The 82,043-nt window shown below is 67.1% G+C and carries 95 protein-coding genes, 4 tRNA genes and 1 pseudogene; 77 read left to right on the top strand and 23 right to left on the bottom strand.

From position 1 onward, the window contains the following. Positions 1–127: 127 nt before the first annotated feature. The 4 genes from A9310_RS12775 to A9310_RS12790 all read right to left on the bottom strand — a co-directional run bounded on the left by A9310_RS12775 (position 128) and on the right by A9310_RS12790 (position 856). Entirely contained in the window at positions 128–370 is a 243-nt protein-coding gene (locus A9310_RS12775; protein ID WP_065630940.1) for a hypothetical protein, read from the bottom strand. 179 nt (positions 371–549) lie between these two features. Then, positions 550–626: transfer RNA gene (locus tag A9310_RS12780), tRNA-Phe, on the bottom strand. 33 nt (positions 627–659) lie between these two features. Next, positions 660–736, bottom strand: a tRNA-Asp gene (locus A9310_RS12785). A 47-nt stretch (positions 737–783) separates the two neighbouring features. Then, positions 784–856: transfer RNA gene (locus A9310_RS12790), tRNA-Glu, on the bottom strand. Positions 857–1,038: 182 nt separating this feature from the next. Between A9310_RS12790 and A9310_RS12795 the strand changes: the two genes are divergently transcribed. After that, positions 1,039–1,111, top strand: a tRNA-OTHER gene (locus tag A9310_RS12795). Positions 1,112–1,168: 57 nt separating this feature from the next. Here the strand turns inward: A9310_RS12795 and A9310_RS26590 are convergent. Next, positions 1,169–1,387 (bottom strand): annotated as a pseudogene (locus tag A9310_RS26590) (helix-turn-helix domain-containing protein); the annotation flags it as partial. Between the two features lie 99 nt (positions 1,388–1,486). Between A9310_RS26590 and A9310_RS12800 the strand changes: the two are divergent. Next, positions 1,487–1,687 (top strand): helix-turn-helix domain-containing protein, encoded by a 201-nt coding sequence (locus A9310_RS12800; RefSeq protein WP_083207359.1) that lies wholly within the window; start codon positions 1,487–1,489, stop codon positions 1,685–1,687. 74 nt (positions 1,688–1,761) lie between these two features. Here the strand turns inward: A9310_RS12800 and A9310_RS12805 are convergent, their stop codons facing one another. After that, complete coding sequence (locus tag A9310_RS12805) at positions 1,762–1,956, bottom strand: hypothetical protein (RefSeq protein WP_139104609.1); 195 nt, start codon at positions 1,954–1,956, stop codon at positions 1,762–1,764. Positions 1,957–2,111: 155 nt separating this feature from the next. Between A9310_RS12805 and A9310_RS12810 the strand changes: the two genes are divergently transcribed. From A9310_RS12810 to A9310_RS13085, 57 genes are all read left to right on the top strand, one after another. After that, positions 2,112–2,897, top strand: a complete 786-nt coding sequence (locus A9310_RS12810) for a DUF6551 family protein (RefSeq protein WP_065630942.1) — start codon at positions 2,112–2,114, stop codon at positions 2,895–2,897. A gap of 23 nt (positions 2,898–2,920) precedes the next feature. Next, entirely contained in the window at positions 2,921–3,103 is a 183-nt protein-coding gene (locus tag A9310_RS12815; RefSeq protein ID WP_065630943.1) for a hypothetical protein, read from the top strand. A 50-nt stretch (positions 3,104–3,153) separates the two neighbouring features. Further along, the gene (locus tag A9310_RS12820) at positions 3,154–3,399 is read left to right on the top strand and encodes a hypothetical protein (RefSeq protein WP_065630944.1); all 246 of its coding nucleotides are present in this window, start codon (positions 3,154–3,156) and stop codon (positions 3,397–3,399) included. Between the two features lie 11 nt (positions 3,400–3,410). Further along, a complete protein-coding gene (locus A9310_RS12825) occupies positions 3,411–3,707 on the top strand; it encodes a hypothetical protein (RefSeq protein WP_139104610.1) in 297 nt (98 codons plus the stop codon). Beyond that, a complete protein-coding gene (locus A9310_RS12830; RefSeq protein WP_065630946.1) occupies positions 3,700–4,122 on the top strand; it encodes a hypothetical protein in 423 nt (140 codons plus the stop codon). The genes A9310_RS12825 and A9310_RS12830 overlap by 8 nt, the downstream gene beginning before the upstream one ends. 336 nt (positions 4,123–4,458) lie before the next feature. Further along, positions 4,459–4,698 carry a hypothetical protein gene (locus tag A9310_RS12840; RefSeq protein ID WP_065630948.1) on the top strand — a complete coding sequence of 80 codons (240 nt, stop codon included), beginning with the start codon at positions 4,459–4,461 and terminating at the stop codon, positions 4,696–4,698. 28 nt (positions 4,699–4,726) lie between these two features. Beyond that, positions 4,727–5,083 (top strand): hypothetical protein, encoded by a 357-nt coding sequence (locus tag A9310_RS12845; RefSeq protein ID WP_139104611.1) that lies wholly within the window; start codon positions 4,727–4,729, stop codon positions 5,081–5,083. 44 nt (positions 5,084–5,127) lie between these two features. After that, the gene (locus A9310_RS12850) at positions 5,128–6,624 is read left to right on the top strand and encodes a ParB/RepB/Spo0J family partition protein (protein WP_065630950.1); all 1,497 of its coding nucleotides are present in this window, start codon (positions 5,128–5,130) and stop codon (positions 6,622–6,624) included. A 138-nt stretch (positions 6,625–6,762) separates the two neighbouring features. Further along, complete coding sequence (locus A9310_RS12855) at positions 6,763–7,413, top strand: hypothetical protein (RefSeq protein ID WP_065630951.1); 651 nt, start codon at positions 6,763–6,765, stop codon at positions 7,411–7,413. Then, positions 7,410–8,459, top strand: coding sequence for a DNA translocase FtsK (locus tag A9310_RS12860; protein ID WP_065630952.1), 1,050 nt, complete (start codon positions 7,410–7,412; stop codon positions 8,457–8,459). Before A9310_RS12855 ends, A9310_RS12860 begins: the two co-directional genes overlap by 4 nt. Beyond that, on the top strand, positions 8,452–8,775 hold the full coding sequence (locus tag A9310_RS12865; protein WP_139104612.1) for a hypothetical protein: 324 nt from the start codon (positions 8,452–8,454) through the stop codon (positions 8,773–8,775). Before A9310_RS12860 ends, A9310_RS12865 begins: the two co-directional genes overlap by 8 nt. Continuing rightward, the gene (locus A9310_RS12870) at positions 8,772–9,110 is read left to right on the top strand and encodes a hypothetical protein (protein ID WP_065630954.1); all 339 of its coding nucleotides are present in this window, start codon (positions 8,772–8,774) and stop codon (positions 9,108–9,110) included. The genes A9310_RS12865 and A9310_RS12870 overlap by 4 nt, the downstream gene beginning before the upstream one ends. Before the next feature lie 2 nt (positions 9,111–9,112). Beyond that, the gene (locus A9310_RS12875; protein ID WP_065630955.1) at positions 9,113–9,877 is read left to right on the top strand and encodes a hypothetical protein; all 765 of its coding nucleotides are present in this window, start codon (positions 9,113–9,115) and stop codon (positions 9,875–9,877) included. Next, positions 9,874–10,038, top strand: a complete 165-nt coding sequence (locus tag A9310_RS25915; RefSeq protein WP_175401132.1) for a hypothetical protein — start codon at positions 9,874–9,876, stop codon at positions 10,036–10,038. The genes A9310_RS12875 and A9310_RS25915 overlap by 4 nt, the downstream gene beginning before the upstream one ends. Next, positions 10,035–10,745 carry a hypothetical protein gene (locus A9310_RS12880; RefSeq protein ID WP_139104613.1) on the top strand — a complete coding sequence of 237 codons (711 nt, stop codon included), beginning with the start codon at positions 10,035–10,037 and terminating at the stop codon, positions 10,743–10,745. Before A9310_RS25915 ends, A9310_RS12880 begins: the two co-directional genes overlap by 4 nt. Next, entirely contained in the window at positions 10,742–11,101 is a 360-nt protein-coding gene (locus A9310_RS12885) for a hypothetical protein (RefSeq protein ID WP_139104614.1), read from the top strand. The genes A9310_RS12880 and A9310_RS12885 overlap by 4 nt, the downstream gene beginning before the upstream one ends. Continuing rightward, positions 11,098–11,832 carry a hypothetical protein gene (locus A9310_RS12890; RefSeq protein WP_065630958.1) on the top strand — a complete coding sequence of 245 codons (735 nt, stop codon included), beginning with the start codon at positions 11,098–11,100 and terminating at the stop codon, positions 11,830–11,832. Before A9310_RS12885 ends, A9310_RS12890 begins: the two co-directional genes overlap by 4 nt. Further along, positions 11,829–12,008 carry a hypothetical protein gene (locus tag A9310_RS12895; protein ID WP_065630959.1) on the top strand — a complete coding sequence of 60 codons (180 nt, stop codon included), beginning with the start codon at positions 11,829–11,831 and terminating at the stop codon, positions 12,006–12,008. Before A9310_RS12890 ends, A9310_RS12895 begins: the two co-directional genes overlap by 4 nt. Then, on the top strand, positions 12,008–12,373 hold the full coding sequence (locus A9310_RS12900; RefSeq protein WP_065630960.1) for a DUF4326 domain-containing protein: 366 nt from the start codon (positions 12,008–12,010) through the stop codon (positions 12,371–12,373). The genes A9310_RS12895 and A9310_RS12900 overlap by 1 nt, the downstream gene beginning before the upstream one ends. 398 nt (positions 12,374–12,771) lie before the next feature. Beyond that, positions 12,772–13,827: an HNH endonuclease gene (locus tag A9310_RS26475; protein WP_083207366.1), complete on the top strand. Its 1,056-nt coding sequence runs from the start codon at positions 12,772–12,774 to the stop codon at positions 13,825–13,827. A gap of 54 nt (positions 13,828–13,881) precedes the next feature. Next, positions 13,882–14,043, top strand: a complete 162-nt coding sequence (locus A9310_RS25920) for a hypothetical protein (RefSeq protein WP_175401133.1) — start codon at positions 13,882–13,884, stop codon at positions 14,041–14,043. Between the two features lie 225 nt (positions 14,044–14,268). Then, entirely contained in the window at positions 14,269–15,375 is a 1,107-nt protein-coding gene (locus A9310_RS12910) for a hypothetical protein (RefSeq protein ID WP_065630962.1), read from the top strand. Continuing rightward, the gene (locus A9310_RS12915; protein WP_139104616.1) at positions 15,372–16,043 is read left to right on the top strand and encodes a hypothetical protein; all 672 of its coding nucleotides are present in this window, start codon (positions 15,372–15,374) and stop codon (positions 16,041–16,043) included. Before A9310_RS12910 ends, A9310_RS12915 begins: the two co-directional genes overlap by 4 nt. Positions 16,044–16,150: 107 nt before the next feature. Then, a complete protein-coding gene (locus A9310_RS12920; protein ID WP_065630964.1) occupies positions 16,151–16,399 on the top strand; it encodes a hypothetical protein in 249 nt (82 codons plus the stop codon). Next, a complete protein-coding gene (locus A9310_RS12925) occupies positions 16,396–16,734 on the top strand; it encodes a hypothetical protein (RefSeq protein ID WP_065630965.1) in 339 nt (112 codons plus the stop codon). The genes A9310_RS12920 and A9310_RS12925 overlap by 4 nt, the downstream gene beginning before the upstream one ends. 244 nt (positions 16,735–16,978) lie before the next feature. Then, a complete protein-coding gene (locus tag A9310_RS12930; protein ID WP_083207361.1) occupies positions 16,979–17,341 on the top strand; it encodes a hypothetical protein in 363 nt (120 codons plus the stop codon). Between the two features lie 3 nt (positions 17,342–17,344). After that, on the top strand, positions 17,345–18,994 hold the full coding sequence (locus A9310_RS12935) for a hypothetical protein (protein ID WP_065630966.1): 1,650 nt from the start codon (positions 17,345–17,347) through the stop codon (positions 18,992–18,994). Positions 18,995–19,013: 19 nt separating this feature from the next. Continuing rightward, positions 19,014–20,417: a DUF935 family protein gene (locus A9310_RS12940; RefSeq protein WP_254661250.1), complete on the top strand. Its 1,404-nt coding sequence runs from the start codon at positions 19,014–19,016 to the stop codon at positions 20,415–20,417. Further along, positions 20,414–21,880: a phage protease gene (locus A9310_RS12945; protein WP_254661251.1), complete on the top strand. Its 1,467-nt coding sequence runs from the start codon at positions 20,414–20,416 to the stop codon at positions 21,878–21,880. The genes A9310_RS12940 and A9310_RS12945 overlap by 4 nt, the downstream gene beginning before the upstream one ends. Positions 21,881–21,883: 3 nt before the next feature. Then, positions 21,884–22,258, top strand: coding sequence for a capsid cement protein (locus A9310_RS12950; protein ID WP_065630967.1), 375 nt, complete (start codon positions 21,884–21,886; stop codon positions 22,256–22,258). A 13-nt stretch (positions 22,259–22,271) separates the two neighbouring features. Next, complete coding sequence (locus tag A9310_RS12955; protein WP_065630968.1) at positions 22,272–23,180, top strand: major capsid protein; 909 nt, start codon at positions 22,272–22,274, stop codon at positions 23,178–23,180. Next, complete coding sequence (locus A9310_RS12960) at positions 23,180–23,713, top strand: hypothetical protein (RefSeq protein WP_065630969.1); 534 nt, start codon at positions 23,180–23,182, stop codon at positions 23,711–23,713. The genes A9310_RS12955 and A9310_RS12960 overlap by 1 nt, the downstream gene beginning before the upstream one ends. Beyond that, positions 23,710–24,117, top strand: a complete 408-nt coding sequence (locus A9310_RS12965; RefSeq protein WP_065630970.1) for a hypothetical protein — start codon at positions 23,710–23,712, stop codon at positions 24,115–24,117. Before A9310_RS12960 ends, A9310_RS12965 begins: the two co-directional genes overlap by 4 nt. Next, positions 24,104–24,427: a hypothetical protein gene (locus A9310_RS12970; protein WP_065630971.1), complete on the top strand. Its 324-nt coding sequence runs from the start codon at positions 24,104–24,106 to the stop codon at positions 24,425–24,427. Before A9310_RS12965 ends, A9310_RS12970 begins: the two co-directional genes overlap by 14 nt. Before the next feature lie 77 nt (positions 24,428–24,504). Beyond that, positions 24,505–24,711 (top strand): hypothetical protein, encoded by a 207-nt coding sequence (locus A9310_RS12975; RefSeq protein ID WP_254661252.1) that lies wholly within the window; start codon positions 24,505–24,507, stop codon positions 24,709–24,711. Then, positions 24,708–25,124 (top strand): hypothetical protein, encoded by a 417-nt coding sequence (locus tag A9310_RS12980; protein WP_065630972.1) that lies wholly within the window; start codon positions 24,708–24,710, stop codon positions 25,122–25,124. The genes A9310_RS12975 and A9310_RS12980 overlap by 4 nt, the downstream gene beginning before the upstream one ends. An 84-nt stretch (positions 25,125–25,208) precedes the next feature. Next, positions 25,209–25,754 carry a hypothetical protein gene (locus A9310_RS12985; protein WP_065630973.1) on the top strand — a complete coding sequence of 182 codons (546 nt, stop codon included), beginning with the start codon at positions 25,209–25,211 and terminating at the stop codon, positions 25,752–25,754. Further along, positions 25,751–25,978, top strand: a complete 228-nt coding sequence (locus A9310_RS12990) for a hypothetical protein (protein ID WP_065630974.1) — start codon at positions 25,751–25,753, stop codon at positions 25,976–25,978. Before A9310_RS12985 ends, A9310_RS12990 begins: the two co-directional genes overlap by 4 nt. 103 nt (positions 25,979–26,081) lie before the next feature. Next, the gene (locus A9310_RS12995) at positions 26,082–26,324 is read left to right on the top strand and encodes a hypothetical protein (protein WP_065630975.1); all 243 of its coding nucleotides are present in this window, start codon (positions 26,082–26,084) and stop codon (positions 26,322–26,324) included. Next, a complete protein-coding gene (locus A9310_RS13000; RefSeq protein WP_065630976.1) occupies positions 26,321–26,536 on the top strand; it encodes a hypothetical protein in 216 nt (71 codons plus the stop codon). The genes A9310_RS12995 and A9310_RS13000 overlap by 4 nt, the downstream gene beginning before the upstream one ends. Next, on the top strand, positions 26,536–26,865 hold the full coding sequence (locus A9310_RS13005; RefSeq protein WP_065630977.1) for a hypothetical protein: 330 nt from the start codon (positions 26,536–26,538) through the stop codon (positions 26,863–26,865). Before A9310_RS13000 ends, A9310_RS13005 begins: the two co-directional genes overlap by 1 nt. After that, positions 26,849–27,427: a hypothetical protein gene (locus A9310_RS13010; protein WP_065630978.1), complete on the top strand. Its 579-nt coding sequence runs from the start codon at positions 26,849–26,851 to the stop codon at positions 27,425–27,427. Before A9310_RS13005 ends, A9310_RS13010 begins: the two co-directional genes overlap by 17 nt. A 53-nt stretch (positions 27,428–27,480) precedes the next feature. Next, complete coding sequence (locus tag A9310_RS13015; RefSeq protein ID WP_139104617.1) at positions 27,481–27,837, top strand: hypothetical protein; 357 nt, start codon at positions 27,481–27,483, stop codon at positions 27,835–27,837. Positions 27,838–27,905: 68 nt separating this feature from the next. Next, complete coding sequence (locus tag A9310_RS13020; protein ID WP_139104618.1) at positions 27,906–32,948, top strand: hypothetical protein; 5,043 nt, start codon at positions 27,906–27,908, stop codon at positions 32,946–32,948. Continuing rightward, positions 32,949–33,791: a hypothetical protein gene (locus tag A9310_RS13025; protein ID WP_065630981.1), complete on the top strand. Its 843-nt coding sequence runs from the start codon at positions 32,949–32,951 to the stop codon at positions 33,789–33,791. Next, positions 33,788–35,410, top strand: coding sequence for a hypothetical protein (locus A9310_RS13030; RefSeq protein WP_139104619.1), 1,623 nt, complete (start codon positions 33,788–33,790; stop codon positions 35,408–35,410). Before A9310_RS13025 ends, A9310_RS13030 begins: the two co-directional genes overlap by 4 nt. Beyond that, positions 35,410–35,820: a hypothetical protein gene (locus A9310_RS13035; RefSeq protein ID WP_065630983.1), complete on the top strand. Its 411-nt coding sequence runs from the start codon at positions 35,410–35,412 to the stop codon at positions 35,818–35,820. The genes A9310_RS13030 and A9310_RS13035 overlap by 1 nt, the downstream gene beginning before the upstream one ends. Before the next feature lie 91 nt (positions 35,821–35,911). After that, positions 35,912–36,616, top strand: coding sequence for a M15 family metallopeptidase (locus A9310_RS13040; RefSeq protein WP_065630984.1), 705 nt, complete (start codon positions 35,912–35,914; stop codon positions 36,614–36,616). Further along, on the top strand, positions 36,616–37,527 hold the full coding sequence (locus tag A9310_RS13045; protein WP_065630985.1) for a hypothetical protein: 912 nt from the start codon (positions 36,616–36,618) through the stop codon (positions 37,525–37,527). Before A9310_RS13040 ends, A9310_RS13045 begins: the two co-directional genes overlap by 1 nt. Position 37,528: 1 nt before the next feature. Continuing rightward, positions 37,529–37,906 (top strand): hypothetical protein, encoded by a 378-nt coding sequence (locus A9310_RS13050; protein ID WP_065630986.1) that lies wholly within the window; start codon positions 37,529–37,531, stop codon positions 37,904–37,906. Positions 37,907–37,967: 61 nt separating this feature from the next. Continuing rightward, positions 37,968–38,195 carry a hypothetical protein gene (locus A9310_RS13055; protein WP_065630987.1) on the top strand — a complete coding sequence of 76 codons (228 nt, stop codon included), beginning with the start codon at positions 37,968–37,970 and terminating at the stop codon, positions 38,193–38,195. Continuing rightward, entirely contained in the window at positions 38,192–38,650 is a 459-nt protein-coding gene (locus A9310_RS13060; RefSeq protein ID WP_065630988.1) for a hypothetical protein, read from the top strand. Before A9310_RS13055 ends, A9310_RS13060 begins: the two co-directional genes overlap by 4 nt. Before the next feature lies 1 nt (position 38,651). Next, positions 38,652–39,272 (top strand): hypothetical protein, encoded by a 621-nt coding sequence (locus A9310_RS13065; RefSeq protein WP_065630989.1) that lies wholly within the window; start codon positions 38,652–38,654, stop codon positions 39,270–39,272. Further along, positions 39,269–40,981, top strand: coding sequence for a hypothetical protein (locus A9310_RS13070; protein ID WP_065630990.1), 1,713 nt, complete (start codon positions 39,269–39,271; stop codon positions 40,979–40,981). The genes A9310_RS13065 and A9310_RS13070 overlap by 4 nt, the downstream gene beginning before the upstream one ends. Further along, positions 40,981–41,388, top strand: coding sequence for a hypothetical protein (locus tag A9310_RS13075; RefSeq protein WP_065630991.1), 408 nt, complete (start codon positions 40,981–40,983; stop codon positions 41,386–41,388). The genes A9310_RS13070 and A9310_RS13075 overlap by 1 nt, the downstream gene beginning before the upstream one ends. Then, positions 41,385–43,622 carry a hypothetical protein gene (locus tag A9310_RS13080; protein ID WP_065630992.1) on the top strand — a complete coding sequence of 746 codons (2,238 nt, stop codon included), beginning with the start codon at positions 41,385–41,387 and terminating at the stop codon, positions 43,620–43,622. Before A9310_RS13075 ends, A9310_RS13080 begins: the two co-directional genes overlap by 4 nt. Beyond that, positions 43,622–44,491: a hypothetical protein gene (locus A9310_RS13085; protein WP_065630993.1), complete on the top strand. Its 870-nt coding sequence runs from the start codon at positions 43,622–43,624 to the stop codon at positions 44,489–44,491. Before A9310_RS13080 ends, A9310_RS13085 begins: the two co-directional genes overlap by 1 nt. 15 nt (positions 44,492–44,506) lie before the next feature. Here the strand turns inward: A9310_RS13085 and A9310_RS13090 are convergent, their stop codons facing one another. From A9310_RS13090 to A9310_RS13125, 6 genes are all read right to left on the bottom strand, one after another. Then, on the bottom strand, positions 44,507–45,382 hold the full coding sequence (locus A9310_RS13090; RefSeq protein WP_139104620.1) for a hypothetical protein: 876 nt from the start codon (positions 45,380–45,382) through the stop codon (positions 44,507–44,509). A gap of 99 nt (positions 45,383–45,481) precedes the next feature. Beyond that, positions 45,482–45,721 (bottom strand): hypothetical protein, encoded by a 240-nt coding sequence (locus A9310_RS13095; protein WP_065631028.1) that lies wholly within the window; start codon positions 45,719–45,721, stop codon positions 45,482–45,484. Positions 45,722–45,735: 14 nt separating this feature from the next. Beyond that, positions 45,736–45,972, bottom strand: a complete 237-nt coding sequence (locus A9310_RS13100; RefSeq protein ID WP_065630995.1) for a hypothetical protein — start codon at positions 45,970–45,972, stop codon at positions 45,736–45,738. Between the two features lie 56 nt (positions 45,973–46,028). After that, a complete protein-coding gene (locus tag A9310_RS13105) occupies positions 46,029–46,925 on the bottom strand; it encodes a tyrosine-type recombinase/integrase (RefSeq protein WP_254661253.1) in 897 nt (298 codons plus the stop codon). 402 nt (positions 46,926–47,327) lie between these two features. Then, the gene (locus A9310_RS25215; protein ID WP_175401134.1) at positions 47,328–48,707 is read right to left on the bottom strand and encodes a site-specific integrase; all 1,380 of its coding nucleotides are present in this window, start codon (positions 48,705–48,707) and stop codon (positions 47,328–47,330) included. Between the two features lie 2 nt (positions 48,708–48,709). Then, a complete protein-coding gene (locus tag A9310_RS13125; protein ID WP_065630999.1) occupies positions 48,710–49,282 on the bottom strand; it encodes a helix-turn-helix domain-containing protein in 573 nt (190 codons plus the stop codon). A 177-nt stretch (positions 49,283–49,459) separates the two neighbouring features. Here A9310_RS13125 and A9310_RS13130 point away from each other — a divergent pair, with 177 nt between their 5' ends. The 11 genes from A9310_RS13130 (at position 49,460) to A9310_RS13185 (ending at position 58,192) form a co-directional block, all read left to right on the top strand. Further along, positions 49,460–49,699: a hypothetical protein gene (locus A9310_RS13130; protein WP_065631000.1), complete on the top strand. Its 240-nt coding sequence runs from the start codon at positions 49,460–49,462 to the stop codon at positions 49,697–49,699. Between the two features lie 99 nt (positions 49,700–49,798). After that, complete coding sequence (locus A9310_RS13135; RefSeq protein ID WP_065631001.1) at positions 49,799–50,233, top strand: hypothetical protein; 435 nt, start codon at positions 49,799–49,801, stop codon at positions 50,231–50,233. Further along, positions 50,233–50,577 carry a hypothetical protein gene (locus tag A9310_RS13140; RefSeq protein WP_065631002.1) on the top strand — a complete coding sequence of 115 codons (345 nt, stop codon included), beginning with the start codon at positions 50,233–50,235 and terminating at the stop codon, positions 50,575–50,577. The genes A9310_RS13135 and A9310_RS13140 overlap by 1 nt, the downstream gene beginning before the upstream one ends. Next, the gene (locus tag A9310_RS13145; RefSeq protein WP_065631003.1) at positions 50,574–50,753 is read left to right on the top strand and encodes a hypothetical protein; all 180 of its coding nucleotides are present in this window, start codon (positions 50,574–50,576) and stop codon (positions 50,751–50,753) included. Before A9310_RS13140 ends, A9310_RS13145 begins: the two co-directional genes overlap by 4 nt. Next, positions 50,750–50,995 carry a hypothetical protein gene (locus tag A9310_RS13150; RefSeq protein ID WP_065631004.1) on the top strand — a complete coding sequence of 82 codons (246 nt, stop codon included), beginning with the start codon at positions 50,750–50,752 and terminating at the stop codon, positions 50,993–50,995. Before A9310_RS13145 ends, A9310_RS13150 begins: the two co-directional genes overlap by 4 nt. Beyond that, a complete protein-coding gene (locus A9310_RS13155; RefSeq protein WP_065631005.1) occupies positions 50,992–51,228 on the top strand; it encodes a hypothetical protein in 237 nt (78 codons plus the stop codon). Before A9310_RS13150 ends, A9310_RS13155 begins: the two co-directional genes overlap by 4 nt. 1,106 nt (positions 51,229–52,334) lie before the next feature. Further along, positions 52,335–53,711, top strand: a complete 1,377-nt coding sequence (locus A9310_RS13160; protein ID WP_065631029.1) for a phage/plasmid primase, P4 family — start codon at positions 52,335–52,337, stop codon at positions 53,709–53,711. A gap of 294 nt (positions 53,712–54,005) precedes the next feature. After that, positions 54,006–54,341 carry a hypothetical protein gene (locus tag A9310_RS13170; protein ID WP_065631007.1) on the top strand — a complete coding sequence of 112 codons (336 nt, stop codon included), beginning with the start codon at positions 54,006–54,008 and terminating at the stop codon, positions 54,339–54,341. Between the two features lie 232 nt (positions 54,342–54,573). Continuing rightward, positions 54,574–56,568, top strand: coding sequence for a phage tail tape measure protein (locus A9310_RS13175; RefSeq protein WP_065631008.1), 1,995 nt, complete (start codon positions 54,574–54,576; stop codon positions 56,566–56,568). 484 nt (positions 56,569–57,052) lie between these two features. Beyond that, the gene (locus A9310_RS13180; RefSeq protein ID WP_254661254.1) at positions 57,053–57,823 is read left to right on the top strand and encodes a glycoside hydrolase family 26 protein; all 771 of its coding nucleotides are present in this window, start codon (positions 57,053–57,055) and stop codon (positions 57,821–57,823) included. Between the two features lie 78 nt (positions 57,824–57,901). After that, positions 57,902–58,192 (top strand): hypothetical protein, encoded by a 291-nt coding sequence (locus A9310_RS13185; protein ID WP_065631030.1) that lies wholly within the window; start codon positions 57,902–57,904, stop codon positions 58,190–58,192. 178 nt (positions 58,193–58,370) lie between these two features. On the opposite strand, the gene A9310_RS13190 is transcribed toward A9310_RS13185, so the two are convergent. Further along, on the bottom strand, positions 58,371–60,419 hold the full coding sequence (locus A9310_RS13190) for an acyltransferase family protein (protein ID WP_254661255.1): 2,049 nt from the start codon (positions 60,417–60,419) through the stop codon (positions 58,371–58,373). 95 nt (positions 60,420–60,514) lie between these two features. Further along, on the bottom strand, positions 60,515–62,263 hold the full coding sequence (locus A9310_RS13195) for a glycosyltransferase family 2 protein (protein WP_065631032.1): 1,749 nt from the start codon (positions 62,261–62,263) through the stop codon (positions 60,515–60,517). Between the two features lie 227 nt (positions 62,264–62,490). Here A9310_RS13195 and A9310_RS13200 point away from each other — a divergent pair, with 227 nt between their 5' ends. From A9310_RS13200 to A9310_RS13210, 3 genes are all read left to right on the top strand, one after another. Next, positions 62,491–63,735: a lipase family protein gene (locus tag A9310_RS13200; protein WP_083207364.1), complete on the top strand. Its 1,245-nt coding sequence runs from the start codon at positions 62,491–62,493 to the stop codon at positions 63,733–63,735. 94 nt (positions 63,736–63,829) lie between these two features. After that, positions 63,830–64,657 carry an SGNH/GDSL hydrolase family protein gene (locus A9310_RS13205; RefSeq protein ID WP_065631010.1) on the top strand — a complete coding sequence of 276 codons (828 nt, stop codon included), beginning with the start codon at positions 63,830–63,832 and terminating at the stop codon, positions 64,655–64,657. Positions 64,658–64,744: 87 nt separating this feature from the next. After that, positions 64,745–65,161 carry a hypothetical protein gene (locus tag A9310_RS13210; RefSeq protein WP_065631011.1) on the top strand — a complete coding sequence of 139 codons (417 nt, stop codon included), beginning with the start codon at positions 64,745–64,747 and terminating at the stop codon, positions 65,159–65,161. A 3-nt stretch (positions 65,162–65,164) separates the two neighbouring features. Here the strand turns inward: A9310_RS13210 and A9310_RS13215 are convergent, their stop codons facing one another. Genes A9310_RS13215 through A9310_RS13230 form a run of 4 tightly spaced genes read right to left on the bottom strand, consistent with a single transcriptional unit; the run spans position 65,165 to position 72,036 of the window. Beyond that, on the bottom strand, positions 65,165–67,096 hold the full coding sequence (locus A9310_RS13215) for a glycosyltransferase family 39 protein (protein ID WP_065631012.1): 1,932 nt from the start codon (positions 67,094–67,096) through the stop codon (positions 65,165–65,167). After that, on the bottom strand, positions 67,093–69,057 hold the full coding sequence (locus tag A9310_RS13220; protein ID WP_065631013.1) for a hypothetical protein: 1,965 nt from the start codon (positions 69,055–69,057) through the stop codon (positions 67,093–67,095). The genes A9310_RS13215 and A9310_RS13220 overlap by 4 nt, the downstream gene beginning before the upstream one ends. Beyond that, positions 69,050–70,495, bottom strand: a complete 1,446-nt coding sequence (locus tag A9310_RS13225; RefSeq protein WP_139104621.1) for a glycosyltransferase family 2 protein — start codon at positions 70,493–70,495, stop codon at positions 69,050–69,052. The genes A9310_RS13220 and A9310_RS13225 overlap by 8 nt, the downstream gene beginning before the upstream one ends. Further along, a complete protein-coding gene (locus A9310_RS13230; protein ID WP_065631014.1) occupies positions 70,492–72,036 on the bottom strand; it encodes a hypothetical protein in 1,545 nt (514 codons plus the stop codon). Before A9310_RS13230 ends, A9310_RS13225 begins: the two co-directional genes overlap by 4 nt. A 1,240-nt stretch (positions 72,037–73,276) precedes the next feature. On the opposite strand from A9310_RS13230, the gene A9310_RS13235 reads away from it, so the two are divergent. After that, the gene (locus tag A9310_RS13235) at positions 73,277–74,536 is read left to right on the top strand and encodes an HNH endonuclease signature motif containing protein (RefSeq protein ID WP_065631015.1); all 1,260 of its coding nucleotides are present in this window, start codon (positions 73,277–73,279) and stop codon (positions 74,534–74,536) included. A gap of 106 nt (positions 74,537–74,642) precedes the next feature. Here the strand turns inward: A9310_RS13235 and A9310_RS13240 are convergent, their stop codons facing one another. Further along, a complete protein-coding gene (locus tag A9310_RS13240) occupies positions 74,643–75,539 on the bottom strand; it encodes an alpha/beta fold hydrolase (protein ID WP_175401135.1) in 897 nt (298 codons plus the stop codon). A 30-nt stretch (positions 75,540–75,569) separates the two neighbouring features. Between A9310_RS13240 and A9310_RS13245 the strand changes: the two genes are divergently transcribed. Further along, positions 75,570–76,493: an alpha/beta fold hydrolase gene (locus tag A9310_RS13245; protein WP_065631017.1), complete on the top strand. Its 924-nt coding sequence runs from the start codon at positions 75,570–75,572 to the stop codon at positions 76,491–76,493. A gap of 291 nt (positions 76,494–76,784) precedes the next feature. Here A9310_RS13245 and A9310_RS13250 read toward each other — a convergent pair whose 3' ends face one another. The 4 genes from A9310_RS13250 to A9310_RS13265 form a co-directional block, all read right to left on the bottom strand. Then, entirely contained in the window at positions 76,785–77,684 is a 900-nt protein-coding gene (locus A9310_RS13250) for a copper resistance D family protein (protein WP_065631018.1), read from the bottom strand. Positions 77,685–77,690: 6 nt separating this feature from the next. After that, positions 77,691–78,239, bottom strand: a complete 549-nt coding sequence (locus A9310_RS13255; protein WP_065631035.1) for a copper resistance CopC family protein — start codon at positions 78,237–78,239, stop codon at positions 77,691–77,693. Then, positions 78,232–78,963, bottom strand: a complete 732-nt coding sequence (locus A9310_RS13260) for a YcnI family protein (protein ID WP_065631019.1) — start codon at positions 78,961–78,963, stop codon at positions 78,232–78,234. The genes A9310_RS13255 and A9310_RS13260 overlap by 8 nt, the downstream gene beginning before the upstream one ends. Positions 78,964–79,050: 87 nt before the next feature. Further along, positions 79,051–79,566, bottom strand: a complete 516-nt coding sequence (locus tag A9310_RS13265) for a YtxH domain-containing protein (protein ID WP_065631020.1) — start codon at positions 79,564–79,566, stop codon at positions 79,051–79,053. 70 nt (positions 79,567–79,636) lie between these two features. On the opposite strand from A9310_RS13265, the gene A9310_RS13270 reads away from it, so the two are divergent. Continuing rightward, positions 79,637–80,488, top strand: a complete 852-nt coding sequence (locus A9310_RS13270) for a GNAT family N-acetyltransferase (RefSeq protein ID WP_065631021.1) — start codon at positions 79,637–79,639, stop codon at positions 80,486–80,488. Beyond that, positions 80,485–81,684 (top strand): alkaline phosphatase family protein, encoded by a 1,200-nt coding sequence (locus A9310_RS13275; protein ID WP_065631022.1) that lies wholly within the window; start codon positions 80,485–80,487, stop codon positions 81,682–81,684. Before A9310_RS13270 ends, A9310_RS13275 begins: the two co-directional genes overlap by 4 nt. Positions 81,685–82,043: the final 359 nt, after the last annotated feature.

The raw sequence follows: 82,043 nt of genomic DNA on the forward strand, positions 1-82,043 counted from the left end.
CCCCCCGCTGGTTGAGCCGGCACCGAGCCGCTGGGCGAGCCGCCCACCCCCCCCCCCGCTGGTTGAGCCGGCACCGAGCGGAGCGAGGCGCCGAGTCGAAACCACCTGGCGACCTACATCGAGAACCTCACCCTTGCCCGATGAGGAACGCCGCCACCGCAAAGGCGATGAGCACCAACGAGATCGCGCACCCGAGCACCACTTGTTTGGCGGTCGACATGGGTGCGTACGGGTCTTTGTACTCGTACCGGTAGGTCGGTGGGCTGGAACTCTCGGCGTCGGCAGTATGCCGCGCCGAGCCGTGGCTGGGTTGTTCCGGGAATTGGGCATGTGAGGGTAGACGCGGCGTACCCCCCGGTATCGCGTTCACCGGACCATCATGCCCGCGTCACGGAGATTTCGCACCTCGCGTGCGTCGTACGATCGGGTGAATCCGTTGTGGCCGTTGCGATTCGGACCACAATCACGGCTCGAACCTTCGCGTCTCACACGTCCAGCGTTCGCTCGAACAAAGAATCCCCAGCAGTCTCAGACTGCTGGGGATCGTTGTGGTGGCCAGAGTCGGGATCGAACCGACGACCTTCCGCTTTTCAGGCGGACGCTCGTACCAACTGAGCTACCTGGCCGGAAGGTACCGGTTGACGATGAACCGAAACCTTTGGCGACCCTGACGGGACTCGAACCCGCGACCTCCGCCGTGACAGGGCGGCGCGCTAACCAACTGCGCCACAGGGCCTTGTTAAATTATCTGCGCGGTCCTCGTTGCCGAGTGCCGCGCAGGCGTACCCCCTACGGGATTCGAACCCGCGCTACCGCCTTGAAAGGGCGGCGTCCTAGGCCGCTAGACGAAGGGGGCCGGTCGTGTTCTCCGTTGGGAGCTCGCATAGCTTATGACAGGTCTCGCGCAAACCACAAATCGACTGGTCAGCCCCATAAACGAAGCATCGCGACCAGCTCGACGACACGCACACCGAGGGTCACGTTCGCACCGTTTGCACACGTTGTAAACTCATCGACGCCCCGGCTCGCCGGGGCCCTGCCCCTATAGCTCAGTTGGTAGAGCTACGGACTTKTAATCCGCAGGTCCCAGGTTCGAGCCCTGGTGGGGGCACTCATCACCGCCACCGTCCGGCCCGGACGGAAGATCGCCATCGATCAACCACCGGGCCGAGACGCCGCACATCACCGCGATCTCGTTCAGGATGAACTTCTTCGGTGCCGGCTTGGCGTCACGGCACCACCGCGATGCAGTCCCCCGACTGATCTCGAACCGCTCCATGAGGTCGGTCTGCTTCAGGCCCGCGTGGTCGAGAGCCATCTGAATGCGCCAGCCGAGTGTCACTTCAGGCACTACGGCGAAATCCATCTGCTCGGTCATGCGCACCATTATTGACCGACGTCCGTCATGCGTCAACTGCTGTAATTCAGTCAGTTCCTTGACGCGTGTCGGTTGACAGACGTTGTGCAATGCACAACACTTCTGCACATGTCCGGAGCTGATCTACTCACAAGCACACAGGCGGGCCTGCTGATCGGCAAGTCGTCCCGCACCGTCATCCGGCTCATCGAAGCGGGCGAGATCCCCGTCCTCGGAAAGCTCGATGGCCCCAACGGGCCGTACGTGATTCAGCGCACTGCGGTCGAGGACTACGTGAGTCGGACGGCCGCGACGAAGGCTTCGGCATGAACATCGCGGCGGCGCATGCGGATAACGTGCCCCGGAACGCGATGGGCGTCCCGGTTCCCACGACGAACGCGGGCTTATGGCCCGACCTCGAGTTCGGCGATCCGGGTCTCCAGCGCAGCGATGGCTGCGACGAAGTACGCGTCTGCGGCCCCGACGTAGAGGTCGAGCGTTCCGAAGTCGTCGTCGGATCTGAGCGTGCGCAGTTGGTCGACGAGCCCTTGGGTGGTCGGGAGTTCGTCGGAAACGTTGGGCAGCTGCGGAAGTTCCACCACATTCTCCTTGCGTTGCACGGGCTCGTAACCCGTTATGTGACCGGACCGCTCCTTGCGGCGGTTCGGTGGTTGCAGCGTAAGGGCCGCGCTCGACAGCCCGCCGTCCCCCTCGGCGGGTTGTCGGGTCGACGGATCGATGGCGGTGAGCAGCGATGACTACGCCCTCGACATATGTGACTGCTCTCCGGGTTGACGATCTGTTCGCGGATCCGGCCTATCAGCGCGAGCTCGACGTGAACCGGGCCAAGTCGATGGCGCACACGTGGGACCCGCGCCTGGTCGGAGTCATCGACGTCTCTGATCGCGGCGAACACACTCCGCCGAACTCGCCTCGCTACGCGATCATCAACGGCCAGCACCGCTGGAAAGCGGCGCAGACGGTCGAGCCCGAGATGGTGTTGGTCTGCAACGTCCACACTGGGCTGTCGGTCGCTGAAGAGGCGCAACTGTTCTGGGACATCGACCGTAAGACGAAGAGTCTGCAGGTGTGGGACCGCTGGTACGCACGCCGCGCTGCTGGCGAACAGCGCGTACTGGACATCGACCGGATGGCGCAGTCACACGGCCTGGAAGTCACCCACATGCCCGGGCCGAACTCGATCCAGTGCTTCGCGGCCCTCGAGTACGTCTACACCAACATCGACCCTGAGGCGCTGCGCTACGTCCTCGAGTTCATCGGGGACGTGTGGCCCGGTGACACCGCCGCACGGGCGGCGCTCGTGATCAAGGGCCTCGCGCACCTTCTCTGGGAGTGCGGCGACGACCTCGACACCGGACGGCTCGCTGACGCGCTGACTGCGATCACCCCGAAGCAGCTCGTCGCCCGCGCGAAGGAATCCGCGTCGACATCCGGTGGTGCGCTGTGGAAGTGCATCGCGCGGGTCGCGGTCGCCGCCTACAACCGCGCGCCAGGCCCACGACTCTCGCTACCTGCCTGACCTCTCCCCCATCCGATTCACTCATGAAGGGCGCCAGCCTCATGTTCGAAGAACTCGTCAACACCTTCACCGAGAACCTCGCAGCCTGCTGGATGGCCGCCGCCGGAATGTTCGTCGGTGTCCTGCTCCTCATCGATCGCCGGACTCAGCGCCGCTGGGAACCGCTCACCATCAAGCACGGCGAGATCGTGGAGTCCGACCAGTGAGCGTCATCCACACAGCTCCGCACCCATCCGCCGGAACGAAGGTGCCCGCAGTGCTGCGACACGTCAACGGACCGAGCCCGGTCACGGTGACGGTCGAAGACTACTGGGATCGCAAGGCGCAGACGTCGTGGAAGACGGCCACCGACAACCGGATCGCACTCACCTACGCTCTGCGCGCAGGCCTCTCGGATCTACCGCTCGACGACGAGGTGCTGTTGTGCGTCGTCGGCCGCAGTAATCAGTTGGTCCACGTCAGTGAGCTGGTGCCCACCCCCGACCGTGCGGCGGCGACATGATGCCGGCGGAAGTGGCTGACGCACTGGCGCAGACGCATCCGACGTTGTCCGGCGCGGCATTGGACGAGCTTGCGTACGGCATCAATCGGGAGTGCGCGGCACAGGTGCTCTACGAGTTCACCCGTGGCCGTGAGGGTCACCGCGCCGGCGGGTTCCGCGTCGCGTTGTTCGTCGCGATGAGCAAGGCCGACCCGGAGAACATGGCCCGGTTGACGACCGCGTTCCCGGATGAGGCGTTGGCGTTCTCGGTCGCCCAGTTTGTTCCTGACGGGCTCGCGACGATCCGGAAGGCGGCGCGCCGTGGGTAGCCGGCATCTGCGGCTGGTGCCGCCCCTGGAGGCCGTCGTCGATGTCGCGGTGGCCGCAGAGTTCGCTCACGCTGCCCGCATCAATGAGACGGTCAACCGCATTCGGGTGCAGCACAACGTGTCTGTGGTGTTGACCGTGACCGACGTCGACGGTGTGGAGGTCGACGGCGACCCGGAGTCCGCGAAGCTCGACGAGTTCGTGATGCGCGCCGAGGCGTACATGATCGATCCCGCCCGCCCGCGTTTCCAGCTGCCGGCCCCGATGCACCGCGGCCGTCTGCGGTCGGTGGGGATCTCCTCGGCGGTATCGCGCGCGGACTTCCTGTCCACTGACGCGGTGATCCGCCGCGGCGCCGAGCTCTCCGCGCTCTACGACCTGCACAACCAACTCGCAGTCTGGCCGGCCAATGGCTAGCCGGGGTCCGCGCCGATGCTCCAAATGCAACGCGCCGGTGGCGTGGTGGCGAAATGAGGCTCAGCGCGAAGAGACGTGGATGCTCGTCGATCTGTCGTCGGACCCGTCGGGCACGGTGCGACGCACCACGCGCCCCGACCCGAACGACCGGTCACGCCAGATCGCTTGGGGTCGGCGCCTGTCCGGACTCGACCTGGCCGAGGCAGTCGGCGCCGGAGAGATGCTGTTCACCCTCCACGCCACAACGTGCACGGCCCGCCGCCCTCGCAACCCGAAACCTGCCGGGGTGGAGATCGTCCGCCCCTCCTCAACCGCACACAGGAAGTGAGACCCGTAATGCCCGACACCGCAACGCAAACACACCTCAGCGAGCAGCAGCTCGCCCGCGTCGAGGCGCTCAAGGCGGCTCGCGATGTTCTCGCGTCCAAGTCGTTCGTCTCGAGCGGCGCGGTCGACCCGGCCCCGCTCATCGACATCGCCGACTACGTCGTGACCGGAGTCGATCGACGGTTCGAGTGCGACGCCGAAGACCGTGCCGAGGCCGTACTGGGCCACTCGGTCACATCGGACAACTGACCCCACCACTGACTGCAGAGGATCAATGATGAGGAACACTCCCGGCGCCCGGGTCCTGCGGCGCTTCGACGCTGCCCACCCGGAACTACAAGAACCCACCGGCGAACCGGCGAGCCGGTTCGCCCACCGCGACGATCACCGAGACCTCACCAGCTATGAGGCGGCGATCCTCCACGGGATGGACAAGCCCGCATACCTTCCCGGCCGCGGCTACGTCGTGGTGCAGGGCGTCTATCAGGGGTACGCCGACGACCAGGTGATCATCCACGCCGACGGCTCCACCGAGTTTGTCCCGGACCCGCGGATCGCCCGCACCGTCCGCCGGCGGGCGAAGAACCGAGTCGCACGAAAGTCGCGGCGCATCAACCGGCTCGCACGAGCCTGACCGCCGTCCACCTCCCTCGCCCGCACACGATTGGAGATCTCCCAATGCCGACCGCCACCGAACCCACGACCGAGCTGGCCCACCTGAAGCCGTCCCAGCTCGTGGCGCACCCGAAGAACATCCGCCGCGACATCAGCGACATCACCAGCCTCACCGACTCGATCGCCGCGCAGGGCATCCAACAGCCGCTCGTCGTCGCACCGAACGGCAAGCCCGACAAATACATCCTGATCGCCGGCCACCGGCGTCTCGCGGCCGCGAGAAAACTGCGGCTCAAGACGGTGCCGTGCATCGTCGACACCGCGAACACCAACGAGGCCGACCAGATCGCCGCGATGCTCGCCGAGAACATCGAGCGCCAGGACCTCACCGCCGTCGAGGAGGCCGACGGCGTGGCCCTGCTCCTCGACCTCGGCCTGAATCAGAAGCAGATCGCGTCCCGCACCGGCATGACCTCGCCGCGGGTCCGCAGCCGAGTCAAGGTGGCCAAGCTCTCCGACGACGTGAAGGCCCGACTCACCGAACACGAGGTCACCCTCGCCGATGCCGTGTTCATCGCCGACCACGCCGACCACGCCGGAGATCTCGCCGAACTCGAGAACGCGCTCGGCACGAACAACTGGGCGGTCGCCAAGCAGCAGCAGCTCGACCGCGACGCCGAGCGGAAACGGGTCGCCGCGATCCGCAAGGCAGCCGAAGCCGCGGGCATAGAGGTCGTCACCGGCTGGGAGGCGCGACGCGACCTCACCTCGTCAGCGGCCGAGAAACTGGGAACGACCGCACCGGAGATGGTGCGCGAGAGCTTCGAGTGGCCGGTCGAGCAGAGCGTCCTCGAGGACGCTCAGAGTGCGGACACGGTTGCCTACCTCCACGTCGCCGAGTCGAGGTCGCTGTGGGTTGGCACCAAGATGGTGAGCGAGGAACTCGTCATCCTCTCGGCACCCGACCCGACACCGACAGCGGCCGACAACACCACCGAGACTGCTACGGACGCAGCGCCGAGTGTCGGTGGCGGTGCCACCACCGCGGACGAGCCCGCGCACCGCGAGCCGACCGACGAAGAACGCGCCGACGAGGAACGACGCGACGCGCTGAGGGCAGCGGCGACAGTACGCACCGAGTGGGTCCGCAACCTGATCGCCACCGGCGACGACGACGCCGCGACCAAGGCCACCGCACTCGCCGCAGAGCATTCCCTCTGGGGGTTCAACGAGTGGGACTTCCCCGACGCGTGGCCGTTCATCGACGGTGGAGTGGTCGCCGAGGGTGAGCTGGAATCCACGGCCCGGGCGTGGTTCTCGACCTCGCGCAAGCCGGCCAGCGTCCTCCTCGCGATCCTGTGGACGTCGGTGTTCCATACGCCTGCACGCGCTCTAGTCGATGGCTGGCTGACCCACCTTGACCTCGACGATCTGAAGTTCCTCGTCGCGTACGGCGAGATGCTCGCCGACCTCGGATACGTGCTGTCCGACGTCGAGACGGCCGTGATCGACCAGGCCCGCGCGGAGATCGCCGCCGAAGAGGCCAGCGATGAGGACTGACCGTGCATCCCGACGACTGGTGGCACTCGCTGTCGGAGAAGCGCCGAGAGCAGATCTACCGGTGGGTCAACGAACGTGGGTCGGCCGAGCATCCAGTGACACCGGGGCAACGAGAACTCTTCGCGGCGGGGGAATCTCATGAGTGACTCACACGATCCGGAGGCATGGGCTGCGCGCCCGCGGTCGCTAGACCGGTACGTCGTCAAGGAGTGCCGGGACCGCGGGGACAGTTACGAGTTCTCGACTGTCGAGCACACGGGGTTCGTCCGGTTGAAGGCCGACATCGGCGAACCGTTCGCACCAGGTGACGTGTTCGAGCTCGAAACGGTGAACTTCTCTCTGATCACCGGCCTCCGCGATGCATCGGGTCGGTGGCGGTTCCGCATGACCAACGAGCAGCTCGCGGAGCAGTCCCGCCAGCAGTCGCAGGACTTCCACAATCGCAAGGTTGTCGAGCTGGAGAAGCACAAGGCCGAGTGGTGGGCGATAGAGGAAGCACTCCCCGACTGGCTTCGCGCGCGCATCAACAGGTTCCGTGATGCGGCCGGTGAGCAGTTCCTACTCGACGGGTGGGGATACGAACTGGCGATCTGTCAGCTCGCCGAAGCGTATGCCAGCGGCGATCAGGCCCGGGTAGACGTCCTCGACGAACAGCTCGGAGCATCAGGCAACCAGCACGACTGCGCACGGCTGCTCGCAGAGCTCCACCGCCGCGGCCACTCTCCGCAAGAGATCGCTCAGGTGCCGGCGGGACTCGCCCCCATCACCGGATCGGCGGACTACTCGTGACCACGTTGATGTCGTTCACGGTGGGGACGCAGGACTTTCGTCAGGCGTTGCGGTCGGTGTCTCCGTATGCGTGTCGCGATGACGAGCTGCCGATGATCAACCGGGTGCGTTGCTATGTGGACACCGAGAACGTGACGGTCGCCGCGACGGATCGGTTCACCGCGGCGATGGGTTTGGTGTCGGTGTGGGATGCCGACTCGGCGACCGTCGGGTCGATCGACCTCACGTTGACCGATGTAGCGATGATCCTGTCGGTGTTTACCGTCGGCAAGGAGAACCGGGACGACGCACCTGAGTGGCAGCTCCGGATCGAGCTGCGCGCGAAGCGGACTCTGACGCCGGGCTCCGACTCGAATCTGGAGTCGATGGTGATCCGCGTGACGGACGTGTCCGGCATGGTGCCCGGCGAAGTGCTCGAGTTCCCGGCCATGCCAGCGCATTCGGCCTTCCCCGACATCCCGCAGCTGTTCGCGAACCAGCTTGCCCGGCCCGCCGGCCTCCTCGACACGTTCTCGGTGGACGGAGATCTCCTCGCCCGGTTGAAGGTCGCAGCGAAGGTGTACGGGAACAAGCCGCTGGTGCTGTCGACACCGGGCGCTGAGCGGTCGCCGATCCTCGCGCGCTGCGGCGATTCGTTCCTCGGTCTGGTGATGCCGACTCGCTTCGATGAGGACGATCGCCTGCGGCACAAGGGCTGGCTCGACGCGTGGGTCCGCCGGCTCCCGGTGCCTGACGTCCAGAAGGTCGTCGATCTCGACGACGTGAGTCGCATGACCTCCCACGAGAGCGCAACGCGCTTCCTGCGCGACGCCGCGCAGATCGTCATCTCCACTCAGTTCGGGTCCGCATCGATGTTGCAGCGCCGCCTCAGCATCGGCTACGGCCTGGCCGATCGGCTCCTGGACCAGCTCGCCAAGCGCGGGATCGTCAGCCACGCCGACGAAGAGAACAAGAGCCAGGCCCGCGCAGTCCTGGTCAAGGCGAGCGACCTGCAGAAGGTGCTCGACACCCTCCCCGCTGAGGAAGAGGACAACCCTGATGAGTGAGTTCCCGAAAGTCCCTACTGGGCAGCCGACGTGGGTGCGTGTCCGCCATGGCGGTGGGTGCGCGTTGCCGCGGCGCCGCGAGAAAGACGGGTCGCGGCCGGTGGTGGCCACGACGGTCAAGACGCGGCTGGTGTTCGTGCGCCGCGATGTCGATGGCTGCGAGGTGTGGCGGTTGCCGGCCGCGGCGTGGTCGCCGGGCGACGTCGTGGAGATCGGCCCGCTGCCGACCGGTGTGCGCGTCGAGTACGACCTCGGCCGACTGTTCGTGTCCCCGTTCCCGGCGATGGTGCCCGAGGCTGCGGAGGTCCCGGCATGACGAACCAGATCATCAAGACCTACGACGCGTCCACTGGGCAGACCCTCGTCCGGATCGAGGACCTGATGGTCGCGCAGACCGCGGCGACCGCGCTGGCCAGCCAGGTCCGGGAACTCAAGCTCGAGCTGGCCGAGACCGAACGCGAGCGCGCCCGCATCGTCGACCTGGAACGCACAACCGCCCACCAGCTCGAGCGGGTGACCGCGCAGCGTGACCAGCTCCGCTCCTTCATCCAGTCCGTCGTCAGCGTCGTGGGGTCCACGGGGCGGCAGTTTGCGGACACCATCACCGCCTCAGCGCGTTCGCTGGGCATCAACACCGAGGGGCTGTGGTGACGATGCGAGCACAGACCATCACCCCGCGCGAGATGACCACCGGGCAGCGTCAGATCCGGGTCGGCCAGCTCGCCACCACGCACAAACCTGAGGCGATCGCCGAACAGCTCGGCGTCCCTGTCGAACTCGTGCGAAAAGACCTGACCGAGATGGAGTTCGAGGGATACGAGCCGGTCCGGGGTCGCCCGCCTACCGGCCCCGACGGCTGCGGCACTGACTCAGGATGGTGGGCCCACAAGTACCGCAAACAGGAGCCGTGCGAGCCATGCGCGCACGCCCACCGACAGAACCGGCAGGCCTACGCGATCCGCACCGGACGCAGGAAGCGCCTCACGGTCAGTGTGATCGCCCTCGCCGCCCTGTATCTCGACGCCCCCGGCGACCAGCAGCAACGCCTGATCGGCGACCTCGGCGCCGAGGTGTGCGACGTGCTCGCCGACTACCACGCGGAGATCACGAAGGCGACCAGGCCCCGCCGCCGGCCGGGCACCGCCGAGTGCGGCACCGAACCCGGCTACCAGGCCCACAAGCACCGCAAGGAGAAGCCGTGCGCGGACTGCTCGCGCGCCCATAGCCGCGACCAGCAGGCCCGGTCGATCCGGAAGTACGGCAAGGACCGCAGTGGGCGCATCACCGTCGACGTCGACGCGTTGGCCGACCTGTACGTCCACGCCCCCGACGAGCCGCAGCAACGCCTGGCCGAGGAACTGGGTGCCGAGGTGTGCGAGGCGCTCGCCAGCCGTCACGCGAATGGAGCCACCCGATGACCACCACCCCACGATTCAAGATCGAGTACCTACCGGCGGTCGACTGGAGCACTCGCAGCCATCCGAGCGCACGGCAGTGGGGCGTCAAGCGCCACCGACGCGGCTGCTGGGTGAAGCTCGGCCGCCGCGGCTTCTCCGTCTGGTGGAGGGACGTCCGATGAACCACGCCAACATGACGCGCGTCGCGTCCCGCTGGATGCGCCACCGCGGCTGGACCATGGTCGAGCACGACGACACCCTGCGGTCCCGGATCGCGCGCGCCGTCGGCGACTGGAATCGCTGGTACTCGTGGGGGCGCCCGGTCATGTGGCTCGTCGGCCGCAACTTCTGCGGGAACGCCGACCCGCCCCGCGGACGCGACCTGTGGTGGATCCCCACCCAGTACGTCGAAGGCATCGCCACCTCACTCGTCGCCGACTTCGACCAGCGGTTCGGCTGCTACATCACGACCCGGTATGCCGATGTCCGCGCCACGGGCGGCGACATCCCCTGGCGGCTCTACGACCTCCAAGACGACGGCCGCACAACCAAGGTCGGCCTGTATCCCAACCACCCCGACCACGGCGGCAACTTGCAACCCCTCCCGTGGCAGGACATCAACGCAGGCCTGTTCGTGTGGTGGTTCCTCTGGCAACACAAAGCCCGCGCCCAGTGGTTCGGGCTGCGCCGCTGGATCTACTACAAGGCACTGCACGCAGCCGTCCACGGCAAGGTCCCCTTCACCTGCCAACAAACCCCACCACCACGGTCAGGCGGCTATTCCCACTGGCACTGCGAGTTGAAGCGAAAGCACAGGGGCGACCACAGATTCCGCAGTTATACGTGGGCGACGAGTCGCGTCAGCTACCAACCGACCGGAGACATGTGATGACCCAGCAGCAAGTTCGCGTCACTCCGCACGTTCGCCCGAAGCAGGCGATCCAGTGGGATGGCCGCTACCACAGCGGCGAGGAGATCGCCCGACTGCTCAACGGCCGCGTAATCGTGTGGCCAGTGCCGAAGGGCTACGAGCACCACCTGCGCGACGAGCACGAAACGGACCGCAGCCGTGGGGATGTGCTCGACCACGCGGATGCGTTCCTCGTCGTCCACCGCAGCGCCACGGACCCCAGCCCACAGCGGGTGCCGGCACGATGGTGGTTCGTCTGGGATGACGACGACGTCGAAATCCTGAACCCGGCCGAGTTCGACCGCGCGTACGCCGTCGCAGAGGACGTCTCGTGATCGCGGCCTCGCGCATGATCACGGGTGCAGTCGCGTTCGTCGACACCGAGACCACCGGCCTCGGCCGCGACGCCGAGGTCTGGGAGTTCGCCGCGATCATCCGCAGGCCCGACGGGTCGGAATCAACAGTGCACCTGCACATCGACCACGACTTCGCCGCGGCCGCCACACTCCGCGAGGACTTCCGAGCCGACCACGACCACCGGTTCGGGGCCGCCAGCGACATGCACGTGTACACCCGCGCCGGCGCAGCGAGCATCATCCACGCCGCGCTCACCGGAACCCACATTGTCGGCGTCAACCCCACATTCGACGCAGGGATGCTCGACCGACTCCTCGCGATAGCCGACCTGGAACCGTCGTGGCACTACCACCTGCTCGACCTCCCCGCGGTCACCCTCGGCGTGCTCCTGGCCGCCGGCGAGCACATCGCGCTCCCCTGGCGCTCAGACGACCTCTCCGCGCGCGTCGGCGTGCCCACCACCGACGAGGACGGAAAGCCGCTGTACGCCCGCCACACAGCCATGGGCGACGTGATGTGGACGCGCGACTGGTTCGACGCGCTGTCACCGCCACGACCTTCTGACGGCACGACTACGACGTACAGGTGCCGCGACTGTGGTGGTCAGTGGACGTGGCGAAACACCCCCGACGGCGCGCGCGGCCTCGCTGAGACCCAGGCGCTCCACGGCGGCCAGCTGCAGCCGATCGAGCCGGAGCGCGAGCAATGAGCCGAATCGGTCCGGGATCGACCGTCACCACAGAGACCTCGGCCGGTGCGCCGCGCCGGTGGAAGGTCAAGGACGACGGGGCATTCAAGGAGATCCGTCGACCGGCCGGCTTCACGAAGTCGTGCGACTGCGAGTCGTGCAACAGCAACCCGCGCGCCCACGGCGGTGAGAGCTGATGTCGCAACGCATCCGGCGCCACCGCATGAAGGGCTGGCGGATGCCCGAGGGTGCGGTCTACGTCGGTCGGCCATCCCGGTTTGGCAACCCGTTCGTCGTCGGCGAGGTCTACGACCGTCTGCACTACCGCAGCAAGACCATGTCGGGCGCCAAGGATCTGCGCGTCCGAGACCGGGCGCACGCCGTTGATCTGTATCGCCGGTGGCTCAACGGGACAGTGCATCATCTCAACACGTTTGATCCGCCGACAGAGCGGGAGATCTGTCAGCAGCTCCACGGCCGGGACCTCGCTTGCTGGTGCCCGCTCGATCAGCCGTGCCACGCCGACGTACTTCTCGAACTGGCGAACGGTGGCGATGGGTGATGGCTCGCGCTCCCCCCTCCCCTGGCGTCATGTCGTGTGGTGCTTCGTTTCCAGTGTGAAAGTGAGTGTGTCCGTTGCCGTTCTTCCAGGTTGATGATCAGTTGCCGCAGTCGCGTAAGACGCGTCAGCTGGTCGAGCCGGTGATGGATGGCACCGTTGAGGGTCTCGCGGCGCTCGGTTTGTGGATGCTGTCGGGTGCTCAATCCCAGGTGTTGGGTGCGGGTACCGATGGTTTGGTGTCCCGGGCCGATCTGGTGCGCGTGATCCTCAACCCAACGGTGGCCGAGCAGCTCGCGCAGCGGCTCGTCGATGTCGGGTTCTGGCACGCGTCCGGGCATGACTGCCCGCGGTGTCCCGCGGTTCCGCAGGGGCATTGGCTGTTTCACGACTGGTTCGATATGCGCTACACCCCGGCGGCGCAGGCCTCGATAAACAAGGCCAAGCGCCAGGAACTGAAGGACCCCAAACTCATCGCCCAGGTGTGGGCGCGTGACTGCATCGACCCTGCCGACCCCGCTGTGGGTGGGTGCCGCTACTGCGGGGCGACGCTGAAGTTGAAAGACACACGCTCACAGAAACGTCCACACCTCGACCATGTGGACCCGCGGAAAGTCGCGGGCATCCGCAACGTCGTGCTGGCGTGCCATGAGTGCAATCAGAGGAAGGGCAACCGGACACCGCAGGAGGCCGGCATGACGCTGCTGCCACCGCCCCGTCCGTCGTTGTCCGATGCGAGTGAGGACACCCCTGGTAGTGGTGGCCCGGTCGCGGAGACAGGTGACGCCGCTGGGCCGTCCGGATCGGGTCGCTCCCGTCCGGCCGATCCCGCCGCACCGCCCGCGACGTCCGGAGCAGCCACACCCGTGGAGCCTCACTCGCCGGTCCGATCAGGTCGCCGCGAAGGTCGACCGTCGGAGGCTGGTGACGCCGCTGGGCCGACCATGCCGGGTACATCCCGGCCGGTCGATCCCGCCGCACCCGCCCCAGACGGTCGACCGCCCGGCGACCACCCGCCGGACCACTCTGAAACCACCCTGGTACCAGCCGGAAACCAGGCCGTTCGAGCTGTCCCGCGCGGGCGCGGGCCAGGTCAGGGTCAGGGTCAGGGTCAGGGTGTGGGTTGGGGTCTGGGGAAGGGTGAGAGCTCTGGGTTGCCGCAACCCACCACCCAACCGTCACCCGGTCCTCGAAAGCCCCGTCGCCGGAAACGTCCCCGATCCCGTTCCCGTGCCCAACCCGCTTCTGAGGATCTCTCCCCCACCCCGGGGTCTCTGGATGCTGGTCTGCCACCCCCGGGCGTGCAGGCCCCGGCCAACGGGTTCGGTTCCCCCTGGCACGGCTGGCGCGGCCCGCCGTCGCCGGTCACCTCAACCGATTGCCCGACCCATCACCTACCCGAGCCGTGCTGGAAGTGCGGCGACGAAATTCAGGAGAACGCCGATGGACCCGCATGATCATGATCACGAGTACGACGACCTCGACCACGCCGACTGGGCGGGACGCTGACGATGGGCTGCCGGTGGGAGGTGCTCGCCTGGGCGGACCTCGGCGACGAAGATCCCCGCGACTTCGTTCAGTACCAGGGCGATTCGTTCATCGCGGCCGTGCGCGCGGCCCTCGCAGCTTGGCGCGGCGGCATCGGCTGCATCACCGTGAGGTGGCGGCGCTGATGGCCGCGGCCGAAGACTCTGAGAGCCATCACCGCGTGACCGGCGTTCTGCCGCGCGCTGGTGCCACCGGCGTCCCGACGTCGTCGTGTCGGCACTGCGGCCATCCGATCGCTCGGATGGGCACGCCGTGGGGTCCGAAATGGTTTCACCTACCCACACATTCGCGGTCGTCGCAGTACGAGCGGTACTGCCGGCTCCGCACCGCTGAGCCCGAGGAGGCCACCGTTGAACCGCACTGATGACCTGATCGGCGACATCGACGCACTGATCGACGACCAACTGGCCCAGGGAGAGGCCGTCGCAGAGGCCCGCGCGGACGACGCGGATCGCCCGTGCGGGCATTGCGGATCGGACTGGCACGGATTGCCGATCACTGAGCGTCTCGAGGAGATGCGCCTCGAGTACGGCAACCGTGTCGCAGAAGCGAGGCGGCGCGGCGAGGAACCCGAGTACGCCGACAGCGCGATCATCGACGGATACCGTTACGCCGACGACGATTCCGAGGTCCTCTGCCCGGGCTCAGAGTTCATCGGCGCGCTCACCACAGCGCAGGTGGGCTTCGCCGAGAACGGACGGTCGTGCACCTGCCGGTTCTGCACCCTCGCGGCAGCCCGGCGCACCTCGTTCGCGGCGATGGTGGGCGGCCAAGTGTCGACCTGGATGATGCCGCCGCGCCCGATCCGCGGCCGCGCTCGGTGGCTGCGCGCCAATCTCACGCACCTGCGGGATGCCGAGATGGTGGACATCGACATCGAGTACACGACTATGTCGGTGTTCGGGCTGAGCACGCAGGTCCGTGGTCCCTCACGCAATGCAGTGCTGACCATCGTGGTCAACCACGTGCGGGCGTCGCTGAATTTGGTTCCTGACGCCTCCCGCGACTTTGCGGTGCGTGACGTTGCGTACGACGAGGACAACCCTGATGCGTCGTACCTGCGGGCGTTGGCGATTCACACACGCGAGGACCCGCCTGATCTGGGCGGCCAGCTCGAGTGGGTGGAGGTCGACGGCCCGCACGGAGATCCGATCGTGTGGTCGTCGTCGACCGAGGTCCAACCGTATGGGTGGGACTGGGCCTTGCTCATCGCCGCCGGGCTGCGCAGGCCACAGTTCGATTGGGGAGGCGTTATTTGGGGTGCTCCGTGGGTGGTGTGGCGCGACGGTGCGATTGCCGAGGGTGATCGTGTGGGCGTGGAGATCGATGGTCGGGTGTTCGTGGACGAGGTGACGAACGCCGATCCACGCAGCTTCACGATCGGCGGCACCCCGGCGACACCGCGTCGTTCTGGGCGACTGCTTTCGGCGTTGCGGCGGTTGAGGTTCGTTCCGTGACGGCGACGGCGCGGGCGCTGCCACCGCCGGAACGGAAGGTGACGCCAGATCGGTTGCGACGCCTGCTGTATTGGCTCACGCAGGACTGGATTCACCTGTCGCGTGCGTTGCCCACCCCGTCGTCGCGGGGCGGGCGCTCGTCGAATGTGAAGGAGTACGGCCACCCTGCAGAGTGGGCGTCGGATCAGTGTCGGCATATCGCGGATCTGTTCTGGGAGTGGCACAACCTCGTGGCCACCGACCGGGGCGAGTCACTGCCGACACCGATGTGTTCACCGGATGGCCGGCGGATGCGCACTGAGCGCCAGGTAATCGTGGCCGCGTGGAAGTACCTCGAGCCCAGGCTTGAGTGGATGCTCGAGCGCCGGGTCCCGGTGTCGTCGATGTCGATGCCGGCGCCATGGCTGTGGGAGTGGGAGCTGGAGGACGACGCGTTCAGCGAGTTGTTCGACGTGCACAACGCGATTCGGCGTCGGACTGGTCACGCGACGATCCGTCATCTGCTGCCGCTGCCGTGCCCACTGTGCCAGATGTTGACGTTGGTCCGTCGTCGCGGGATGGATGGCCTGGACTTCATCGTCTGCGACGAGTGCGGGTACTACGTGGCCGATGAGCACTACGACTTCCTGGTGACGTTGATGCTCGACACGCAGATGAAGGGCCAGTAGCCGATGGATGGTGCTACGTGTAGCATGAACGCGTTGGCATTGCTATGCCCGGAACCCCCGCACCGCTTCGGTGTCGGGGGTTTCGTCGTTCGGGTGGAGGCTATCGAATGACCCAGACAGCGGCCGTCCTCGCACCTGAGGGCACCGACTCCCTGATCACCGCCGACGAGGCAGCAACCCTGTGCGGGGTGTCGGCCAAGACGGTCCGGTCCTGGGCCAACCGCGGGTACTGCACCCGCGACCGCGCTCGCCACAAGCTGGAAGTAGTGGGACGAGATGAGCAGGGCCGCAACCTCTATCGCGCGATTGACGTAGCCAAGGCCGAGTACGCAACCAGCCGTCGGTCACGTCGATGACCACCAAGACCACCACCGAGAAGGGTCTCGGGTGGGACCACCAGCAGCAGACAGACGCACTCAAGACCGAGCACGTCGACGGCACGCCGTGCTGGTGGTGTGGCCTGCCGATGTTCCTCGATCCGCTACTCAACTGGGACCGACGGGCTCTCTCCGGCGACCACAGCGTCCCCCGGGCGGCCGGCGGCATGGTCACCGACCGGCTCCTGCACGGTAAGTGCAACTCCATGCGCGGTGACGGCTCACGCGATGACCAGAGACCGAACGTGACGGGAGTTGGAGTGCCCGAACAGCTTTCGGACTTCGACTTGCGCCGCATGGACTGGCCCATCTGACCCTGCCGGACCCCCCACCCCGCCGGGGGCGGGGTCTACCCCCCACCCCCTGGATTATTCGGGGGTGGGGGTGCCCCTGACGCCCCGCGGTAGTCAGGATTTTTTTGACGGCCGGCACTTTTCGGTCCGGACGGGAGGCGAGGCGTCAACGGGGTCCCATTGCCCTCAAAGCGCGGCCAAGTAAGGGGTCTGAACTGCCCTGGCGCCGTTGCTGCGTCTCGACCCTCCGCGTCGCATCCGGGAGGTGACGAATCTCGTGGACTTCACTGGGATGGAACCGAACTCGGAAGAGTTGTTCGACTCGTTGTACAGCGAAGGCGACGCAGAATCGGTGCGAACCCTCGCCGTCGAGGCGGTTCGGACGTGGAATCGGCTGTGCAAGCTCAATCAGCTGATCTCGGGCGACGTCGACACGTGGATGACGCTGGTGACCAACGATTCCGGCGAGGTTCGCGTGTCGATCGACGCGGCGTTGAGCGCCGCGCGCACGCAGGCGTCGTCGTATCGGATGTTGCTCGAGCAGATCTGGCGTCAGAAGGACGGCGCGGGCGCTGGTAGCGGCGGAACTGGCGACGATGTCGACGGCGTGACCGACGAGGACGGCTAACCGGTGACGGTGCTGGCCGAACGACCGGCTGATGTCGAGCTGACGGCCGAGGAGCTGATCGCTCAGCTGCCCGAGGCCGGCGACTACCCGGACTGGCCGACTCTCACCGGCCGCCAGGAGCCCGCGCACCACTCGGCGTTCCCCGGTGACGAGACCCGCGGACAGAAAGCCGAACTCCTGGGCACGCGGATCGGCCTGCGGCTGATGCCGTGGCAGCGCGACACTCTCAACGAGTGGCTGCGCACCCGCCCGAACGGCGGCTGGACCCACCCGTCGTGCTGCCTGATCGTCCCGCGGCAGTCCGGCAAGTCCGAGTTGCTGATGCTGCGCTGCCTCTACGGTCTGTTCGCGCGCGGCGAGAAGATCGTGTTTACCACGCAACGCTGGGAAACCGCGCTCGAGTTGGGCGAGCGCATGATCGCGATGATCGACGACCGTCCCTCGCTCAAACGGCGGCTGGCGACGAAGCCGACGAAGTCTCAGGGCCGGGTGGTCATCAAGACCAAGCCGAAACTGCGCCCTGACGGCTCGGTCCTGGTGCCGGCAGCCAAGATCGCGTTCGCGCCTCGCTCCAACGACGCCGGCCGCGGCTTCACCAAGGTCGATCTCATCGTCTACGACGAGGCGTACAACCTGACCAGCGGGCAGCGCGCGGCGCTCGCGTGGACGCAGATGGCCGCGGACTCAACGCAGAAGATCTACACCTCTAGCGCGGTCGACGAGATCGAGCACAAGAAGGGTCACGCGCTCGCCGGTATCCGCCGCCGCGGCCTGGGCAAGGGCCGCGGACTGGCGTTCCGCGAGTACATGGCTCCGGCGGCGTTGAAGTGGGACACGTTCGAGGCCGCTCGGTACGCGTGCCCGAGTTACGGCGTCATCCAGACCGACGACAAGATCACCGAGGCGCTCGACGAGGTGACGTCGCTGAAAGATCAGCGCGACTACGAGACCGAGGGCCTCGGCCGCGGGCACTGGCCCAAAGATCCCGACAAGTCCAGCTCCGTCATCCCCAGGAACACCTGGAACGACCAGATCGCACCGCCCACCATGGTGCTGCACGGCTCGATCGTGCTGGCCGTGGACCGCGCGTACGGCGGCGACCGCGAGTGGGCGATCGTCGCCGCGCAGCGGGCGCTCAACGGACGAATCCACCTCGACGTCGGGTGGTGCGGGTCGACCGACCGCAATGCGCAGATGGTCGGGATGCTGCAGAAGTGCATCGACATGTGGGATCCGGTCGCGCTGGTCATCGACAGCAAGTCGCCGGCCGCGGTCCTCAAGCCGCTGCTGATCTCGGCCGGCATCGAGCCCGTCATGACGAACACTCCGCAGATGGCCATCGCCTGTCGTGGGTTCCTCGACGACGCAACCGATGAGCAGCTCTATCACCCCGGACAGACCTGGTTGACCCGCGCCGCGCTGGGCGCCACGCAGCGCGTCATGCCGCAGGGCGACTTCGCATGGGGCCGTGACAGTGCGGCCATCGCACCGCTGGTCGGCGCGACACTCGCCCGCTGGGGACTGCTCGAGTTCGAGATCGACGGCGCCGGCACATTGCCGGAACTCCCCGCCGACGCGCTCACGACCGAAGCGATCGACGAACCGATGTGGACGCCTGACGACGATTTCGACGCCCTCGAGGCGGCGTTCTGACCATGGATGGGAGGTGCCCGTGACTGAACCGCTGACGACAACGCACGATGAGGGCGCGTTGCCTTCTGTCGAGGTCGGCTACGTCAATCCGAACGGTCGGGATTGGCAGCAGTGGGACGACGGAGAGCGGATCTCCACTCTTCAGTGGCCGCAGTCGGTGGACATCTACTACCGGATGCCCCGCGAGGACGGCCGCGTCACCTCGTTGCTGCAGGCGATCACACTTCCCGTGCGCCGCACCGGCTGGTATCTCGATCCCAACGGCGCGCGGGACGAGGTTGTCGAGCACGTCGCCCAGGACTTGAATCTGCCGATCCTCGGCGCCGACCCGGCTGCGTCGACCACTTCGGCGCAGCGACGCCCGCGCGCGCGTTTCTCCTGGGCGCAGCACCTTCAGATGGCCCTGCTGCAACTGCAGTACGGACACTCCTACTTCGAGCAGGTCTACCGGGTGGTCGGCGAGGGCGCAGCCAAGCGGTACCGCCTGCGTAAGCTCGCCCCCCGACCTCAGCGCACCATCTCGAAGATCTACGTCGAGCGCGACGGCGGGCTGCGGTCGATCGTGCAGAACCCGCCCGCATTCGACGGACGAACCGTCTACGCCCCGACCGGCATCGAGATCCCTGTGCACAAGCTCGTCGCATACGTGCGCGATCCCGAACCCGGCAACTGGGTGGGGACGTCGATCCTGCGACCCGCCTACAAGCACTGGATCCTCAAAGACGACACCCTCAAGGCCCAGAGCGGCGGCATTCGCCGCAACTCGATGGGCGTGCCGGTGGTCACCTGCGCGAAAGACGATCCCAAGCAGGTCGCCCGCGCGCAGGAGATCGCCTCGAGCTTCCGCGCCGGCAACCACGCCGGTGTCGGACTTCCCCCGGGATGGACCCTGGAACTCAAGGGCGTGTCGGGCAACCTTCCCGACCCGCAGCGCGCGATCGAGTACAACGACAAGCAGATTGCGCTGGCCGGGCTCGCCCACTTCCTCAACCTCGACCGCGGCGGCAGCTACGCGCTCGCCTCGGTGCAGGCCGACACCTTCGTCCAGTCCGAGCAGACCCTCGCCGAATCCGTCTGCGAGACGGCCAATCACCACATCGTCTGGGACATCGTCGATCTGAACTGGGGCGAGGACGAGCCCGCCCCCAAGATCGTGTTCGACGAGATCGGCAGCCGTCAGGACGCGACCGCGGCCGCGCTGAAGATGCTCGTCGAGGCGGGCCTCCTGTCGCCGGATGTGTTCGTGGAGCGCAAGGTCCGGCAGAACCTCGGCCTGCCCATCCCCTCCTCCGACGACGAGGCCCGCGACGAGGACCCTGACGTCCCCGCGCCCGCGGGCGTGACCTCCACTCCCCCTGCACCGGTCGCCGCTGAGCGCGGCCGACGCCTGCGCGCCCATCCCAATCAAGGTGAACTGTTTTGACCACTCCCGTCATTGAGGTTCCGACGCCGCTGCCGCTGTCGCGGCTGCCTCAGGTCGAGTTGATGAAGACCGGCACCTGGCGAGCATCCACGGGCCTGCACACCTTCACCACCGAAGACCTCACGAACGCCGTTGCCGCGCTGGACTGCCCGGCTGTCCGGCGCCCGATCCTCAAGCTCGGCCACACCGACCCGCGGTTCGACGGTGAACCGGCCGTCGGCTGGCTGGCGAACATGGCCACCGCCGACGACGGACACACCCTGGTCGCCGATTTCGTCGGAATGCCCGGCTGGCTCGGTCCGATCCTGGCCTCGGCGTTCCCTGACCGCTCGATCGAGGGCGAATGGCACCACCAGTGCGCTCTGCGACACGATCACGGGTTCGTTCTGACTGGTCTTGCGCTGCTTGGCGTCTCACACCCGGCGATCGGCACCCTCGCCAGCCTCCAGGACGTCGCCACCCTCTACGGCGTCGACGTCGCCGCCTCATCCAGCGATGCCGGGACACCGTTCACCGTCGAATTGAAGGGACAACCCATGAGCAACCCTCTTCAGGTGGTTGCCGCCAGCGTCACCACCGAAGATGTGCGCCGCGCGTACTACGACGACGCGCCGTGGTCGTACTGGATCGAGGAGTTCTCCCTCGATCCGATGCAGCTAATCGTCGTCGACGACGACTCCGGCGACCGGATGCGCGTCCCGGTGGTCGTCGCCCCGGACGGCGACGGCGCCGACGGCGTCACCTTCGGCACACCGGTGAAAGTCGCTGTGCGCTACGAGGACGTCACCGCGCCGACAGCCGCCCCCGCGCCGGCCCCGGACGGCGAGACCGCCGCCGCGTCGGCCCCCACAGTCATTCGGTACGCCTCGCGCGCCGAATCTCGCCCAGACCGCCCGGTCTCGGCGTCCACCACTCCCGCCGCTGCTGCGGACGGGGCAACCACAGAAGGAGGTTCGGGCGTGGAGATCACGAACGAACAGCTGGCCGCCCTCCGCACTGCTCTCGGGCTTGCGGACGACGCCGACCTCGACGCGATCATCGCCGCGGTCGAGGCCCTCGCCACCACGGCCGAGGAGGCCGCCGCAACCGCCGGTACGTCGCAGGTCGCCGCCGCCGCTGCGGCCGACAGCGTCGTGTCGATCGACCGCGAGGCGTTCGCGACGCTGCAGCGCGAGGCGTCTCTCGGCCGCGAGGCCCACGAGCGTCAGCAGCGCGAAGACCGCGAGCGCGTCGTCGACGCGGCGATCGACGCCGGGAAGATCCCGCCGGGCCGCCGCGAGCATTGGCTCACCCTCATGAGCCGGGACGAGGAAGGAACTCGTCAGACCCTCGCGTCCATCCCGGCCGAGACCGTGGTCTCGCTGTCGGAGACGGGCCACAACGTGGCGCCCGAGGGCACCGACAACAACGACAACCTGGGCTGGTTCGACTCCGCGCCGACCGCCCCGAACAAGGAGGGCTGACCCATGGCCAACGAGAACGTCGCGGTTTACGAACCCGGCCAGGACATTTCGGGCCGCTGCTCGGCAGCGGTGACCGGCAAGCGGTTCCTCAAGATCTCCGGGAACCGCGCGGCCGGCAACGTCGCCGTCGCGCACGCTGATGCCGGCGGCCGCGTCTGCGGCGTGTCCGGCCGCGACGCCGCCAGCGGCGAGCTGGTGCGGGTCATGCGCGGATCGGGTCGAGTCGTCTTCGTGACGGCCGGCGCGGCTTTGGCCGCGTTCCAGGAGGTCGAGGTCGGGGCGAACGGCGTGGCCGTCGTCAAGGCATCGGGTGTGGCTGTCGGCTACGCCGTCACCGCAGCAACCAACGGCGGCGACGCCGAGATCAACCTGTACTGAAGGGAGTACACCCATGCCGAATCCGGCTCCGGTGGCGTACCCGCTCGGCGCGCCCACCATCAGCAACAACCAGCTCACCGTCGACACTGCGCTCAAGCAGCCCGGCCGCATCACCAAGCGGCTCGCCGACCTGACGCTGCAGAAATTCATCGTCGACAAGATCTTCGCGTCCTCGGGCGCGTCGGTCGCCGCCGGTGCGGTCATCTACGACCAGCTCACCGCGAACGAGCTCTACCTCTCGCGCGACGTCGAGGAACGGGCGCCGGCCACCGAGTACCCGGTGATCACCAGCGACCGGACCGAACCGAAGGTCGCGAAGTCCGAGGACTGGGGCGGTAAGTTCTGGATCTCCGACGAGGCGGTCAAGCGCAACGACAAGGTGCACTTCGACAATCAGGTCACCCAGCTCGCGAACACCATCGTGCGCAAGGTCAATTCGCGGGCGGTCTCCACCCTCGAGGCGGCGATCGCCACGGTCGGTGGCGCCGCAGTGGTCCCGGGCCATGACTGGTCGGACGTGACCCTCACCGGCACGTCTCCGACGCCGAACAACGAGCGCCCGTTCGCCGACTTCGCTGCCGTGCAGCTCGCCGCCGACAAGGAAGAACTCGGCGTCGAGTACAACCTGTGGATCCTCAATCCGCAGGAGAAGCACAACCTGCGGGTCGCCTACGGACCCGACATCGACGAGATCCTCCGCGAGGCCGAAATCGAGATCTTCGCATCGAACCGCGTCACCGCGGGCGAAGGCTACGCGGTCGCGACTCGCCAGGTCGGATTCCTCGACTACGAAGAGGGTCTGTCCAGCGAGACCTGGCGCGAGCAGAAGACACGCCGCAACTGGGTGCAGTCGTGGGTGAAGCCGATCATGGGCATCACCAACCCGTACAGCATCAAGAAGGTCACGGGGCTGGCAGGCTGATGGCAAAGAAGACGATCCGCGTCGCGACGTGGGAGTACCGCGACAAGGCCAAGAAGCGGCGCCGCGCCTACTACGGCGACGTCGTGGATCTGCCCGCGGCCGAGGTCAAACGCGGCGAAGCTGCGGGGGTGTTCGGGGCGTTCGATGCTGTCGCCGACGAACAGCCCGCGGTGCCCGCGGTGCCCGACCCGGCGACCGGCGACGAGCCGAAGGGCACGTTGCCGGCGGTCCCGGAATCTGGTGATTCGGGTGACTCCGACGGCGACGATCTCGCGGGCCTGGGCGACGGCGACAACGTCGACGGCCAGGACACCAGCACCGATGCCGATCCCGCGAGTGGCGACGGTGCAACTGAGCCGGACGCTGCGACCGCCGCAGCCCAGGCCGCTGCCGCGGTTGGGGCTACCAAGATCGCGCGGCCGAAGAACACCGCGCCGATCGAGGACCTGGTCGACTACGCGGAGTCCATCGGGATCAATCGCGCCGAGGCGGCAGCCATGGAACGCGCCGACCTGATCAAGGCGCTGTCATGAGCGCGGGTGAGGGTGCGCCTCCGGCCTTCGTGTCGGTGACCGATCTGGTCAGTGTGTGGCGCGCCCTCACCCAAGCTCAGCGGACCTACGCCGCCGATCTCCTCGACGCTGCCGGGGAGAAGATCCGCGACGAGTACCGCCAGGCCTTCGGCACCGAGATCGACCAGTCGAACCCGGCGGCGCGCACCGTGTCGATCGAGATGGTCAAGACCGCCATTCAGACCGGCGCCTACGTCGGTCACATCCAGTACGGACGCCTCGAGGGGCCGCGGCAGAAGTCCGGCACCCTCGCCAATCCTGGCGGCGCGCTGGTGTTCACCGACTACCACCGCGAGCAGCTCGGCATCCCGACCCGCGCACTCGCGCAGGCCTACTTCGACGACTGCTCTGATGCTCGGTTCTGAGACCGTCGTCCTCACCGGCGAGGTGCGCCGCGACTCCGACAACAACCCCGTCCCGGGGTCCGGATCGCTGACCGTTGATGGCTGTCTGGTCGAGACCATGTCGGTCTCGGAAACCGCCGAGTCGGACAGGGATTCACGGGTCACCGTCATCCGCGTGTTCCTGCCGATCACCGACGGTGTGGACGGCCGGACAGCGGTCACCGTGCGCGGCCGCACCTACCGAGTGGACGCCGATCCCGAGCCGTACATCGACGACGACGACCCCGAACTGTCCGGGTACGTCCTCACCGCCCGACGCGCAAAGGGGTGATCCCGTTGGCTCGCAGTGGTTTCCGAATCGACCGCAGAGGCGTCCGAGAGATCCTGAACCGCGCCGAGACTGCCGAAGTGGTAAACGAAGTCGCCGAGCAGATCGCGAACAACGTCCGCGGCCTCGTCGACGACGACGTGGAAGTGCTCGTGGAGGCCTACCAGACCGACCGCACCGCCGCCGCCGTCACGATCGCCGATCCCCGCGGCATGGAGTACCAGGCCACCAACGGCGCACTCACCCGCGCGGCCGCGGCTGTGGGCCTCGAGGTCACCTCGCGGTGACTTCCCCGCAGGTGTACGAGCCCAGCGATGCGCTCAAGCCGGTGAAGGCCTTCCTGATCGCCGAGTTCGCCGCGGCCGGCGCCCCGTTCGACACGGTGCGCGTGGCACTGAACGAAGACGACTGGGAGCCCGGCGCCACCGACGGCCCACAGCTGGTGCTCTACGACGACGGCGGCCCACTCGAGTGGCCGATCACCTCGCGCGTAACAGTGCGTGTAACGGTGTGGTCCACCGGCCGCGACCTGTCCCGCACGATCGCCAAGCGCGCGGTCGGATTGCTGCTATGCAAGCCAATCCCCGGTGTCGCCCAAGTCCTTCCGGGCATGAGCATCATGGACGCCCGGGATTCCAAGACGCTCGCCGAACTGGCGACGTTCACCGTGCGCACCCGCGTACGCACCACCGCCCTGTAGCAGGGCTCTAGTCCACCACCCCTCTCCCTGTGGGTGGAGCCGCACAGAACTGTCCAACCCACAACCCGAGAGGGGTTTATCGCCATGGCTGGTGATCCGAACAACGTCCATATCTGGGCCGAGGCCGACGTGCTGGTCCTCAAGCCCTCCGACATCGCGACCGGCGAGACGATCGAAGACATGGTGCCGGCGACCGCCGACGCCGCGTTCGACGCGCTGTGGAAGCCCGCCGGGCTCCTCAACGGCGACGCCGGTTTCGAGGAGTCCGCCGAGTGGGACGAGACCGAGCACCCGGCGTGGGGCTACGGCGTCATCAAGGTCGGCTACAAGGACTTCAAGATGACCCGCACGTTCACCACGCTCGAGGAGAACCCGACGGTGCGGTACCTGCGATCGAAGAACGACACCGCCACTGCGGTCAAGGTGTCCAAGCCCGCCGATGTCTACCTGGCGTTCGAGAAGCGTGACGGCGACGGCAAGCTCCACCGCCTGATCTCGAAGATGCCGGCGTCGGTGGTCTACGGGGGCCGGACCGAGAACGAGTCGGACCTGCCGGAGATCGAGTTCACGTCGAAGATCTTCCCGAACTCCGACAAGGAGCTGTTCTTCATCCAGGAGTCGGCGGCGTGATCGCGGTCCGGTTCACCTCCGATCACGAGCCTCGACGGGAGGGCGACGTCGTGCGTTACGACGACGCGTCGGCCGCCCACCTGGTCGAGGCCGGTGTCGCCGAGTACGTCGACGACACCGTGGCCGCGCGGCCGGAACCGGCCCGGGCCCTGGGGGTCGAGGTCGAACACACCCCCACCGGCGCCGATGCGCCACAAACTGCCAGCGCCAGCGACGGCGACTGAGCATCGATCGTCGCCGCGGCCGGGTTCTTGTGCGGTGCCCGGCCGCGGCGGCTCCCCCACCCGCACAACTCACCGCACAAGCCGCACAAGGAGTGACCTTCGCATGCCCGAACAGACCAAGACCGACCTCGACGCACCGCACGTCGTCATCGACCGCCGCGACCAGAAGCTCTACCTCGACGGCGTCGAGTTCCCCTACCTGATCGACGAACGCGGGCCCGAGGTCGAAAACATCGCTGACGCCAACAGCTTCCCGATCGTGCTGATACCGGTCATCGCCTCCGACGTCCGAGTCATCCCCGTCCAGGAAGGCCAGCCCGCAGCCCGCCGCGAGGCCTCCGAATGAAGCTCATCGGTATCAACGATCCGAGCGGCACGCGAATCTACATCAACCCCATGCAGATCACGCTCATGCGCCGCGTCGTGCTGCCGGACCACGCCCCGGCGCTGGAAATCAACCTCGGCGTGCAGTCGGTGACGGCCCCGGGCGTAGACCTCGAGGAGTTCGCGGCTGCGGTCAACAGAGAACTCAACGACGACACCGCGGGCGGCCGCTGATGCGCCTCCCCAGTGACACCGAGATCCACTCCGCGGCTGATCGTCTGACGCGCCAGGGCGTGCCCGACCTGTTCGACGCCAACGGCCAAGTTCGGCATGACAAACGCGCGCAGGTCGCGAAGGCAATCCAGATGGCGGGCAACGAGACCCGCCTCGAGCAGGTGGCGGCGACGAACGCCAAGAAGTTCGCTGCGCGCGTGCGCCAACTACAAGATGCCCTCCACGAGGAGGGCGTCATTGGTGAATCGTCCGCCCGGGTCCTCGGCGCTGTCGCGGCGCCGCTCTGGCGGGAGCTGAAGGAGAAAACCGCACATGACACGAAACGCTGACGAGATCAGCATCGACGACTACGACGCCGGCGACTACGACGACGGGCCGCAGGAGTACGACCCGCGCCGGGCCGATCATCGCCGCAACCAGGACGCGCCCGCCGACCTCGAGCCGATCAACTCCGGTGGTTACGACGAGCCGGCGATCGAACTGCCCGATCCCGGGCCGAAGCGCAGCGGCACGCAGCGTGCAGGGAACAGAGCGCAGCGCCGTGCCGCGGCCCGCGAGCACGAACCGTCGGACGACTTCCCGATCGAGCGCGAGGCGAACGGCATCACCGTCGTGGCTGTGCCGTACGACGGCGAGATCTACTGGGTGCCGACCGATCCCGCCGAGTGGGACGCGCGAGCCACCCGAGCGTTCGAGGACGGCAAGGCGATCACCGCGCTCCAGTACATCCTCGAGCCGGGTGAGCCCACAGGCGTCCCGGGTGAGCGTGGGTACAAGCCAGGCAAGCCCGGCTACGAGCTGCTGATGTCGAAGAACTACCGGATGAAGCAGATCAACGAACTGTTCGAGTTGATTGCCACGGCGGGCGGGTTCGACTCGGCGGGAAACTGAGGGGCCTGCTCAATCTCGTCCGGGGCCCGAAGTCGGGTCTGGTGGAAGCGGACATGTCGCGCTTTCACCAGCTCGATCTTCGGGACCTGTGGCGGCGTGACGAGCAGGGACGCCCCCGACTGACATACCGGATGGTGTACGTCCGGGTGAAGGCCCTACCGGCGACCTCGGCGCTGGCGATCAACGCCAACGGCGGCAAGCGACCGTGGACGGTCTCCGAGTATCTGCTCGCGGATCTGTGGGAGCTGCAGGCCAATCGCGGGATCAAGCGCGGCGCGAGGCCGAAACGGCATCCGGCCCGGCCCGCGCAGAAGGCGAAGGCCAGGACCCCCGAGCAGCAACGCCGCCACGATCAGGCGATGCGGCGGCACCGGCGCAAGTACCAGCAGCACTACCGCCACCAGAGCTGATCGCCGCACGCGCGTTCGGCACCCCTTCACTCATCTGATCTGTCGAGGAGGTGCCGATCTTGCCGAACGTGGGATACGCAACGCTGCAGCTCATTCCCTCCATGCAGGGCACGTCTGCGCGGATGGGCCGCGAGTTGTCTGGGCCGATGGCGCAGGCGGGCCGTGCGGCGGGTCGGCAGATGGGTCAGGCCATCGCTTCCGGGGTGTCGGACGCGCGCGCGGCGGTGCAGAAGGCCGCGCAGCAGGTGACCGCGGCCCGCAACAAGGAGGCCGACGCTGCCGGCAAGCTGCGGGTGGCTGAGGCTCAGCTCCAGTCGTTGCGGGAACGGGGTGTCACCGACGCTGGACGTCTCGCCGCGGCCGAGGAGCGGGTGAGCTCTGCCCGTCGACGGTCAGAGGCGTCGACCCGGGAAACCCAGCGCGCCACCAACAATCTGACCGAGTCGAACCGTCGCGCCGCCGAGGCGCAGCGGCGCGGTGCGTCGTCGGCGGACGAGGCAGGGCGGTCGATGGGCCGCATGGGGTCGGCGGCGCGCTCGGCGCGGGGCCATGTCGCCGGTCTGGCGGGTCTGATGGCCGCCGGGTTCGGTGTCGCGCAGATCGCGGGGTTCGTCAAGGAATCGGTGACATCGCTGCAGCGCATCGAGCGCATCAACCAGCAGACCGCGACCGTGGTGCAGTCCACCGGCGGCGCTGCGCGGGTGTCGGCGCAGCACGTGATCGATCTCGCTGGCGCGATGGAGAATTTGACCGCCACCGAGGCCGAGACTGTGCAGGAGGGCGCCAACTTCCTCCTCACGTTCAAGAACATCCGCAACGAGGCCGGCCGCGGCAACGACATCTTCGACCAGACCACCAAGGCGATGGTCGATCTGTCGCGCGCGACCGGCACGGACATGCGTTCGGCGTCGTTGCAGCTCGGCAAAGCGCTCAACGACCCGGTGAAGGGCCTCTCAGCGCTGTCGCGGGTCGGCATCACGTTCGACAAGTCCCAGCAGGACATGATCAAGGGCATGGTCGCCGCGGGCGACACGATGGGCGCCCAGAAGATCATTCTGCGGGAACTGAATTCGCAGTTTGGTGGGTCGGCCGAGAACTTCGCGCAGACCACGCAGGGCCGTGTGGAGCTCGCCAAGCACGCGATCGGAACGTTCGGTGAGACCATCACCCAGTCGGTGCTGCCGATCATCGGCCGGTTCGCCACCGTGGCTGCGAACGCGCTCAACGGTCTGGCCACCAACTGGCCTACCATCCTGCAGCGCGTCAAGGGGTTCTTCGCCCCTATCGTCCCGGTGTTCAACGAGATCAGCGGCGGGTTCCGCGCGTTCGTCGCCGCGTTCCGCGACGGCGGTGACGACGTCACCTCGTCCGGGCTCGCCGGGTTCCTCGAGGGACTCGGCGTCCACGCCCGGAACTCCTTCGACATCTTCACCACCTACGTGGTCCCCGCGCTGAAGACGGCCGGTGGGGTCATTCGCGACGTCGGAGCCGTCGTGCTGCCGGTGCTCCTCACCGCGCTCACGAAGGTGGTCACGGTCGCCGGCACCGTGTCGGGCGCGATCGGCAACATGATCGGCTTCGTGGTGCGCAACCGGGAGGTGTTCGCCGCGGTCGCGGGTGTGATTGCGGCGCTGTTCCTTCCGGCACTGATCACGATGGGCGTGACGATGGCCGCCAACGCCGCGACGATGGGCGTGATGGCGGTCGGTATGACCGCGTACAGCATCGCGCAGAAGGCGATCGCGATTGGCACTCGCGTGTGGGCCGCGGCTCAGTGGGTTCTCAACGCCGCGCTCACGGCGAACCCGATCGGCATCGTCATCGCCGTCATCGCGGCGCTCGTCGCCGGAATCATTCTCGCCTACAGGAACTCTGAGACGTTCCGCAACATCGTGCAGGCCGCATGGAACGGCATCAAGACGGCCGTCGGCGCAGTGTGGAACTGGCTGTCCACCACAGTGTTCCCGTTCTTCAAGGCAGCACTGTCGGCGATCGGCACCGCCGCAATGTGGTTGTGGAACAACGCAATCATGCCCGCGTTCAACGGCATAAAGGCCGTCATCGGCTTCGTGTGGGGCGGTATCAAGTTCTACTTCGACGCCTTCATGGCGACGATGCGCCTCATCGGGTCGGTGGTCGCCTGGTTGTGGAACAACGCGATCGTCCCGGCGTTCAACGGCATCAAGGCTGCCGCCCAGTTCATGTGGACGGGTATCTCGGTCATCTTCGGCTGGTTCAAGGCTGGGATCGGCGCCGTCGGGCAGATCGTGGGCGCCGTCGTCGACACGGTGATCAAACCGGCGTGGAATGCGGTGAAGACTGCCGCGGACTTCATGTGGGGTGGCATCAAGCAGATCTTCGACTGGATCAAATCCGGGTGGAATCTGCTCGCGACCGGCATCCGGACGGTCGTCGACACGATCATCAAGCCGGCGTTCGAGGGCATCAAAACGGCGCTGCGCGCGGTGGGCGATTTCTTCGGCACCGTCGTCGACGGCATCAAGACCGCGTGGGACAAGCTGAAGGGTTTCGTCGCCACGCCAATCAACTTCGTGATCAACACGGTCTGGAACAACGGCCTGCTCAAGGCGTGGAACACGATCGCGGGGTTCCTGCCCGGGCTCAAGCAGATGAGCCCGCTGTCGCCGGTCGCGTTCGCCGAGGGCGGGTCGGTGCCGATGACGCGCGGCGCGCGCCGCGGTAAGGACTCGGTCAGCGCGCTCCTCATGCCCGAGGAGCACGTGTGGGACGTCCGGGACGTGGCGAAGTCGGGCGGGCAGGGCGCCCAGTACCGCATGCGCGACATGATCAGTCGCGGCCAGCCGTTCACGTGGACACCTAACGGCCTGGCCGCACCGTCTGAGGGTGGCCCGTTGGCGCGGTTCGCTGAGGGCGGCGCTGTGGAGGCTGGGCAGAAGCTCGCACCGGTCGCCGGTGAGGGCGGTCTGCAGTCGATCGCCGTGCTGATGCGCCGCCTGATCTTCAAGATGTGGCCGAAGATCAAGGACATCGGCGGCTACCGGCAGGACGCCTACCCTGAGCATCCGTCGGGCCGAGCGCTGGACGTGATGGTCGGCTCCGACAAGAAGACCGGCGACCAGGTGAATGCGTTCGCGCACGCGAACAATCCCAAGTTCCCACTGACGCACTCCATCTGGCAGCAGTCGATGTGGTACCCGCCGAACATGCGCCGTGAGCCCATGGAGGATCGGGGCAGCCCCACTCAGAACCACATGGACCACCCGCACCTGTGGTGGCAGCCGCAGAACGTTGACCCCAACGTCGTGCCCGAGGGCCTGGTGACGTCCGGGTTCGGCGGGCCGTCTGAGGCCGACATGATGAACATCATCAAGCGGAAGATCACCGAGATCATCGATAAGGCGTTGCAGCCGATCAAGGATGGCATCGCCGCGGTGATCGGCTCGCCGCCGCCGGAGTGGCTGGGGATCCCGCCCAAGGCCCTCGACATCACCAAGACGAAGGCGATCGAGACAGCGTTCGATCTGGCCGGCAAGCTCGGCGAGAAGCTGCAGGGCGCCTATGACGCGGCCAAGAAGGTCACCTCCACCATCACCAACGCGGTGACCGCGCCGGGGCGCTGGGTCGGTGGCCTGTTCCGCGACCAGGGCGGGTTCCTGCCCACCGGCAAGTCGGTGGTCACCAACGAGACCGGCAAGCCCGAGGCCGTGCTGAACTGGCAGCAGCTCGCGCGCATCAAGGAACTGATGGCCAACGGCGTCTCGCTGGCCCAGGCCGCCACCGAGGTCGGGGTGAGCCCCGATGCGGCGCAGAAGGCGCTCGATACCAACGCCGCCGGGGGCGGCGACGCGTTGAGCCGCAAGCAGGAACGCGAGCGTAGCGAACTCGACATCCAGCGCAAGCACAAGGATGCCCTCGACAAGCTCCGCGACGAGTACGAGCGCAACAAGAAGGCGCCCGGGGCCAAGGACGACTACGAGAACAAGAAGCGGGCTCTGGAGCGTGCGTATGAAGATGACCGGCTGAAGCGCAAGCAGGACTACGAAACCCGCGAGGCCGGACTCAAGGAGCAGGAGAAGCAGAAGGCCGGCACCGCTGGCTCTGGCGATCCCTCAGCGTCGGGCGAGGAGCAGAAGCCCGGGCGGATGAAGTCGTTCGTCGAGCTCGGCCGCGACGCGGGCGGAATCATCGCCGGCGGTATCGCCGAGACGCTCGGCTTGCCGACGTGGTTGACCGATCCGGCGTCGGCGCTGCAGGGCGACGACGGGTCGAATGTCCGGGTCACCGATTCGGGGGCGGCCGCGGGGAACTCGGCGATCACCGGCAACTCCGGGGGCAGCTACAGCGACCCGACCTATGGCGATGGGTCGACCGTCACGCCGGGTCAGGCGCCGCTGTCGAAGATGCCCGACCTCGGCAGCGTGGAGGGGATGCCCAGCATCTCCTACAACCCGTCCGGCGGCGCCGAGCAGTGGCGGCCGCTGGCGCAGTGGGCCATCGACTACGTCAATCAGTCGATGAAGGGTCCCGCCCAGCTGCAGGCGATGGTCGAGCAGATCGGTGACGAGTCAGGCGGTAACCCGAAGGCGCAGAACAACTACGACATCAACGCCCAGAACGGTGTCCCGTCGGGTGGTCTGCTGCAGGTCATCGAACCCACCTTCCAAGCGAACCGGGATCCGAAGCTACCCAACGACAAGTTCCATCCGGGCGCGAACCTCGTTGCGGCGCTGCGCTACTACGTGCCGAAGTACGGCAAGGACCTGACGGCGCGGTGGGGTAAGGGCAAGGGCGGCTACAAGTTCGGCGGATACACCGGCAACCTCGGCGTCAACCAGCTCGCCGGGTTTGTCCACGGCCAGGAGTTCGTCACCAGCGCTGGCCCCACACGCAAGAACATCCATCTGCTCGAGCTGATCCAGTCCGGCGCCGACGTCGAGTCGGCCCTGATCGGCGGCTACGAGCAGTGGGGTTCGGTCGCCGACCGGGCGCCACGGCAGCTGGCCGCCGCGGGCAGCGGGTCGCGCACGACGAACATCACCGTCTTCGGCAACACCGCCGGCGACATCGCCAACGAGATCGGCCGCAAGGAGTGGCGCGGTTCCGGCGGCTACGGATCGAGAGAGCGCTAAGTGGATTACCCCCGCAAGGTGGAGCTGTACGGCGTCGACAAGTCGGTGTGGCACCTCCACGGCCGCGGCATGGGCCGTGAGGGCGTCGTCATGTCCGGGGTGAAGGGCCTCTACCACCCAATCCGCGTGCAGCGGGACCTCCGTCCGGCGTTCATGGCCGGCGCGGTGCCCGGCATCCCGAAGACCGACCCACAGGTCACCGATCTGAAGGTGTTCAGCTCGGCCCCGACCGGGATCGAGTGGGAGCGCGTGGAGAACGCGTGGTGGCGGGCGCTGTCGGATGAGGAGGACTTCACTCTGCGCGTGTACAACCGTGCGGCGACGGCCTATCGGGAGTGCCCGTACCGGGTGCAGACGTGGCCCGAGGACGACATGGACTCCGAGCCGGAGGAGGACTGGCCGTGGGCGATCCCGCTGATCGCCTACCGGCCGGGGTGGCGCGGGCCGACGATCACCTCGCAGTGGCCGGCCAACGGTGTGCCCGCCACCGGGTCGGGGACGTTGAAGTTCGTCAATCCTGGCGACCTCGACGTCTGGGTGCAGGTGTCCCTGACGAACACTGGCACCCAGAAATGGACGGTGCCTGACGGTATCGGTGGGGCGACGGTGGCGTTGGAGCAGTTCTCGGCCGGTGTCGGGAATCTGTTCATCAACACCGACCCGTTCGCGTTGCAGCTCGAGTCACACGTGGAGTCACAGATCGCGGCGTCTCTGCTGGGCATGCGGTTCCGGTTCCCGATCCCGGCGAACACGAGGAAGCCCGTCACGGTGCCGATCTCGGTGACCGGCGGTGCGGGTGTGGCGAAGGCCTACATCACGCCGATGTGGAAGCGGCCCTGGTGACCACACCGGCGGTCATCTCCCTCGACGACACCCGGGCGACCGTGCTGGATCGTCAGTCGCGGCAGCGCGCCGCGTTGGCGAAGCGGCCCGAGGTGATCATCTGCGACAAGGAGTGGCAGAAGATCGCCTACATCCAGGGCGAACTGGATGGTGACGCGGAGGAGATCGCCAACGACTCCGGTGAGGCTGAGATCACCCTGCCCGCCATCCATCGTCTGGTGCCGTGGCTGCTCACCAAGCAGCGGTGGCCCGAAGACGTCCACATCATCATCGAGACCCCGTACAAACGGTGGGCCGGCAAGTGCGACGACATCAAGCGGATCGTCGCGTCTGGGCAGATGGTGGCGGTCCGGCTGCACTTCCTCCACGACTACGACCGCACGAAACACACGGTTCTGTTCGCCGTCCCGGCGAGCCCGGCCGAGTTTCAGCCGTTGAAGGCGATGCCGTGGGTCGGCCCGTCGGTGACCGGTGTCAACACCTACGGCCTGACGAACATGTGGCGCAACCAGTCGCCGTTGAACATGCTGCCCGGAGACATCCTCAACCCGGGCAACTGGTCGAACTATCTGCCCGAAAACTGGTGGACCACCATGGTTCCGAACAATCCGCTGACCGACGGGTCGCGGTGGACGGCGATGACCGCCCGGTTCCCGATGATGCACGACCACGTGCTGCCCACCCTGCAGGACGGCGGGCTGCATCTGTCGGTGCAACGGTGGATGCCCGGCGACCCGCCCATCCCGGGACTCAATCTGTCGGGCGATCACTCGGTGCGGGTGTTCAAGACACTAGACAAGTCCGGATACCGCGGATTCACAGGCACATTCGTCGACGGCATCCTCAACACCATCGGTGTGATCGCCGAGGACTTCATCAACGAGATCCGCCACGAGCTCTCTCGGACGGTTCCCGAGGACTACAAACTGCCGGCCATCTTCGGCACGCACAAAGCGGCGCCGTTCATCACGATCCCCGAGGGGCATCTGACGCCGCTGACGTCGTCGACGATGACGCTGCACAAGGCCCTCGCCTACGCCATGGTGACCGGCGGAAAGAGTCCCCAGTGGGTGAACTCGCTGGCGAAACTGGCCGCGAACGCCGCCCTGGGGTACCTCGGCGCGGCGATCGGCAACCCCGGCCTGGCGTTGGGCATCTTCGACTTCCTCCTCGAGGACACAATCCTCGCGTTCCACCGGATCCCCAACCCGGTGCGGGCCTCGCTGATGGGTCCGGACGCCAACTGGGAGCAGTGGGTGCAGGGCCCGGGCGTCGGCGCGACTCTGTCGACGCTGCAGGCGGTGCGAGTCGGGTTCTGGGACACCCGCTACTACACCTCGTATGAGGCCGAGGTCGATCCGGCGGCGTTGCCGTGGATTCTCGGCAAGCACTTCGACCTGATGGACCGGATCGCGTTCGAGATCGCCGGTCAGCTCTACATCGACCACGTCACCAAGTGGGGAATCTCGTGGAGCGCCACCGACCCCGTCAAATACCGGCTCACCATCGGCGACGGGCGCGCCGAGGAAGCGCCGGCCGCGAAGATGCAGCGCTACAAGGAACGAATCATGGCGGTCATCCAGCAGCAGGGCGTGCTGGGTGAGGGAGGAACGATCTGATGGAGCACATCCAGCGCGTCGGCGACGACGTCCCCACCTACACGGTGCCGTACGTGCCCGAAGACCGGAAACGCCACCGGTGGGAAGACCTGTTCATGGACATCCCGATGAAGATGGAACGCGGCCTCGACGGACTGTACGCCGCCGCGGCCGGACCGTTGCTGTTGCCGCACACCGCCGCCCGGATCGCCGAACACGTCGAGCTGTGCGGGTTCGATGACCCGGATATGTCGGCAGCGAAGATCCGGCGCGTCGATCTGCCGCGAGGCGCCTACCGCTGGCAGGACATCACGGTCCCGGTCCCCGACGTCGACCCGGTCGACAAGGTCCACACCGTCGCCAACGCCGCGCTCACGCCAGCCGAACGCGCCGATCTGATCGCGCGCCTGCAGAACGACCTCACCCCGTAGGCGCTGTCACTCTCCCCAAAGTCCCATCAAAGTCCCAACCCTGCACTCGAGCTCACAGGTGCGGGGATCTCACCATGCCAGGAGGCACCCGATGAGTTTTCGTACGGCCTACGGCTACAAGTACTCGGAGAACGGTTGGCGAATGTGCAACCGCGACGAGTGCGTCACGGTCACCGTCGCCGGGATGGGCCTGCACGTCCGCTCCGGCTACGCCGCCGAGGTGCTCGGCGCGTGGGTTCGCTGGTACCACGAGCACGTCGAGCGCATCGACCTGTACAAGCCGCTCGACGACTGGGGGTGGTCGAACACCAACGACGTCGCGACGTCGAATCACCTGTCGGGCACTGCCGTCGACCTCAACGCCACCCAGTACCCGTGGGGCCGGCGCGTGATGCCGGCCGACCGCATCGCGAAGGTGCGCCGCGGCCTCGCACTGTTCGAGGGCACCATCTTCTGGGGCGCCGACTGGTCACGGGCCGACGAGATGCACTACCAGCTTGGCGCCGGTACCGCCTCCGGTGACGGCGCATCCGGCAAGCTCATCGACTTCGTGCAGCGCCGGATCAAGGACGGCCGGATCGCCGACTCGGTCGGCACCGCCGCTCTGGACGTCGGACGCGTCAACGCGTTCACCCAGGGATTCATGGGGCCGATCGGCTCCGACATCAAGGACTCGCGCGAGCAGCTGTGCGGCTCCGGCTCCCGGGACCGCGGCGAGTTCGACGGCTGGCCACAGCTCGGCCTGGACACGTTCACCGACGGCCTCGCCGCAGTCCTCGAGCAGGTGACGCGCTGATGGGCACCTTCTGGGCCGACGTCTCCCAGTTCCAGCGGCCGGTCACCGACGAGTACCCGCACCGGGTGTTCTCGTTCCGCACCAACAGCGGCGACCAGGCCGACACCCGCGCCGCGGACAACTTGTCCTGGGCACTGAATGCGCTCGAGCGCGGCGACCTCGACATCGTCATCCCGTACTACTTCTTTCGCCCGGGCGCCGCGAACTGCGACCTGTGGCGCAAGATCGTCACGCGCGGCGGCCAGATCGATCCGCGCATTGTGTGCATGGTCGACGTGGAATCCGGCAACGGCTCATCGCAGGGATCGATCCCCAACCGGGATCACTCGGCAGAGATCAACGACGAGATCGCCCGCGTTCGTGGCTGGTTGGGCGGATCTCGGGTGATCGGCTACTACAACCCGAAAGCCGATCCGGCGCTGTGGCGCTCGCGCGGGAACGTGCCGCTGGTCGTGCCGCACTACGGCATCCGCCCGGGCGAGTCCTACGCCTACCCGAATCGGTTCGCGCACCAGTACTCCGACCGCGTGCCGTGCGCTCCGTTCGGGCCGTGCGACGCCAACTACACCGACCTGTCCATCCCACAACTCAAGACTCTCTTCGGAATTGGAGGCACCACCATGGCCACAGACGTCGACAAGATCAACGAGTTCACCCGGGCGTTCAACGCGGCGATCGGCTCGGACGCGAAGGACGTTCGCGAGCAGCTCGTCGGTGCCCGCGACCTCGTCTACAAGACCGTCGACGGCAAGAAGGTCGTCGACATCGAGAAGTCGTTCCCCGGCTGGCCGCAGCTTGGGAACCGCACCGTCGTCGACGCTCTCGCCGCGATCGGCACCGCGCTCGGCATCCCCGGCTTTCACGACCCACTCGGCGTCGTGAAGAACCCCACCGACAGCAAGGAGAACTGACATGACCGCAATCCGAGTGTGGTTCGATACCCCGAACCGCCGCGCCTACGTCCACACCGTCGTGCTCGCCGTGTTCGGCGTCATCACCGTCTCCACGGGGGCCGATCCCGCCCTCGGGGTCCTGATCGCCGCCGCAGCGGTCGCGGTATTCGACCTCGGGCTGGCGCTGCTCCATTCGTCGGCGAAGTGGCGCACGCTGCTGTACGGGGTGGTAATCGCGTTGCAGCCCATCGGGGTCGCGTTCGCTATCGGGACGTCTGAGCAGTGGGCGTCCGGTCTGGTGCTGCTGTCGGCGATCCTCGGTGTCGGCCTGGCCGCGGCCAAGACCCCGGTCCCCGCCGAGTTCGGCACCACGCCCGCCGGCGGACCGGCCACGTAGGTCCCGATGCCCCGCTCATCTGTCATCCGCCCATCGATGGGCGGGGTAGAAAGGTGCGCCCGTGACAGACCCTCAACCCGATCCGCCGTCGCGCGGGCTTCCACCGTCTTGGCTCGTCAACACCGTCGCGGTGGTCATCCTCGTCGCGTGGATCGCGAGCCTGGTCATCCGCATCATCGACCCCACGCGGACCCTTCCGCCCGTCGTGGACGCTCTGATGCTGATGGTCGCGGGCTTCCTCTTCGCAGGCAACCTCAAAGACCGATTCACCGGGGGGAATAGCCAATGACTCCAACAGAACTCTTTCTCGAGCTGGTGCGAGCGGTCGGCTACGGGACGATCGGCGTCGTGATCGGCCTGGCCTTCACCTGGCGCCGTGCCACCGTGCACGGCGTCGAGGTGCGGGTGCCGACCGCCCGCCCGGACAAGCCGGTGTGGAAGCGCATTATCGGTGCACTGCTGGTGATCGTGGCGGTGCTGAGCATGACCCAGAGCGCTGTGTTCACTGCCCGCCAGAGCAACTGCAACGCCGAGTTCCGTCGGGTGATCCAGGAGCGGTCCGACGCGTCGCTCGAGCAGTCGGAGCTGTGGTCGCGGTTGGAGCGCGAGCTGGCCGCGATCGGACCGGCCATCACTTTCGACAAGCAATCTCAGATCGTCGCGGCACGTGAGCGGTACGTGCGTGACTTCGACCGGCTGACCGCGCAGCGGCGCGCCAACCCTTATCCGGATCCGAGGTGCTGACGTGAAGGTGTTCAAGCTCAACGGAACCGGCGAATCCGTCCCGGGGCGCAACATGCTGTCCCCGGTGCCGGGTGAGGACTTCCGGTATGTCGCCGAGATCCGGCCGATCGGTCAGCGCACGTACGCCGAGTCGGTGGCGGATGCCCGGCGCCGTCTGCGCGAACTCGACGCCGCGGGCGAGGAGTACGTGCTGACCGGATACAGTCTCGGCGCCGCAGCTGCTGGCGACTTCGTGCAGCACGACCGCCCGCGGAACTGCCGCGGCGTCGTGCTGCTGTCGGATCCGAAACGCCACCGCAAGCAGTGCTCTAACCCTGGTGTGCACGGCGGGAACTGGGGTGTGGCCGGTGAGCGGTTCATCGACCGCGTCCCCTACTTCACGTTCACCATCCCGGACGATCCGATCTCGGCGTGCCCGGGGAACAACGGGATGCGCCAGATCGCCTCGCGCGTGACGGGCCTGCCGCAGGACCCGGGCCAGTGGTGGAACGCCGGGTACACGATGCAGTGGTTGTGGAAATACCTCGCCGACGGTCGCCACACCGCCTACGGCGTCGAGCGTGTCGGCGGGGCAACCTATCTCGATCTGGTGCGGCGCGCGGTGGAGGAACTCAGCCGGTGACCTCACCCGACAATCGGCCTCAGTCCGATTACGACGCGGCATTCGAGAAGCCCATCGGCTCATGGAATCCCATCGTCAACCTCGTCGGCATCGGCGAAAAGGTCATCATGACGCCGCTGTCGTATCTGCTGGCGATGATCCTCGGCGACGAGCCCGAGGACTGGGACACGTTCGAGGAACTCGCCGCGAACATCATCCCCGCGCTCATCCGGTTGCCGCTTCGCGTGGTCGTGCAACTCATCGGCGGTATACCCGTCATCGGTGACGGCGTTGAGGCGGCGTTCGCGAAATACCTGAGAACGACGAACGAAACAGCGGTCGACGCAGCGGAAACCGTTGTGTCGGTGGGCACTCAAGTCACTTACGTTCGGCAGGTCATCTCCGTCCGGAGCGGGCGACCGCTTCACGAGACGGGCCCGGACCGCACGGCGTGCGTGTCGGTCCCGTTCTCGACGCTCAACCTGAGCGCGGCGAGCATCTCGATCGGCGGCGGCGCCCACGCAGTGGCCATCTCGGGCTTCACCGGGAACACTGCCGCCGCTGGCGACACTCACCGACACAGCGGCACATCGCTGGACGGTTCCGCGCCGAACCATCCGCACACGACGTCGATGAACACGCCGACTGTCAATGCCACTGCGGGCTACGCGCCGTGGGCGTCGATCATCATCGACGCCGCGGCTGAGCGGAAGGTGTTGGGCTGGGCGGCATACAAATCGGGCACCGTCACCGGCTTCTACCTCGACGTGTTCCGGCAGGAGCCGGACGGATCGGTCGGCCCGGTCATCTACTCGTCCCCGAACCTCGCGGGCGAGCTGCTGACGTCGCTCACGTGGATGCAGCACCTCATGGACGGGGCGTCGGTGATCGCCGACATCGACGACGTCGTCGATATCCAGTTCCGCATGACCGGCACTGGGACCGTGCACATTGCGGGCCCCAACTTCCCCTACGTCACACCGATCACCGGGATGCGCCCGTACTCGTGCGGGTCCGGCCGCAACCCGTCGGCTACACCGGTGCCGGCGAGCCTCTCGACGGCCGAGCGGGACGCGATGTACGTCGGCCCCGTTCCGTTCGTTGGGCTCGGTGTCGACGTCGGACAGGCCAGCATTCCGGTGGTCATCGTCGACGACTTCAACCGCACCGGAGGGTTCGGACCTGAGTACAAGACGTTCGGCAACATCAGGATCGAGGGCGGCCGGGTCAAGCACACCGCGTCGGGCCTGTCGACCAACGATGGCGCCGCGATGCGGGTCGAGTCCCTCAACTCTGACCTCTTCGAGATCGGGTTCGACCTGTGGCTGGACGGCGACATCAACGAGTTCCAGATCGCGGGCGTTGGTGGGCGCTGCACGTCCAACCTCAACGCCGGCGTGTGGCTGACCGCCAACGAGAACGGCGTCTACATCCAGTCCGGCGCCTACAACTCGCGCACCACCCGCTCGACGGTGCCCGCACCAGGGTCGGGCCGATACACGCTGCGGCCCCGGCGGTCTGCGGACAACACCCACTACATCTACGACGTGTTCTATGGCGACCCAAACACCACCGAGCCCATTGACGACTGGGCAGACACCACCGGCATCGTCGCTGCCGGGATCGGCCGCCGCCGAGTCGCACTGGTCGTCAACGGAGCCGCGTTCTTCCCGTCGGGCGAGCTGGACAACTTCGTCGCCCGCGACGTCACCCCAGAAGAGGAGCCGTGATGGGTTATCCAACGTGGCGCGGCGACGCGCCGACTCGAGACATCACCATCTACAAGGGTGAGGACATCAAGATCTCTGGCCAGCTGAGCCGGGTGGTCCGCGACACCAATGGTGCGATTGTCCGCGACTCCTCCGGCCGCCCCCAGCGCGAGCCGTGGGTACCGCCGGAGGGCACCGAAATGTACTTCGTCGCCTACCACAAGGACGCCAGTCCAGACACGAAAATCCCTGTGTCACTGGATGAGCACAAGTTCTCGACCCATATCGAGACCACCGTGGCCGCCACCATCGGTGACGGTGACGAGTTCTGGCTATACATCAAGACGCCCGACACCCCGAACGGCAATCCGACTGTCATCTCGACCGGGACTGTATCGCGTCGCGATCCTCACGGGGTGCAGCTGTGAGCGACTGGATTGACGGCGATGTGATCGTCGACGTCGACACCGGCGGGACGCAGGTGATCGACGTCCCCGCCCTCGACGACGTCGAGGTGTTCGTCATTCAGGGCCGCGACGGCACAGGCGTCAACCTGCGCGGCGCGGTAGGCACTTATGCGCAGCTTCCCACAGACCTGACGATCGACGACGCGGGCGCCGCGTACCTGGTGCAGGCCAACGGGAAACTGTACGTGTGGTCGGGCAACGCCTGGCCGTCCGAGGCAAACGGCGCCGACTTCCGCGGCGAGACCGGCAACCCTGGCCGCGGCATCACCGCTGGCGGCATCTCCGTGGTGGGCAACAAGCTGCGGTTCGCGATGTCGGACAGCACGATCGACGAGGCCACTGTGCCGGCGATCCAGCAGGCCATCGATTCCACTGCGGCAGCGTCGGGGTCGGCGACGGCCGCGAACACCGCCAAGCTCGCCGCCGAGGCCGCAGCGTCGACCGCAGGGACCGCCGCGTCGACGGCCACGAGTGAGCGTACAGCGGCGCAGACCGCGCGCACTGGTGCCGAGGCCGCGCGAGACGCCGCCACCACCGCAGCCACAGCGGCCGACAACAGCGCCGACGCGGCCGCGACGTCGGAAACCAACGCGGAGACCGCCGAGACGAACGCAGCAGGCTCGGCGACCGCTGCGGCCTCGTCCGCCGCCCAGGCAAACTCACGCGCGACCGACGCCGAAACCGCACGCACAGGAGCCCAGACTGCTCGCACCGGAGCGGAGTCCGCACGCGACACCGCGTCCGGGTTCGCCACCACCGCGCAGACCGCAGCGGGCGACGCCGAAGCCTCCGCCACCGCGGCAGCGGCCTCTGCCGAGGAAGCCGCCGACGTCGTCGCGTCCGGTGTCCCGAACGCCACCGACACCACCAAGGGCGGCGTCGTCCTCGCCGGAGATCTCGGCGGAACGTGGGATGCGCCGACCGTGCCGGGCCTCGCGAACAAGGCGGACCTCGTCGGCGGCAAGGTACCGGTGGCCCAGATCCCCGCGCAGGCGCTCGTTGAACGCCGTGTCGTGGCCAGCACCGCAGCGCGACTGGCTCTGACCGACGTCCAGGAGGGCGACGTCGCGATCCAGACCGGCAACCCGGGGCGCGGCACTTACATTCTCGGCGACGGCTCCCCGTCCGACCCGGACTCGTGGTCGATGTTCGTCGTCCCGGACTCGCCGGTGTCCAGCGTCAACGGCTACACCGGCATCGTCATCCTCGGCAAGGGCGACGTCGGCCTGGACCGGGTCGACAACACCAACGACCTCGAGAAGCCGATCAGCACGGCTGCGCAGACTGCGCTGGACGGCAAGGTCGACGAAGTCGCGACCGCGAACGTCGCCTACGGCACCAAGACGGGTGGCGTGCAGGGCACGTGGCCGGTCACCTCGGCAGCGACCGCCACCACCCTCGCGCTACGCGGCACCGGCGGCACCGTGGCCGTCGGCACGGGCACTGCCGCCAATCACGCGACGACCAAACAGCAGCTCGACGACGGGCTGGCCGGGAAATCGGACACCGGACACGCCCACGACGCGGCCGCGATCGCAACGGGCACCCTCGACGCCGCCCGACTCCCGGTGGGCACGGGCTCGACGCAGGTGGCCGCGGGCAACGACTCACGCATCGTCAATGCCGTCCCGAACTCACGCACCGTCACCGCGGGCACCGGCCTGTCCGGCGGCGGAACGCTGGACGTGAACCGCACTCTGTCGGTGCTGTACGGCAACACCGCCGGCACCGCGACGCAGGGCAACGACGCTCGTCTGTCGGATCAGCGCACACCGCTGGATGGCTCGGTGACTCCTGCGAAGATCGTGGACGGATCGGTGGGGTTGGCGAAGCTCGCCGCCGAGGTCGCGACCACAATCCAGGGCATGATCGACACGTCGGTGCTGGCGGCGCAGCGGGTCATCGCGAATCCGCAGACCGGCGCGTACACCTTGGTGCTCACCGACGCGAACAAGGCCGTCGAGGTCACTACTGCGGGCGCGGTGAACTTGACCATCCCTACTGACGCGTCGGTGGGCTTCCCGGTCGGCACCGTCATTGAGGTCGATCAAATGGGCGCCGGGAAGGTGACGATCGTCGGCGCCTCGGGCGTGACGGTGCAGTCGCCGGTCACCCCGACCACGCGCGCCCAGTACTCGGCACTGCTGCTGCGCAAGCGCGCGGCCAACCTGTGGCTCGTGTCGGGCGATATGTGATGGTGCTGCCCAACGCGCGATTCCGCGCGCAGCGAAAGTATGTATCTCTCACTCGGCAGAAGATGATCAAGTCGGGGCGGTTCTCATTCGCCAACAGCGCAGCGATCCCCGTGACCGGGTGGTTGTCGGACCCGACCAACGCGGCGGTGATCGTCAGCGATCACACCCTCGACGTCGCGGGTAGCGGTTCCGCCACCGTGCACGCGTTCGTCCGCGCCGGCAAGAACAGCACGTCAGGAACGCCGACCGTCCGGCTCGTCATCAACGGCGTGACGGTAGACAGTGTGGATGTGCTGCCTTCATCGACGCAGTTCGGCCACACCGACCCGCTGCGCGGCAGGCCTTGTTACCTGCAATGGGTCGGCACCGTTGCGGCAGGCGATGACATCAGGCTCGACGGCATTCGCACGACTTCGGTGACCGGCTACGTCAACGACGGTTCCGAGCTGTGGGTCGACCCCGGCAACACATCCGTGACGCGGCAGCGCATGTACAAAAACACATCAGCTTTCACGATCGGCAACAGCCGCAGCATCGTCACCGGGTGGACTGCTGATGCGAAATATGCGGGCGGGTCGGTGAGTAACAACCAGTTGGCGACCACGCTCGTCGGTGTGGGCACCGCTCGCGCGTACGTCGTGGGCAACAGCAGCGGATCACCGGCCGAACTGTTTCTGATGATGAACGGCGTCGAGATCGGCACGCTGACCATCCCTGGCGGGGACCAGTCGGGTTACTGGATCGAGGTGCCCGGCGTCACTTTCGCCGGGTCAGACCTGCTCAGCATTGAGGCACGCCGTACGAACAGCAGCTCGACACGAGCACTCGAGGACAACTCACCCGTGGTCGAGGCGTTTGTCGCTGCCTGACTGAACAGGCGACGGTCAGCAATACTCGGTTTGTCCTGCGTCGCACAGCTGTCCGCGCACCCAGGGGCTCGGGCCTTCGCTTCGCTCGGCCTCTTCCGCACCCTCGCGGTTCTTCTCGATGAGGCACTCGGCGGTGTCGCAGGGTACGTCTCCGACGGGGGCATCGGTGTCGATGAGTCCGTCGCCGTCTTTGTCCCAGCCGGGGGGAAGGTCGCTGCCGGTCCCGGTCTCCGGGGCCGGAGCGGGTGCCGGCGCTTCGGTTGCGGCTGGTGCCGGTGCCGGCGTCGAGGGTGGGGCGACCTTCTGCCGCCAGTCCGCGGGCAGTTTCCACTCGATGCGCTGGTCGACGTCGCCGACCTCAAGGTGGTAGCCGATCGCGGTCGTCATGACCGGGACCACGATTGTCGGGGATCCGTCTTTGCTCGCGTTCGGCGGCACGTCGATGAACTGCACCGACCCAGTGCACGGGGAGTTCTGGCCGACGGCCTGTGAGACCTCGAGGTTCTGCGCAACCTTGTTCTGGTCGTTCACGTAGTAGAAGTCTGACGCCCACAGCCACTCGGGAGTCTCGAGCGCGCCGGTCTCGATCGTTGCGACGAACTTCGATTGCACGACGTCAGGATTGAGCGCCGCATCGCACCCCTCGGTGTCGAGGCGCGTCCCGGTGATGGTGAGGACCTTCGCGCCGGTGGCGTCCGTGACGGTGACCGGGGCGCCCAGGTCCACTTCGCGAGCTCCACGCGCGTTCGTTGGTTCCTCGGCGCGCGAGTTCGAGGCACCGGCCGCGTCGGACGACGACGATGCACCGTCGCTCGCGTCGTCTCCGCACGCGGATACGGCGAGAACCGTTGCCAGGACTGTCGCGAGTAGCGCGCGGCGTCTATGCGTCATGCGCGGAAGCATAGCGAGGGGCGACTCCCCTGCTTCGCGAAGTCGACAAATCGGCCCCCAGCCTCCGTGTGAGGGTTGGGGGCCGATTCGTTGTGCCTGCTAGCGACCGAACCGCTGGTATGCGGCCTGCCGTGTGGTGTCGAGCGCCGCGGCGATGACGGTCCACGAGTCGCCGGCCTCGCGCGCAGCCGCGACCGCCTCGCGCAGTTCGGCTTCGCCGTCGGCGATGGCGGTGCGAGCGGCGACGATCCGGCGGAAGTGGGTGGCGTCGCGGGCCGGGGTGACGGCCGGGTCGAGGTCGTCGAGCCCGGTGGTGTCGGTGTCGTGCTTGGTTGCCATGTCAATCACCCTCCTCAGCGGAGATAGTCGTAGAACTTGGGTCGAAGGTTGTCGGCGTGGATGATGCGCGTGGGCGCATCGAACGGGACGGCGACGAGTTCGAGCAGGGCACCGGATCGGCTGGGGCCGATGACGAGGAGTCGCTCCTCGCCGCGGTAGTCGTACTCGACCAGTCGGAGTGCGTTGGTCCAGGCGTGGAGAATGTCCGCGTCACTGACGTTGTGCTTGCGGGCGCTGCTCCTGATCTCCACACTGTAAACATACCTTTACAGACGCCGACTGTCAAGACGCCTTTACAGCGGACCCGTCATGCTGCGTCGTCGAGCGTGAGGAGGCTGTGGCCAGATTCGCGATCGCGGTAGCCGCGCATGAGGTCCAGGCCTGCGATCGCCGCGCGACGGCGGTGGTCAGGCACCTTCGTGTAGATCTGCGTCGACGCGATCGACTTGTGCCGCATCAACTCCTGAACTACGCGGATGTCGTGGCCGTCGTCGTGTAGCGCCGACGCGAACCAGTGCCGCAACGCGTGCGGTGTCCCGCGGACCCCGGCCCGCTTCATCGTGCGGCCGACGATGTCGCTGACGGACTTCGGCAGGACATGCTCGGAGGGATACCCGCGCATCGGGAACCACCACCCCGTCTCCGGCATCTCAGATGCGACCTCGCGCAGCATCGGGTGCAGCGGCACCGACTTCACCTTGCGCCCCTTCCCTCGCACCCACAGCAGGTTTGCGGGTAGGTCGAAGTCTTCGCCGCGGATGTGCGCGATCTCGTGAACGCGGAGGCCGGCCAAGAGCGCGAGCAGGATCATCACTCGCGTCGTTCCCCACATCCGAGCGCCGAGCAGCTTCGGCACGTCGGCGTCGGCGATCGGCCGTGGCTCTCGATCAGGGGACTTCGGCGTGCCGACCTTCAGCATCGGGTTGTCGAGTCGGCGATCGGTGATCTGGAGCCATTTGAACCACGCCGTGAGATAGCTCGAGTACGTGAGCGCGGTGGAGTCTGACCACTCGTCGTGGTCGGAGATCCAGTGCACGATCTCGATCGCCTCGATGCTCGTGGGCTGGGCGCCGGTCTCGTGGTGCAACTGACGCAGCACCCGCAGGCGCTCGTCGATGGTGCGCCGTGAGAGGCGCTGGGCGTGCTGCCACAGCTCCCACTCTGTGAGGCCGAGCGTGACGGTGGGCGCGTGTTCCGCGTTCACTGTTGGTGACATCCTTTCAGTCCGAGATCCCCCCGGATCGGCGCGCAGACTCCACTCTCGCCGCATGGCGGTGGGCGTATTGCCGGAATCGAAAGAGTTGGTACGACCGTACGAACTGTGTGTGATGCTGGGGATTTTCTTCGCTGAGCGAAATACCTGGGTCAGGGTTGCGGCCGCGGCTACAGGTACGAGCGCATGTCGACGTCCCAGCGTTCAGCCCACTCGCATGCTGACACGAGCGCCGCGGCCTGGCCAGCTGTCAGCCGCCCCGACCAGCCGCCGAACGGCCCGTTGAGCCAGACTGAGAGGCCGGTCAGCTCGTCGGTCCAGAGCGGCGCCGGCGGGGCCGCGACTGCGGCCGCGCTCACGCTGCGAGCCCCGGAATGTGACGGACGTTTGAGGTCAGACTGACGGACTTGTAATCCGCAGGTCCCAGGTTCGAGCCCTGGTGGGGGCACCATCATGACCAGGCGATTCGCTTTCGAGCGGGTCGCTTTCGTCATTCCCGGAGGCGTCAACGCTCACGGAATGCTCACGCGGTGCCGAATCGTGCTCACCGCGACCCGCTCGAGGGACGAGTGCCGCGGCCGCTTCGGCGGCCTGGGCGCCGACGCCGTCGAGCAGGTGGCTGTAGGTGTCCGAGGTGATCGAGATCGACGAGTGGCCCAGGCGCTTCGATACGACGGCGATCGGGACGCCGGCCGCGAGCATCAGCGACGCCTGGCCGTGCCTAAGGTCGTGGAGCCGGATGCGCCGCAGCCCGGCCTCGTCGGACAGCTGATGAAAGCGTTCTGTCACATCACCTGGCGGGATCGGTGAGCCGTCCTCGCGGGCGAAGACGAGACCATGGTCGTTGTAGGCACTCCCCCATTCGGTGCGCTCCTGCTCCTGAGTGAGCCGCTGCGCCATCAGGACACCGAGCGTGCCCGAGTCCAGGTCGACGACACGCGCCTCGCCGCTGGCGGTTTTGACCGGACCGAAGCGGTACTGCCGATGTTCGCCACCGCAGAAGGGGCACTGGACCCCGGTGCCGTCGGTCTCGACGATTTGCTGATTGACCACCAGGCGGGACCGACCGAAGTCGATATCGTCCCACCGCATCCCGACAGCCTCGCCCCGACGTAGGCCGGTCATCGCGATTGCCTCGAAGAGCGACCCGAGCCGGTCAGACTGTGCGTGGTCGAGGAACGTTCCGAGGTCGGCGGCCTCCCAGGGCTTGACCTTCGGTCGCGATGCCCGCGGCAGCTCCATGTCGGCCGCCGCATTGAAGCTGACGAGGTGCTTCCGTTTCGCCGACGTGAGCGCACTCCGCAGTGTGGCGTGGACTCGCCGCTGGGTGGCAGCCGAAAGCGGTTTCGGGTTGCGCCGCTGACCTTTTCCGATCTGCGCATCCTTAGCCGGCTTCTGCGGCGGCTTGGCGATCTGACGCAGCATGTGTTCGACGTGAGTGGCGCGCAGGTCCCGCAGTCGCACGGTGCCGATGTGCGGGACGATGTAGGCGTCGACGTGCTGGCGGTAGCTGCGAAGCGTCGTCGGCCGGATTCCCGCCTGCTCCTTGGCTTCCAGCCACTGGTCCAGGTAGGCCGCGAGCGTGAGCCGCTGGTCGATGGCGACAACGCCGGTGCGGATCTCGGCGAGGCGTTCGTCGAGTGCGTCGACCGCTTCGCGTTTCGTCCGAAATCCCCGCTTGAACTCCTGCCGACGCTTGCCGGTCGCCGGGTCCTTGCCGAGATCAACGCTGTAGTGCCAGCTCGCCTTGCCCTTCTTCACACTGCCACGCATGGCTATTCGTCCTTACCCTTGAGGTTGTGGACGTAACGAGCAGCATAAACGCTCGACTCGATCGTTTGCTTGTCGAGGACGTCCATCGCTAACGCGAGCTCGTCCCCGACGGTCGTAGCAACGAGCGTCTCGTCCTCGTTTTCGGGCAGCTCGGTGGCAGTTATGCCGCGCGCTACAGCGTCAGATACCTGACGTTCGAGCTCATCTCGAACCTCCAACCATCGTTTCGCAGATGTGTAGGTGTCTCGGTGAGCTTCTCCGAGGCGCTCCCGTGCTGCTGCCAGCGCGATTGCCGTCTGAGAGTCAGCCGCAGACAGAAGGAAGAGCTCGATGTTAACTCCCAGGGCGCGCGCTATGACCCGCGCTTCACCGTAGCGAACAGGCCTCTCGCCCTTCTCTATTCGCGAGACGGTGTTCTGGTACACAGACGACCAGCCTCGCTCCTTCAGCGCCCGAACGAGATCCGCTTGGCTCATACCAGCCGCCTCCCTGAAGATGACCATGTTCTGAGCGAACCGACGATCGTCACGTTCGGGCCCGTCTGGCGATTCCGCGCCTTCTACATCCTTCGACATGTGTCGATTGTTGCACGTGGAGTGTTCACAGACAACGACACACCGGTAATGCCTGGTTGACAGGGTTCCCAGCGATTGGTAGTTGTTAAATCGTGGTTCTCGACAACTACGTTTCGGAAATCACAGGCAATCCAGGACGGGTCGAAGGAGGCCTCGACCCCAAGAGAGGAGACGGGGATGACACCCCAAGAGATCCGGGAGGTGTGCTCTCAGCAGGCGGTTGTAGACCTGCGGTTTGCGCTGGCCGCCACTGGGATCGGCGAAGCCACGGGTTACCGGATGGCAAAGCATTGTGCGCACGAGCTTCCCTTCCGGGTGCTCCGAGTGGGATGGATCTACAAAGTCCCCACCGCAAGCCTGCTGGAGGCCCTTGGTCTTTCGCCATTGGACGAAGCAGGCCGGCAGCTCACCGCGTGACCGCGGAGCGAGCAGACGAAGACAGAAAAACGGCCTGGCGAGGGCGCCACACCCAGACCAGGCCAGTCAGAAAACCCGCCACCAAACGAAAGAAATCTGATGACGACCACTCTAACCCATCGCACCGACACCGAGCATCAGGCACTCGCCCGGGCGGCGTCTGACCTCGGCGTCCACGTCGAGATCCCCGAGAACGTTCGCAGCGCCCAGCAGGTGCACGCCGCACTGATGGCGGAAGACAGCGACGGCGGGATCGAGCTGATCGCCACGCTGACCAGCGGACGCGTCTACGCCAACGTCGAGCGCTTCGACTACACCAACCCGGACGGTACTGCCGACCCCTCCGGGTTGGAGGTGTCGATCTTCTTGCCCGACGGGAACCGTGACGCCATCGGCGAGGGCAAGGTCGGGTTCAGCAGCGATGACGCAGGGCGAATCACAATCCTGCGCGACGTCGCGAGGATCACCGAGGCGGCGGCCAAGTTCGTCGACGCCTATGTCGCAGCCAGCTCGGCCAAGATCGAGGTGCGCTGATGACGCGCGCAGAGGCCCTGGCTCGTCGCCAGGACGCCATCAGACGCGAGCTCGTCGCCGACCCGTGCCGGCCGACCACTGCGATCGCGAAGAAGGTGCACTCCGCACCCGCCACGGTGCGCGCCGTCCGACGCGAGCTCGAGTACGCCGGCACCATCCCCCGCCGCGTGAGCTACCCCGGCTGCCGCAGTTGGCGGGACTTCGCGGAAGACTACGAGTTCCTTCGCGATCAGGGAATCACGAACGGGGACATCGCAACACGCCTTGGAGTGCGCCTCAAGAGCCTCGAGCGACGGGCACGTCGGCACGGTTGCTGGCAGCCAGATCGTGAGCGTGTGGCATGAACCGCACCGTATGGATCGATCGCCTTTGCAACGCCCTGGACGCCTTCGAGGACGACGCGTTCAGCACCGAGCAGATCGCAGCCATCACCGTCACGCTCGAGACGATGATGGGCATCGGCACGCAGCCGACATCCGCCGCTCCGGTGCTGACCCTCGTGCGAGGTGATGCGTCGTGACCGTCGTCCAGATGCACCCGATCTATGCCGCCCGCGCTCGGCCTGCCGGCGACTGGATCGACGGCCGACCGCACGTCGACGGCCAGGTCGCCTCACTGGATCGGCTCGGCTACCTCATCGCGGTCTACGAATCCCGGGGCTACAAGCCCACCCTCGGCGACACCGCCTATCAGCGCATGACGGCCGCCGGTGGTGGCTGGGCGCGGCTGGCGGCTCGCCTCGATCGAAAGGAGACGGTGTGAGCTGGCAGATCTTCAACGTGAAGCGGCGTGACGATCGCTATGGGCCGTACGCCCCTCTGGTGGACGGCGGTCACCAGTCCGCCGAGGTGATCTTGTTGCAGCGCAACGACACCGGGAAGACTCGGGCGGTCCTCGGTTTCCTTGTCGGTGCAGAGTATGTGCCGATCGAGGATCTTCCGGGCTGGACCGGCGAGATGCCTCAGCATGGAATCCGCACCGAGGTTCTGCGGTGACCAGTTCCCCTGTCAACCCCGACCCCGTGGCCTCCGTGGCTACGGGGCCGGGGTTGCGCCCCGCACCCGGCACAGTCGACTTCGCTGAGCTACTGACCATGCTCGGCCACGACGATCTCACCGCGGTATGTCATCAGCCCGTCGGTGGAAAGTTCAGCTTCATGGTGACCGAGTCGGCCGACGCTGCCAGCCTTGCGACGGTCGCTGACGCGGACATGTGGTTCGGCATCAACCCGGTAAGCCGCCCAGCGCCGGGAAGTCGCGGAAAGTCTGACGACGTCACCAGGCTGTCGTGCCTGTGGGTCGACTTCGACGTCAAGCCTGGTGCCTGCACATCCCTGACACAGGCTCAGGCGATCATCGATGACCTCGCCGCAGCGCTTGGCACCCCTCCCGCCGTTCTCATCTGGTCCGGGCATGGCGTTCAGCCGCTCTGGATCATCGAGGACGACGACGCGGTCTTCGCAAGCAACGAGGACCGCGCACGCGCGGCAACGCTGATCAAGCGGTGGCGTCGCATGGTCGAGAACTTCTCCGAGAAGCGAGATGCAGGCGTCGTGGACGCAGTCTTCGACCTCGCGCGCATTCTGCGTATCCCCGGGACGACGAATTACAAGGAGACGCCGGTACCCGTCGTTGCCACCCGAGGCGCCGGCGGGCCGCTCACGCTCAACGAGATCGACGAAGTCCTCGACGCCTACGGAATCCCGTTACCCGAGGACGAGATTACTTGCGAGGCAGTCGATCCCAGTTCCTATGAGTGGGCCGACAAGGCGTGCTGGTATGCCCCCGCGATGATCACGGGCTGGGAGACCGACGGGCCGCGCGCAGGCCGGCATCAATGGCTCCTCAGTCAGGCCACCCGACTTGCCGCAGCCCGACGGTACGGGTGCCTCACGGCCGAGGAGCATCGCCGCGGCGTCGAGACGCTACAGAAGCGCATGGGCGAACTCTGCGCGCAAGGGATGCCGCGAGCCGTGCTGTCGAACGAGATCCCTGATGCGCTCACCTGGGGCGAGCAGAAGGTCGCGCAGATGACCGACGAGCGGGTTGCCAGTGAACTCGGCGGGCACACCCACACCGACCACGTCGAGGAGCTTGCAACGATGCCGCCAGCGGACAGTCCCGCAGCCACAACCACATCCACGACCGAAGTCCACCGTGGGCAGGTCCGCATGGCTTACCGCCTCGCCGCCGCCTACACGGGGCGCCTACTCCACGTGACCGGCATCGGCTGGCACCGCTGGGACGGCCAGCGCTGGGCCTACGACGACACCGGGGCCGCCAGCCGGGCAGTCCTGGACATCCTCGAGCGGGCGTGGCGAGAGGCGCGCGACGACAAGGACCTCGCCGCTGATGTCCGCAAGTGCGAGTCGCACGCGGGGATCACTGGCGTTCTGGCGATCGCCGGCACGCTGACCGACTTCTGCGCGACCGTGCGCGACCTCGACGCCGACCCCTACCTGCTGAACACGGCCTCTGGCACATTCGATCTCCGTACCGGGGCACTTCGCCCGCACAACCCGTCTGACCGCATCACGAAAGTCACTCGGGCCGCCGTCCCCGACAGCATCGAGGCTGGCTCGGCATGGCAAGCGTTCCTCGAGCGCGTCGTCCCGGACACCGAAGTCCGCGAGTACCTACAGCGCGTCGCCGGGGTTGCCCTCCTCGGCCGCGTCACAGAACACATCCTGGCGATCCTCACCGGCACCGGCGCCAACGGTAAGGGGACGTTCTACAAAGCGCTGTGCTGGGCTCTCGGCGACTATGCGAGCACCGCGGAGCCGGACCTGTTCATGCATCGCCAGGGCGCACACCCGACCGGCGAGATGGACCTCCTCGGACGACGTCTCATCGTCGTCTCCGAATCCGAGAAGGACCGGCGCCTGGCCGAGGCCACCATGAAGCGCCTTACCGGCGGCGACACCATCCGGGCCCGCCGGATGCGGCAAGACTTCATCGAGTTCGAGCCCTCGCACACACCGCTGTTGATCACCAACCACCTACCGAAGGTGTCCGGTGACGACCCCGCCATCTGGCGACGACTTCGGGTGATTCCGTTCGCGGTGGAGATTCCGCCCGCCGAGCGCGAGAAGTCTCTCGATGAGCGCTTGCAGATCGACGCCGACGCGGTCCTCGCGTGGGCGGTTGCCGGCTGGCGGGACTACCAACACCGAGGCGATCTCGCAGAGCCCGCGGCCGTCGTCGTCGCCACCGATGAGTACCACAAGGCGTCCGATGCGATCAGTCGGTTCGTCGACGAATGCTGCGTCACCTCGACGCCCGCCCTCAAGGCCACCACGTCCCAACTGTTCAAGGCGTGGGAGCAGTGGCGCACCGAAGACGGAGCCGAAGCAGTCAGCCAGAAGGCATTCGGACAGGCGCTCGACAAGCACGGATATCCGGTGACCGACAAGACCCGCATCGGCCGATTTCGCGCAGGAATCGGGCTCAAAGTGGAGGTGTCTGATGACGCAGCGTGACGCATGTGACGCATTTATAGGTTCGTCCTACGCGTGCGCACACAAAGAAGTAATACAACAATGCGTCACATGCGTCACGCCCGAGCATTCCCGCAGGTCAACGGCGAAAGAACGAATTAGCGCCGACCGACGTCCACGACGGAGACCACTCAGCGCACGCCTCCACTCCCTCGGCGGACAAGCCAAGGCCGGCGCCTACGACCGCGCCGAAGAAGACCAACTGATCGAACTCCTCGACCTCTTCGATGGATGGGTCCAACGACGTCGCCTCGACGCACACAAGGAGGCGGCATCATGAGCTCGTTTGAATGGCTCGCCGACGAAGTCATGGAAGCCATCGAAGAGGCCACCGCCCGCGGACTACAGGCCGGCGCCGACCTCCTCCTCGACGAGTCCAATCGCCTGGCCCCCATCGAGACCGGCGACCTCATCAGATCAGGGCGAGCCGTAGCCAACAGTGAGGAAGCAGCGGTCGGATACTCGTCGGTCTACGCCACCAGGCAGCACGAAGAACTGAGCTACCGGCACGACGCCGGACGCGAAGCCAAATTCCTCGAGAAGGCTCTGCATCGCAACGCCGACCGCATCAACGACGCCATCGCTGACGAGATCAGGGATGCGCTGTCATGACCGCCTGTGGCTTGCATGGGACGCGCAACCTCGGCGGCGCTGCGACCTGCTCGACGAGCACAAACGATGCGCACACGCGAGACCTCGACACAGACCTCACAGCGACGACCGCACGTGATCAGTATGTGATCACTGACGCTGTGACCAGCACGAATGACATGCCCAGCGGATACGTAATCCGAAGGTCGGAGGCCAACGACCACCATCACCCACCACAGGCAGGAGCCTGACCATGCCCCTTGACGTTGGCAAGCTGACTGCCCAGATCGGCATCGAAGGCCTCGACGCCTTCCGCACCGACCTCCGCCGAGCGGGTGGCGAGTTCGAGGACTTCGCCCGCACCACCGAGCGCACCGGCGACCGAGCCCGACGCTCCTTCGAGGGCGCGGGCCGCGGGCTCAACGACCTCGGCCAGTCCGGACGCCAGGCCGCAGGCGACATCGACCGGGCTGCCGACGACATGCGTCGGAGCATCGAGGAGGTCGAACGCGAGAGCCGCCGTGCCGGGCGAGGTATCGCCGACGACCTCGGCAACGCTGGCGAGGAGGGCGGCAACCGCCTACGAGACGGTCTACGGGGCGCCCTCGAGGGTGCGGCCGAAGAAGCCCAGGGTGCCGGCGAAGGCATGGGTGGTGGCCTGGTGGGTGGCATCACCGCCCGACTGGCAGGGGCGGGTGGCCCCATCGGTGGAGCGATCGCCGCTGCCCTGGCCGTCCAGGTGGGTATCCCCATGGCCGCGGGCTCGAAGATCGCCGACCTCGTCATGGCCGGGTTCGAGTCTCAGGCGACAAGGGGGCAGATCAAGGCTCAGTTCGGCTGGACGGAGGCCCAGGCCGCCGAGGCTGGGAGCGCTGCCGCCGGGGCGTACGTGAACGCGTGGGGCGAGTCTCAGGCGGAGAACATGCGCGTCGCCGGTGTGGCCGTCCAGGCCGGCCTCCTCGATGGCACCTCGACGGCCGCCGAGATGCAACCGGTCATCGAACAGCTCAACATCGTCTCGACGATCATGGGCGAGGAGATCCCCGAAGTTGCCAGGGCCGCCGGCCAGATGGTGAAGACCGGCATGGCCGACAACATCACCGAGGCGTTCGATCTGCTGACGGTGGGCCAGCAGAAGGGTCTCAACCTCTCCGGCGACCTGATCGACACGACCATCGAGTACGGCACCCAGTTCCGAAAGCTCGGTATCGACGGTGAGACCGCGTTCGGCGTCATCAGTCAGATGTCGAAGGCCGGCGCGCGTGACACCGACATCGCTGCGGATGCACTCAAGGAGTTCAGCATTCGGGCCGTTGACGGCTCCGAGGCAACGATGGAAGCGTTCACCGCCCTGAATCTCAATGCCGAGGAGACATCGGCGGCGTTCGCCAAGGGCGGCGAGTCCGCGCTCGGTATGTCTCGTGTCGTGCTGACCGCCTTGGCGCAGATCAAAGACCCGCAGGAGCGCGAACGGCTCGGCGTCGCCCTGCTGGGCACCCAATGGGAAGATCTCGGTGAAGCGGTCGCCAGCCTGGATCTCGGCACCGCTGCGCGGGAGATGGAAGGCTTCGGCGGCGCGACCAAGCGTGCGGGCGAGGACATGTCCGGGGCGCTGGGCGGCATCGAAGGCATGAAGCGGTCCATCGAGGTCGCCGTCGGGTCGATGCAGAGCGGGTTAGCTGAGGCGTTCGGACCGTCGGTGCAGGAGTTCACCACCTGGGTCGCCGAGAACCGTACCGAGATCGTCGAATTCTTCACCGACCTCGGCAAGGTCATCGGTGTCGTCTCGGGTGAGACCATCACCTTCGCAGGCGGATTCATCAGCGCCATGGGGTACGTCGTGAAGTACCTCGGCGACGCCGGCGGGTTCATCCTCGAGACGTTCGGGAACATCGCCGAGGGCATCGGCAACACCATTAGGGACATCCCAGGGATGGAGGGCATCGGCAACGACCTGATCGACGCATCGAAGCGCTCCGACGAGCTTGCCCAATCCCTTTACGGCGCGGGCGATGGGATGATTGCCTTCGGCGAGAAGGTCGGTGAGGCCGGCATCAAGATTGCCCAACTGTCCATGGAGATCGGCGAACTCCCCGCGGGCAAAGCCATCACGGTCGACATGCCCCAGGGTCAGGCATCACCGCGGGGGGCGTCGACTTCATTTCGCCCTCGGCAGCTCGCGACGACTGGCAAATCTGCGCTCTGGCTGCGAGTTTGGGCGACGACGCCCCGCCACAGCAGGGTGTGATCAGTACCACTGTTGGTGGCATTCTTGAACGCTCCTGAACTTTTGGCGAGCAAACCCCGGCTATGGCGCGATATATTCCGAACCAACTGAAAATTCGACATATTTGTTTCATTCTGCATTTAGTGAATTCGTCGCAGAATGGTGCGTTCACCCGGCTGTCACTCACCGTTGTTTTGCTTGAAATTTGCGGGCGGACGGCCACACCGGTACCCGTGCGTCGGCCTGAGCGGCAGCACGCGAGAATGACGAAATGGACGGTGACGCATCCTCGGCTCTCGGTACAGTCGCTATCACCCGTCGAACACTGCTCGTAGCCTCTCTCGCCGCATCGAGCGCGCTGCTGTCCTCCTGCACACAGCACTCAGCTGGGGTGACGTCCTCGTTGCCTAACCCTGCGTGGGGCGCTTTTCTGTCTGCACCGGCCTCCGAGTCACGCTTAACCTTCGACCGTTTCGCCGCGCTCGCCGGCGCATTACCGGAGCTCTTGCACCTATACGCGTCGACGCGAGACTCGCACCCACAGGTCCACCTCGACACGATTCATCAGCTCGGCGCGACCCCTGTCGTCACGCTCGAACCGTGGAATCCGCGAGTCGGGCCGTACCAGCCCGAGTTCTCGCTGAGCAGCATCAACGCTGGTCAACACGACTCCGACCTCGACCGGTGGGCTGCGGACCTCGGCTCTTGGGGTCACCCGCTCCTGCTGAGATTCGCCCAGGAGATGAACGGGACCTGGTATCCGTGGTCGGTCGGGCTCTACGGGAACACCGCAGCGGAGTACCGCGCGGCATGGGTGAGGATGCATCGGATCGTCCGTGCCCAGGCGCCCAACGTCGAGTTCGTCTGGGCTCCGAATGTGCTCACCGACGGCACCCGAGACTTCGAGGACTGCTACCCCGGTGATCGGTTCGTCGACTATCTCGGTCTCGATGGTTACAACTGGGGTGACACGCCCGGCCACCAGTGGCAGTCGCCCGACAAGCTGTTCTCTCAGAGCCTGTCCACCATCCGGCGACTCGCCCCTCGGTTGCCGATGCTCCTGACGGAGGTCGGGTGCGCCGAGGGGTCGCGACCGGGTGACAAAGCGCGATGGATGGATCAGTTCTTCGATCTGATGCTACGTAATACGGACGTAACCGGCTTTCTGTGGTTTCAGACGGACAAAGAACGCGACTGGAGAATCAATTCGTCGTTGGCGAGCACGGCGGCATTTCGCGATGGGCTCGCGGAATGGCTGGAGACGCCCCGCCGCTAAGTCAGTCGACTTTCTTTGGAAGCCAGATCACGCGCGTTCGTCGCGCGGGGGTGGCAGTGCGGTGTGGATACTGGTCGGATGCCACCAGAACCCATCCCGCCGACCGTGTTCCACTCGCTGGTGGTCCTGAACCTCCTGTTCGTCACCGGCGCCTGGAGCCTGTCGCGCCCGGGCTACCGGGTGGCTGCTGTTCTCGCGGTGTTGTCTGTTGCGTGGTTCTTTTGGAACGGGCCGATCGAGGGGCATGTCCTGGTCTCGTTCTCGCTGGAGCACGGCTTTACCGAGTCCGACATCCTCTGCATTGTTGGGGTCGTACTTGCTGGCGTCGCCTGCGTCCGCACGCGTGAACGTCGGAGGTGGGAGGAGTAGGGGCTTTTACAAGCTCAGCCAGCGATAAGGCGCGGGGGTGGTCACCTGGTGGCTTCGACACGGCGCCTCGCTTCGCTCGGGGCCGGCTCAACCAGCAGTGGGAGCTCGGGGCCGGCTCAACCAGCAGAAAGGTCACCAGGTGGCTTCGACTCGGCGCCTCGCTTCGCTCGGGGCCGGCTCAACCAGCGGATCGACCGTTGTAATCGAAGCGTTGCCGGTCTAGCTGCCTCCGCACCGCAGGCTCGAGGACCCGGGCGGCGGTGGCGGTCAGGTGCGAGTCGTCGCGGTAGAAGAGAATCTTGTTGTGCGCGGCGGAGCAGGTGTTGCCTGAGCACAGCAGGTCGTTGACGTTCACCGTGGTGATGTCCCGGTAGTCGTCGCGCGAGACGGCGTCGATGATCGGCTCGACGCGCGGGTAGTCGTCGAAGTTGAATCGGCACTGCGTCCAGTCGTCCATCGACCCGGAGATGCAGTCGGCGACCTGGAAGCCCGGATATGGGGTGTCCGCGATGTACACCAGGTTCGCGCTGGTGTTCCGCAACTGCGTGAGCGAGTGATTCCACGCGGCCTGCGAGGCCTCCCGCGACGGCACATACGTCGACAACGACGACACGAAGATGATCCGCGGACCCACCTCGGCGATCCGCCGTAACGTCGCCTCGCGCCACTCCTGGCAGTCCGCCTTCACATAGGGCTCGAAGATCCCACGCTGCGGCCGGAGATGCTGGGCCGGGCAGGCCGCCTTGGTGAACTGATGGACTCGCCACCCATGATCGGCGCCGATCGAGCGGACAACTTCGGCCCACTGGTCGGCGTGACTGTCGCCGAACAGCACCACCGGGATGCCGTCAGGCGGGCCGAAGACGCAATCCGCGCGGGCTTCCATGTCGCCGACCGGGATCAGACACTCGAACGGCTCCGGCCGGTCGTCGAACGCCTGGAACGGGTTGGGCGTAACCGGGCCGCTCGGTTCGCTCGCCTCAGCGCCGAAGACCGACTGGTACGTCAGCGCCGCATTGGCGACGGTGTCCCGACTCGCGAGCTGCACGGTGACGACGCCGGCGGTCATCGTGACCGCCAGGGCCACAACGACACCGGTCAGGCCCACCGAAATCGACGCAGACGCATTGCGCTTCAACTCGCGATTGCGGAGAAGTGGTTCCTCGAACAACAGGGTCGACAACGTCGCCAGCACCAGGGAACCGGCCGAGACGAGCAGCAACGCCTGCCAGCTCGACGCCCCCGCGACCGACTCGTACAGGACGATCGCCGGCCAGTGCCACAGGTACCAGGCATAAGAAACCCGGCCGAGGAACTTCAGTGGTGGCGTCGCCAGGAGGTGACCGACGAACACTGACCGCGTGCCCACCATGCAGCCCGAGCCGATCACGAATGCCGCGCCGATGGTCGGCAGCAGCGCCGCCGTGCCCGGGTAAGGCGTCTGCGCGTTGATCACAAAGCCCGCGACCAGTACGGCGACCAGACCTGCCCAGCCGACCGCGAAGGCCATCGGGGCACCGAGACGGTGCCCGCCGAAACGAGCGAGCGCCGGCAGTGCGATCGCCACCAACCCGCCTACGCCGAACTGCCACGCCCGCGTGTAGGTGGCCATGTACGCCGTCGCTGGGTCGGTCGCGGTGATGAGGATGGCGAGAAATAGGGACACTGCGCTAACGATCAGCACCACCAACCCGACCGACCATCGGACCGACAACACCCGGCCCAGCGGCGTGCGCATCGCCAGCGCCGCCGCCGCGATCACCAGAAACGGCCAAACGAAGTACAACTGGGCCTCGATCGCGAGGGACCAGAAATGGGTGGCCAGACTGCCGTCCATGGCTCCAGCCAGATAGTCGGCGTTCTGTTCGATGAAATGCCAGTTCGACAACTGCGCGGCCGCGGCCAGCAGGTCGATGGCCTGCTTGAACACCTTGAGCAACGGCATCAGGAACGCGGCGGCGACGATCGACACCACGATCACCAGCGCGGCCGGCGGGATGATGCGCCGGGCCCGGCGAGCGAAGAAGTTGCGCAACGAGATTCGACCGTGCCGCTCGTATTCGCGCACCAGCAGCCCGGTGATCAGGAAACCGGAGATGACGAAGAAGACGTCGACACCGACGAATCCGCCCGTGAGGAACGGGACGTGCGAATGGAACAGCACGACCAGCAGGACGGCGATGCCACGTAGTCCGGCGATGTCGTCGAAGAAGGTGTTCGGCGCCAAAGGTTGAGGTGCCGGGCCCGCTGGTTGCGCACGGAGCGGAACTGTCGGCGCGTCATCGACGCTGATCGGCACCGATCCCCCGGCTCTGTGTCTGCTCACTGCGTATCCCACGGCAGCATGACGTCGAACCATCCCAGCGCCAGCGCCGCGATGAACAGGATCACGCAGGTGTATCCGACAGCTTCCCAGCCCGAGATACGGTTCCAGTTGGTCGCCGTCGGCCGCTTGGTGGCGACGTGTGGGCGGTCTTCGTGGGGATCGGGAGTTGACTTGCGGGGCCCTTCGTGGCTCGTCGCTATCGCTCCTCGCACCTCAGGGAGCAGGGGGGCTTTCGCTCCTCGCACCTCAGGGGGCTGGGGTTCACCGGCACGTCGAGGACGCAGAATTCTGAGGAACTCCACTAACAGCGGGAGAGCCAGATAGGTATAGGCCATTACGAGCCCGACCATCATCCAGAACTGGCCCAGCCCGTACTGCATCACGTCGCGAATGATGAACACCCAGAACACCGGCAGCGATGTACCGAGCGTGATCGCCCCCAGCGCGCTGATCGAGCGGGCCAGGGAATTGGACTTCCCGATCGCACCCGTCGGCACCCAGCCGATCTCGCGGCCGATCAGCTTGTGCCAGATCGCGATCACGTGGGCGAAGCTGTACGCCATCTGGATGCGGAGTACCTCAAACCGCCAGCGAGTCCTCGACACCAGCGGGAACAACACGACATACACCCACAGCCCCAGAAGGAACGGCACGAGCTGCTCCGGGCGCACGTCCTCCGGATAGAAGGCGGCCATGATGACGCCGGGGAGGAAGAGGAGGAAGACGTTCATCGCGGTGGTGAGGTAGTAGAAGACGCCGGCCCAGTCGGCGATGCGTTGTCGGAGGGTGCGCTCGGAGTGCGCAGAAGGAACGCGGGAGAGCGTTCCCTGGCACCAGCGGTATTGCTGGTTCAGAAAGCCCGCGAGATCGGCCGGACACAACCCGCGCGACAAGACGACCGGTACATAACGAATGCTGTATCCGGCCTGCTGGACCAGCCGGCCGGTATGCAAATCCTCGCTGTGCTCGATCGCTGCGAAACCTCCCACGCGGTCGAGAGCTTGGCGCCGGTAGACCGCCGAGGTGCCGACACAGTTCGCGGCGCCGATCCGGTCCCGCGACGGCAGGACCCAGCGATAGAAGAACTCCTGCGTCGCGCCGGCCGTGCGCTGGATCCAGTTCATCGCCTCGGTCGTCGAGAAACACTGCGGGCTCTGGACGATCGCGACCTGCGGGTCGTCGAGGTAGGGCACGAGATGGGCGAGAAAGTCGCGGCGCGGGCAGAAGTCGGCGTCGAAGATGACGATGAGTTCGCCGCGGCTCATTGTGCACGCGTACCGGAGATTGCCGGCCTTTCGTAGATGGCCCCGATCCGGGCGAACGACGTAGGTGAATCCGAACTCGGCAGCCAGTTCGTGCACCTCGCCCCGGGCCGCATCGTCGAGAACGTAGACGTTCAGCGGGCCGCGCCACCGCAGAGCCGCGATGTCTCGATAGGTGTTGCGCAGGATTGCGATGCTTTCACCGCAGGTGGGGAGGAAAACGTCGACGCTCGGATACGTCCGATCCGAGGGCCGCCAGCTCGTGACCCTGTTCTGGTGGGACCGCCACGTGATCCGTCGGCGGTTCATTCCCGTCGCCAGCGAGAGTGCATTTCCGATCACGTTGGCAAGAAGAACGATGAGAACGGGCGACAGCCACACATGGGTCGTCGCGAAAGCGGCGAGGGAAATGGACACCAAGACGAATGCGGCGATGAGGACGAGTTGTACCCAGCGCATCTGCGGGCCGAGATATTCATACATCTCGGCATCAGACGGCGCGGCCACTGCAAGCGGATCGCGCTCGGGCGCGGGCGGTTCGGCGGACCGACGGGAGGCTGTCGCGAAGGCGACAGTGTCGGCGTCGTCGTATTCACCGAAAGATGACGCGTCCGCCCGACGGGTCCCGGTGATCGACTCCACGCCCTAGAGAATCGGGCAAACAGATACGTCGAAGCAAACCGTGGGAGTCGCCGGGATACCTTTCTCGGGTGAGAACAGCGTGGCGCCGCGTCCGAACGGCGGGCGTATGGGTTGTCGTGGCGACCCTGGGTGTCGGTTCGGTGGCCGCCTGCGACTCGACGTCCGGGACCGGCGAACCCGCGCGATCGGTCGCGTCGGTGGCGGTCGACGCACCACTGTCACCCCCACCCGTACTGATTGCCGACGTGCGACGTGCGCGCGGTCAGATCGTCGGCACCGACACCGTTCCGGATGCGTGGTTCGCCGCGCTACCGCCCGGCATCACGGCTCAACGCCTCGTGTACCGATCGGCATCGGGACTCGACGGCAAGTCGACGATCGTCAGCGGCGCACTCTTCGTCCCCGCGTCATCTCCCCCGCCCCACGGCCACCCCCTGATCTCGTACGCCCACGGCACCACCGGCATCACCCGGGATTGCGGACCCTCCGACCAAGACATGATGTTCGGGGATCTGACCGCCGTCGCGGACTTTCTCGCCGCAGGATATGCCGTGGTCACGACCGACTATCAAGGCCTGGGAGTGCGGCCGGGCCAACAAGCACCTCATCCGTATCTCGAACCCCGCACCGCCGCATACAACGTCATCGACGCTGCCCGGGCCGCGCAGTCCACCGACCTCGGCGTCGGGGGCCGGTGGTTCGCCGTCGGCCGGTCTCAGGGCGGAGGTGCCGCATGGTCGACAGCGGAGGAGTTCGCGCAGTACGGCGATGGCGCCGGGGAACTGGTGGGTGCGGTTGCCGTCGCTCCCCTGCTGGATGCCGGCTACTTCGTCACCCGCGCGCAGGAAGGTAGTCTTTCGCGCGCGCAACGATTCCTGTATCCGCTGGTGGTGCACGGCGTCGCCCAAGCCCGTCCTGGCGTCAACCCGGGCGATCATCTGGCCGGCCTCGGCACCGAGGCTGTGCCGGTGTGCTCGGCCGGTCGCACGGCGCTGGCGGGCCTGTCGGTGCCGGATGATGCCGCACTGAACGCGGTGACTCCGGGCGCGGCGCAGACTCTTTCCCACGCCCTCGAGAATTACGCCCTACCGCGGCTCGCCACGAATGTCCCGATCGCGGCCTTCTACGGCGGCACCGATCCCCTCATCCCCGTCGACGTCATGGAAGACACCTTGACTCGAGCCTGCGAACTCGGCGACCAGTTGATGCGGGTCCGGCACGACCAGCAGGGACACGGCGTCGACCCCGGACCCGCGATGGCCACCTGGATGCGGGACCGACTCGCCGGAGTACCGGCCCCCACCGATTGCTGACCCGTCGGGTTTGGCGTCACGCGCACTCGGAATCAACGCCCGCTATGGTGACAACGTTGGCTGGGGGGCCTCAATCGAGTTGGAGATTACGTAGATGTTGAACGCTGTGAAACGCGTTTTCGGTTCCGCGCCCATCTGGGCCTGGATCGTGATGGTTGTCTGTGCGGTGATCTTGATCGTCGGACTCATCGTGTCCAGCAATCGGACAGCGCCGACGTCGACATCTTCGGCAGGCGTGACCCCCGCGAGCATGGCACCCCTCGAGCAGCCGGCGACCCTCGAATTCATCGAAGACGCGGAGGCCAATCCCGCTGAGCCCCGGACCATCGTGCTCCTCGGCGACTCGACCGGCGCCGCCCGCGACGGATGGGCTCCAGCACTCGGGACGACGATCAGCCAAAAACTCCAACGCCCGATGGCCACCAAGTTCTGGAATGCCACCACCAATGACTACGGCGCCATGGTCGGGCTCGGCGACGGACCGAACGGCCCGATCGGTTTCTGGAACGGCAGCGCCTCCGGTAAAGACGCCGACTACGCGCTCGAGAATCTCGACAAACTGATCACCCCGGACGTCACGCCGAATCTGATCCTGCTCAATTTCGGCCACACCCAGGACCCGAACACCCCGCTCGCCGAGCAGCTCGAGCCGCTGATCACCGAGTTGCGTCAGAAGTACCCCAACGCCGAGCTCGTGGCCATCAAGCAGAGCCCCGCGCAGGGTGGCGCCACCAACGCGATCATGGAGGGCTACGCGTCCGCGATGGACGCCGAAGGCATCCAGGTCATCGACGTGTACTCCGCATTCCCCGCCGATTCCGCTGCACTCCGCCCCTTGCTGCGTGACACCGTGAACCCCAACCCGGCCGGCCAGCAGATTTGGACGACGACCGTGCTGAAGGCTTTCGAGTTGCAGGCGTAGGTGGGGTTCTTGACGGTTGGCCTCGTGGAAGCCACTCGCAGCTCAAATAGCGCGGAAAACTCAACCAGCGGGCGCTACCGTCACGGAATGACAATTCGTCGCGCAATCCTCTCGCTGATGCTCGCGTTCGCGGTCATCGTGCCGCTGTGGTCGGCATCGGCCACCGCAACCGCCTCGCCCCCGCCGCCTCATCCCAAGCTGGATCACTCGGTCACCGTGCAGGTACCCGGGCTGGTCTGGGGCATCGGCGGCGCCGGACTCGCCCAGCCTCGTGTGTACTTCGGACGTGGCCAGATCTACCCATATCCCCTCGGCTACGGATTCCGCTGGCACTGGCGCAATCTCACCACCGGAGCCGCCGGGTGGATTCCGTTCGACTACCCCCACCGCCGCAGCACCATCCGCACCGGAGCCGGCCAGCTGGTGGTGACCGGCGAGTACTACCCGCAAGAGAACATCATCCTGAGCACGCCGGTAGCCGCCACCTTCTGGGTCAATCCGTGACGGTCAGTCCGATCCCTTGATCCGATAGATCCGGAACTGCGGCTTGCCGGTCGGCGTCGTCACCGTCATGGCGACCGTCGCGATGCCGGCGCCGTCGGCCCAGAGGGTTGGGTAGCGAACGTTGATGGCGTCGAGTGAGCCGAGGCCGGTCGGCCGCTGCGTGAGGATGTACTGCACGCCCTGCTCGGCGGGTGCGTTCAGTTTCGCGAAGAAGTCGAAGTCGCTGCGCACGACGAACTGTTCGGGGCGCTCGGACTCCAGCCAGACGCGCGAGACCCCGAAGGTGTCGACGAGAACGGAGCCCTCCGGCAGATTCTGGCTGTCCAGCCAGGCGGCGACGTTGCCCGAGACCTCGCCGAACCAGTAGAACCAGAATTCCGACGGCGGGTGGCGATCGGGCCAGAATGCCGAGCGCAGGCCGTACTCCTCCTTGCCCAGCGCCGGGTTGAGCATCGACGACGCCGTCACGGGCAACGAAGTCGCCAGGACCAGCGCCATGAGTGTGGTGAGGGTGGTCCTTTCGACACACGACCTCCGCAAGCTCCGGTCGCTGCTCAAGGAGCGGCGGGTGTCTGACCTCGGGAAGGTTCGGTCGCCGCTCGAGGAGGGGCGGGTGTCCCGACTCCGCAAGCTCCGGTCGCTGCTCAAGGAACGGCGGGGCCCTTCGTGGCTCGTCGCTTGCGCTCCTCGCACCTCAGGGAGCATTAGGTGCGCGCTCGCTCCTCGCACCTGAGGAAGCGGAGTTTTCGAGGGGCGCGGCCCACACGCGACGAGGACCGCGATGACAACGAGCGGCGTCGACGCCAGGTAGAAGCGGAACCAGCCGAAGGTCGAGCCGAGGATCACCGCGGACATCTGGAACAGCAGAACCGAGCCGAACACGACTGCCGGCACCGCGGCGTCGACCCTGCGCAGCCGGACCGCGATCCAGGCCACGACCGGCAGCACCGCGAACAGCAGCGGTTGCGTGCCGAGCAGGTTGGCGACGATCACCTCCGCCAGCGGACCCGCTCCGACGTCCTCGGCCGAGACGATTCCCGCGGCCGCCACCTGCGCCGAGTTGCCGTACTGCGAGGAGAACTGGGAGAACGCATTCCCGTCGAGGAGCCAGCCGAGGCCCGCCCACACCACGAACGCGAACGCGGTGGGCATGGCCACGATGGTCGCGTCGTGCACACCGAAGGCGGCTCCGGCCCGCCACCCCGCGCGTCCGGAGACTCCTTCGGGACGGTGTCGTCGGGTCGACACCACGAACACCCCGACCGCCACACCCGCAGCCGCGGGTAGCGCCTCGTAGCGCGTCAGGTACGCCAGACCCAGGGCGACGCCGGCGATGACCAGATCGACCACACGTGATCGGTTCACCCACAACAGGATTCGACGACACGTCCACAGCAGGAAGAACAGGAACGGCGCCTCGCTCATCCCCATCCCCGCGTACAGGATGATCATCGGGTTCAGCGCGAACGCCGCGACCGCAATCCAGCGCAGCAGACGGCCGGCACCGTAATCGAGGGCGATGCGCCGAACCTGCCACCCGGCACCGGCCATGAACACCGCGCTCATGACCGCACCGGCGAATCCGACGCGACGCAGCTCCGGCCACTGGTTCAGCGGCCAGTGCGACGACAGTTCGACGAGCGGGATCTCGATCAGGCTCGGCAACGGATTCCAGACGAAACCGATTGCACCGAGGTGCGGGTCCCGGCTCCAGATGGTGAACCCGGCGTTGCCCACGCGACTGCTCGCGTCGGGATTGATGTAGCCGACAGCGAGGTACAGGTACGCACCGACCGCCAGATACCCGGCGACCAGACCGGCGAAGAGCGAGATACCCCACCACTGCGTCGCGGTGAGCCGTCGACGGCCCTCGGTCACCGGCGGTTGCACACCGACCGCCGGTGCCGAGGCGTCGTCGTGAAGCTCGACGGTCATGTAGTCGAGCCGTCAGCGGGACCGCTCGAGCCGCCGAAGCGTCTGCGATACAACATGATCGCGATCGCGACGAGGACTGCGATCGCAACTACGGCGGCGCTGACACCCAGCCACACCACCCAGCTGGTGCCGACCTGATCGACCTCGGCCTGCGGACCGTCGGCCCGCACGGTCATCAGCTCGGGCTGACCCGCGCGGCCGGCCACCAGGACGTCACCGCGGAGGTTTGCCAGATCTCCCTGCTGATCATCGAGATACGCGAACAGCGGGTCGACCAGATCCCACGACCCCGAGGTGCTCACCAACACCACCGTGCGCGAGTTCTGCGAGAACGCCTGGATGGTACCCAGCCCGTCCGGGATGGCCAGCCGGATCTGCGCGGCCAGGTCGACGAGCGTGGACGAATCCTCGGTGTTGATCGGCGGGTTCAGCGGGCGGGCGTTCGCCGCGTCGGCCACCACGAGTGCGCCGGTGTTGCTGGCGATCGCCTGATCCAGCGGCACCAGCACCGGTGACAGTGCGGTGGCCGAACTGCGCTGCACCGACGCGATCAGCTCGGCGGCGGCGTCGAGCTGCGCCGGATTGGTGTTGTCCAGCGCGACCTGGACGGTCGGCTGCCACCCGAGCGGCACCGACGAGAAACCGCCCATCCGAACGGGAGTCGTGCTCGACGACGCCGTCGACGACGGATCGATCTGGAACGTCAGCGGCACACTGCGAGGCGAACACGCGCCCGGGGCCGGCTCGTAGGACACCCGGAACTCGAGCGGCTCGTTGGCCGCCACCTGCGCGGCGGGGATCGTGAACTGTGTGTCCAGCGATCCGGACGCATCCAGCGCACTCGTGTGTAGGATCTCGCCGCCGGTGACGGCCATGACATTCGCGCGCTCGTCGTCGCGGACCGGGGTGTAGCGCGCCTTCAGCGCGACGTCGACCGCGCCGGGCCGACCGAGGGCGAGGATCGTCGGATCGAAACCCGGCAAAAGCGAGGCGGTTCCGAGAGCCTCCACCGACAACCGATCGGAGAACTCCCCGAAGGTCGCCGAATCCGAACCCTGCACCTCGCGGTCTCCGACGAATTCAACTGCAGCAGAGTCTGTCTGGGCAAGATCGGTCAGCCCGTCGCGGAAGAGCGCCACCTGATCGGGCAGGGAATCCTGATCACCGCTGATCACCAGCGCAGCCCCGGGCTGCCCCGCACGTTCCAGACGGATACTCCCCGGGCCGCCCTCCTCGCGGATGACGACCGCGCGGTCGAGCGGACTGGCCACACGCGGCAACCGGGCATCTGCCGACTCCACCACGTCGATCGCAACACGCTGTGGGCGATAGTGATCCGCGACAGCGGCGACGACGCCGAGCGTGGTCTGCGCGGCCGCGGCACTCGGGTTGGCCGGGGTGTACACGGTCACCCGGTTGACCACCGTCCCGAACACATCCTGAATGGTGGAAGGCACCGTCGCGGCGCCCCGGAAGGCGACATTCAGGCTGGTGAGCGCGACCTCCGGCACCGGTCCGCACACCGAATCGTCGGTCCCGTTGCGCAGCGTCAGTCGCAGATCCGCACGGCCGTTGTCGCCCACGGGCACTGCGGTCAGCGGAACGGAAAACGCGGTACTGAGCTGCCGCGGACCGAACCTCGGTACGACGACGGTACCGATGATCGTGCCGTCGGTGCGGGCGACCTGGATGAAGGCGTCGGTCACGTTGGTCGCCGACGCCACCACACCGGTCAGCGTGGTCGGTGACATCCCCTGCGGCACCGGGATACTCACTCCGACCGGAACGCCGGCGCCGTCGATGGTCACCGAGGTGCCCATACCCAGTTGCCGCCAGTTGAGCGTCGTCGTGCCGTCTCCCGGCGCCGCCGCGGCCGGAGCCACGGCTCCCATGCCGACGATCAGCGCCGCCAGGACCGCTCCCAGGAGGCGTCGCAGGCGGACAAAACTGTTGCTAGACATTCTCAGGACCTTTCGGCGGTCGGGACGCACCGGGCATGGCCGAGAGTCCGTGCACGGTCTTCTCCCAGTAGGAGGGCTTGTAGATGAGCTGCGCCATGCTCTTGATCGCAGCCATGGACTGAAGGAACCAGTAACCGGGCACAAGGAGCGCGGCACCGAGTAGATGGGGTTTGCCGAGCGTCCGCGTCGACACGACGCCCAGCATGATGGTGGCCAGGTTCCCGACGGTGAACATCAGGACGCACAGGTAGTAGATGGGCCCGGGGAACAGGGAGTGCATGAAGCCGGGCTTCCCGGCGAACCACACCAGGAGCAGCGCCCAGAACAGCAGGTTGAGGGTGTTGGCGATCGGCATGCCCGCGGTCAGATTCGAGATACGAAGTGCCGGAACGAGTCCGAGTTCCCGGATCATGTCGACCGGGTGGCGGGTGTGCACCAGGAAGGTCTGGAGATAGCCCTTGTACCAACGCGACCGCTGCCGCACCCAGTTCACGACGTCGGCGTTCGCCTCTTCACCGGTGAGCGAGTCCAGGACGACCGTGCGATACCCGTAGCGCGCCAGCCGAATTCCGAGGTCGGCGTCCTCGGTGACGTTGTACGCATCCCAGCCGCCGACCTCCCGCAGCACGTCGGTGCGGATGTGGTTCGACGTCCCGCCGAGCGGGATCACACACTTCGACGCACTGAGTGCGGGCAGCATGTAGGAGAACCACTGGTCGTATTCGATGGCGAACCACCGGGTCAGGAGATTCTCGCGCTCGTTGTAGTAACCGAGACGCGCCTGCACCGAACCGACCTCGGGCGGACTTGCGGCGAAGACGGCTGCCGCCCTGCGTAATTGCAGCGGATCCGGGATGTCTTCAGCGTCGTAGATGGTGACGATGTCGCTGCGTTCCGACGGCAGGCTCATGGCGACGTTGCACGCTTTGGGTTTGGTCCGCGGCTCGCTGGGCGGGACCAGCACCGGGGTGATCCCGTCCAGATCGGCGTGCTCGACGGCCGCCCGGGTCTCGTGGTCGTCGGCCTCGAGGACCAGCAAGATGTCGAGTTTGTCCGCGGGATAGTCGATCTTGCCGACACCGGCGACGAGGTTGGCGACGATCTCCGGTTCGCCGTAGACCGGCAACAGCACGGTGTAGACCGGCAGGTCTGCGTCGGGAATCGCGCGTGCGTCGTCGTCGGACACCCTCAGCACTCCCCTGCCGGACATGCCGCGGGTGACGAGCACGAACTTGTCGACGCTCGAGACCAGGAAGTACAGAGCGCAGATGCTCAGGATGACCGCGAGTGAGACCCGCCAGGTCAGGAGGAACGCTGCCGCGGTCACGATCGCGAGCATGGCGAGGCCGAGACGCTGCCTGCGGCTGAACGGATGTCGTGCCGACAGGGTGGAAACATGCCGCGCGTCGGTGACCGGTCCCGCGTCGGGGGTGGTCACCGAGCTGGTCGTTCGACGGCGTCGATCATCGACCACGCGAGATCGGTCAGCGCGACATCGAGGTCGGAGTCGTCGACGGGGTCCGGGGTGTCGTCGCCACCGCGGATGAGCCAACTGATGGGTTCGGCGACGGTGGTGGCATAGCTGGGCGGTTTCGGCTCCGCGACGTTCGACGATCCCGGCTGATCACGCGCGGCCATCAAGTAGACGGCGATGTAGCGCTCACCGGCCGGAGTGGGAACGCGCCAACCCCAGAATCGACCGGTCCACAGTGTTTGATCCGAGGTGCGCACCGACTCCAGGGTGTTGGCGATGCTGCCGAGCCGGGTGTGCCGGCCGTCCGAAGAGGCGGGAGTCGAATGGATCGTCGCCGGCGGAACCGTCTCGTACCAGAGACCGCGGCGGTAACTGGAGAAGCGGCCCAGGTCCGCGGTGGAGAACACGTCGAGATAGGCGGTGGACAGCGGCCTGTTCTCCGGACCGGTCTGCCCCGTCGTGACGCGGTACCGACGCACGTCACCGTCGGACCCCATGACCCGGGGACCCCAGTCGAACACCTCGGGCTCGGTGATCCCGATACCCAGCGTCCGCAACTGTTCGAGCCACTCCTCGCCGATGGGCGGTGACACAACGGGTTTCGGCGATTCCGGTGCAAACGGGGTGACCGCCAGGATCACCAGTGCCACCAACCAGGCCGACGCCAGGGTGGCGATGGACTGCTTGGGCAGGCCGGCGCGTGCCGAGCCCGTTCTGCCTAACCGGAGTCGTACGACGATCGCGATCGCGGTCACCGCACCGGCGGGAACCGTGTAGGCCAGGACCGGGATGTCGTGGAGTACCGCAACCAGCACCGCGCCGCCGACGCCGGACAGCGCCGCGGTGGCGAGGGCGACCCGCGGGTGCCGACGCAGCGCCATGTACGTCACGACGAGGGCAATCGCCACGGACAACGCGCCGAAGGCGACGGTGGTGCCGCCGAGCACCTGCCCCATCAGCAGGTAGTTCGGCGGGAAGCAGGTCAGCAGGAACAACCAGATGAGGTAGTCGCGGACGACGCGTCGGATCCCGAAGACCACGATCGACGCCGCGAACACCCAGATGAGGAGCGGGATCAGATCGGCGTGCCAGAACGCCGCGACGGCCGGAATCCGCGGGATGACCAGGGCCGCGGTCAGTCCGAGCGCGCCGCCCACGACGACGACCAGGATGCGGTCGAACTCGCCGTCACCGATCTCACGGCCCCGCGACGAGACGTCGAGCCCGAAGGCGATCATCAGACACCACAGGGGCACGAACAGCAGGTATGCCGTCGGCGACCCCTGGCGGAGCGCGTCGAACTCGGCGGCGATGGCCGGCGCGAACGCCAGCATGCCCGCACCGATCGTCGACGCGTACCGGGCGCCCATCGACATCTCACGCGGCGCGGTCAGGGTCGCTCGCCATGTGCGACGAGCCGCGCCTTGTGCCGGCGCCGAAGCCGCGTCGGCGTCGACGTCCGCGGATGGCGGCGACGCGGGCACGACCGAATCGAGAACAGTCATCGAGATCCTCCCCAGGACGGCGCCTGAGCAGTGGGCTCCAACGCCAGACGCGGCTCCGGTGCCAACCCTGCGGGCCTCCCCTGGCGACCGAATCGCGAACTGGAATGAGAGTAACGCTAAAAAGAAAGTTGATGGAGCGCATCGACTACACGAATTTTGCGAGCCGCGGCCGTGGCGGTGCTGGCTTCGGGCTCGACGTGGGGTTGAGCCGTGTTCCGTATTATGTTGCGGCAGACATAGTTTGGCAGACAGACAGCGTCGCCCTGGGCCGCCGGCTTAGCCGCGATGTGGGCGGAAGTCACGCGACTTACGGCACGAATTTGTAGTTGATGTCACACCTGAGAAAGTGGGTCACCTGACCATGTCGCAACGCTAAAGACGCTGTGCTGCAGCTATTCACAAACGCTCCATGTGGTTCGGCAACAATGTCGAGACGTTTGGGCGGTAGGGCCACCGCGAAACGTCATCGACAAGTATTTGTTGTCAGTCAGCAGTCGCGGCGGGATCGTCGTGAGTCCATTCGCGAGACCACGTCGACGTCGCGCGGTGCTACTGCGTCGACTTCTGGTCTTTTGACAACGGCGGTGTTGGCGCTCTGTGTCCTCGCGACCGGACCAGCAGACCTCGGCCATCCACGTCGGTGACAGTGATCGGTCGGCGCATCCACCGTCATCGGCTGCGCCCTCCGCTATTGGGCCCACCGATTTGGCACGGGTGCGTCAGCCGACTCGTCGGACCGCTCGTCAACCTCGCGAGGGACGACCCTCGGGCGGCGGCCTGGCCGTTGCACCCGTCGAACCTGAGGACCCGTCGGCGCGGTCGGCGTGGCAGGCGGCATCGCCGACAACGAGGACAACTGGCGGGGCCCGGCACGGCACGGCGCCGCCTACACCACCGACCGCAGGCCGATCGGCGTGGCGGGCTACGGCGGACCCGCTGAGCGCAAGGAGGTCTACGCGCCACTCGCGCAGGTGTCGCCGAACTTCGACCTGCCGGCCACCGCCGATCTCTGTGGGGATGACGAGCACCGAGTGGGCGTTCGTCTGCATCACGAAGGCCGCTACCTGACCGCCCGTGGGGCTCGTGGTCATGGCGCGAATCACCAATTCTGGGCGCGAACTCGAAACGGGTGTGACTGGAGTCAATTACTGACAACAGTCACCACACTGTCGACGAAAAACGCTGCACAGTCGATGAATTCGCGGTTCCCGGCTTGTGGAAACTCCTCGAAATCGAACGAATGTTCCCGTACCTTGGAGTCATGCCAGAGCTCGCCACTCTTCTCGATCAGCTCATCGAGACCACCCCACCCGCCGACGACCCCACGGGCCGATCAACATTCGACGCGCTCGAGACGCTGCGCTTGATCCGCAACACCGTCGACCACCAGATCGTCACCCACGCAGCACAACTCGACGAACTCGGCGTCGCTCAGAAAGCCGGCAGCACCACCAAGAAGTTGCTGATCGAGTCAGGACATGCACCGGCCGCTGCTCTTCGCACCATGCGCAGCGTCGACGCCCTGCCGACGTTGCCGGCCCTGACCCGTCACGCCGCCGACGGGCGGCTGACCGGCGAGGTCGTCGACGCCGTCGTCCGCGGGATGAACGAGATCGACAAGCGTTGTGGTGAGCCGCTTTCCGACGGTGACCGCCCCCAATACGAAAGCGAACTCATCGCACAAGCGTTGTCCGGCGCGACCCCGACACAGGTCCTCAAACACGCCCGCGCGATCGCCAACGCTCTCGCCGACGCCTCCGACACCGGTGTTCCCGCAGCCGACGACCCATCTCTGAACTCGGTGAACGCCCACACCACCGACGACGGCCGCGTCGAAATCCGCGCCGACCTCACCCAGATCGTCGGCGAGAAGTTCCTGGCCACGATCGACGAACGCTCGTGTCCACGGCCCGAACCCGACGGCGGCGAGGACCGGCGCAACGCCGAGCAACGCCGAGCCGACGCCTTCGAACTGATCCTCGACCAAGCCGCCCTCGGCGCCACCCTCGACACCGTCGGTTCCCCACGCACCCAGTTGATGCTGACGATCCCCGCCACCGGAGACCCGGCCACGCTGCCGTGGACCGGGACGGTCAGCCGTGCCACCGCAAAACAGGTCTCCTGCGACGGATCCCTGACCGAGATCGTCCTCGACAGTGAGGGCGTACCGCTGCAGATGGGTCACACCCGTCGGTTGTATCCGGCACACCTCCGCAAGGCAATCATCGTCCGCGACGCCTGCTGCATCAAATGTGGTGCACCGCCGACCCATACGCAGGTGCATCACATCAAGTCGTGGGCCGACGGCGGACCCACCGACCTCGACAACGGGTGTCTACTCTGCCAACGCTGCCACACACAGGTCCACCACCACGGCTGGGACATCGTGATGGGTTACGACAGACACCCCTGGCTCGTCCCACCCGCCAATATCGACCCGCAACGTCGCCCACTACCCGCCTACAACCGCCGCACCATGCGACTCGACGACGCCGCCTGACACCACACCGCCAGAAATCACCAGACTTCCGCGTAGCACATTTCGCACCCGGCCGATTCCGGGACCGCATCTGTACCTTGACAACTCAACAGTGTGAACGGCAGTTTCACAAGCGAGCCGCCACCGACGACCGATCCCGAGGCACCACGGCGTCGAGTGCCTCGACAAACGGTGGGATGAAGTAGCGCGCGCCGAGGACGCAGCAGGCGTGCCCGCCGTCGACCTCGAAACGCTGTGCGCCGGGAATGCCGTCGATCAGCAGCTGCTGCCGTTCGGGCTCGACGACCCGGTCGCGGATGGAGACGACGACGGCGGTCGGGACGTCGACCTCGTGGAGCCAGTCGCGAGAGTCGAACTCCCCCAGCCCGTTTCCAAAGTCACCGAGGTGCGACAGCGGCGTCGAGAGGAACTGCCGGAGCGCCCAGATGGTGGTGTGGGCCGCTTTGTCGAGGCTCTTGTCGGACACCCGCGGCAGGATGCGGTAGACGGGGCGGAGGATGCGTCCCATGCGTTCCGACGACGCGCGGTGCCGGGGATCATGCGTGCTGAAGTACGGGCCGGTCGAACAGAGCACCAGACCGGCGACACGTCCCGGATGGCGTCGCCACACCAGCTGGGCGATGCCGCCGCCCATCGAGAACCCGGCGACCGTGAACCGGTCGATACCCAGGACGTCGGCGAGGGCGACGACGTCGTCGGCGCAGTCACGGAGGTCGAACGTCTCGGACTCGATGCCGCGGCCGTGCCAGCGCGCGTCCAGGGTGATGACGCGATAGCGGTCGTTGATCGCCGGGATCGTCGGGTACCAGCAGAGCAATCCGGTGGTCAGCACCGAATGCAGGAGGAAGACGGCGGGTGCGTCGCGCGGGCCCGAGTCGGTGACGAACGCCCGCCCGCGCCCCGGGAGGTCGACCATCCGGCCCTCCGGGATGTCCCGAGCCGGGTACGGGGTGACCACGTGGCGGATGGCGCGCGCGGTGCCGTGAACGAACTCGGGGATCACGCCACCAACGGTACGTGAGATGCTGATCACATGATCGACATCGCCCGTCCGAAAATCGAGGGGTCGATCGCCGTCGCCGACGGTGATCGTCGGATCGGATTCGCCGAGTACGGATCGGCCACCGGACGGGCCATCGTCTGGTTACACGGCACCCCCGGCGCCCGGCGCCAGATCCCCGTCGAAGCGCGTGCGTACGCGCTCGAACGCGGCATCCGCCTCATCGGACTCGATCGGCCGGGCGTGGGATCGTCGAGCCCGCATCGGTACGACAACGTCGCCGCCTTCGCACCCGACCTCGCCGAGGTCCTCGAGGCCCTGGGCATCGACGACTTCGCGATCATCGGGCTGTCAGGCGGCGGGCCGTACGCACTCGGGGTCGCCCATGCCATGCCCGACCGGGTGACGGCGGCGGGCATCCTCGGCGGTGTCGCGCCGACGGTCGGGCCCGACCGCATCGAGGGCGGGGCCATGCGACTCGGCACGCTGCTCGCACCGCTCGTGAGCGTGGCCGGCGCGCCGATCGGCCAAGTGCTCAGCGTCGCCCTCGGCTTCGCCCGGCCGATCGCCGAACCCGCGATCTCCATCTACGGTCGACTGTCCCCGCAGGCGGACCGAGAACTGTTGGCGCGCCCCGAATTCCGGGCCATGTTCCTCGACGACCTGCTCCACGGCGGAAGCCGACGCATGAACGCGCCATTCGCCGACGTCGTCGTCTTCGCGCGGGACTGGGGCTTCCGCGTCGGCGACGTCACCGTGCCCGTGCGCTGGTGGCACGGCGACGCCGACCACATCATCCCGTACGCCCACGGCGAGCACATGGTGTCGCTGCTCCCCGACGCAAAGCTCTTCGAGATGCCCGGCGAGAGTCACCTCAGCACCCTGCACATGTCGACCGACATCATCGACGAACTCCTCGCGCTGTGGGACCAATCGCGGCCGCCGATGGGCGAGTGATCCGCGGGTAGCGCAGGGTCGATCCACCCCCCGCTGGTCGAGCAGCGTCGAACGAGCGCAGCGAGGAGGCCGCGCCCGTCGAGGCCACCTGGTGACCCGCGGCAAAGTGGCTTCGACACGGCGCCTCGCTGCGCTCGGAGCCGGCTCAACCAGCGGGTAAGGGGGACTTCGACAAGCTCAGCCGGCGGAAGGGATGGCTCAGCCGGCGGAAGGGATGGCTCAGCCGGCGGAAGGGATGGCTCAGCCGGCGGAAGGGATGGCTCAGCCGGCGGAAGGGGTGGCTCAACCGGCTCAGAGCGGCGCGGTCGCCGACAGCCCGGCCGCGAGACCCAGCGCCACGGCCATGATCGCCAGTTCGACGACAGCCGCGCGCACGGAGGCGGGCTCGCTGCTGCGATGCCGCTGCACGGCCGGTAGCCAGCGTCGTCGGTGCCAGACGGCGAGACCCACGAGGACCGCGAGCACCGCGGCCTTGGCGAGCAGGATTCGGCCGTAACCGCTGCTCACCAGGTTCGCCGGACCGTCGACCTCGATCAGGCCGGAGATCAGGCCGGTCACCGTGAGGACCCCGACGGCCCAGGGTGCGCGGCCGGAGAAGACCGGCAGACTGCGCGCCCACCCCGACCGGCCGCGCACCGAGAGCAGCATCGCCGCGAGCAGTCCGCACCACCAGGCCGCGGCCAGCGCGTGGGCACCGATGAGGAACGGCCCCCACGAGTCGTTGCCGGCGTGCCCGGCGATCGAGGTGGCCAGCACCCCGATCGCCGCGAGCGCGCCGACCACGAGCACGGGGATCTCGATCCCCGTCAGCAGGTCCAGCACCACCCACGCGAGGATCAGGACCCCGGCCACCAGCGCCACCATCTCGGGCGCACCCGAGAACAGCACGTCGCCGAAGTCGCCGGCTTTCACGTCGAGCACCTCGACACCCGCCCGATCGGCCGTCCGCACCCAGGCGCTGATCAGCACGGCCAACACCCACACCCCGGCCAGCAGGCCGATCACCCGGGTCGAGGGCTCGGCGTCGACCGTCGGCAGCGCCCCCAGACCGAGCAGCGTCACGGACACACCGAGCGCGAGGGTCGTGGGCACCGCGACCAGATCCGGACCGTCGGGACGGGCGAGCAACCAGCTCACCACGAGACCGCCGGCCAGGGTCATCGCGAGGATCAACCCGTTGCGGACGGTCATCAGGTGTCAGCGCCGCGTCGAGGGTCGCCGGCTCAGCCAGAACACGACACCGAGTCCGGCGATCAGCACGACGGCGGCGCCGGCGATGAACCACCACACCGGGATTCCCTCGTCCGACGACGCATCGACCGCTTCGATCGCCGGGCCGGGTTCGCCGTTGCCGGCAACCGCGAGCTCGAACGTGCGCTGTCCGCTGATGACGTGCCCATCGGCCGAGGTCACCCGGTAGTTGACGACGTACTCACCGGCCGGGCCGAGTTCGCGCACCCCGACACGCAGGTTGGGGCCGTCGACCGTCGGGTCGCCGTTCTGCCAGTAGTGGTCGTCGGGTCCGACGACGTTGAGCACCGCATACGACGACTGGATCGGCTCGTTGAAGGTCAGCGTCACGGTCTGCGGACCGGTCTGCAGCGTCGCCCCCTCGGCGGGGTCGGAGGACACCAGCCGCGAGTGCGCCGACGCCGGGGCGGCCGCCCACGATCCGACGAGCCCGAGACACAGCAGCGTCGCGAGGACCAGGACGACGCGTCGAGCCGGCGCGCGACGGTCAGGCATCGCCGCCGCCACAACCATTGCGGCGCAGGGCTGTCAGCGCCGCGACGCCGATGACCGCGCCGAGGGTGCCGACCACCAGGCCGATCCCGCCGAGCCAGCGCGCGGCGGAGTCCTCGGACGATGCCGACGACTCGGAGGTGTCCGAAGCGTCGGCGGTGCCCATCGTCGAGGCGGCGTGCGAGCCGCCGTGATGCCCGTCGCCCGTGGCCGGGGGCAGGGTCAGCGTCGGTGCGGGCAGCTCCGGCTCGGAGCCGTCGTCGGGGGTCGGCTGACTCCAGTCGGCGGTCTCGCCGTCGGCGTAGGTCTGCAGCGCGGGGAGTTCGACGGTCTCCTGCTCGGGGAACGGTCCGCCGGAGAACCGGAACTGGCCGAACTGCCCGACCGGCACCCCCGGTGATCCCGGATCGGCGGTCCAGGTGATCTCGGTGACCTTGTCGTCCTTCTTGGTGACGACGGACTTCCAGCCGGGCATCACCTCCGGGCGGGCCGAGGTCAGCCCGGGCAGCGTCACCCGCAGCGCGGTCGTGGCGGCGGCGTCGGACTCGTTGGGGACGACGAAGGTGACGACGCCGTACCCGCCCTGGGTGACCGTCGGCGCGTTGGCGGTGACGTGCGCCGACGCGGCACCCGCACCCGCGAAGGAGGCGAGGCCGACGAGGGCGACGGCGGTGGCGGGCGCGGTGATGCGGCGGGCGATCGTCGCCCGCAGGGAATTGAGCTTCATGGATTGTGTCTTTCGATGGTGTCGGGACCGGTCCTCGTGGACGCGCGCGTCGACCCCACACCTTTCTGGTCTGGGGCCCGGGCGGCGTCAGGAGGCGGCCGGTGGTCCGCGAACGCCGGTGCCGCACAACGCAGGTGCGGCCGGAACACAAGGCGGCGTCCAGAACACCCGAGCGGCCGGATGTGCTGCGACGGCGACCGGTGGCACCAGCGATCGGATCACCGAGCCGATCGACGCCAGGAGATGGGCACCGGCGACGATTCCGACCGCGCTGAGCGGGATCGCCACCAGGTGGGTGAGGAGCATCGGCAGCGTCGAGGCGGCGTGGGCGGCGTGCCCGGCGTCGAGCGCGAGAGCCCAGTGACTCGCCGCCTGCGCCGCGGACAGGACCAGCGTGGTCGATGCAGCCGCCGTCGTGAGTCGTCCCCGGCGCGGCGCGAGCAGCATCGCCGCGACCACGCCGATCGCGGCGCTCAGCAGGACGCCCGACGAACTCGGCATCGCCCCGCTCGCCGCACCGTGCGCGGCGACCGCCACCGCGGGAACCACACCGGCCGCGGCGACGCGTGCGAACGCGTCGGACGCTCGGGCGGTGTGGGACATGGGGCTCATCCTAGATCGGGCTGGTCGAACCCCGACCACGGTGTCGCCGGGCGATGACAGAATCGACCCCATGTCGGATGCAACCCTCGGTGTGGAGGTTCGTGAACTGTCGTCGCCCGACGAGCTCGAGGACCTCCTGCGGATCTTCGACGACGTGTGGCGGCCCGATCCGACGAACCGGCCCGTGGGGACCGACATGTTGCGCGCGCTCAGTCACGCCGGCAACTATGTGGCCGGCGCCTTCATCGGCGACCACCTCGCGGGCGGGAGCGTGGCGTTCTTCGGCGCACCGGTCGGCGAGACCCTACACAGCCACATCACCGGGGTCACCCGCCGCGGCCGCGGCCATCAGGTGGGTCATGCGCTGAAGATGCACCAGCGTCGCTGGGCGTTGGAGCGCGGACTGTCGACGATCACCTGGACCTTCGATCCCCTCGTCGCCCGGAACGCCTACTTCAACCTCGCGAAGCTCGGTGCGACGCCCGTGCACTACTACGAGGATTTCTACGGCGAACTCGGTGACGAGCTGGGCGGCGACGCCGACTCCGACCGGGTGTTGGTGGCGTGGGACCTGAAGTCCGCCGCGCCGTCGGCGCCGGACGGGTCGTCGAGGTCGGAGGGATCGGTGGAGTCGGTGGACGAGGCGCTCGCCGGTGGCGCCGTGTCGGTCATCGACGTCGACCGGCCATCCCATCCCGTCGCGCACCACGAGCGCATCACCCCGGATGCCGGCGCCGTCGTCGAGGTTCCGCGTGACGTCGAGTCGATGCGGGTCAGCGCGCCACTCGACGCCGCGCGGTGGCGGATTGCGCTGCGAGATGCGTTGTCGCCATTGCTCGTCGAGGGAGACGCGCGTCGGTCGGTCCGGTTCCTGCGGTCGGGACACTATGTGTTCGGACCGGCCGGTTCGGGCGCGCGGTGACTGAAGTGGCGGGTCCGCTGGAGCTGGCCCCGGCAGACTGGCACGGCTATCCGCACACGCTCGCCGACGTGTTGCCGGCGGTGGCGGGTGCACTCGGGGTTCCGTCCGAGGGTGCGGGACCCGTTGTCCCGACCAGTGAGTCGGTGGTTCTGCTGCTCATCGACGGCCTGGGCGCGACCCTGCTGGACGACTACGCCGAGCATGCCCCGACGCTCAAAGAACTGACCTCGACGACGCTGCGTGCCGGGTTTCCGGCGACCACCGCGACCAGCATCCTGAGCCTGACGGGCGGCACGTCGTGCGGAGTGCACGGGATCATCGGGTACAGCTTCCGCCCGGGTGACGAATGCCGAACGCGCGGGTCACGACGAGTGCTCAACTCGCTGCGCTGGACCCTCGACGACGCCTCCGGACCGTCGGCGTTGATGACGTATCCCCCGGCCCTCGTCCGCACCGAGCGAGGGAGTCTCGAAGAACTTGCCGCAAAGGGTGTCCGGGTCACCTATGTGATGCCCGGCGAGTTCCGCGGAACCGGCCTGACGATGGCGGCCTTCCGCGCGTCGGGACAGTTCGTGCCCGCCGTGACGCCCGACGGCATCCGCGACGCCGTGCTGACCACCCTGCGGCGTCGGAGCCGGCACCGGCGTTTCGTGTACGCCTACTACAGCGCGCTCGACATGGCGGGCCACATCCACGGCCCGGGGTCGGCGGAGTGGCTGGAGAAGTTGCGCATCGTCGAACGGCTGGTCGCCGACCTCGCCTCCGAACTGGGCGATGGCACCACACTTCTCGTCACCGGTGACCACGGGATGATCACCGCCGACCGGGCGATCGACATCGACACCGCCCCCGCCCTGCTCGACGGCGTCGACGCGGTGGCCGGCGAGGCGCGGGTCCGGCACGTCTATGCGACACCGGGATCGGCCGACGACGTGCTGAGCGGCTGGGCGTCGTATCTCGGTGACGCCGCGCACGTGGTCTCGCGCGAGCAGACCATCGACGAAGAGTGGTTCGGACCGATCGTCAGTGACGCTGTGGCACAACGCATCGGCGACGTCGTCGCGGTGGCCCGTGGCGCCACCACCCTCACCCGCAGCAAGCGCGAGACGATGGAGTCGATGATGCTCGGCCACCACGGCGCCTGGACCACCGCCGAGCAACTCGTGCCGCTCATCGTGGCCCGGGCTGCTTCCTGAGGCGCAAGCCCCAGCGACGGTTGACGACCCAGCGTGCCGCCCCGCGGAGGCGACTTTGAACAGTTCGTCCCCCTCAGCATGACCGAAGGGCATAGTGCCCTTCGATCGTGCTGAGAGGGACGAACTTTTCGGCTACACCGATCACTACGACGCTTGCCTTCCCGACTCAAACGACTAACCTGAGACATTGACATCCTCCTTTTGTGGTTGGGATAACCAAGCCCCTACGACCACATCAGGAGGATGTCTCAGGGAGCGGTGGTGGGACGCACCCTCCGCAAGCTCCGGACGCTCCTCAGGGAGCAGGGTTATGGGCTTCTTTCGGATCAGGGAAGCGGGGGGAGCACCTCAGGTTGGAG

Source organism: Gordonia sp. UCD-TK1 (assembly GCF_001691435.1).
Lineage (GTDB): Bacteria > Actinomycetota > Actinomycetes > Mycobacteriales > Mycobacteriaceae > Gordonia > Gordonia hongkongensis.

Coding starts and splice junctions, on each gene's coding strand:
- A9310_RS13215 (WP_065631012.1), bottom strand. CDS start 67,096: ATGACCGTCGAGCTTCACGACGACGCCTCGGCACCGGCGGTCGGTGTG.
- A9310_RS12895 (WP_065630959.1), top strand. CDS start 11,829: ATGAGCCGAATCGGTCCGGGATCGACCGTCACCACAGAGACCTCGGCC.
- A9310_RS12810 (WP_065630942.1), top strand. CDS start 2,112: ATGACTACGCCCTCGACATATGTGACTGCTCTCCGGGTTGACGATCTG.
- A9310_RS13000 (WP_065630976.1), top strand. CDS start 26,321: ATGAAGCTCATCGGTATCAACGATCCGAGCGGCACGCGAATCTACATC.
- A9310_RS12815 (WP_065630943.1), top strand. CDS start 2,921: ATGAAGGGCGCCAGCCTCATGTTCGAAGAACTCGTCAACACCTTCACC.
- A9310_RS12840 (WP_065630948.1), top strand. CDS start 4,459: ATGCCCGACACCGCAACGCAAACACACCTCAGCGAGCAGCAGCTCGCC.
- A9310_RS13250 (WP_065631018.1), bottom strand. CDS start 77,684: ATGACCGTCCGCAACGGGTTGATCCTCGCGATGACCCTGGCCGGCGGT.
- A9310_RS13085 (WP_065630993.1), top strand. CDS start 43,622: ATGGTGCTGCCCAACGCGCGATTCCGCGCGCAGCGAAAGTATGTATCT.
- A9310_RS12900 (WP_065630960.1), top strand. CDS start 12,008: ATGTCGCAACGCATCCGGCGCCACCGCATGAAGGGCTGGCGGATGCCC.
- A9310_RS12965 (WP_065630970.1), top strand. CDS start 23,710: ATGAGCGCGGGTGAGGGTGCGCCTCCGGCCTTCGTGTCGGTGACCGAT.
- A9310_RS12880 (WP_139104613.1), top strand. CDS start 10,035: ATGAACCACGCCAACATGACGCGCGTCGCGTCCCGCTGGATGCGCCAC.
- A9310_RS13015 (WP_139104617.1), top strand. CDS start 27,481: ATGTCGCGCTTTCACCAGCTCGATCTTCGGGACCTGTGGCGGCGTGAC.
- A9310_RS13170 (WP_065631007.1), top strand. CDS start 54,006: ATGAGCTCGTTTGAATGGCTCGCCGACGAAGTCATGGAAGCCATCGAA.
- A9310_RS25215 (WP_175401134.1), bottom strand. CDS start 48,707: ATGCGTGGCAGTGTGAAGAAGGGCAAGGCGAGCTGGCACTACAGCGTT.
- A9310_RS13265 (WP_065631020.1), bottom strand. CDS start 79,566: ATGTCCCACACCGCCCGAGCGTCCGACGCGTTCGCACGCGTCGCCGCG.
- A9310_RS12955 (WP_065630968.1), top strand. CDS start 22,272: ATGCCGAATCCGGCTCCGGTGGCGTACCCGCTCGGCGCGCCCACCATC.
- A9310_RS13135 (WP_065631001.1), top strand. CDS start 49,799: ATGACGACCACTCTAACCCATCGCACCGACACCGAGCATCAGGCACTC.
- A9310_RS13235 (WP_065631015.1), top strand. CDS start 73,277: ATGTTCCCGTACCTTGGAGTCATGCCAGAGCTCGCCACTCTTCTCGAT.
- A9310_RS12845 (WP_139104611.1), top strand. CDS start 4,727: ATGAGGAACACTCCCGGCGCCCGGGTCCTGCGGCGCTTCGACGCTGCC.
- A9310_RS13125 (WP_065630999.1), bottom strand. CDS start 49,282: ATGTCGAAGGATGTAGAAGGCGCGGAATCGCCAGACGGGCCCGAACGT.
- A9310_RS13140 (WP_065631002.1), top strand. CDS start 50,233: ATGACGCGCGCAGAGGCCCTGGCTCGTCGCCAGGACGCCATCAGACGC.
- A9310_RS13145 (WP_065631003.1), top strand. CDS start 50,574: ATGAACCGCACCGTATGGATCGATCGCCTTTGCAACGCCCTGGACGCC.
- A9310_RS13075 (WP_065630991.1), top strand. CDS start 40,981: ATGGGTTATCCAACGTGGCGCGGCGACGCGCCGACTCGAGACATCACC.
- A9310_RS25920 (WP_175401133.1), top strand. CDS start 13,882: ATGGGCTGCCGGTGGGAGGTGCTCGCCTGGGCGGACCTCGGCGACGAA.
- A9310_RS13260 (WP_065631019.1), bottom strand. CDS start 78,963: ATGAAGCTCAATTCCCTGCGGGCGACGATCGCCCGCCGCATCACCGCG.
- A9310_RS26475 (WP_083207366.1), top strand. CDS start 12,772: ATGCGCTACACCCCGGCGGCGCAGGCCTCGATAAACAAGGCCAAGCGC.
- A9310_RS13220 (WP_065631013.1), bottom strand. CDS start 69,057: ATGTCTAGCAACAGTTTTGTCCGCCTGCGACGCCTCCTGGGAGCGGTC.
- A9310_RS13035 (WP_065630983.1), top strand. CDS start 35,410: ATGGAGCACATCCAGCGCGTCGGCGACGACGTCCCCACCTACACGGTG.
- A9310_RS13040 (WP_065630984.1), top strand. CDS start 35,912: ATGAGTTTTCGTACGGCCTACGGCTACAAGTACTCGGAGAACGGTTGG.
- A9310_RS12950 (WP_065630967.1), top strand. CDS start 21,884: ATGGCCAACGAGAACGTCGCGGTTTACGAACCCGGCCAGGACATTTCG.
- A9310_RS13270 (WP_065631021.1), top strand. CDS start 79,637: ATGTCGGATGCAACCCTCGGTGTGGAGGTTCGTGAACTGTCGTCGCCC.
- A9310_RS13130 (WP_065631000.1), top strand. CDS start 49,460: ATGACACCCCAAGAGATCCGGGAGGTGTGCTCTCAGCAGGCGGTTGTA.
- A9310_RS13210 (WP_065631011.1), top strand. CDS start 64,745: ATGACAATTCGTCGCGCAATCCTCTCGCTGATGCTCGCGTTCGCGGTC.
- A9310_RS12865 (WP_139104612.1), top strand. CDS start 8,452: ATGAGTGAGTTCCCGAAAGTCCCTACTGGGCAGCCGACGTGGGTGCGT.
- A9310_RS12925 (WP_065630965.1), top strand. CDS start 16,396: ATGACCACCAAGACCACCACCGAGAAGGGTCTCGGGTGGGACCACCAG.
- A9310_RS12870 (WP_065630954.1), top strand. CDS start 8,772: ATGACGAACCAGATCATCAAGACCTACGACGCGTCCACTGGGCAGACC.
- A9310_RS13255 (WP_065631035.1), bottom strand. CDS start 78,239: ATGCCTGACCGTCGCGCGCCGGCTCGACGCGTCGTCCTGGTCCTCGCG.
- A9310_RS13005 (WP_065630977.1), top strand. CDS start 26,536: ATGCGCCTCCCCAGTGACACCGAGATCCACTCCGCGGCTGATCGTCTG.
- A9310_RS13160 (WP_065631029.1), top strand. CDS start 52,335: ATGCCGCCAGCGGACAGTCCCGCAGCCACAACCACATCCACGACCGAA.
- A9310_RS13050 (WP_065630986.1), top strand. CDS start 37,529: ATGACCGCAATCCGAGTGTGGTTCGATACCCCGAACCGCCGCGCCTAC.
- A9310_RS13095 (WP_065631028.1), bottom strand. CDS start 45,721: ATGGCAACCAAGCACGACACCGACACCACCGGGCTCGACGACCTCGAC.
- A9310_RS12920 (WP_065630964.1), top strand. CDS start 16,151: ATGACCCAGACAGCGGCCGTCCTCGCACCTGAGGGCACCGACTCCCTG.
- A9310_RS12960 (WP_065630969.1), top strand. CDS start 23,180: ATGGCAAAGAAGACGATCCGCGTCGCGACGTGGGAGTACCGCGACAAG.
- A9310_RS13010 (WP_065630978.1), top strand. CDS start 26,849: ATGACACGAAACGCTGACGAGATCAGCATCGACGACTACGACGCCGGC.
- A9310_RS13175 (WP_065631008.1), top strand. CDS start 54,574: ATGCCCCTTGACGTTGGCAAGCTGACTGCCCAGATCGGCATCGAAGGC.
- A9310_RS13045 (WP_065630985.1), top strand. CDS start 36,616: ATGGGCACCTTCTGGGCCGACGTCTCCCAGTTCCAGCGGCCGGTCACC.
- A9310_RS12800 (WP_083207359.1), top strand. CDS start 1,487: ATGTCCGGAGCTGATCTACTCACAAGCACACAGGCGGGCCTGCTGATC.
- A9310_RS12875 (WP_065630955.1), top strand. CDS start 9,113: ATGCGAGCACAGACCATCACCCCGCGCGAGATGACCACCGGGCAGCGT.
- A9310_RS13090 (WP_139104620.1), bottom strand. CDS start 45,382: ATGACGCATAGACGCCGCGCGCTACTCGCGACAGTCCTGGCAACGGTT.
- A9310_RS13205 (WP_065631010.1), top strand. CDS start 63,830: ATGTTGAACGCTGTGAAACGCGTTTTCGGTTCCGCGCCCATCTGGGCC.
- A9310_RS13230 (WP_065631014.1), bottom strand. CDS start 72,036: ATGACTGTTCTCGATTCGGTCGTGCCCGCGTCGCCGCCATCCGCGGAC.
- A9310_RS25915 (WP_175401132.1), top strand. CDS start 9,874: ATGACCACCACCCCACGATTCAAGATCGAGTACCTACCGGCGGTCGAC.
- A9310_RS13245 (WP_065631017.1), top strand. CDS start 75,570: ATGATCGACATCGCCCGTCCGAAAATCGAGGGGTCGATCGCCGTCGCC.
- A9310_RS12985 (WP_065630973.1), top strand. CDS start 25,209: ATGGCTGGTGATCCGAACAACGTCCATATCTGGGCCGAGGCCGACGTG.
- A9310_RS13185 (WP_065631030.1), top strand. CDS start 57,902: ATGCCACCAGAACCCATCCCGCCGACCGTGTTCCACTCGCTGGTGGTC.
- A9310_RS12970 (WP_065630971.1), top strand. CDS start 24,104: ATGCTCGGTTCTGAGACCGTCGTCCTCACCGGCGAGGTGCGCCGCGAC.
- A9310_RS12855 (WP_065630951.1), top strand. CDS start 6,763: ATGAGTGACTCACACGATCCGGAGGCATGGGCTGCGCGCCCGCGGTCG.
- A9310_RS12850 (WP_065630950.1), top strand. CDS start 5,128: ATGCCGACCGCCACCGAACCCACGACCGAGCTGGCCCACCTGAAGCCG.
- A9310_RS13195 (WP_065631032.1), bottom strand. CDS start 62,263: ATGTATGAATATCTCGGCCCGCAGATGCGCTGGGTACAACTCGTCCTC.
- A9310_RS12995 (WP_065630975.1), top strand. CDS start 26,082: ATGCCCGAACAGACCAAGACCGACCTCGACGCACCGCACGTCGTCATC.
- A9310_RS13060 (WP_065630988.1), top strand. CDS start 38,192: ATGACTCCAACAGAACTCTTTCTCGAGCTGGTGCGAGCGGTCGGCTAC.